This is a genomic window from Mesorhizobium sp. M0077, assembly GCF_040322955.1.
GTDB lineage: Bacteria > Pseudomonadota > Alphaproteobacteria > Rhizobiales > Rhizobiaceae > Mesorhizobium.
Map to the genome: position 1 here is coordinate 57,672 of NZ_JAMYUL010000015.1, position 94,011 is coordinate 151,682.

At 60.7% G+C, this 94,011-nt stretch carries 78 protein-coding genes and 8 pseudogenes (1 of these 86 cut by a window edge); 26 read left to right on the forward strand and 60 right to left on the reverse strand.

Annotated features, from left to right (window positions below; all coding sequences use genetic code 11):
• The 4 genes from NKJ57_RS24810 to pdxR all read right to left on the reverse strand — a co-directional run.
• A protein-coding gene (locus NKJ57_RS24810) for a transketolase (protein ID WP_023672394.1) crosses the window boundary here: on the reverse strand, nucleotides 1-1,620 show its 5' portion. 777 nt of this gene lie to the left of the window's left edge; only the first 1,620 of its 2,397 coding nucleotides appear in the window; its start codon is at nucleotides 1,618-1,620; the stop codon falls past the left edge of the window.
• Between the two features lie 51 nt (nucleotides 1,621-1,671).
• Nucleotides 1,672-2,622: a PDR/VanB family oxidoreductase gene (locus tag NKJ57_RS24815; RefSeq protein ID WP_023672393.1), complete on the reverse strand. Its 951-nt coding sequence runs from the start codon at nucleotides 2,620-2,622 to the stop codon at nucleotides 1,672-1,674.
• Nucleotides 2,623-2,628: 6 nt separating this feature from the next.
• Entirely contained in the window at nucleotides 2,629-3,120 is a 492-nt protein-coding gene (locus NKJ57_RS24820) for an MOSC domain-containing protein (RefSeq protein ID WP_023711837.1), read from the reverse strand.
• Between the two features lie 157 nt (nucleotides 3,121-3,277).
• Nucleotides 3,278-4,783: a MocR-like pyridoxine biosynthesis transcription factor PdxR gene (gene pdxR / locus NKJ57_RS24825; protein WP_352512987.1), complete on the reverse strand. Its 1,506-nt coding sequence runs from the start codon at nucleotides 4,781-4,783 to the stop codon at nucleotides 3,278-3,280.
• 74 nt (nucleotides 4,784-4,857) lie between these two features.
• On the opposite strand from pdxR, the gene NKJ57_RS24830 reads away from it, so the two are divergent.
• From NKJ57_RS24830 to NKJ57_RS24850, 5 genes are all read left to right on the forward strand, one after another.
• Nucleotides 4,858-6,090 carry a trans-sulfuration enzyme family protein gene (locus tag NKJ57_RS24830; RefSeq protein WP_352512976.1) on the forward strand — a complete coding sequence of 411 codons (1,233 nt, stop codon included), beginning with the start codon at nucleotides 4,858-4,860 and terminating at the stop codon, nucleotides 6,088-6,090.
• 52 nt (nucleotides 6,091-6,142) lie between these two features.
• Nucleotides 6,143-7,045: a dihydrodipicolinate synthase family protein gene (locus tag NKJ57_RS24835; RefSeq protein WP_023685525.1), complete on the forward strand. Its 903-nt coding sequence runs from the start codon at nucleotides 6,143-6,145 to the stop codon at nucleotides 7,043-7,045.
• Between the two features lie 1,163 nt (nucleotides 7,046-8,208).
• Entirely contained in the window at nucleotides 8,209-8,667 is a 459-nt protein-coding gene (locus tag NKJ57_RS24840; RefSeq protein WP_023689394.1) for a (2Fe-2S)-binding protein, read from the forward strand.
• Nucleotides 8,668-8,670: 3 nt separating this feature from the next.
• Complete coding sequence (locus NKJ57_RS24845) at nucleotides 8,671-10,881, forward strand: xanthine dehydrogenase family protein molybdopterin-binding subunit (protein WP_352512975.1); 2,211 nt, start codon at nucleotides 8,671-8,673, stop codon at nucleotides 10,879-10,881.
• A 1,139-nt stretch (nucleotides 10,882-12,020) separates the two neighbouring features.
• On the forward strand, nucleotides 12,021-14,084 hold the full coding sequence (locus tag NKJ57_RS24850; RefSeq protein ID WP_023708043.1) for a carbamoyltransferase family protein: 2,064 nt from the start codon (nucleotides 12,021-12,023) through the stop codon (nucleotides 14,082-14,084).
• Nucleotides 14,085-14,727: 643 nt separating this feature from the next.
• Here NKJ57_RS24850 and NKJ57_RS24855 read toward each other — a convergent pair.
• Both NKJ57_RS24855 and NKJ57_RS24860 read right to left on the reverse strand, forming a co-directional pair.
• The gene (locus NKJ57_RS24855) at nucleotides 14,728-15,366 is read right to left on the reverse strand and encodes an FMN-binding negative transcriptional regulator (RefSeq protein WP_023672382.1); all 639 of its coding nucleotides are present in this window, start codon (nucleotides 15,364-15,366) and stop codon (nucleotides 14,728-14,730) included.
• Between the two features lie 49 nt (nucleotides 15,367-15,415).
• On the reverse strand, nucleotides 15,416-16,216 hold the full coding sequence (locus NKJ57_RS24860) for a helix-turn-helix domain-containing protein (RefSeq protein WP_352573777.1): 801 nt from the start codon (nucleotides 16,214-16,216) through the stop codon (nucleotides 15,416-15,418).
• Here NKJ57_RS24860 and NKJ57_RS24865 point away from each other — a divergent pair.
• A complete protein-coding gene (locus NKJ57_RS24865) occupies nucleotides 16,215-17,294 on the forward strand; it encodes a trans-sulfuration enzyme family protein (protein WP_245261060.1) in 1,080 nt (359 codons plus the stop codon). The genes NKJ57_RS24860 and NKJ57_RS24865 overlap by 2 nt on opposite strands.
• A gap of 548 nt (nucleotides 17,295-17,842) precedes the next feature.
• Complete coding sequence (locus tag NKJ57_RS24870; RefSeq protein ID WP_023704122.1) at nucleotides 17,843-19,489, forward strand: MFS transporter; 1,647 nt, start codon at nucleotides 17,843-17,845, stop codon at nucleotides 19,487-19,489.
• Nucleotides 19,490-19,897: 408 nt separating this feature from the next.
• On the opposite strand, the pseudogene NKJ57_RS24875 reads toward NKJ57_RS24870, so the two are convergent.
• The 10 genes and pseudogenes from NKJ57_RS24875 to NKJ57_RS24925 form a co-directional block, all read right to left on the reverse strand.
• A pseudogene (locus tag NKJ57_RS24875) lies at nucleotides 19,898-20,292 on the reverse strand (nodulation factor fucose acetyltransferase NolL); the annotation flags it as partial.
• Between the two features lie 1,287 nt (nucleotides 20,293-21,579).
• Nucleotides 21,580-23,547 (reverse strand): relaxase/mobilization nuclease RlxS, encoded by a 1,968-nt coding sequence (rlxS, locus tag NKJ57_RS24885; RefSeq protein WP_352512971.1) that lies wholly within the window; start codon nucleotides 23,545-23,547, stop codon nucleotides 21,580-21,582.
• A gap of 186 nt (nucleotides 23,548-23,733) precedes the next feature.
• Nucleotides 23,734-24,420 (reverse strand): lytic transglycosylase domain-containing protein, encoded by a 687-nt coding sequence (locus NKJ57_RS24890; RefSeq protein ID WP_023704126.1) that lies wholly within the window; start codon nucleotides 24,418-24,420, stop codon nucleotides 23,734-23,736.
• Nucleotides 24,408-24,956, reverse strand: coding sequence for a S26 family signal peptidase (locus NKJ57_RS24895; RefSeq protein ID WP_023697819.1), 549 nt, complete (start codon nucleotides 24,954-24,956; stop codon nucleotides 24,408-24,410). The genes NKJ57_RS24890 and NKJ57_RS24895 overlap by 13 nt, the downstream gene beginning before the upstream one ends.
• Nucleotides 24,953-25,222 carry a helix-turn-helix transcriptional regulator gene (locus tag NKJ57_RS24900; RefSeq protein WP_023672373.1) on the reverse strand — a complete coding sequence of 90 codons (270 nt, stop codon included), beginning with the start codon at nucleotides 25,220-25,222 and terminating at the stop codon, nucleotides 24,953-24,955. Before NKJ57_RS24900 ends, NKJ57_RS24895 begins: the two co-directional genes overlap by 4 nt.
• Nucleotides 25,223-25,393: 171 nt before the next feature.
• Entirely contained in the window at nucleotides 25,394-25,717 is a 324-nt protein-coding gene (locus NKJ57_RS24905; RefSeq protein WP_023672372.1) for a DUF736 domain-containing protein, read from the reverse strand.
• Between the two features lie 632 nt (nucleotides 25,718-26,349).
• Nucleotides 26,350-27,645 carry a hypothetical protein gene (locus tag NKJ57_RS24910; RefSeq protein WP_352573779.1) on the reverse strand — a complete coding sequence of 432 codons (1,296 nt, stop codon included), beginning with the start codon at nucleotides 27,643-27,645 and terminating at the stop codon, nucleotides 26,350-26,352.
• Between the two features lie 211 nt (nucleotides 27,646-27,856).
• Nucleotides 27,857-28,277, reverse strand: a pseudogene (locus tag NKJ57_RS24915) (DUF2958 domain-containing protein).
• A 247-nt stretch (nucleotides 28,278-28,524) separates the two neighbouring features.
• Nucleotides 28,525-29,487, reverse strand: a complete 963-nt coding sequence (locus tag NKJ57_RS24920; protein WP_352512965.1) for an ArdC family protein — start codon at nucleotides 29,485-29,487, stop codon at nucleotides 28,525-28,527.
• Nucleotides 29,488-30,025: 538 nt separating this feature from the next.
• Nucleotides 30,026-30,259, reverse strand: coding sequence for a helix-turn-helix domain-containing protein (locus NKJ57_RS24925; protein ID WP_023708050.1), 234 nt, complete (start codon nucleotides 30,257-30,259; stop codon nucleotides 30,026-30,028).
• A 104-nt stretch (nucleotides 30,260-30,363) separates the two neighbouring features.
• On the opposite strand from NKJ57_RS24925, the gene NKJ57_RS24930 reads away from it, so the two are divergent.
• On the forward strand, nucleotides 30,364-30,645 hold the full coding sequence (locus NKJ57_RS24930) for a DNA -binding domain-containing protein (RefSeq protein ID WP_081731646.1): 282 nt from the start codon (nucleotides 30,364-30,366) through the stop codon (nucleotides 30,643-30,645).
• 94 nt (nucleotides 30,646-30,739) lie between these two features.
• Here the strand turns inward: NKJ57_RS24930 and NKJ57_RS24935 are convergent, their stop codons facing one another.
• The 13 genes from NKJ57_RS24935 to NKJ57_RS24995 all read right to left on the reverse strand — a co-directional run bounded on the left by NKJ57_RS24935 (nucleotide 30,740) and on the right by NKJ57_RS24995 (nucleotide 44,906).
• A complete protein-coding gene (locus NKJ57_RS24935; RefSeq protein WP_352512963.1) occupies nucleotides 30,740-32,650 on the reverse strand; it encodes a putative bifunctional diguanylate cyclase/phosphodiesterase in 1,911 nt (636 codons plus the stop codon).
• A gap of 293 nt (nucleotides 32,651-32,943) precedes the next feature.
• Nucleotides 32,944-34,125 carry a 5-demethoxyubiquinol-8 5-hydroxylase UbiM gene (gene ubiM / locus NKJ57_RS24940; protein WP_352512961.1) on the reverse strand — a complete coding sequence of 394 codons (1,182 nt, stop codon included), beginning with the start codon at nucleotides 34,123-34,125 and terminating at the stop codon, nucleotides 32,944-32,946.
• A 416-nt stretch (nucleotides 34,126-34,541) separates the two neighbouring features.
• Nucleotides 34,542-34,673, reverse strand: a complete 132-nt coding sequence (gene ccoS, locus NKJ57_RS24945; protein ID WP_081732297.1) for a cbb3-type cytochrome oxidase assembly protein CcoS — start codon at nucleotides 34,671-34,673, stop codon at nucleotides 34,542-34,544.
• Nucleotides 34,674-34,757: 84 nt separating this feature from the next.
• Nucleotides 34,758-35,525, reverse strand: coding sequence for a CBS domain-containing protein (locus NKJ57_RS24950; protein ID WP_023707010.1), 768 nt, complete (start codon nucleotides 35,523-35,525; stop codon nucleotides 34,758-34,760).
• Nucleotides 35,526-35,591: 66 nt separating this feature from the next.
• The gene (ccoS, locus tag NKJ57_RS24955; protein WP_023685546.1) at nucleotides 35,592-35,762 is read right to left on the reverse strand and encodes a cbb3-type cytochrome oxidase assembly protein CcoS; all 171 of its coding nucleotides are present in this window, start codon (nucleotides 35,760-35,762) and stop codon (nucleotides 35,592-35,594) included.
• Nucleotides 35,759-38,047 carry a cation-translocating P-type ATPase gene (locus NKJ57_RS24960; protein ID WP_352512959.1) on the reverse strand — a complete coding sequence of 763 codons (2,289 nt, stop codon included), beginning with the start codon at nucleotides 38,045-38,047 and terminating at the stop codon, nucleotides 35,759-35,761. The genes ccoS (NKJ57_RS24955) and NKJ57_RS24960 overlap by 4 nt, the downstream gene beginning before the upstream one ends.
• Nucleotides 38,044-38,541: a FixH family protein gene (locus NKJ57_RS24965; protein WP_352512957.1), complete on the reverse strand. Its 498-nt coding sequence runs from the start codon at nucleotides 38,539-38,541 to the stop codon at nucleotides 38,044-38,046. The genes NKJ57_RS24960 and NKJ57_RS24965 overlap by 4 nt, the downstream gene beginning before the upstream one ends.
• The gene (gene ccoG / locus NKJ57_RS24970) at nucleotides 38,538-40,097 is read right to left on the reverse strand and encodes a cytochrome c oxidase accessory protein CcoG (protein WP_352512955.1); all 1,560 of its coding nucleotides are present in this window, start codon (nucleotides 40,095-40,097) and stop codon (nucleotides 38,538-38,540) included. The genes NKJ57_RS24965 and ccoG overlap by 4 nt, the downstream gene beginning before the upstream one ends.
• A 128-nt stretch (nucleotides 40,098-40,225) precedes the next feature.
• Nucleotides 40,226-41,089 (reverse strand): cytochrome-c oxidase, cbb3-type subunit III, encoded by an 864-nt coding sequence (gene ccoP, locus NKJ57_RS24975; protein ID WP_352512953.1) that lies wholly within the window; start codon nucleotides 41,087-41,089, stop codon nucleotides 40,226-40,228.
• 2 nt (nucleotides 41,090-41,091) lie between these two features.
• On the reverse strand, nucleotides 41,092-41,241 hold the full coding sequence (locus tag NKJ57_RS24980) for a CcoQ/FixQ family Cbb3-type cytochrome c oxidase assembly chaperone (RefSeq protein WP_023690689.1): 150 nt from the start codon (nucleotides 41,239-41,241) through the stop codon (nucleotides 41,092-41,094).
• Nucleotides 41,242-41,252: 11 nt separating this feature from the next.
• Nucleotides 41,253-41,984, reverse strand: coding sequence for a cytochrome-c oxidase, cbb3-type subunit II (ccoO, locus tag NKJ57_RS24985; RefSeq protein WP_352512951.1), 732 nt, complete (start codon nucleotides 41,982-41,984; stop codon nucleotides 41,253-41,255).
• 11 nt (nucleotides 41,985-41,995) lie between these two features.
• Nucleotides 41,996-43,606: a cytochrome-c oxidase, cbb3-type subunit I gene (ccoN, locus tag NKJ57_RS24990; protein ID WP_352512949.1), complete on the reverse strand. Its 1,611-nt coding sequence runs from the start codon at nucleotides 43,604-43,606 to the stop codon at nucleotides 41,996-41,998.
• 553 nt (nucleotides 43,607-44,159) lie between these two features.
• Complete coding sequence (locus NKJ57_RS24995; RefSeq protein WP_023708062.1) at nucleotides 44,160-44,906, reverse strand: Crp/Fnr family transcriptional regulator; 747 nt, start codon at nucleotides 44,904-44,906, stop codon at nucleotides 44,160-44,162.
• Between the two features lie 152 nt (nucleotides 44,907-45,058).
• Between NKJ57_RS24995 and hemN the strand changes: the two genes are divergently transcribed.
• Complete coding sequence (gene hemN / locus NKJ57_RS25000) at nucleotides 45,059-46,408, forward strand: oxygen-independent coproporphyrinogen III oxidase (protein WP_023694870.1); 1,350 nt, start codon at nucleotides 45,059-45,061, stop codon at nucleotides 46,406-46,408.
• A gap of 236 nt (nucleotides 46,409-46,644) precedes the next feature.
• Here the strand turns inward: hemN and queE are convergent, their stop codons facing one another.
• The 3 genes from queE to queC are packed head-to-tail and all read right to left on the reverse strand — an operon-like array spanning nucleotide 46,645 to nucleotide 48,430.
• On the reverse strand, nucleotides 46,645-47,379 hold the full coding sequence (gene queE / locus NKJ57_RS25005; RefSeq protein WP_023707020.1) for a 7-carboxy-7-deazaguanine synthase QueE: 735 nt from the start codon (nucleotides 47,377-47,379) through the stop codon (nucleotides 46,645-46,647).
• A complete protein-coding gene (queD, locus tag NKJ57_RS25010; RefSeq protein ID WP_023673552.1) occupies nucleotides 47,376-47,732 on the reverse strand; it encodes a 6-carboxytetrahydropterin synthase QueD in 357 nt (118 codons plus the stop codon). Before queD ends, queE begins: the two co-directional genes overlap by 4 nt.
• Nucleotides 47,732-48,430, reverse strand: a complete 699-nt coding sequence (gene queC / locus NKJ57_RS25015) for a 7-cyano-7-deazaguanine synthase QueC (protein ID WP_352512947.1) — start codon at nucleotides 48,428-48,430, stop codon at nucleotides 47,732-47,734. The genes queD and queC overlap by 1 nt, the downstream gene beginning before the upstream one ends.
• 560 nt (nucleotides 48,431-48,990) lie before the next feature.
• Between queC and NKJ57_RS25020 the strand changes: the two genes are divergently transcribed.
• Together NKJ57_RS25020 and NKJ57_RS25025 are read left to right on the forward strand one after the other, a co-directional pair.
• Complete coding sequence (locus NKJ57_RS25020; protein WP_023673549.1) at nucleotides 48,991-49,380, forward strand: hypothetical protein; 390 nt, start codon at nucleotides 48,991-48,993, stop codon at nucleotides 49,378-49,380.
• 56 nt (nucleotides 49,381-49,436) lie between these two features.
• The gene (locus tag NKJ57_RS25025; protein WP_352512945.1) at nucleotides 49,437-49,601 is read left to right on the forward strand and encodes a hypothetical protein; all 165 of its coding nucleotides are present in this window, start codon (nucleotides 49,437-49,439) and stop codon (nucleotides 49,599-49,601) included.
• 186 nt (nucleotides 49,602-49,787) lie between these two features.
• Here the strand turns inward: NKJ57_RS25025 and NKJ57_RS25030 are convergent.
• Together NKJ57_RS25030 and NKJ57_RS25035 are read right to left on the reverse strand one after the other, a co-directional pair.
• A pseudogene (locus NKJ57_RS25030) lies at nucleotides 49,788-50,737 on the reverse strand (IS1380 family transposase); the annotation flags it as partial.
• Between the two features lie 96 nt (nucleotides 50,738-50,833).
• Nucleotides 50,834-50,935 (reverse strand): annotated as a pseudogene (locus NKJ57_RS25035) (LysR family transcriptional regulator); the annotation flags it as partial.
• A gap of 574 nt (nucleotides 50,936-51,509) precedes the next feature.
• Between NKJ57_RS25035 and NKJ57_RS25040 the strand changes: the two are divergent.
• Both NKJ57_RS25040 and NKJ57_RS25045 read left to right on the forward strand, forming a co-directional pair.
• Complete coding sequence (locus tag NKJ57_RS25040; protein WP_023673543.1) at nucleotides 51,510-51,785, forward strand: acyl carrier protein; 276 nt, start codon at nucleotides 51,510-51,512, stop codon at nucleotides 51,783-51,785.
• On the forward strand, nucleotides 51,786-52,991 hold the full coding sequence (locus tag NKJ57_RS25045; RefSeq protein ID WP_352512943.1) for a beta-ketoacyl-[acyl-carrier-protein] synthase family protein: 1,206 nt from the start codon (nucleotides 51,786-51,788) through the stop codon (nucleotides 52,989-52,991).
• Between the two features lie 318 nt (nucleotides 52,992-53,309).
• Here the strand turns inward: NKJ57_RS25045 and NKJ57_RS25050 are convergent.
• The 5 genes and pseudogenes from NKJ57_RS25050 to bluB all read right to left on the reverse strand — a co-directional run.
• Nucleotides 53,310-54,184 (reverse strand): annotated as a pseudogene (locus tag NKJ57_RS25050) (IS1380 family transposase); the annotation flags it as partial.
• Between the two features lie 703 nt (nucleotides 54,185-54,887).
• Nucleotides 54,888-55,142 carry a helix-turn-helix domain-containing protein gene (locus NKJ57_RS25055; RefSeq protein WP_031197535.1) on the reverse strand — a complete coding sequence of 85 codons (255 nt, stop codon included), beginning with the start codon at nucleotides 55,140-55,142 and terminating at the stop codon, nucleotides 54,888-54,890.
• A 430-nt stretch (nucleotides 55,143-55,572) separates the two neighbouring features.
• Entirely contained in the window at nucleotides 55,573-57,393 is a 1,821-nt protein-coding gene (glmS, locus tag NKJ57_RS25060) for a glutamine--fructose-6-phosphate transaminase (isomerizing) (protein WP_352512941.1), read from the reverse strand.
• A gap of 228 nt (nucleotides 57,394-57,621) precedes the next feature.
• A complete protein-coding gene (locus NKJ57_RS25065; protein WP_156940739.1) occupies nucleotides 57,622-58,149 on the reverse strand; it encodes a class I SAM-dependent methyltransferase in 528 nt (175 codons plus the stop codon).
• A 126-nt stretch (nucleotides 58,150-58,275) separates the two neighbouring features.
• Nucleotides 58,276-58,911 carry a 5,6-dimethylbenzimidazole synthase gene (gene bluB / locus NKJ57_RS25070; protein WP_352512939.1) on the reverse strand — a complete coding sequence of 212 codons (636 nt, stop codon included), beginning with the start codon at nucleotides 58,909-58,911 and terminating at the stop codon, nucleotides 58,276-58,278.
• A 2,446-nt stretch (nucleotides 58,912-61,357) separates the two neighbouring features.
• On the opposite strand from bluB, the gene NKJ57_RS25075 reads away from it, so the two are divergent.
• The gene (locus NKJ57_RS25075) at nucleotides 61,358-62,113 is read left to right on the forward strand and encodes a Crp/Fnr family transcriptional regulator (RefSeq protein ID WP_023731597.1); all 756 of its coding nucleotides are present in this window, start codon (nucleotides 61,358-61,360) and stop codon (nucleotides 62,111-62,113) included.
• Between the two features lie 537 nt (nucleotides 62,114-62,650).
• Here NKJ57_RS25075 and NKJ57_RS25080 read toward each other — a convergent pair.
• The 7 genes and pseudogenes from NKJ57_RS25080 to panB form a co-directional block, all read right to left on the reverse strand.
• The gene (locus NKJ57_RS25080) at nucleotides 62,651-63,625 is read right to left on the reverse strand and encodes a hypothetical protein (RefSeq protein WP_352512937.1); all 975 of its coding nucleotides are present in this window, start codon (nucleotides 63,623-63,625) and stop codon (nucleotides 62,651-62,653) included.
• Nucleotides 63,626-63,795: 170 nt separating this feature from the next.
• On the reverse strand, nucleotides 63,796-64,206 hold the full coding sequence (locus tag NKJ57_RS25085) for a DUF2285 domain-containing protein (RefSeq protein WP_023673629.1): 411 nt from the start codon (nucleotides 64,204-64,206) through the stop codon (nucleotides 63,796-63,798).
• A gap of 58 nt (nucleotides 64,207-64,264) precedes the next feature.
• Nucleotides 64,265-64,639, reverse strand: a complete 375-nt coding sequence (locus tag NKJ57_RS25090; protein ID WP_352498917.1) for a transcriptional regulator domain-containing protein — start codon at nucleotides 64,637-64,639, stop codon at nucleotides 64,265-64,267.
• Nucleotides 64,640-64,661: 22 nt separating this feature from the next.
• Nucleotides 64,662-65,294, reverse strand: a complete 633-nt coding sequence (locus tag NKJ57_RS25095; protein ID WP_023707030.1) for an acyl-homoserine-lactone synthase — start codon at nucleotides 65,292-65,294, stop codon at nucleotides 64,662-64,664.
• 92 nt (nucleotides 65,295-65,386) lie between these two features.
• A pseudogene (locus NKJ57_RS25100) lies at nucleotides 65,387-66,111 on the reverse strand (LuxR family transcriptional regulator).
• Nucleotides 66,112-66,204: 93 nt separating this feature from the next.
• Nucleotides 66,205-67,068, reverse strand: coding sequence for a pantoate--beta-alanine ligase (panC, locus tag NKJ57_RS25105; RefSeq protein WP_023740408.1), 864 nt, complete (start codon nucleotides 67,066-67,068; stop codon nucleotides 66,205-66,207).
• Complete coding sequence (panB, locus tag NKJ57_RS25110) at nucleotides 67,065-67,925, reverse strand: 3-methyl-2-oxobutanoate hydroxymethyltransferase (RefSeq protein ID WP_023707031.1); 861 nt, start codon at nucleotides 67,923-67,925, stop codon at nucleotides 67,065-67,067. The genes panC and panB overlap by 4 nt, the downstream gene beginning before the upstream one ends.
• Nucleotides 67,926-68,087: 162 nt before the next feature.
• Between panB and NKJ57_RS25115 the strand changes: the two genes are divergently transcribed.
• The 11 genes from NKJ57_RS25115 (at nucleotide 68,088) to groL (ending at nucleotide 80,078) form a co-directional block, all read left to right on the forward strand.
• Nucleotides 68,088-69,056, forward strand: a complete 969-nt coding sequence (locus NKJ57_RS25115) for an NUDIX hydrolase (protein ID WP_023673634.1) — start codon at nucleotides 68,088-68,090, stop codon at nucleotides 69,054-69,056.
• A gap of 67 nt (nucleotides 69,057-69,123) precedes the next feature.
• The gene (gene nadA / locus NKJ57_RS25120) at nucleotides 69,124-70,098 is read left to right on the forward strand and encodes a quinolinate synthase NadA (protein ID WP_023689934.1); all 975 of its coding nucleotides are present in this window, start codon (nucleotides 69,124-69,126) and stop codon (nucleotides 70,096-70,098) included.
• Nucleotides 70,095-71,639: an L-aspartate oxidase gene (locus tag NKJ57_RS25125; RefSeq protein WP_352512935.1), complete on the forward strand. Its 1,545-nt coding sequence runs from the start codon at nucleotides 70,095-70,097 to the stop codon at nucleotides 71,637-71,639. Before nadA ends, NKJ57_RS25125 begins: the two co-directional genes overlap by 4 nt.
• Nucleotides 71,636-72,490 carry a carboxylating nicotinate-nucleotide diphosphorylase gene (gene nadC, locus NKJ57_RS25130; RefSeq protein WP_023713016.1) on the forward strand — a complete coding sequence of 285 codons (855 nt, stop codon included), beginning with the start codon at nucleotides 71,636-71,638 and terminating at the stop codon, nucleotides 72,488-72,490. Before NKJ57_RS25125 ends, nadC begins: the two co-directional genes overlap by 4 nt.
• A 92-nt stretch (nucleotides 72,491-72,582) precedes the next feature.
• A complete protein-coding gene (gene bioB, locus NKJ57_RS25135) occupies nucleotides 72,583-73,596 on the forward strand; it encodes a biotin synthase BioB (RefSeq protein ID WP_031203143.1) in 1,014 nt (337 codons plus the stop codon).
• Nucleotides 73,593-74,744, forward strand: a complete 1,152-nt coding sequence (locus tag NKJ57_RS25140) for an 8-amino-7-oxononanoate synthase (protein WP_023673639.1) — start codon at nucleotides 73,593-73,595, stop codon at nucleotides 74,742-74,744. The genes bioB and NKJ57_RS25140 overlap by 4 nt, the downstream gene beginning before the upstream one ends.
• Complete coding sequence (gene bioD, locus NKJ57_RS25145) at nucleotides 74,741-75,376, forward strand: dethiobiotin synthase (protein WP_023673640.1); 636 nt, start codon at nucleotides 74,741-74,743, stop codon at nucleotides 75,374-75,376. The genes NKJ57_RS25140 and bioD overlap by 4 nt, the downstream gene beginning before the upstream one ends.
• Nucleotides 75,376-76,641 (forward strand): adenosylmethionine--8-amino-7-oxononanoate transaminase, encoded by a 1,266-nt coding sequence (locus tag NKJ57_RS25150; protein WP_023727896.1) that lies wholly within the window; start codon nucleotides 75,376-75,378, stop codon nucleotides 76,639-76,641. Before bioD ends, NKJ57_RS25150 begins: the two co-directional genes overlap by 1 nt.
• The gene (bioZ, locus tag NKJ57_RS25155; RefSeq protein WP_352573781.1) at nucleotides 76,638-77,621 is read left to right on the forward strand and encodes a 3-oxopimeloyl-[acyl-carrier-protein] synthase BioZ; all 984 of its coding nucleotides are present in this window, start codon (nucleotides 76,638-76,640) and stop codon (nucleotides 77,619-77,621) included. Before NKJ57_RS25150 ends, bioZ begins: the two co-directional genes overlap by 4 nt.
• A 432-nt stretch (nucleotides 77,622-78,053) precedes the next feature.
• Nucleotides 78,054-78,350 carry a co-chaperone GroES gene (gene groES, locus NKJ57_RS25160; RefSeq protein WP_019863563.1) on the forward strand — a complete coding sequence of 99 codons (297 nt, stop codon included), beginning with the start codon at nucleotides 78,054-78,056 and terminating at the stop codon, nucleotides 78,348-78,350.
• A gap of 63 nt (nucleotides 78,351-78,413) precedes the next feature.
• On the forward strand, nucleotides 78,414-80,078 hold the full coding sequence (groL, locus tag NKJ57_RS25165) for a chaperonin GroEL (protein ID WP_286460910.1): 1,665 nt from the start codon (nucleotides 78,414-78,416) through the stop codon (nucleotides 80,076-80,078).
• 864 nt (nucleotides 80,079-80,942) lie between these two features.
• Here groL and NKJ57_RS25175 read toward each other — a convergent pair.
• From NKJ57_RS25175 to NKJ57_RS25240, 14 genes and pseudogenes are all read right to left on the reverse strand, one after another.
• Nucleotides 80,943-81,101, reverse strand: a pseudogene (locus tag NKJ57_RS25175) (ATP-binding protein); the annotation flags it as partial.
• Nucleotides 81,102-81,273: 172 nt separating this feature from the next.
• On the reverse strand, nucleotides 81,274-81,435 hold the full coding sequence (locus NKJ57_RS25180) for a hypothetical protein (protein ID WP_502902057.1): 162 nt from the start codon (nucleotides 81,433-81,435) through the stop codon (nucleotides 81,274-81,276).
• Nucleotides 81,436-81,612: 177 nt separating this feature from the next.
• Nucleotides 81,613-82,299 carry a response regulator gene (locus NKJ57_RS25185; RefSeq protein WP_023673698.1) on the reverse strand — a complete coding sequence of 229 codons (687 nt, stop codon included), beginning with the start codon at nucleotides 82,297-82,299 and terminating at the stop codon, nucleotides 81,613-81,615.
• A 717-nt stretch (nucleotides 82,300-83,016) separates the two neighbouring features.
• Nucleotides 83,017-84,057, reverse strand: coding sequence for a P-type DNA transfer ATPase VirB11 (gene virB11, locus NKJ57_RS25190; protein ID WP_023673699.1), 1,041 nt, complete (start codon nucleotides 84,055-84,057; stop codon nucleotides 83,017-83,019).
• Nucleotides 84,041-85,180: a type IV secretion system protein VirB10 gene (gene virB10 / locus NKJ57_RS25195; protein WP_023708086.1), complete on the reverse strand. Its 1,140-nt coding sequence runs from the start codon at nucleotides 85,178-85,180 to the stop codon at nucleotides 84,041-84,043. The genes virB11 and virB10 overlap by 17 nt, the downstream gene beginning before the upstream one ends.
• Complete coding sequence (locus tag NKJ57_RS25200; protein ID WP_023679588.1) at nucleotides 85,173-86,057, reverse strand: TrbG/VirB9 family P-type conjugative transfer protein; 885 nt, start codon at nucleotides 86,055-86,057, stop codon at nucleotides 85,173-85,175. Before NKJ57_RS25200 ends, virB10 begins: the two co-directional genes overlap by 8 nt.
• Nucleotides 86,054-86,767 (reverse strand): type IV secretion system protein VirB8, encoded by a 714-nt coding sequence (locus tag NKJ57_RS25205; RefSeq protein WP_023685154.1) that lies wholly within the window; start codon nucleotides 86,765-86,767, stop codon nucleotides 86,054-86,056. The genes NKJ57_RS25200 and NKJ57_RS25205 overlap by 4 nt, the downstream gene beginning before the upstream one ends.
• Nucleotides 86,764-86,922 carry a type IV secretion system lipoprotein VirB7 gene (locus tag NKJ57_RS25210; protein WP_081726271.1) on the reverse strand — a complete coding sequence of 53 codons (159 nt, stop codon included), beginning with the start codon at nucleotides 86,920-86,922 and terminating at the stop codon, nucleotides 86,764-86,766. Before NKJ57_RS25210 ends, NKJ57_RS25205 begins: the two co-directional genes overlap by 4 nt.
• Before the next feature lie 27 nt (nucleotides 86,923-86,949).
• On the reverse strand, nucleotides 86,950-87,837 hold the full coding sequence (locus NKJ57_RS25215) for a type IV secretion system protein (protein ID WP_023673703.1): 888 nt from the start codon (nucleotides 87,835-87,837) through the stop codon (nucleotides 86,950-86,952).
• 58 nt (nucleotides 87,838-87,895) lie between these two features.
• Entirely contained in the window at nucleotides 87,896-88,579 is a 684-nt protein-coding gene (locus tag NKJ57_RS25220) for a TrbJ/VirB5 family protein (protein ID WP_023673704.1), read from the reverse strand.
• 13 nt (nucleotides 88,580-88,592) lie between these two features.
• Entirely contained in the window at nucleotides 88,593-90,962 is a 2,370-nt protein-coding gene (virB4, locus tag NKJ57_RS25225; RefSeq protein WP_023724243.1) for a type IV secretion/conjugal transfer ATPase VirB4, read from the reverse strand.
• A complete protein-coding gene (locus NKJ57_RS25230; protein WP_023673706.1) occupies nucleotides 90,962-91,288 on the reverse strand; it encodes a type IV secretion system protein VirB3 in 327 nt (108 codons plus the stop codon). Before NKJ57_RS25230 ends, virB4 begins: the two co-directional genes overlap by 1 nt.
• Nucleotides 91,288-91,593, reverse strand: coding sequence for a pilin major subunit VirB2 (virB2, locus tag NKJ57_RS25235; RefSeq protein ID WP_023673707.1), 306 nt, complete (start codon nucleotides 91,591-91,593; stop codon nucleotides 91,288-91,290). The genes NKJ57_RS25230 and virB2 overlap by 1 nt, the downstream gene beginning before the upstream one ends.
• A gap of 74 nt (nucleotides 91,594-91,667) precedes the next feature.
• Complete coding sequence (locus tag NKJ57_RS25240) at nucleotides 91,668-92,453, reverse strand: type IV secretion system lytic transglycosylase VirB1 (RefSeq protein ID WP_023724798.1); 786 nt, start codon at nucleotides 92,451-92,453, stop codon at nucleotides 91,668-91,670.
• Between the two features lie 1,296 nt (nucleotides 92,454-93,749).
• Here NKJ57_RS25240 and virG point away from each other — a divergent pair.
• Nucleotides 93,750-94,011, forward strand: a pseudogene (virG, locus tag NKJ57_RS25245) (two-component system response regulator VirG); the annotation flags it as partial.

The window sequence follows — 94,011 nt, forward strand, 5'->3', positions numbered from 1 at the left end:
CATGAAGCGCGCATCCTGATAGCAGGCGTAGTTTAGCTGGTCGGCCGATCGGTAGATGAAGGGATCATAGACTGTCCCGATCGGCAGTAGGCGCACGCCATTAATCGAGTGCGAGAGACCGAGCGCCCCGAGCATGATCATCAGGTTCGACTCGGCGATCCCGAGCTCAAGGTGCTGCCCCTTCGGCCCAAATTCCCAGGTAAAGGTCGACGGAATGCGTTCGGCCTTGAAGGTGTCCGCCATGGTCTCCCGGGCGAAAAGGCCGCGCCGGTTAACCCAGCCACCGAGATTGGTCGAGACCGTCACATCGGGCGAGGTGGTGACAATGCGGTCGGCAAGCAGACTGCGCTCTCGTGCGATGTCGTTCAGGATCTGGCCGAAGCCCATCTGGGTCGAGAGCGGTTTGCCGGGCTGCCCCGGTGACGGAAGGGTTTCGGGCACCGGCACCGACGGCGCAGACAGCCTCCTACGGCCCTCACTGAAGAACGGCGCCCTTGCGAAGAAGGCGTCAAGTTCCGCTTCCGGCAAGTTGGCGGCCGCCCATTTGTCCCACTCCTCACCCCGCTTTACGCCCATCTGCAGGCGGTAGTCTTCCATCTGCGTGGGCGTCATCTGCCCCGCGTGGTTGTCCTTGTGTCCGGCAAGCGGCAGACCGTAGCCCTTGATGGTGTAACAGATGAAGCAGACGGGACGGTCATGCCTGGACGCCGCCTCGAAGGCTTCGAGGAGGCTCGGCATGTCATGCCCGCCAAGGTTCGTCATCAACGCCTGCAACTCGTCGTCTGAGCGGCGTTCTATCAGAGTGGTTACCCGCCCTTGGTCTCCGATCTCGTCGAGCAGCCGCTTGCGCCAGGCAGCACCCCCTTGGAAGGTCAGCGCCGAATAGAGCTGGTTCGGACAGCGCTCTATCCACTCGAGCAGCTTCTCGCCCCCCGGCTCGGCAAAGGCAGCCTCTTGCAGAGCGCCGTGGCGCAGGACCATCACGTCCCAGCCGAAGTTGCGAAAAATCTGCTCGAACCGCTGCCAGAGGCCCTCCCGGATCACGGCGTCGAGCGACTGGCGATTGTAGTCGACCACCCACCAGCAGTTCCTGAGCCCGTGCTTCCAGCCTTCGATCAGGGCCTCGTAGATGTTGCCCTCATCCATCTCGGCGTCGCCGATCAGGCTGACCATTCGGCCCTCGGAACGCTCCTTCATCCAGCCGTGACCCGAGACGTAGTCCTGCACCAGTGACGAGAACAGCGTCTGAGCAACGCCGAGACCCACCGACCCGGTCGAGAAGTCGACATCGTCGACATCCTTCGTCCGCGAAGGATAGCTCTGCGCGCCCTTGTAGCCGCGGAAGTTCATGAGCTTTTCGTGAGTCTGGTTGCCCGCCAGATACTGAAGTGCATGGAAGATCGGCGCCGCATGGGGTTTGACCGCCACCCGATCCTGCGGGCGTAGGACCGAACCGTAGAGCGCGGTCATGATGGTGCTCAGCGACGCGGACGAGGCCTGATGCCCCCCGACCTTGATCTCATCGCCCTCGCGGACGTGGTTGGCGTGGTGGATCGTCCAGGCTGCGAGCCAGGAGACGCAGCGCTCGATCTCGTTCAGATATTCCAGTTTCCTCGTCATTCAGTTTCCCGCAAATCAGCTGCCGGTCTCACAGGACCCCCGCCCAAATGGTCAAAGATCGAGTTTCAACAAACCTGTCGCGCGCGACACGCAGGGGATGAAGCGGTGGCCGCGTGCCTCCTTGGACAGGACGGCATCCCGATGGATCGGCTGTCCCGCCAGCATTGCGCATTCGCAGGTCCCGCACACCCCATTCTCACACGAGGCCATCAACGGCACACCGGCCCCGCGCAGGGCCGCGAGCGCCGTGGTCTGCGCCGAAACCTCGACCATCCTGCCCTCACCCAGTTCTATGACGAATGGTTCCGGTGGCGCGCCATCAAACTCGGGAGGCTGGAAAGTTTCGAAATGAACAGTACCCTCGGGCCAGTGTTCGGCCGCGCGCCCCACAACCGCCATGAAGCCAGGCGGCCCGCAATAGTAAACCTGAGCCTCGGCCGAACGGTTCGCCAGCAGCGCGGCGATGTCCTGCCGGGTCTGAGGCTCGTCGTCGAAATGAATCCGCACATTGCCGCCGGGAAGATCGCGCCCGATCGCCGCCAAGAGTGGCGTGAGCGCCCGGCTGCGGGTGAAATAGTGCAACTCAAAGGGCTTGGCCTGCCGGGTGAGCGCGCGCGCCATGGCCAGAATCGGGGTGATCCCGATTCCCCCTGCCAGCAGCAAAGTCGGCCCCTCGCCTGGCTTGAGCGCAAAATGGTTGCGTGGCGCGGAGACAGGCAGTGTGGAGCCGACGGCAATGGTTTCGTGGATCCACGCCGAGCCGCCACGGCCGTCATTCTCGCGCTTCACCGCGATGGTGTAGCGGCCCAGCTCGGTCGGGTCGCCGCAAAGTGAATACTGACGCACCTTCCCTTCAGGCAGATGGACGTCGACGTGAGAACCCGCTTCGAACGCCGGCAGCACAGGTTTGCGTGGGTGTTTCAGGTCGATGACCAGCACGTCGCCCGGCTCCTTGCGGACGGCGGTCACGGTCAGCTTCATGATAATACGCGGCGAGGCCATGGCGTTTCACTCGTCGATGGGCAAGATCAGATCACCAGGGCGGATCACGCCCCCGACGTCGATTGTGCAGTTCAGGCCGGAGCGGTTCAGAAGCCCCTCGTAGAGACCCGAAAGCCCGAGCAACTCCTCGATATACTTGCACGGCACATTCATCCGGGCGGCCCTGAGAATCGTTTCCCCGACCCGGAAGCGTTTGCCGACAAGATGGCTAAGCGGAACGCCTCGTGTCGTCAGATTGCGCCGGTGATCCTCGGGTGCGAGCTTGGCCTTGAAGCCCGGAATTCTGGGTTCGCCCTGCGCGATGGCGTCCAAGACTTCAGCTTCGATCAGCGTCACTTCGCGAACGTCAGGACGCGCGGAATAGGTCCCCGTCCCCAGGTAGTAGCGGTCTCCGACAATGCCTTGGCCGGCAATAAGCTGCGCCTGCGCCAGCTCCTCCATTTCATAGGAGGCAGCGGGCGCGATATGGACGTGAAGCAGCTTTCCTCGCCAGGTCATCATCGCTCTCGGAAACCGTCTCGTGGAACCTGCTGCAAAACTGGCCTGATCAACAGCGCCAGTTGCATGGCATTTTCCCGGTCCAGTTGGCTGTTTGGAAAGAAATACGGCGGGCCCTCGGACCGTTTTCAGCGCCAGCTTTCGGCGTCGCCCCGTCTCAGTTGTTCCGCGCCGGCATCGCGTCTTGCACCTGCTTGACAACCTCTCGCAGGACCTCAACGCCCTTCCCGATCTGCCGAATGCTCAAGGCGGCATAGCCCATGACAAGTCCGACGCGATCGGTGCGGCCTTGGTCCGATGGCCGTTCGTAGAGCGGCGAGATCAGGTGTAGCCCCAGGCCAGCGTCGCGGGCGGATTCGACCAAGGCCGTTTCCCGCGATCGTGGCAGGTCATTGAACCAAACCGCGACGTGCAGTCCCGCATCTGCTCCCTGGACAGTGATGCGATCCCCGAAGCTGTGCTGCAAGGCACCCAACAACGTTTCCCGACGCTCGCCGTTCAGCCTGCGCACACGGCGCACATGGCTTTCGTAGCCGCCGCTCTCGATCAACGATGCCAGCGCTTCCTGTTCAGCGACCGGCGAATGCCGGTCTGCGAATTGTTTGGCGGTTGCGAAGACCTCCTGCAATTCGGGCGGGAGGACGAGGTAGCCGATGCGCAGCATCGGCGAGAGCGTTTTGGAGATCGTGCCGAGATAGATGACAGCCCCGTGGTCCTCGAGACTGTGCAGCGGAGGGACCGGATTGATGTCGTAGCGATATTCGCTGTCGTAGTCGTCCTCGATCACATAGGCGTTGTTGTGCCGCGCCCATTCCAGAAGCTGATGGCGGCGCGCGATCGGCATGACGCCGCCCAGCGGAAACTGATGCGATGGCGTCACATAAGCCAGTCGTGCTCCGATCCCCGCCAGCAACTCGGTCCTCATCCCGTCTTCGTCGACGATGACCGGGATGGGTGAAGCACCCGTACTGGCAAAGACCTGACGCGCCATCCTGTAGCACGGATCCTCGATGACGAAGCGGTCGGCGGGATCGAGAAGCAGGCGCGCGCACAGATCAAGGCCCTGCTGCGAACCGCTGACGATGACGATCTGGTCGAGGTCGCAGCTCAGGGTCCGGGCGCGCCAGAGATATCCCTGAAGCGCCTGGCGGAGCCGGCGCGAGCCGCGAGGATCGTCATAGGCAAGACGCGGCGGGCGCTGCCCCATCGCCTCGTTCATCGCGCGTTTCCAGACCAATGATGGGAAATCCGACGATGCCAGGTCCCCATAGCGGAACTCGACCTTCAGCCCAGTCGGCAGATAATCTGGCCAGGGTGACGTCGCGCGCAGCCGCTCGCCATATGCGGACAGGTGGATTGGGCCGACCCGTTTCGCGTGAGTGCGGCCCGTCTCATGGCCGATCAACGAAGACGCAACGCGAGGTCGCGCGCCTTGACGGGCTTCGATGAAACCCTCCGCAGCCAGTTGCTCATAGGCGACCGTCACCGTGGTTCGCGAAACGCCGAGGTCATTTGCCAGGGCCCGGGAGGATGGCAACTGACTGCCGGTTTCGTAGACGCCGCCGAGGATTTGCTCGCGAAGGGCTTCGTATATCTGGCGTGCACCCATCGCATGCAAGCGCGCTGCAGACCCGGCACTTGAAGACTGGACCATTTCTTTCATCGCCAACTGGATATTTCACATTGGCCAGGTTGCCGTCAATCTTTCGGAACCCCAAGAGAGATCGCAGAGGCCGAATGACCAGCTCCCATCAATCCGAAACCGATGCTCCCACGGGGTCGCTCAACCGCACCAGCCCCGGATTTGCCACCCGGGCGATCCATCATGGCTACGATCCGGCCGGCTTTTCCAATGCCGTCCAGCCGCCAGTGTTCCTGACGTCAACCTATGGGTTCGAAAGCGTGGCAGCAAACGATGCCGCCGCCGCCCTTGGTGGAAGGCTCTATGCGCGCGAATACAATCCCACGACCGAGATCCTCGAGCAGCGGCTCGCGAATCTGGAAGGAGCCGAGGCAGGGCTGGTTGTTGCCTCGGGGATGGCGGCCTTCGGCACTCTGATCCTGTCGCTCCTGTCCCAGGGCGATGAACTCATCGTCCACAAGACGCTTTATGCGAACACGCTTGCCATGGTCGAACAGGCGGTCCCCCGCTTCGGCATCAAGGTCGTCGCGGTCGATCTGTCAAATCCTCACAATCTCGATGCTGCGATCACCGAGCGGACGCGGCTGGTTTTCTTCGAGACGCCGGTGAATCCGCTGAGCCGCATCCTCGACATAGCGGCAATTGCCGAGCGCGCTCACGCGCGCGGTGTAAGGGTTGCAGTCGACAGCACCTTCGCCTCGCCCGCGCTCCAGCGACCGCTTGAGCACGGGGCGGACATCGTGCTCCATTCGATGACCAAGTACATCAATGGTCATGGCGATGCCCTTGGCGGGGCGCTTCTCGGCGACGCCCAGACGCTCCGTACGCTGCATGAAACGGGCCTGCGCTACATCACCGGCGCAGCGCTCTCGCCCATGTCAGCTTTCCTAATCCTGCGCGGTCTCAAGACGCTGACGCTGCGTATGGAACGGCACAGCGCCACAGCCCTTGCGGTGGCTCGGGCGCTGGAAGCGCACCCGGCGGTGGCATTTGTGAGTTATCCGTTCCTCGAGTCGCACCCTGATCAGGTGACGGCGCGAAAACAGATGTCCAACGGATCGGGCATGTTGGCCTTTGGCCTCCACGCTGGATACGAAGGAGCGCGCCGGATGATGGACCGGCTCAACCTGATCATTCGCGCCGTCAGCCTCGGCGATGCCGACAGCCTCATCTATCATCCAGCAAGCCTCACCCGTGCTCGGCAGCCGATCCGCAAGGATGCCCATTTGGCCGATGGAGTCGGCGAGGATCTCATGCGTCTCTCGGTGGGGCTTGAAGACGCTGATGACCTGATCGCCGATCTGCGGCGGGCTTTGGACGTCTTGTAATGACCTGGCGTGCGGCCACCTCTGCGCTCACACATAGATCTGGAGCCTTGCCATGGCATTCCTGAGCGGTCTTTCCGCGTTCCCCATCACCCCGACCAATCGTGACGGCCGCGTCGATAGCGTTGCCCTGCGCAGGCTGATTGCTCGGCTTGGCATTGCTCAGGTCGATTCCATCGGTCTTCTCGGCAGCACCGGCACATACATCTATCTGTCGCGCGAGCAACGGCGGCGGGCGCTCTCCGAGACCTTGGACCAAACGGCGGGGCAAATGCCGGTCGTGGTGGGTGTGGGCGCGCTGCGCACCGATGAAGCCGTGGGGCTCGCGCAAGACGCCAAGGCCCTTGGAGCAGCTGCGGGTTTGCTTGCCGCCGCCTCCTACACCCCGCTTACTGATGACGAGGTGTTCGATCATTTCTCCACTGTGGCGCGCGAAAGTGGCCTGCCGATCGTCGTCTACGACAATCCAGGAACGACGCATTTCCATTTCAGTCCACCCCTTGTCAGCCGCCTGGCAAAGGTGGCTGGGATTGTCGCCATCAAGAATCCGACAGACAAAAGCGATGCGATCAAGAACCACCTGACCGCCCAGAGGCGCACACTGCCGGAAGGGTTCTCGATTGGTTACAGCGGCGACTGGAACGCCGCCGAGGCCATGATCGCCGGCGCCGACACATGGTACAGCGTCCTCGCGGGCATCCTGCCCGAGGTCTGCATGACGATCGTCACAGCGGCGCAACAGGGCGATGCGGCCGAAGCGCGACGGATCAATGCCGCGCTGGTCCCGATCTGGAGCCTCTTCAAGGAGTTCTCGAGCCTTCGCGTCGTCTATGCACTCGCTGAATTGCTCGACGTTTGCAGTGCCGAACCCCCGCGTCCCATCCTGCCTCTGCCCCCAGCAGCGAAGCGCCAGATCGCCGCCGCGTTGAAAGGTTTGCCATCGGATGCCAGCCGGTGAACAGCAAACCCCGTTCGGCAAGTGAAAGGTATTTACCCGCTCATTTCGAGAACTGATCGAAAACAACGCACTCGGCGTGCTGATAGCCATGGCTGGAGCGGTCTCGACGCCAATCACCCCCCCTTCGAACTCGACAATCGACTGCGGAGGTACAGACTGCGCAGGGCACTCCGCCCATGCCGCACCGTTCGCCTTCAAACTAGGAATCGGTGGTTTATCCATTGGAATGGCATCGAGCCGGCGCTTTACTTTCGGCCCGGTGCGCGCATTGAAGCCGGTGCCAATGCCGCCGGCGAACACCAGATTTCCGTCCTCGACATTCGCCAGAGCACGCTTCCCGACCGCCGTAACTGTTGCCGGGTTCGCAGCCGATGACGATGAACTCATCACTCAGCACGCATTTTGTCTCACCCATTCTTGGCGCCGGCCGGATCGATATGGACTGACACGCAGCTTGGAGACGATGCCCATCGAGGCCGAACTGGGAGACTTGCGCGAGAATGTCGCTGCCGCCGCTGATCTCGTCGCTCAGAACGATGCCGTTTGGCGGCGTCTCAGCAGGTTAACTAGCGCTTTGCGCCGATCGACGAGTGGCCGATCGCGAAGACCCTCGCCGTCGATCTTGAGCAGGTCGAAGCCGGCAAGCATGGTCCTGACGTCTCCCGCCGCGGCCAAGAGCCCGCTGAAGACTGGGAATGCGCGACAAGCCTTCTGGTCAACGACGAACGCCTCACCGCCTATTATCGCGTCCGAGGCGCCGAGCTCGGCCACCGCCCGGGACGATAGCCGGAAACCTGAGGGTCCAGTCGTGGAGGTAGCGGGTCGAGGTAGGCCCCCATCGATAGTAGTCCCATTTCATTTCGTGTAGCCAATCAGGGCCCTGCCGGACGCGGCCGACCAGCGGTCGATGTTCGCGACGACCCGAATGTCCAGTCTCGTGTAACCCAGCCTAAAGCGGCCTGTCCGCCCAAAAAATGACATTCAGTTGCCTCCAGCCTGTCGACACGACCCACTTCACGATCTCGTAACTCGCCAACCTAGCGGCTTGTTGCTTGAGCTGCGCGTTCCTACGGTGTGGTCGCTAGGCCTCAGCAACAAGAGCTCGGTTGCCAGGCGGGCGGAGGCTCAACGAGATAGCCAGCTCAGGACAAGGAGAGCAAGCAATGGTCGCTTTTACCCTCAATGGCGAGGCGCGAACACTCGACGTCGATCCAGAGATGCCGCTGCTCTGGGCGGTCCGTGACGTCATCGGACTCACGGGAACGAAATTCGGTTGCGGGCTTGCCCAGTGCGGCGCTTGCACGGTTCACGTTAACGGCATGCCGACGCGCTCGTGCCAGACCGCAGTCGGCGACATCGAAGGAGCCTCGATCACCACCATTGAGGGTGTGTCGGGCAAGATAGGCGAAACGGTCCAGGCCGTGTGGGCCGAGTTCGACGTACCTCAATGCGGCTATTGCCAGTCTGGCCAGATCATGTCGGCCGTGGCCCTCCTTACAGAAACGCCTAAGCCGACGGACGATGATATTGATTCGGCGATGAGCGGCAACCTCTGCCGCTGCGCCACCTATCATCGCATCCGCGCGGCCATCCACGAGACCGCCAACCGGCTGGAGACTTGAGGCATGTCGCAGTTTCTCTCGAAGCATACTGCCGTGCGGCCCACGCGCCGCTGGTTCCTCGTCGGCGCGGGCGTTACCACCGGCGGCCTCGCAGTGGGCTACCGGCCAGTGCTGGCCGCGCCCGACATCGCACAAACGACCCCTGCAAAGGTTCCGGCGAACCCCTTCCAGACCTATGTCGAGATCACAAAGGAGAACCGAATCATCATCCACTCCTCGCAGTTCGAGATGGGACAAGGCTCCTATTTCGGCATCGCCACCCTGGTTATGGAAGAGCTCGACGGCGACTGGGCGCAGGTGGACGTGGTCGGCGGATATGGCAATACCGCGTTCTACGGCAATCTCGCCTGGGGCGGGGCCGCACAGGCAACTGGTGGCTCCACGTCGATGGGCTCGTCGTGGGAACGCTACCGCAAGGCGGGTGCTGCCGCACGGGCCTTGCTGGTGGCGGCCGCGGCGCAGCGGTGGGACGTGCCAGCCGGCGAGATCAAAGTCGCTTCCGGGGTCGTGTCGCACGCCTCAGGGATGCAGGCGCGCTACGGTGACCTGGCTGAAGCCGCAGCGGGAATGCCGGTTCCCGACGACGTGCCGCTAAAGCCGCGCGACAAGTGGGCCCAGATCGGATCGGACAGCCTCAAGCGCTACGATTCCGCCGTCAAGACCAACGGCGCGCAGACCTACACGATCGACCTCATGATGGAGGGACTCCAGACGGCCGTTATGATCCATCCGCCGAAGTTCGGCGCCGAGATCGAGAGCTTCGACGCAACCAAGGCCAAGGCACTCGACGGCATTGTCGATGTCGTCCAGACGCCGCGAGGCCTTGCCGTGGTTGGCAGGGACACCTGGACGGCGCTGAAGGGCCGCGACCTCGTGGAGGTGACCTGGAACGAGGAGAAGGCCGAAGAGCGCGGCACGGCCGAGATCATGGCCGAATACAACAAGGCAGCAGACGATCTGGGCGCGGCCACCGCGCGCGACGACGGTAACACTCCCGCAGCGTTCGCCAGTGCTGAGAAAATCATCGAGGGGCACTACGAATTCCCCTATCTTGTCCATGCTTCGATCGAGCCACTCAACGCGGCCGCCCGAATCAACGAAGACGGCACCATCGATGTCTGGGGCGGACACCAGATGCCCGACCTTTATCAGGCGGCTGCCGCTCAGGTAGGCGGCACCACGCCGGACAAGGTGAGGCTGCACGTGATGAAGACCGGCGGCAGTTTCGGCCGCCGCGCGGTCTTGGATGCAGATGTCATTATCGAAGCTGTTTCCACAGCGCGTGCACTGGGACGAGGCAAGCCAGTGAAGGTGCAGTGGACCCGCGAGAATGACATGCGGGGTGGGCGGTACCGGCCGGCCTATGTGCACGCAGTCAAGGCGGGGCTCGACAAGAAAGGCAATGTCGTCGCTCTCCATGACCACATCGTGGGTCAATCGGTCTTGGGCGGTTCGACCTCTGCGGCGATGATCAAGAACGGCATCGATCCAACCTCCGTAGAGGGCGCCACCAACCTGCCCTATGCGATCCCGAACCTGAAGGTCGAGCTGACCACCACGGACGTGAACATCCCGGTGCTGTGGTGGCGTTCGGTAGGCTCCACCCACACCGCTTACGCGGTGGAAACCCTGATCGATGAGCTCGCCGCCGCTGCGAACCGTGATCCGGTCGACTTCCGCTTGTCAATGCTCGGTCACCATCCACGGCATGCCGCCGTGCTTAAAGTGGCTGCTGAGAAGGCAGGCTGGGACAAGCCTCTGCCGGAAGGCCGTTTCCGCGGCGTGGCCCTGCATGAAAGCCTCTCGACCTATGTCGCCGATGTGGTGGAGATCACCCTCAACGATGAAAATGGTTTCAAGGTCGACCGCGTCGTCTGCGCGGTAGATTGCGGCACCGCGATAAATCCTGACCAGATTCGCGCTCAGATGGAGGGCGGTATCGGATTCGGGCTAGGTGCGATCCTCCAGGAGGAGCTGACCCTGAAGGGCGGTGTCGTAGACCAAGAGAACTACGATACCTATACACCGCTCAGGATCGAGCAGATGCCGCGAGTCGAGGTGCACATTGTGCCGTCCGAGGAGCCGCCCACGGGAGTTGGTGAGCCAGGTGTGCCGCCGATCGGCCCGGCCGTCGCCAACGCGCTACGGGCGGCGACGGGCAAGACTATCCGCAAGCTGCCGATTATAAAGAACATGTCAGGAATGACACCATGAAACAGCCGCGATGAAGATCGCGCCGTTTTCGAACGCCTCCTGACAGGCGCTCATTTCCATGGGTCAAATTCCGGCGGCTGCCCGCTCCAATATCCGGTTTGGAGACGGCACCCCGTGTTCTGAACGACCACAGACAGGCCTTGGCGCCGGTTCCACTGAAGAACCGCTTTCGAGACGCAAATGCGTCCACTCCATGAAGAGCACAACCGTATAGCACCAGGAAGGCTAGCTACCTCCATCGCTTCGGAGACCCAGGAACCCTCAGAAAACCGAACCTCCAGAGCTCAGAGGCGCTCGTGATCACAATCGCGCTGGTGCGTGGATCATTGTTCAAGGGTTTGTCAATAGGCAGGCGAGATGGCCGATCGACATGATCTTCGCCCGATGCCCTACAAACACAATGCCAGCCGCTGTCACGGAGTCGCGAAGACGAAGGCAATGAGGGTCGACGCCGATACTCATCGTTTGGTTGACAGAGCGCTTGGAATGCCATGCGCTTCAGATCGGAGTAGCCATCCGGGAAGCCTGAAGCGCTTTGAAAACGCATGTGCTGCGGCTGTTATTCATAGCGTGGATGACTTTGATCAAAACAATCGATTTCATCACTCTTCCGGAATCGTGCATGGACAAAAAAGAGCCTCACGCACCAATCACACGCTGCTCTAACGCGTGACGAAAGCTGCCTTAGGTAAAATCCAAAGGAGAAAATCTTCGATGCGCCCTGACGTGCAGTGGAGGTCGTGCCGAGAAAGTGAGTTGCAACTGGCCGACAATGTCGCGCGGTGCGACCATGGTCGCTTCGGAGAATGAAATCGGGCCAGTTCACGGGGGCGGTACTGTTATTCGTCGACGGCCGCCCTTCCCAAGAACAGGCGGCATCGCAAGTTGGTTCTGCCGATGAAAACAACATCGCCGGATACATGTCAGCAGCCGCTCAGGATTGGATGATCCAGCCAAGCTCTCGGCGTGATGGCACCGTAGGTGTCACAGTCGAAGCATCTCATTGATCGTTTATGGGGCTTTCTTCGATGCCGCTGATGCCTGACGGGCGGTCGCAGCTGCAGGCGACAACACGGCCTATTTAGTTGGAACAGTCGAGGTAAGCCAATTTGGCTTCCCGTTACTATTTGGAGAAAGAAATGCTGTGTCTAGGAATCAGCGGCGGACTTGACCAAGTCCATGAAAACCGATTCGAGCGTCCGAACGCCTTTATGCACGATGGCGCCGCGGTGCTCGTCCGAGACGGAAAGGTGATAGCCGCCGTAGAAGAGGAACGCCTCAATCGAATCAAGCACTCGAACAAGCTGCCAAGTGGTTCGATTCAATACTGTCTCTCGACGGCCGGGGTTCAGCTCAGCGACATTGATCGTGTCGCGGTCTACGCCAGCGAGCCCTATGCCAACGCCATGCTTGAAGGTATGTCCGCTTCCCAACCGGACATTCTCTCCACTCCGTTGGATGCTAAAATGTTGGTGCAGAACCTGTTAGCGCGTGAGTTCGGCACTAAGTTGGACAGTTCGCGTATTTCATTCGTAGGTCATCATCAGGCGCACGCCGTGAGCGCCTTTGCAATGTCGGGCTTCGAACAAAGTCTCATTCTAGCGATTGATGGCTGTGGTGATTTCCTGTCGGGCCTTGTGGCGGTAGGGTCTGGCACAGAAATTACGCAAATCGAGGCTTTCCCGGAGGACAATTCTCTTGGGCTGTTTTATCTCGAGACGATCCGCTGTCTCGGCTACGGCATGTTCGACGAGTATAAGGTAATGGGACTCGCGCCCTATGGCGACCCCGCTCCCTATCGCGAGCTCTTCGAGCAGTTGTACGAGCTCTCCGCCAACGGTGGCTACCGTGTTCACCTCGACCGCATCGGTCCGGCGTTGCTCCGCAACATCGAGATCAGGCGAAAGGGAATGCCTTTCACCCAGCAGCATCGAGATGTGAGTGCGTCACTGCAGGAAGCGCTTGAGCGGATCGTGTTCCACATTCTCCGGCACCACCGTGAGGCCACCGGCATGAAGCGGTTGTGTCTGGCGGGAGGGGTAGCCCACAACTGCACGATGAACGGCAAGCTGCTGTATTCAGGGCTTTTCGAAGACATCTTCGTGCAACCCGCGTCTCACGACGCTGGCTGCGCATTGGGAGCTGCGCTGATAGTCTCTAACGAGATGGGCCGCCCCGCGCCGCGTGAGCGACTGCAGGAGGTCTATTGGGGTCCTGATCTCGGGAGCGACCGCGCCGTGGAACAGGAACTGAATGCATGGTCCGGACATCTCGAGGTTGAACGCTCTTATGACGTAGCGAGCAGTGCAGCCCACTGGATCACCAACGGCGCCGTGATCGGCTGGGTGCAGGGTCGTTCGGAGTTTGGGCCACGTGCGCTGGGCAACCGCAGCATTCTTGCCGACCCTCGGCCCGCTGCAAACAAGGACCGGATCAATGCCATGGTCAAGAAGCGCGAAGGCTATAGGCCTTTCGCACCATCTGTGCTGGAAGAGGATGCGAGCGAATTTTTCGACCTCCCGGACGGTAAGCACGAATTTCCATTCATGAATTTCGTCGTTCGCGTGCGTGACTCAAAGCGCGCCTTGTTGGGTGCCATTACGCACGTCGACGGTACGGCTCGGCTGCAAACAGTATCGCGCGATGCCAACCCAGCTTACTGGGAGGTCATCAATGCCTTCAAGAAGCGGACAGGCACTCCAATTCTGCTCAATACGTCCTTTAACAACAATGCTGAACCGATCGTGGATACGGTTGCAGACGCGATTGCCACATTTTTGACGACAGAGCTGGATGGGCTTGTGGTCGGGCCCTTCCTGGTAAAAAAACGGGCTGCAACGCTGCAGGATTGGACTGCGCTTGCGATTTCATTGCCTCCCTCAGTCTCCCTCCATCAAACCCGTGCTTACACAGCGCGAGATCATCAGGAGACTGTCTGCGAGATTATTCCGAACCACTCCAGCATTGACAGTGTGCGAATTTCAAACGACTTGTTTAATCTACTGATGCGGATCGAGGGCGAAGCCGTGTTGCGAGATCACCTCAATATGATTGAGCCGGATCAGGCCAGGCATGCAGCTCTAATGGAGGGCCTGCGAAGACTGTGGGAGCAGCGCCTGGTTCGGTTGCATCCCTCACAAGCTGGTCGGATGGATCATGGGTCCGATCAAACGCTGGACCAGCCCAATAAGCAATCAGCCTGATAGAGATGCACCTCAAGCTCGGCCAATCAAGGGTGTTTGTCGACCCCGCCTGCGAGCTCCCGCTGTGATTACGGGGTCGTCGCCTACGCGGCGGCGCCCACCAACATCTCCATCAGTCGCTTCGGCGACAAAGCCAATCATATCCCGTAAGAGAAGTGCTTTCGGGCAAGGTCTGCAGGTTCAAGGAGTTCGTTGAAGGCGCCGCCAGCTGGAGCTGCGTCGAGCGCATCATCGCGCATGGTCGAGCTCGGCGCCCAAGGGAAATCGCCCAATTCGACACGCGTGCGTTTGCGCCTCATTCAAAACCGCTGCGCGGGTGGTCGAGGTGAAATCGGAAGTCCGTCTGTGCCAGCCGACGACGTTCCCGCAGCGCATCCTGCACATCGCCCTCGATCGCATTCCTCAACTCGCGACATACGACGGGGCGCAGGCGCCGGAAACGAACCCGCCCACCGCAACCTGCAAACTCCCGCCTGTCCTCACGACGGAGCAATCCTTTTGCCTGACCAGGCGCGTGGAAAAGCATCACAAGGGTGACCACAGCGTCGCTTCAGGCCGTCAAACGCTATTGCCGTGCGTCAAGGCGGACTAGGTGACCCGTCGGGAAGCCGGCACCAGCGGCTTTGTCGGGACAAGACACATGCTATTGGGATTTGACCGCCGCAGCCGCGAGCATCGCTTCTCCCATCGCAATGGCCCCTTGGGCACGCAGCATTTCGCCAGGGTTCTGAATGTCGCGCAACTCTTTGTTCTGGCTGAGTTTTGATTTTCCAACCAGGCCGGTGATCTCGATCTCCAGGGCGACGATTGCCCTGACCATCGTGTCGATGAAGTCCTTCGGCGCGTCGCCCATCTTCCATGGGACCGGCTGCGAGGCTTCTTGCATGTGAGTGAGCTTCGCCACGTTGCGGCGCACATACCGCTCATCATCCCGGACAGTGATGCGTCCGTGGGCATGGACGACGAGATAGTTCCAGGTCGGCACCTGCTTGTGGAATTCATGCTTGCTCGGATACCAGTTCGGCGAGATGTAAGCGTCGGCCTCACGGAAGATTACGAGAACCTCATCGCCATTGGCGACTTCCTCCCAGACTGGGTTCTTGCGAGCGACATGGCAATTGAGAACGCCCTTGTCTCCCTTCGAGCGGTCAAGCTCGAAAGGGAGGTGGTTCGCGTCCAGCGTGCCTTTGCTTTGGGTGACGAGGATACCCAGCGGGTGTCTCTCGATAAGGTCAAACAGGGCGTTCTGATCAGGGACGGCAAAATGAGGCGGAACGTACAACGGTTTATCTCCTGTCGCGAATGTGCGGTTGTTAGTAATCGGCGGGGCCTTACGGAACGTGCCCCTGAATCTTCGCTGCCGTCGACGAGTGCCCCGGATTTCGGTATCCACCACGCTCAAGCACCGCCATCGTGAAGTGGGCGGGCACATCAGATGCCGCCGCATATGAGTGAGGTTGGTCAGTGACAAGCCGCGCACTCTCGCCTTCGCTTAAAATTTCCACGTGGTTACCTACCACAACGCTCAGGGCACCCTGACTGACCGAGATCAGCTCGCGCGTATCCGGACTATGAGCGTCCGCAGAAAACACATCGCCCGGCATCATGACCCAGCTCCACAGTTCGAACATCGTGCGTCCCGAGGTCGACGAATGCAGTTGCGCAGAGCTTCCCTTTGCGCTCGTCCAAAGCCTCCTGGTCTCTGTCCGCTCGATGGGAAGGCGCACCGTGGAAGGGTGCTCGTTCAACAAATCGGCCACCGAGAGCGAAAACGCCGCCGCCAGCCGACACAGTATGCCGATACTGGGGTTCGCCCTACCCTGCTCCAGCGCGACCACGGTTCCCTTCGATAGGCCACTTAGTTTAGCCAGGCGATCCAGGGTCAGGCTTTGGTCACGCCTCAAGTCTCGGATCCGGGCTGCTATCGCTTGCCCAAGCGCTTGCTCGGCATCAAACGCTTCCGTAACATTGGTCATTATATTGACTTGGGTCCTCGGCTCACGTATTGCGGTCAGTATAATGACCGGCACGAAATTGCAACTGCCCGTTAGGAAGGAATAACCGATGCGTTTTGAGACGAAGGCGATCCACTGCGGCCGAGGTGTCGACGCGTCCACGGGGGCCGTATCCATGCCGCTGCACACCAGCACGACGTTCGAACGAGGCGCCAACGGGTCATTTCCGTCCGGCTTCGAATACACAAGGGATGGAAATCCGACACGCAATGCGTTCGAGGCGGCCATGGCGACGCTTGAGGGAGGGGGAGACGGCATCGCCTTCGCTTCGGGCATGGCCGCAATCGCTGCAGTTTTCGAGAGCCATCCGTCGGCGGGTCGGATCGTTCTGCCGGATGACATGTATTTCGGCATTCGTTCGCTGATCGAAGAGACCGACATTGGGTCTCGCTTCGACTTTGCCCCCGTCGACATGCGCGATTTGGACGCTTTGCGCGCCGCGGTGACATCGAAGCGGACTGGCCTCGTCTGGGTCGAGACGCCGTCAAACCCGATGATCCGCGTTGTCGACATTGCGGCCATCTGCGCAATCGCGCACGAGGCAGACGCCTTGGCGGTGGTGGACAATACGTGGGCCACCCCAGTGCTTCAACTGCCACTCGAAATCGGGGCAGACGCGGTGATGCACTCGGCGACAAAGTACATTGGCGGCCACTCGGATTTGATGGCCGGTGTCGTCATTGTCCCAAACGCGTCACCCCTCGGTCGCCCATTGCGGATGGTCCAGAAACACAAGGGCAGCGTCGCAGCGCCCTTCGACTGTTGGCTGGCGTTGCGGGGCCTGCAAACATTGCCGGTCCGCATGCGCGCCCATTGCGAAGGCGCCCAGAAAGTGGCCGAGGCCCTGGCGTCTCATCCGCGCGTCGAAAAAGTGCTCTTTCCTGGTTTGCAAACTGATCCGGGACACGATCTTGCTACGCGGCAAATGAGCCATTACGGAGCGATGCTATCCTTTATCGTCGAGGGCGGAGCCGATGCTGCAATGGCCGTGGCCGGCCGCCTGAAGATTGTTGTCCGGGCGACAAGCCTTGGCGGCACGCATTCTCTGATAGAGCATCGCGCATCCGTTGAAGGTGCGAAGTCCAAAGCGCCAGGCGGATTGCTGCGAATTTCTGTAGGGCTTGAACATCCTCAGGACATTATAGATGACCTGATGCAGGCCCTAGGCGAAACCTGCAAAGCGGGAGTCCAATGACGGGTGCAAGAACTCTGGCGCCGCTTTACGTGACGGCTGGCGCAGCCGACGATCGGCAGAACAATGTTCCTGCTGAGGAGAACGCACGTCCTCTGGTGAACCGCTACCGCCGTGTCGCATTGTCTCGGGCGTGGTGGTCGCCTGGGTGATGAACGTCTTCGGGTTTCCGGACGATGGCCACGCGCTCGACCGGATAGCGGAAATACCCAGATTTGCCGTTGACCTACTGCTGCTCGACCTCGTCGGAGATCGCGGTCAACAGATGGGATGGATGTGCTGGCACTACGGCAGTTTGACAAGCCGGCCATCGGGGCGCTAGCACCGTCCAAAGCCAAGAGTCGCAGGGCAGAACTGACCGCACCCAGCGGGCTGCGGGACCCATCAGCTAACGGCCAGGTTGGTACCTCAAGGCGCATCAGCACCATGGATGTCACATTGTCCTTGTTGCGAGCGCGATTTCGGAACTTCGTTGTGACGCAGTCTGTGCACAGAGCGCACCGCTGTAAGCAAATGAGCGGACGAACGACACCCAGTGGAGGAGAGAAGTGATGCGGCGTCAAGATCCTCCGCGCTTTGCGGCAAACACACTGATCCCTCTTCACAACCCGGTCTTTCGTTCTATCTGGACAGCCACGCAGATATCCAGCCTTGGCTGGCTGGTGCAGAGCGTGGCTATAAGCTGGCTCATGGCGACGATTTCAGCCTCCGATCTAATGGTTGCGCTCGTACAGGCTGCATCGACACTGCCCGCGTTCTTCTTGTCGATCCTTGCTGGAGCCATTGCAGACAGCTTCAGCCGCCGCGGCGTCATGCTTGCCGGACACTGCCTTATCGCACTGGCATCCACGGCGCTGGCACTCGCTGTGGGACTGGGCTTTGTTAGTCCATGGCTGATCCTGGGACTGAGTTTCTTGGCCGGATGCGGCTTTGCCTTGAACGATCCAGCATGGCACGCGTCGGTAGGCGATATCCTGGAAAAGCGCGACATACCCGCCGCAGTGACGCTGATGTCGGTGGGCTACAACGTGGTTCGGAGCATAGGACCGGCGCTGGGCGGTGTAATCTTAGCTTTGCTAGGCCCCCTTACGGCTTTCGCCCTCGCTGCGCTGAGTGACTTGGTCCCGTTGAGCGCTGTTCTGCGCTCAAAGTGGCAAGTTCGCTTTTCGCCTCTTCCGCGCGAGCGGATGACTACGGCCATTCATGATGGCATGCGATTCACGGCAATATCCTCAGAGATCAGAGTGGCGATTGTGCGTGCAACCCTATTCGGGCTGTCAAGCATCTCGATCCTTGCTCTGCTCCCCCTCCTGGTTCGCGACCAGCTGGCGGGAGGGCCAATTGTTTACGGGGTGCTATTGGCTGGCTTCGGCACAGGCGCCTTCATAGCCGGCATTGGCAGCAGCTACTTGAGACGCATTACGTCCCAGAACCGATTGATCACGCTCGCATCCGTTGCTTGCGCAACGTGTTGCCTTTTGATGGCCCTCACATCGTCGGTGGCTGTGGCGGCGATCGCGCTTGCAATCGGTGGCGCTGGCTGGGTTGTCACCTGGACCGGAACCGACGTGTGTGTGCAGTTGGCAAGCCCAAGGTGGGTCGTTGGTCGGACCCTGTCCATCTATTACGCCCTGACCTACGGCGGGATGGCAGCGGGCAGCTGGATCTGGGGTGCTGTCGCGCAGTACTATTCGCTGACGTGGGCTTTGGAAGGTGCTGCAGCGGCACTGTTGCTGGTCGCGGCTGTGGGAAAGCTATTGCCAGTGCGGCTATGGGAGGAATCGGATCAAGCGGCCGTCGACTTCAGGCCACCAGAACTGGCCCTCCCTTTGAAACCCAGGAGCGGTCCGATCGTGATCAAGGTGGAGTACTCGATACCCGAGGAGAGTATCGATGAATTTCTGAGCTGCATGCGCGAAAGGCGGCGCGTTCAGAGCCGCGCCGGTGCGCGGGACTGGACCCTCCAGCGCGACCTTCAGAAGTCGACGCTTTGGACCGAGACATTCCGCACGCCGACATGGACGGACTATCTTCGTCTAAACCATCGGCTGACGGTGAATGACAGGGAGGTAGGCGAGCGCCTTGCCGCTCTGCACATGGGTGATTCTCCGCCTCGCATCTCACTTTCAATCGAGCGGTCGACAAGCCCCGCCCCCGGCAGCCAAGTCCAGCCTGTGCCTTTTGTATCGCGCCCGTGAGATAACCAAGACTTGTCTGGGCTTGGACACGGAACGAGCTGCTCCTTGATTTGTCGAGCCTGCCCGGATTGCAAATCGTTCCGGCCGGTTAGGCGAGCATGAGAATTCGCGCGGCAATTATGTCAATCACGGGTCCCATGTTCAGCCCGCCCCCCCTCTGCCGCCAGATCGGCTTGAGCACGGATTCAGGTCGCCCGTCCTTTGCATAGCGGCGGGCAACGAATAGCAAGGGGGCGGAGGGTATCCCCGTCTGCGAAGCGGGCAGAGGAGGATTCCGCAAGGCGGGTTGCTGGGGAGAGGGGTCGCGCGCCTCTTTCCGCCTCACTTAGAAAACGTGCGGCCAAGCACGTTCATGTCGGCCGTGGGCGGCCGCAACAATTGCCTACAAGGCGCAAGCGTCGTCACATATTAAGCGTAGCCGCGCGACAACCATCCGTGGTCACGCGCAATCCTGCGAATTGTCAAGCGGAGACAACGATCGCGGCACCAAGCAAAGTGGCGAACCCGATTCTGCTCGGGAGATCCCAAAGCTCTCCGAACCCTATTAGATCCATGAAGCGAAACACGGCGCCCTGAAGCAGGTAAAGCAGCAGTGTGCTCTGACCAAGCTCCACCGCAACAAAGCGAGCTACGCGAGTTGAATGGCCAACTCTCCAGCATAGGAACATAAGCTGCATTGTGACTGCAGAAGTTGCTACGGAGCCAATGAACATCAGCAACACTTGTCTCGCCGACTCTCCATCGTAGATCGAAACGAGATTGTTGTAGACGTAAGTCTCCCTTCCCCAAACAAGAAAGCACACTCACGGCGTGCCGAGCAGCTTGGCCAAGGAGCCGCACTGGGCCTCCGGAGTGAGTGTTATCGCTCAAGCAGCCACGTCGGCGCGGCCTAAAATCTTCGATGAGCGCGTCAGGAGAGCGTCGATCTCCACATTTCTTCCAGGAGATCGTCCCCACATCATCATGGCCACGGCTCTAACGGGCTGGTGCCCTCCCTTTCCGTTTTTTGTCTCGATGCTCGGTTGCGCCGCCCGCCGGGGCAAGGCAAAAAAATCGTCGAGGCTGAGCCCCCACTGCGGCTTCGGCGAAATATTCATCCACGGGTTCGCATCACCGCGGGCAGCGGGCGAGTTCGTCGATAGGAGTGCGGATGGAAGTAGGCGATGCACATCGTCACCAGCGGCTCAGATTGTGTGAGGTCCACGGCTCGCTGGTTTCCGCCGACGACGGCGCGGACGGCATCGGTATGCGCAGAGCGGGTCCGTCGGCTTGGCGTCAGTTTCGGGGCAAGGGGCTATTGCTGGTCGCGCGGCGCTGAGTTGGGCGGAAGGATCGACGGCGCAACCCGGGGCTCCCGCGCGACGAGCAGGTTTTTTTCCCGGTCTGACCTGGCCTCGACTCCAGATGTCGCGATGACCGACGTGGCCGGCGCGATTGAACGGGTCTCATGCCCAAAGCTGCCTCGGTGCCCAGTAGCGGCACCGCATGACCCACCCGGCGCTGCTCGAAGTAAACCGCGGCCAGCCAACATCCGAAGGTGCGCCAGACCCGATGTCGCGGCGGCCTGATGGCTCCGGCGCCGTGCCGCGGCAGAAAGCTGCCGATCTCGTCTGGCATGGTCGCTGACCGCATCGTCACCCGGGCCATCGCAGCGACTTTTCTCCGTTACAAAGTCCCCGCGGGACGGACTGCCAGTTCACGCCAGGGCCAACAGCACCCGCAGGGGCGACCGCCGCGTCTGCCGGTCCTGCGAGTAGAATAAGATCGGGAAGTGCGGCTTCATCCTCGATGCCAGAGCTCGCTTCGCCGTACCGCGGCCGCCATAGCCCCTTGCGCTATCACGAGTCAGCCCACCTTTCTAGCTGGCAGCCATCGGGAGCCGATCCGCAACCACAGGGCGGCACCTGTCGGCCCGGCTTCCGTGTCAACGCAGAACATGATGCATATTCCCAGCGCTTTTTGACAGAGCGAACTACAAAATGCAGAACACTGACTCTCCGCCAAATGAATGCTGCGAGCAAGCAGCAGGCGGAGGAACTCCGTCTGGGCTGAGTACCTGTTTCAACGTGAACAAATAAATTGTAGCCAGTTCACGAAACGCCAGGCCCGCTCCTCTGCCGTCCGATCGTCCAGGAAATCCCCTCGGCGCGCACCACGCCAGACACCTCCTTGCCGATATGATGCTCAAGCACCGGCCGCCAGGGCACCAGCGTGAACTCGCGCGATTTCTCGATGACAGCGTATTTTCCGCCGGCGAGCTCGACGCAGCGGCGCAGCGTACCGTCTATTCGATTGCCATGCTGCGCTTCAGAATACGAGAGCCCGAGTTCGTCCGAGAGCTGACTGGCAACACGGTTCAGCTCTCGTTGGCGCAGCATTGAAAGCATGTTGGCGCGATAGATGACCCGATCCTGCGCATCATGGGCAAGACCTTGCGCGATCAGCCACTGCTGTCGGCGGGCCTGGACCTGACGTACTTCTCGACCGAAGCCAGAGTCGCGCAAGGACTCAGGGTGGGCTGATACCAGCTCCTGGTCGATCCAGGTGGCGCCGTCAAAGCCTACTTGGCTCTCCAGCGGCATTGATGAGAGCTTGTCGACGACAACAGGCTGGGCCCTCGCTCGTTGACGCTCGTAATCCGCGACGCGGTTGAGATGGTCGGGCGCGACTGTCCATGTGCCGTCCGGCTCGCGCTCGACGCCACCGGTCGCACGGCGGATCGCCTCCAGTCGCCGCACGTGCGTTTCGGCAAAGCGTTCGGTGGCCGAGGGGTCATGCTTGAGATGGATATCGATGCTGTAGCGCCCGTCGTTGACCGTGGCGATGCCGGCAATTGTGCGGTCGACTTTTCTTGGCCCGGTGTCCCTCGGCCTGATCCGCACTATGCAGCCTTCTGGTGTCGGTTGGGTGGCCTCGCCTTTGCCGATATCAAAATAGTGGCTTTTGCCGTCCACGCCGTCGACGACGAGGTAATGGCGGTCAGTGATTTCGTCGGCCAGCCCGCGCCCGACGACACGTCCGACCACGGTTTGGGCCGACCCGTCGGATCGATCGTGGATAAGATAGTCGGCGGCACTGCGGACGAGCCCCTTGCCGGTCAGCTCGCGATGGATGGTCTTGACAATGTCGCCGCGCTCGCCGATGCGGCGTAGCGTGGATTCGAGATCATCCTCCAGGCGCCAGCGACCCGAAGGCATCTCCTCGGCGAGGCCCATCCGCTCGAGCTTGCGCAGGCGGCCCTGGTGCAGCGTCTGGCGAAAGGTGTCTCGGCTGGCTGGTGAGACATGCCCCTCGTCGCGCATGCGCATCAGCTGCCGGTCGATGCTGGTGAAGCGTTCCTGCTCCATCTCCTGGCGCAAGCGCTGCTCGATCTCGCGGTCGGTGCGCGGGCCAAGGTCGAGGCTAACCAGTTCGGCTGCGCGCTCGCGCAGGCCAGAGGAGATGTAGTCCCGCGCGATGACGAGGTTTTCGCCGTGATCGTCCCTGCCGCGCACGATGATGTGGGTGTGAGGATGGCCGGTGTTGAAATGGTCGACGGCCACCCAGTCTAGCCTGGTGCCGAGGTCTTCTTCCATTTGCGCCATGAGGCGCCGGGTGAGCAGCTTCAGGTCATCATACTCGATACCGTCTTCAGGGGCGACGATGAAGCGGAACTGATGACGGTCACCGTTCGCGCGATCGAGAAAGGCCCTGCCGTCCGCGTGGTCTTTGTCGGCAGCGTAGAGCTCGCCACGCTCGCCTTCCCGGGTGACGCCGTCGCGCTGGAGGTAGCGGAGGTGCGCACGAGCTCCGTCGACTCCCTTGCCGGCCAGCTTGACGATGCGTGCCTTGACGACTGCGCGCCGCTGCCGAAACGCCGCGTGGCGGTCGCGTGCTCTAAGAACGGCGGCAGCAGCCCCGCCGCGCCCCACCCGGCTTCCGATGAAGCGGCTGCCGCGTCCGCTCCTGCCGCCTGCTCGGTTGACCGCGGCCTGGACCTGGCCAGCGTAGCGTTTGCCCGCCTTCGAGCCGCGCGAGCCAATTTTGCCGAGCCTCGGCGTGAATTCGTCATCCTGCATGCGGCCTCCGATGAACCAGCAGCAAAATCAGAGGCTTGCGCGCCAGACCCTCCTGGACCCGCAGGCAACCTCCCGGGAAAACGATGTGCAGACAAACACTTCGCCGCCTCAGGAGGCGATGCCTTTATCTTGCCTTCCGCGGACCTGCCTCCCTGCCCCCCGCCCGAACCGCGGTAGCCGCTGCCCTCACCTGCGATCCGGCCGGCCTGACCTTGCTCGCTCCGATCCGAGCGGCACCAGGAGGTGGCCATTCGGGCCGGTCACGGAAACACCGTTTCGGAGGAAAAACAGCGACTGCCCGGAAGGGATTCCCGGCGCGCTTTTGGAACGGGATTTGTCGGTGAGCGCGTCCATATCGGCGGCCGAAATGCCCGCCGCCTTGACCTCTTCCAGATACGAAACCGTCTCGCTGGGCAGTGGCCGCCCACGCTGCAAATGCTGTTCGTAGCGCTCCGGCCCGGCGTTATAGGCTGCAAACAGGCCTGGAAATCCGAAGCGGTCATACATGGCGCGCAGATAGGCAGTGCCTGCCAGAATGTTGTCGCGAGGGTCGTGCGGGGCGGCTCCCAGGCCAAGCTCTGCGCGCAACTCCTCGTAGGTGCCTGGCATCACCTGCATCAGGCCAATGGCACCGGCGCTCGACGTGACCGGCCGTCCATTGAGCCTTGTCTGCCCCCGGCTTTCGGCATCCATGACGGCATAAATCCAAGTCTGTGGAATGCTGAAACGCCGGCTTGCTTCGGCTACGAAGGGCTGCCATCTTGCAAGCTGCGGACTATGGGAGATGACGACCGGCTTCGTGTTGGTCGCCGCGGAACAGGAGCATGGTGCGAGAGACACCATGCCCAGCATCAGGAGGGTCACTCGGTCCATAGCGGCACGAGCCTCCCGATGATATTTTCGGTCGGCACCGGCCCGAAATAGCGGCTGTCGAACGAGCGATTTTTGTCGCTGCCGAGTAGGAAAACCTCGGCAGCGGCGAGCTTTCGGCAGGCATTCCACCAAGGCAGCGGACGGTGCTGCGTGTCGGTTGCAAGCCGGCGCGCGACAATCTCGCCGCCGATGATGATGGCGTCGCCGAAGGCGCAGACATGCTCGCCAGCCAGCGCGGCAAGGTGCTTGACCAGCGGCACGTTGCTGGGCAGATAGAAGCGTTCGGCGGCCAGATAGACGACCGGTTTTGGCGGGCGGACGAGTACGAGATCACCAAGAGCCGGCGATCCGGACGCGACGCGATAGAGGCCGACCGGCGCACTCGCCGAGGCGTTCCAGACCAGCCAGGGCGATGGTTTGCCGAAGGCGGCGAAGCCGATCAGGGCAAGGCCCATCGTGGCCATGGCGATCGTCTTGCGCGCCCGAATGCGCCGCAGATGGCTGCCGATCAGATGGATGGTGGGACGCCGGCTCATGAGCGGCCTCCCTCGCCGGCCGAGCCGGAATCGTGCCCGCCGTCCTCGGGCCCGGTCTCCTGCGCGTGCCCCTTCGACCAATCGTCGAGTTCGTCGATGTGATAGCGGACATAGCGGCCGTGCTTGCGGAATTGCGGGCCGCCGCCTTTGAGGCGCATCTTCTCCAGCGTGCGCTGGGACAGCCCGATATAGAAGGCCGCCTGCGCGGTATTGAGAAACGGACTGCCCTTCTTGGCGCGGGCTGCGCGTTCGTTTTCGTCGTCCATGATGATCCTCGTTTCGCTACGGACAAGCCAAGGCGAGGATCGGCGAGCGAGATCGTTTTGGGGACGGGCGAAGAGTGGGGGGCGAGTTTTCGCCGCCCCCTTCGGCGGCCTCACGGGTCCTGAGAGAGGACCCCGCGCCGGTGGCGGCGCGGGGCTTTCCGGATCGGCCGGTTAGTCGACCGGGTTCCAGATGATGGCGTAAGTGTCGTCGTCATCCTGGCCGGCGGCGCGGCCGAGATTGGCGTAGAGCTTGCGGGGGCCAAACTCGGGGGCGGCAATCGACAGGCTCACATAGTCCTTGCCGGAGGTCTCGCCGGTGCGGATCCAGCCCGCACCCACCTCGACCCCTTGCGTCAGCACCCGGAAGTCGGGATGGGTGTCGGCGCTCTTTGCCTGATTGGGCACGATATCGATGTCGGCGCGGACGCTGAGCGTCTTGAGCTGGCCCTTGTAGCCGCCGTTTTCCTGTTTGGTGACGTATCCGATCGCGGTCATATCCAGTCTCCTCTTGGTGCTCGCAAGGGACCATTCCCCTGCGATGGCGGACCGTGATGGGCGCGTCCGGACCGCCGGAACCGGGACGGCCGCAGCGATAGCGGAGGACCCGCGCGGGCAGCTTTTTTGAAGCGAAGCGGCGCGAGGAAGCCGCCGCAGGCGGCGGGGAAAAAAGCTGCCGGCGAGGGTTTCGGGCGGGCCTGATCCGCCCATAGGTCGACAAGCCAGCCGCAGGGAATGGTCCCCGAGACACAATGGAGACAGGTGGCGCGATCGGTGACACAAGAAGCCGGCCGCAATGCAGAGCGCCGGCTGCGCGGGCTCTGTCGGCAACCGGATCGGACAATTGGCCCCATGGGCCTTTGGCGCCTCAGCAAGCAACCCGGCGCGGTGCGGGGCTGCCGAAATGGGGCGAACTGGCGTCGGAATTTCTCGCGCGCGGCACTGGCTCGACAAGACGCCCAATCGGCAGCCGGCGTGGCCCGTAGCGGCGCGCGACCTGAGCGGCGGTAATCGAGAGAACCGCCGCTCGGGCCCTGATCGACTATTCGCGCACGAACAGCGGCTGCACTTGTGTCCACTGATCGGCGGTGCGGAGCCGCTGCGGCTGGTGTAGCTTTCGGCCGGGAATTTCATCCAGCGCGGCAGCCAGGTCTCGACCCAGGGGCGGCCATTCTCGCCCGCCAGGAAGTCGCGGATGATGTTCTTTTGCGTCTTGACCTTCTCGGCGACATTGCCGTCCGCGACCAGCTTGCCGCCGACGTCGGCCAGCATCGAATTGGCGATTTCCTTGTCGCGCAAGAGGTCGAAGAAGGCATCGTCCGGTTGCCACCATATGCCCATGTCGAGTTCAGGTGGTTGCCGAGCGCCTCGACGACGGCGCTGCCGGCTGCAAGCGTCTCGGCCATGACAAGGGTGAGAACGCGCATGACATCGTCGTCGCAGAGCGCCAAGAGGCGCGCGAACACGCCGGCGATAGCAACGGCGTCGCCATTGCCGCCGGCGACCAAGCTATCCTCATCCGGTGATCCGAGCAGGGCCAATACCTCGCGCCGCTTTTTGCCGAATGCGGCTTCAGCCTTGCAGCCGGCAAGGCTGGCAGTTACCGTCTCGTTGGCTGCGCGGCGGCTCAGGCCGCACCTGCCACAGGCCCGAACCGGTGATGGCGTGCGCCACCACGAGGCGCAGCGCCACGGCGGGATGGTCGAGCATGGCCGCGCGCACGGCGGCATGGCGATGCAGATCGATATAGTTGTGCATCGGGCCGGTGACTTCGGGGCGCGGCAGCTTGGCGGCTGTTTCTTCTTGCTCGCCGCCCTCGCGGGCGCGGCGGGCTTCCTTGCGTGACAGCCAGCCCTCGTGACACTCGACCTCGCCGCGATGCGAGACAGTGATGACGATCTTGCCGCCCTTCTTCTTCGGGGTCTTCTCGTGGTCCCATGCGTGGAAATACTGGCCCGGTTCCAGCGCACAACCTCGCTCCAGCCCTCGTTGAGATAGGTGTCGCGTTTGGTGGCAATCGCTTCGTTCTGCTTTTGCCAGAACAGGTCGGCATCGGCGAAATAGCTGTCCTCGCCGAACAGGTCCGAGGTGATCAGGCCGGGATACTCCTCGATGGCAAACAGTGCCACCTTGGTGGAAATCGACTGGCCGCCGAACAGCCATTGCTTCAATTGATAGCCACGCGGCGCGTATTGATCGGGATCGGCACAGAGTGCCAGCCAGTCCTTCTGCTGCGCCTTGGAAGACATGGTGAGATGGCGCACCGGCTCGGTGTCGATCTCCTCGCGCCGATAGGCTTCGCGGATTTTGGGCAAGAGGTCGCCAAGCGCCAGAATGCGTTTGACCTTGAGATCAGTGATGCCGAAGGTCACAGCGATGTCGAGAACGGTGCGGCCTTGCCTGACAAGCCGCGAAACGTCTCCCATTGCCATACTTCGTCAGGATCGAGGCGGGCGAGGTTTTCGATCAGGAAGCTTCGAGCGCATCGGCGTCGTCACCGTCCTCCATGATGGCGCAGGGCAAGGGATCGCCTTCACCGCGCTCGTCGGCAAGCGATTTCGCGGCGAAATAGCGCCGCCTGCCGGGTTGTCCCCGCCGCGGAGGCCGAAGGCCGACGCGGCGGGACGGTTTTTGCGCCTATCGGCGCTGCTGTTCCGCCGTGTCGGGCGGAAGCTCGGAATGGGGCTTTGATAGGGCGTCTGCTGCCTGCCGCAGCAGTCGCTCGGCCTCGGTGACGTGGCCGCAAAATGCGGGCGGCTTCGGCATGGACGGAGATCGGAAAGCGCGCCTGGAAATGCAGGTCGCGCTCTATGCCGAGGCCAAGCGGCCCTTTTACGGATGCAAGCTCGGCCAGACTGACGCTGCCAAGTTCGGGGAAGCCGAAGCCGAGATCGCAAAGACCGAACAGCGTGTCGCCATCGGCTTCGAGTTCGCTCAGAAGCGAGGTCGCGGCACCTGTCGGATCAAACAGTTTCACAACGGGAAAATGGTCGATGTCGGCGCCGGCGGCGCCATGGGCGAGCAGTCGTGCGCGCAGTGGATTGGTGATCAGGATCATGGAAAGACTCCTTGTCAGAACGGGTCGCGTTGACTTCTTGCGTCCGGCGGGAGAAAGGTTCACCGGACCTTCCTCTGATCCGCCTCCCCATTAGAGACCGACCTCGAGCAGCTTTGCGCCGCGCGCGGACACATCGGCGCGTCCATCAGGAGGGTTTGCCCGCGTGGTGATCGGCTGGACGCCGGGAATGAGCGTCTGCTCCTTTGCGGCGTCGGCTCGGTCGCGGTCAGTTGAGGATCGCGCATCGTCATGCCGCAATCCCTTCTTGCGCCTCGCCTTCCGCATCGGCCGGAAGGCCAAACAGGAAATCAGCGGCCTTCGAAGCTAGGCTGGCGGCACGGAATATAGCGCGGTTGTCCTCGCGCAGCACCTTCAGCCATGAGCCGATGTAATCGGCGTGACGCACGGTCGGCTCGATGCCGAGATTGCTGCAGACGAAGGCGGCAGTGATTTCGGCGACCAATTCTTCACGCGCGTAGGCCTTGGAGCCGAACGAGCCGGAGAGGTCGCGAGCAAGCCGCGTCGGGTGGCCGGTCCAGTGGCCTAGCTCGTGAAAGCAGGTCCGGTAATAGTCGATCTGCTGATGGAACGCTGGCTGCGGCGGCACCTGAATGTGGTCGCTGCACGGCATGTAGAAAGCGCGATCGCCGCCGACCCTGAAATCCGCACCGCTGGCGAGAATGAGCGTCTCGGCCTGCGGCACGATCTCGCACTGTGGCAGCGGCTCGGCAGGGGCATGGAGGTGTTCCGGAAGATTGTCGCATTGCGCGACATTGAAGACGGTAAAGCGCTTCAGAAAAGGCACGGCCTGTGGTGCATCGCCCTCGTGGCGTGCGCGCTCCTTCTCGTTCTTTGGGACAAAGCGGTCGGCATGCACGATCGTCGTGCCGCGCTCGCCCTTCCTGACATTGCCGCCCAGGGCAAGCGCCTGCCGGAAGGTCAGCCAATTCTGGCTGGGATAGCTGCGCTCGATGACGGCGCCCCACAGGATAAGGATATTGATGCCGGAATAGGTGCGCCCCGTGGACGCATTCCTCGGCAGGCCGAGGCCTGCTTTTGCGCTGCCCCATGGCTTGACCCATGGCACGGTGCCGCGCTCCAGCTCGGCAATGATGCGGTCGGTGATCTCCTGATAGAGGCTTGCGCCTGGGCGCCTGCCCTTGCCTGCGCCAGCCTCTCCGCTGGTGGTACGCTTGCTGCTTGCACGCATGTGTTATCCTCCGCTCGCCAATCGCCGCGCCTTTCCCCGGAAGCGGGGTGGGCGGCGAGTCGCGACCGGAAAGGCCCGCCGTGGTAGGCGGACCGCATCCGAAGGACCGGAACGAAGAGGAGGACCCTGAGCGGCACGCGAAGGGTTGCGGGCTGCCGCGGCGGGTCTAGAAGGGAGTGCCGCCCGCCCCGCGCCACCGGGAAAGGCCAACAGACAAACCGCGCCGCCCGCAAGGGCGGCGGCCGTCACAGCCCGAAGGGCTGCCCACGCCAAGGGGCGAAGCCGAATGGCCGAGACCGCCTGAGCTTGCCGAAGAAAAGCGGGCTCGTTCACGAGCACCTGGTGCGCGTCGTCAGGCGCGCGGGCGCCCGCCAAGTTTTTTCGCACATGGTCAGGCGCCGCAGTTACGTCGAGAACCAAAAGGCATCGGCGCCGTGCGCGCGGCTTCCTCCGAAAACCAGCGCTCGCCTTTCAACAAATTGAGGCGTTGTCCCACTCAATATTCCTGTCCGTGATCATGATAGATGCGGCGCGCCCGCTAGGACCGGAGGCTGGAGAGAATCTCGCACGGATCAGCGTCAAGGGCCGCAGTTATGTCGAGAAACTCGATGACATCGAGACGCCGCTCTGCGCCCTCGTACTTGGCCACGAAGGATTGGGGACGACCAAGCTTGTCAGCCAGCTGCTTCTGGGTCAGGCCTTTGGCCTTGCGCAGCAAAACCAGCCGGGCCAGGAACCGCTGGTGGCGGGGCGATCGAAGGGATTTGGGCATGGAGGCGAACCGGTCGGGTAAAGACCGGATCAGCGACTAATCCCGGTTTCGGATTATCCCATTTTGGGATATACTGCCTGCGCTCACAGGCGAGGTTCGCAGGCATGAATGGACCAATGGGAACAGATGAGACTCGAAGCTCAAGTTTGAGCGATGAAGTCCCCTGGTCGGAGAACCTCACGAGCTACGACAGGGAGCATTTCACGATCTACCTGCGGATCCTGGATGCCTGCGCCGAGAATGCCAGCGAAAAGGAGATGGCCGAGCGCATCCTCGGCATCGACCCGTCCATTGACCCGGTCCGCGCCCGCAAAGCTCTTCGCAGCCATATCGACCGTGCGAACTGGATGGTGACGACCGGCTACAAGGAACTGTTCGCCGGCTGATGCACAGCGCCCAATGCCACGTGTTTCGGGTAGGCAAGTCTCTGTAGCCAAATTCGGCAGCGCACGGCCGCGACAGCGGGCGCTGCGGGAGCGGTCACAACTGGTTCGCGTACTGTTTGACTGCCATTTCCAGTGCTTGCATCAAAGGCACAGCCTTGGAGAAGAGGAAGCCTTGGGCGGTTCGGCAACCAAGCTTGTGCAGGGTTTGCCGATCCGCCTCTGTTTCGACGCCCTCGGCCATGACCTCGATCCCGAGCATGTCACCGAGTTCGATGACGGATTTGACAAGCAGTCGGTCCTCTCGGGACTTGGCCAAGCCGCGAATGAAGCCTTGGTCTATTTTCACCTTGCGTATCCGACGGTCCTTGAGAGATGCCAAGGTAGAAAAGCCGGTGCCGAAGTCGTCGAGCGCGATGGAAATACCGGCATGCGAAAGCCGTCCGAGCTTTTCATCCACTCTGTCCGGATCCACCGGCGATTCTTCGGTAATCTCGATTTCGAACATCGTCGCAGGCAGGCCTCTTGCGGCCAGACCATCCAGAACCATGTCGTCGATATCGCCGGCTTCCAGTTCGCGCGGGGAAACATTCATCGCCACACGAATGTTACGACAATCAGCTTTCACCAAGCCGTCGATAAAAGCACAACAGTCGGCGAATACGGTTTGCGTCAGCAGCTGAAGCATTCCGGTTTCGCGTGCGGCTGTGATGATTTCGGGTGGAGAGATGGCACCATGTGTCGGATGGGACCATCTCAGCAAGGCTTCAAAACCGACCACGGCCTCGGTGTCGAGTTTCACGATCGGCTGGAACCAAGGTTGCAATCTTCCCGTCTTTATCGCCGAATGAAGGTCCCGTTCGATGGACTGGCGGCGTTGGAGTTCCCGGTCGAGTTCGGCATCGAACAGGCAAAATTCGTTCCTGCCATGGCGCTTGGCCGTATAAAGGGCGATATCGGCCCGCAACAGCATTTCAGTCAGGCTCGACGTCTGCGCCAAGTATATCCCTATCGATGCCCCGACGCGCACGGACGCGACCCCGATATAGGGGCGAGCAATTTTGGCTATGATATTGGAGGCGAGATCACTGGCAGAAAGCGAAGCTCTCGTTGAGGGAAAAACCAGCACGAATTCATCGCCGCCGATACGAGCTAGCGTTGAGCCTTCCGGTGCTTCCTGCTCTATGCGGCGGGCGATCATGACAAGCAGTTCATCACCGGTCCTGTGACCGTAGGTGTCGTTGACAGATTTAAAGCCGTCCAGATCAATCAGCATTGCCACGAAGGGGCCATCCGCGGTCTTGAACCGACCGATGGCGTGTTCAAGGCCCCGCCTGTTGAGAAGGGCGGTCAAATGGTCCTCCCTGGAGTTGCGCTCCATTTCCGACGCAAGTCGCTCTGCCTCATGTCTCAGGCGGCTTGCTTCGCGGAAGCGCGCCTGCCCAACAAACGAAGCTCGGACCAAGCCGCCCATGAAGAGCAGAACGGTGAAAGCCAGAATGTAGCGTTCAAAATTGCCTTTCGCCAAAAGGCACGCCACCGTGATGAGGAGTGGAGGTGTGATGAAGCTGGTCGCCGCCGCGGCATACGAACTGCCATATGTAACCGCACCAGCTGAAATGCCCGCCAGTATGACCAGATGCATCGGTGCTTGAGGTGTTGTGTATCCAACAGTCAGCACGGCCGGGAAGGACCAGGCAAACCCTGCCAGAAGGGCAAGGACGCCAAACATGCGAAGGCGCGGCAAAACGCCAAGCAAATCCTGATGGCGCCCCGTTTCCTTTAGCTGAAAACGGGCGAGTGCAAGCCGGGCGGCATTTAGCGCATTGACGACCAGGAACCAGCTTGCAGCGGCAAAGCCGCCGCCAGAAAGGGCCTGCACCCCGCAAATCAGGCCTGACAGGATCGCGCTTATCGGCATCGACACGAAGAGCCCGGCCCTCAGGTCAGCAAGCTGATCCTGACGGATTTTGGCCTCCAGCGATTCTTCTTTCTTTAGGGGTGCCATGAATGGACCAGCTTGCTTCCGTCATTGTTCGCGAGGACCAAACCTATGCAAGCCCACTGAAGGACGGGTTAACTACCCAGCGAGGGTAACCAGTGCGCTCACCATGCTTCGGGTCATACCTTTGGCTTAGCATTGCCGAATCATCAAGGTTTCGCCCGCGCGCGTGCCTTGATCCGAATCATGCCATGATCGGCAACGTCACCAGGAAGCAGCCTTGCCCGCGACGCTGCGAGCCAGCAAGACAAAGAAGCCGCGCCGAAACAGCGCTCCAGAGCGGTAGCGCTCTGTGCGATTCACCGCCTGAGCATGGCCGAAATGCCATGGCGGACAAAGGGAAGATGTTGGGCAAAGCGGAGCCCAGCATGTCTTGCAAGCCGTGCCGCCGGGTGCTCGCTTGAGTAAAGACCGACAAGCATGTTGGTGGCATGATAGAGCGGCGCCGCCGACAGCCGCAGCCGGCTTTCGTATCTGCCGAGCATGTCGGGATCGGCAATGTCGCGGCGGGCGCGACATGCTGTCAGTATTTTATGAGCGAGTTGCTTCTGGCCGCTGAGGCCGATGTTGAAGCCATGCGCGGTCACCGGGTGCATGCCGATGGCAGCGTCTCCTATAAGTGCCGCACTCGGTGCCGAGAACTTGTGCGCCCAGGTCGTGACCAGCGGATAGGTATGGCGGGTGCTTGCCAGGGTCATCTGCCCGAGGCGTCCTCGACACCGGTTCATCAATTCCATGAGGAACAATTCGTCATCGAGAACAGACAGTCTATCGGCCTCGATTGAGCGCAAAGTCAGAAGCAGCGACGACACGCCTTCCATGAGCGGCAACATCGCTATGGTCTGATGGTGGTCGAACCATTCGACCGCGATCTGGTGATGGAAGCGCTCGTGCCTCACTCGGCAAATCAGCATGGAGTGGCCAAGCGGATGGATGTTGGCGCCAATGCCGAGCAGGTCGCGCATCGCGGACAAACGCGAATCCGCTGCTACGAGCAGCCGAGCGGCCAATTGCCTGCCATCAGAAAGCGTTATGACCGCCTCGTCGTCGCTGGTTGTTGCATTCACGACCGAGTTGCCGCACAGCAGCCGGGCATGATCCTGGAAGTAAACAATTTTGAACAGGGCATCGCGGATCCGACAATTTGGGACCAGAAATCCGAGTGGTTCCCCAGATCCGCTGCGAATATCGAAGCACAGGGCGAAAGGGCTCGATCCGTTGAGCACGCGCGCGCCATGAAGCGGTGATTTGTCAGATGCGGGCATGGCGTCCCAGGCGCCGAGCTCGCGAAGGATTCTCACCGATGCGTGCGTCAGCGCGATCTCGCGACCGTCGAAAGCCGGATTCGCCAGGCTGTCGAGCGACTGCCGTTCAACCACTGCCACCTTGAGTCGGCTCAGGGCGAGCGATGCTGCGAAGGCAAGTCCGACCGGCCCAGCTCCGACGACAATGATGTCGAATGTGTCGACAGAGCCGGCCATCAGCGTGCCGCCATAGCGGCTATCTGCGATACGAAGCGCTCTTGAAGCATCGCAATCACCCACGGTTTGCCGCTCATCTCCCCATCGTCGATAGACATGCGTTCTCCGTTGGAAGCCTGGTCAATGAAACCACGCCGACGAAGAGATAACGCTGATCTGGATCAACCAGGCACGATAACCCGGCAACGGCGGGTTCACGGTCGAGTGGTCGATTGCCGTGAAAACGTTTGCATGTCTAGGCATTCTGAATGGTCGGCTTCCCAATCGCGTGCCCCTACTGGCCAAAGGTTCGGCAACGTATTGTGGCTGATCCGTTCTTCGCACGCGCGCCGATATCATCATGACGAGGCAATCCAGCAAAGACTCGGTCGACTGACGACCAGCATCCGCACAGTCGTTGGGCGCCGCCAACCGGTTCAGCCTCGCGGCTCTTCCCGATCGATAAGGATCCGCTGGGCGGAGCCGTCGAGATCTTCGTATTGGCCGCTCTTCATATCCACAGGAAGCGCCGGTCCAAGCCCCACCAAAACAGGCAGCGGCCATCGCATTCCGTCAGGACGGGCATCTTGCTGCCGACAGCGTCCTCTCCGCCCATGACGGGCGCTAGACGCCGAAGGAACTCGCCGACAGCCTCATGTCCAAGTGATGTGGGAAGGGAGCAGAACCAAAGGGACTCTGCTCCGCGTCCCCGCCTTTTCCGCAGCTATGAAACCTTCACCGAACGGATCCGTACTGAGGAGGAGGCCGTCCTTGACTTGCCCGACGCCGGCAACCTTCTCAGCCGCAACGATCGCTGCCTTCCGCTGACGCTCGTCGACAATCGCCCCCTTCAGTTCGACAAGGCCGTCGCTGACCCTCACATCGATCAAGTCACCACCGCTCCAGGTTTGTGACTGCAGTTCGGCAAGGATAGCCTTGCGGATCAGGTCGTCATCGGGTGGCGTGGTTCCCTGTTTCGGCATGGCGCGGATCAGGACAAGCAGCAAATCAGTTCGCGTGATGATGCCGATGACCCTGTCCCGATCGACAATCGGAAGATTGTTGATGCGATGTTGCATCATCAGGTCGACAATATCTGCAATCGAGGCGCTAGGAGGCGCCGAGATGACGGGTGTGGTCATCACCTGATGGATGATCCGTCCGTTCGAGCGCGCATAGTCATTGGCGACTGTGCCCGGGCCAAGATCAAACTCCAGCCAGCGCGGACGCACACGCTGGGTCCCAAGTTCTTCTCGGCGCAAGAAGTCGCTTTTGCTTACAATACCAATCAGGGTGCCGTCGCTGTCTGCTACCGGCAGGCAGCTGACCTTGTTTGAAAGCATGAGCTCGACCGCTTGCGCGATCGTCGCGTTCGCATCCGTCGTGATGACTGGCTTTGTCATTATGGATTCGGCCTGCATCCTCACCCTCCTGATCTTTCGTCGGACGACGATAGGACATCCCGACCCGCGGCGCTTTGATCTGAGTCACTTGGAGCGAGGAGCATTCTCCGCGCCGTCGTCGCGGTCGATTAGAATGCGCTCCGCAGCGCCATCGAGATCATCGTACTGGCCGCTTCTCAACGCCCACAGGAAGCCGGACAGGCCGAGTGCGCCAAGGAACAGCGCCACCGGAATGAGATAGGCGAGCGTCGTCATGAGGATCGGGCCAAGGTGCCGGCCCGCGCGGGCCTGTCCTGCCGCGCCGTTTCGGACGACGCACCCGTTGCGAAGCCTTGCAGACGCATCGCATTTCCAATCACAAGCAATGACGAGGCAGACATCGCGACCGCCGCGATCAGAGGCGTAACATGACCCAGAATGGCGATCGGCACGGCCACAGCATTGTAAACGATAGCAATTGTTATGTTCTGTCGGATCAGGCTTCCCGCCTTGCGCGACACGTCCAGCGCCAGTGGGATCGCCAAGAGGCTTTCGCGCAGAAAAACGAAGTCGGCTGCATTGCGGCCAATGTCGGCCGCCGTGGCGGGTGCGATCGAGACATCCGCGGCGCTCAGCGCCGGTGTGTCGTTGAGCCCGTCGCCAACCATCAGAACCTTGTGCCCGTCTCTCGCCAGACTCTCGATGCGTTCAACCTTGCCGGACGGGAGCAGGCAGGGAACGAAGTCATCGACACCGAGCACGTCCGCAATCTCGGCGCAGGCTTTCGCGGTATCGCCCGACAGCATTTCCACGCACATACCAGCGTTGCGCAGTTGATCGATCGCTGCCCTGGTGTCGAGGCGTAGCGCATCTTCGAAAACGAAGGACGCGACAATCATGCCGTTTTTCGTCAGCACTGTTCCGCCATAGCCATGTTTGCCTTCGCCGCCGGTTCGCGCCTTCCAGCCAGCCCATCCGCGTCTACCCAGCCGCCAGGTGCTACCGGCGGCTGTGGCTTCGATCCCGAAACCCGGGTGCTCGGTCACCGCACCGAATTTGTGCTGGCTGCTGCTGAGGGCAAAGCCGGCAATGGCCTTTGAATATGGATGACACGAATGCGCGGCCAAGTCGGCAGCGATTGCCAGCATGGCGGGATCGATCGACGACGTGTTGACGAGCCTGGGCTGGCCAAGCGTGAGCGTGCCGGTCTTGTCGAACACGGCTGTATCGATCGTTGCCAGGCGCTCCATGGCCGAGCCGTCCTTGACCATGATGCCGTTTTCGAACAGGCGCCGCGCGGCCACCACCTGAACGATTGGAACGGCGAGGCCAAGCGCGCACGGGCATGTGATGATGAGAACAGCGATTGCGATCGTCATCGCCCGGTGCCAGTCGCCAGTCACCGCCATCCAGCCCAGGAAGGTTGCCAAGGCGGTGAGATGAACCACGGGCGCGTAGAGTGCCGACACGCGGTCGGCGATACGGCGATATCGGGCGCGACCACCTTCGGCGGCCTCCATCAACCGAACCATTTCCGCCAGGAACGAATCCTTGGCGGCCGCTGTCGCCTCAATCGTCAGCGGACCGGTGAGGTTGAGGACCCCGGCCTGCACGGTGTCTTCCGGCGCCACGCTACTGGGCGTGCTCTCGCCGGAGACCAGGGAGCAGTCGACGTCCGATGTCCCGCGCGCGATCTTGCCATCGACGGGGATCCTTTCGCCGGCGGCGATCAGCAACAGCATGCCCGGTTCGATCTCGCCCACCGGCAGATAGTCCCGAGCGCCATCGCCGCGCAGCACCATGGCACCGCGTGCGGCCAATTGTGACAGGCTCTTCACAGCGGTGCGGGCGCGTTCCCGCATCACGTGATCGAGCGTGCGACCGATCAGGAGAAAGAACAGCAGGGATACCGATGCGTCGAAATAGGCGTGGTCGCCATGGGTGATCGTCTCATAGAGGCTCATGGCGTAGGCCAGTGACACGCCGACGGCTATCGGCACGTCCATGTTCATGTGGCCGTGGCGCAGCGCATTCCACGCCGACTTGAAGAAGATCCCGCCGGCGAAGGCCAGCGCAGGAATGGCGATCAGAGCCGAGACCCAGTGGAACAGGTCGCGGGTGGCGCCCTCGGCGCCGGACCAGACCGACACCGAGAGCAGCATGATGTTGCCCGCAGCAAAGCCGGCAATAGCGACGGCGCGGATAAGCTCCGAAAGCATCTTGTCCTTTGCATCAATCTCGGCTTCGAACAAATGCGCCTGATAGCCGAGCCGCCCGAGCACAGCGACCAAAGGTGGAGCCTCGTCGCCGCGCCAGCGGACTGAGACCCGCTTGGTTGACAGGTTCACGCGAGCTGCCTCGACGTGACCGAGTTTTCCCAAGGCCGTCTCGATCGTCTGGATGCAGGCGCCGCAATGAACGGTCGGCACCGAAAGGTCGGTCTGATGAAGGTCGTCGCCAAGCGATCGGCTCGCCAGCCTGATTTCCTGGCTGGAGGGCAGGACCGAGGTGCCGCTGACCAGATCCAGCGCTATTTCAGCGCCCGGTGCACAACAGCTCATTTCAGCGCTCCATTGGAAATCATGACCCTGCGCACGTCGCGATAAGGCTTTGCCAGGCCGGCATCGGCGTCTATTTCGATGATCCAGACACCATCCCTTGGCACGTGTTGTGCTGCAAACTCCTGGCCAGAGACCAGGGCGAGCGTGACGGACTCATCCTCTTTATCGTAAGCCGGATGGCGAAACAGCACCTTCACGCCATGCAGGGAAACCGGTTTGCCCGCGGCGTCGATGATGCCATAGCGGACTTCACCCCATGCGATGGTCAACTGGCCGATCCAGCCAAGCGCTGCCTGCGCACGGCCTTCCTCGGCCTTCTTGTTGAATTGCTGGCTCGCCACATAGGTATTTTCGACGACAAGGCCGGTCCAGCTTGTGTTGGCAAGCATCGCCATCGTGAGATTGACCGCGATGACCACGCCGAAAAAGGCAAGGATGGTGGCCAACATGTGCCTGCCGGTGAACTCGCGGGGATTTCGCGTGGTGGCGTTCATCTGGCGATCTCCGGTGCGTTGAAGGTGGCGGTGTATTCGTTTGACTCGAAACTCGCTTTGTCCTCGACATGGAGTGTGAAGGTCTGCGCTTCGCCGTGGATCTGATCGGCAGGCACGCGCACGAAAATTTTCAGCATCTTCAGCCGGTCCGGCTCAACCTGGACCGCGAAGGAGCGGGCGGCCGGCAAGTCGACGCCAACGATGCTCATCTCCGCGCCTGGCAAACCCCCGAGGGTGACGATAATCGTTCTCGGTTCGGGGATCATGTTCAAGAGCTTGACGGTATAGCCATTGCGGATCGAGCCGTCCGAGAGCGTCACGAATTGCGGGTTGCGGTCGTGCAGGACATTGATTTCGAGCCGGTCGCGCGTCAGCAGCGAAAAGAGCAGGCCCAGCCCGATCAGCGACCACATGGCCATGTAGACATAGGTTCGTGGCCGAAAGATCTTGCTGATATGGAAATGCGCCACCCTGTCCGAAAACAGGCCGTCATCCGTCCTGACCAGTGATGGATTGACCGAGCTGGCGCCGCCGGCGGTGGCCAGGATCATGTTGGCGTTGTAGTCGGAGAGCGTAGCGTAGGAGATCAGTCCTCGCGCTTTGCCGAGCTTGTCCATGACGCCGTCACAGGCATCGATGCAGAGCGCGCAGGTGATGCATTCGAGTTGCTGACCGTCGCGTATGTCGATTCCCATCGGACAGACGGCGACACAGGCATTGCAGTCGACGCAATCGCCGACGGGATGCCCTGCGGCAAGAACCTTCTTGGCGTGACGCGTGCGCGGTTCGCCGCGCCAGTCATTGTAGGTGACGGTGAGCGAGCTCTCGTCGAGCATGGCTGCCTGGATGCGCGGCCATGGGCACATATAGGTGCAGACCTGTTCGCGCATCAGCCCGCCAAACGTGTAGGTCGTCGCCGTCAGGACCGCGACGGTGATGTAGGCGACAGGCGCTGCCGTGCCGGTGAAGAGTTCGCCGAGCAGCGTCGGCGCATCGGCGAAATAGAAGATCCATGCGCCACCAGTCGCTGCGGCTATGACCAGCCAGATGACGTGTTTCGATGCCCGCAGCACAAGCTTACGAGTGGTCCAAGGACCGGCATCGAGCTTGATGCGTGCGTTGCGGTCGCCCTCGATCGCGCGCTCGACGACCAGGAACAGATCGACCCATACGGTCTGTGGGCATGTGTAGCCACACCAGGCACGGCCAACAGTCGACGTGATCAGGAAAAGACCGACGCCGGCCATGACCAGAAGGCCGGCGACATAGTAGAATTCCTGGGGCCATATCTCGACGAAGAAGAAGTAGAAGCGCCGGTTGGCGACATCGAGCAGCACCGCCTGGTCGGGGGCAAACGGACCGCGGTCCCAGCGCAGCCACGGCGTGAGATAGTAGATGCCGAGCGTGATCGCCATCACGATCCATTTGAATCGGCGAAAGCTGCCCGAGGCCCGCTTCGGGAAGATCTTCCTGCGCGCGGCATACATTGGCTGGCGCACCTTGGCGGAGTTGAACGTCGTGGGTTCGATCCGTTCTATTTGCGTGTTATCGAGCACGAGAAGCTCCAGTCACCAGCGACGATTTCGCCGGAAGCCGACTCATCGGTTCTGGATGATGCCGAGGCCCGGCTTGCGCCGGGCCTCGTCGCTTGGCGGGAGGGGGAGGACGAGAATAGGCTGCTTTCCTATTCTCCGCCGCCAAGCGAATGGATGTAGACCGCCAGTTCCTTGACCCTGGTTTCGCCCAGGCGCGCGCCCCAGGCCGGCATCACGCCGTGTTTCGGTGCGGTTACCTGGGCGGCGATGGCCGCTTCGCCTGACCCGTAGAGCCAGATGGCGTCGGTCAGATCTGGAGCGCCGAGTTCCTTGTTGCCTTTTGCATTGTCGCCATGACAGGCCACGCAGTTTTCGGCAAAGACCTTTGCGCCCGGCGCGACCAATGCTTGATTGACGACGGCCCCCGACAGACTGGCGACGTAGGCGCTGACCTGTTTGATCTGGTCGGCGGTGATGATGTCGGCAAAGGCGGGCATTTCCGACAGGCGCGTATCCGGATCGGAGGCGAAGCGAATGCCATGGGTGATCGTCTGCTGAATCTGGTCCGCCTTCCCGCCCCACAGCCAGTCGTCGTCGTTGAGGTTGGGGAAGCCCTTGGAGCCCTGGGCGCCGGAACCATGGCACTGCACGCAATTGAGCTTGAACGCGGCACCGCCGGCGGCGACGGCGAATTCGCGCAGCGTGTCGTCCGCCGCGATCTCCGAAACACTTTTCGCTTCTATCGCGGCGACATATTTGCCCTTGGCTGCTTCAGCCTTGGACAACTCGTTCCCGACATCGTTGCGACTGGAATAGCCGAGCACACCCTTGGTTGCCGTGTGCAGCAGAGGCCATGCCGGATAGGCGATCGTGTACCCGATCGCCCAGACTATGGTGATGTAGAACGTCCAGACCCACCAGCGCGGAAGCGGGTTGTTGAGCTCCCGGATGCCGTCCCACTCATGACCGGTGGTTGAGATGCCGGAAACCTCGTCGATGTGATCGCTGCTCATGATCAGTCCTCCTTCAGAGGAATTTGAGCTGCTTCGCCGGCTTGCCTGCGGCTTCCGGGACGAACTGCAAAGGCAACAGATCCGATGAAGAAAAGAGCCATGGCAAGTAGGCCCCAGCTGTCGGCAAACTCCCGCATGAAATTGTACGTCATGGCCATTGTCCTCAGCGGTAGCCGGCGGTCTCATCGTAGTTCTTGAAATCGACCAGCGTGCCGAGCATCTGGAGATAGGCGACCAGCGCGTCCATCTCGGTGACCTGTTGCGGGTTGCCGTCGAAGTCGCCGATCTTGGCCTTGGGGTAGCGGGCCTGGAGGCCGGATGTGTCGGCGTTGGGATCAGCCTGCGCCATCAAATCGGCATTGGCGTTGGCGATCATGTCGTCGGAGTAGGGGACGCCGACGCGCCTGTTGGCGACCAGATGCGTCGAGAAGTCCTTCGCCGCGATCGGCTTGTCCTTCAGGAAGGCATAGCTCGGCATGATCGATTCCGGCACCACGGACCGTGGATCTGTCAGGTGATCCACGTGCCACAGGTTGGAATAGCGGTCACCGACGCGAGCGAGGTCCGGTCCGGTGCGCTTCGATCCCCACTGGAAGGGGTGGTCGTACATCGACTCGGCCGCCAGGCTGTAGTGGCCGTAGCGCTCGACCTCGTCACGGAACGGCCTGATCATCTGGCTGTGGCAGAGGTAGCAGCCCTCGCGGACATAGATGTTTCGTCCGGCAAGTTCGAGCGGCGAGTAGGGGCGCATGCCTTCCACCTTCTCGATCGTATTATCGAGATAGAAGAGCGGCGCGATCTCGACGATGCCGCCGACCGTTACCACTAGGAGGGAGCCCACGAGTAGAAGCGTAGCGTTCTTCTCGATCAATGCGTGTCTGTCCATCAAGCCCATTTTCTGGCTCCTTATTCGGCAGGCTGAAGGGCGGGAACGGAGGCGGGCATCGGCTCCTCCTCGCGCTGGTGTCCGAGAATTGTCATGCCGATGTTCCAGGCCATGATCAGGGTGCCGGAGAGGTACATGGCTCCGCCGATGGCACGCATGACATAGTAGGGGTGCATGGCTGCCACGGTTTCGGCGAAGGAGTAGACCAGGAAGCCCTGCTCGTCGTATTCGCGCCACATCAGGCCCTGCATGATGCCGGACACCCACATGACAGCGGCGTAGACAACGATGCCAAGCGTCGCCAGCCAGAAGTGCCAGGTAACGAGGCGAAGCGAGTAGAGCCGTTCACGGTTCCACAGCTTCGGCACCATAAAGTAGATCGCGCCGAACGAGATCATGCCGACCCAGCCGAGCGCACCGGAGTGAACGTGGCCAATGGTCCAGTCGGTATAATGCGACAGAGAATTGACCGTCTTGATCGACATCATCGGGCCCTCGAAGGTGGACATGCCGTAGAAGGCGATGGCCATCACCATCATGCGGATGATCGGGTCAGTGCGCAGCTTGTCCCAGGCGCCCGACAGCGTCATCAGGCCGTTGATCATGCCGCCCCATGACGGCATCCACAGCATGATCGAGAACACCATGCCGAGCGTCTGCGCCCAATCGGGCAGGGCAGTGTAGTGCAGGTGATGGGGCCCGGCCCAGATGTAGAGGAAGATGATTGCCCAGAAATGGACGATCGACAGGCGGTAGGAATAGACCGGCCGGTTGGCCTGCTTGGGCACGAAATAGTACATCATGCCGAGGAAGCCGGCGGTGAGGAAGAACCCGACCGCATTGTGGCCGTACCACCACTGCGTCAGGGCGTCCTGGACTCCGGAAAATGCGGAATAGCTCTTGGAGCCGAGAAAGGAGGCCGGCATCGACAGGTTGTTGATCACATGCAGCATCGCGATGGTCACGATGAAGGAAAGGTAGAACCAGTTGGCGACGTAGATGTGCGGTTCCTTGCGCTTCAGGATGGTGCCCAGAAACAGGATCAGGTAGCCGACCCAGACGATGGTCAGCCAGATGTCGACATACCATTCGGGTTCCGCATATTCGCGGCTCTCGGTGATGCCGAGCAGATAACCTGTCGCGGCCATGACGATGAAGAGCTGGTAGCCCCAGAACACGAACCAGGCGAGATCGCCACCGAACAGCCGAGCGCGGCATGTGCGTTGGACGACATAGAGAGACGTGCAAAGCAACGCGTTGCCGCCGAAGGCGAAGACGACGCCCGAGGTGTGCAGAGGCCGCAAGCGGCCGAAGTTGAACCAGGGCTGGATGTTGAGATCGGGATAGGCAAGCTGCAGCGCGATGACCACCCCGACCAGCATGCCAACCACACCCCAGAACATGGTGGCGATGGCGCCGTAGCGGATTGGCCCGTCCATGTAAGCGGACGGGTCGATCGGAGCGGCAGGCTTGAACTCAGTGTTACGCAGTAGGATCGCAGTGAAGCCAGCCAAGGCGAAGAACAAGACCCACATATGCTGGCGAAAGGGTTCATCCACCCCAGCGCCAGCCGCCACCAAAGCCGCGAATGCGAACAGGCTTAGAAGCACGATTTCTTTGCCGAATTTCATCGCAAGCCCCGATTTCCAATTTCGGCGGATGCCAAACCGCGGTGCCTTATTGCGCAGCCGTCGCCTGCTCGCCCTGATCCATGTCAGAGCCGCACCATTTTGCTCGAGCAGCATCGAGTTCGGTGCGATCAGACTGCGACGATCGAATGTGGAAGCGCACCACCGGCCGCCCGTTTATGGATGGGGCCTGGCGTCCCCGGTCGGGCCCCGGGTGCGGAGGCGACCGCGGGCGTGTGGGGGAGCGCACCTTCTGCGACGCTGGAAAGCAGGTCGACGCCTTACCGAACCCCGCGTTCAATGCCTTGGAACAGCCAGCGCCAGCGTTACGCTGCCGTCGTGACATTCATGGCTTGGGGAGACGGCGATTTTCCCCTGCGGATGAGGCGTATTGACTTCGCCAAGTGTGGATGCTTCGCCGACGAGCCGAAAGGCAACTGGCGCATACGATCGGATGGAGAACGGGCTGTCGCTACGCGACTTCTTCTGAGCCAAACGCGAGCATGCCCTGCCCCGAATGAAGTAAGTGACGGGGGCCATGCAGCTTCTGCGTCATTCAAACGGCTGTAGCGCCTCGGCCGCCGCAGCGCCGTTCCAGCCGGCTCATGCTGTCCACGGTGACGCGGCGGTTGTTCTCGATCCGAATCACGCCGTCCATTCTCAGGCTGGTCAGCTGACGGCTCACGGTCTCGTTTGTGATTCCAAGGAAATCAGAAATGTCGGCACGCGTCATCGGCAGCTCGAAGCACGTCGAGCTAGCCGTCGGGTCAACATTGGAGTCGATGTTCCGGGCAATCATGAGGAGAAAGCTCGCCACCTTCTCTGGTGCGGTCTTGCGCCCCAGAGTCACCATCCATTCGCGTGCCTCGTCAAGTTCGTTCAGCGCCTGCTTGAGCAGGCGATGCACAAATTCGGGTGACTGCTTCATCATCCGTTCGATGGCCGCTCTGGGAAACGAGCATAGCGAGACAGCTGTTGCCGCTTCCGCATTGATCGCACTTTTCATCTTGAAGGGCCGACCCAGAAAATCCGGGGCGAACTGCAGGCCGACAATCTGTTGGCGTCCATCTGACAGGCTCTTCGTGAGCTTCACCACGCCTGAAAGCACGTTCGAATAACAGTCGACCGCCTCGGCGTCGCCGATCAGTTCGACCCCCGGCTCGATATTGTGCCGCGACGACGTCTTGGCGAGCTGAGCCAAATGGTCTGGCTCTAGCGCGCCACAGACACCGCGGCGCCGTGCCTCGCAAGACAGGCAAAGAACGGGGATGCCGGAACTGTGAATATCCTGCCGTAATGTCATTCGATCGCTCTACCGGTCCGTGCGGGCAGGATAGCATCCACGGTAGAAAAATCCTTGCGGCAGTTTGTCCGTGCTGAAGGTTGATCGAAATCAGGGCTTAGGCTCATCCAAGCATCCACAGTTCGGGCGACGCAAACACGGTGGACCACGACATGCGACAAAAGCTAGTTGCCAGATTTGGCGAGAACGTCCCGCGCTACACGAGCTACCCGACCGCGCCGCATTTCAATGCAAGCGTTGACGCTACCGTTTGTCGTGGCTGGCTACAGCGGCTCGACGAGGGCGACGAAATCTCGCTCTATCTGCACATCCCATACTGCGACAAGCTTTGCTGGTTCTGTGCCTGCCATACCAAGCAGACACGCCATTACGAACCGGTGACCACATATCTGCGCTCACTGCATGCCGAGATCGCCACCGTCGCCAGTCTTGTTGGAGGCAAAGGTCGTGTGCGTGCCGTCCATTTCGGCGGTGGTTCGCCGACCATGCTCAAGCCCGAAGATATGGTGGCGCTGGGAACCGCCCTGCGCAACAGCTTCGGCTTTCTTCCCGGCGCCACGATCAGCGTTGAAATCGAACCCAACGATATGGACGATGCCCGCCTCGATGCGCTTGCCGAAATCGGCATGACCCGTGCGAGCCTCGGCGTTCAGGATTTCGATCCGAAGGTGCAAAAGGCGATCAACCGCGAGCAGAGCTTCCTGCAGACCAAGACGGTCGTCGACGGCGTTCGTTCGCGCGGCGTCGAATCGGTCAATCTGGACCTGCTCTACGGTCTGCCGCACCAGACCAGGGAAAGCGTCGCTTCTACGGTCACGCAGGCACTGACCCTGGAACCGGATCGGATCGCACTGTTTGGCTACGCGCATGTACCGTGGTTCAAGAAACATCAGACGATGATCGACGAGGCCTGGTTGCCGGGTCCCGCGGAGCGCTTTGCCCAGTCGCAACTGGCTGCACAGGCGATTGTAGACAATGGATACGAGGCAATCGGGCTCGACCATTTCGCCAAACCCGGCGATGCCCTGGCCCTTGCCGCCCGCACCGGGACTTTGCACCGGAACTTTCAGGGCTACACGGACGATTGCTGCGAAATCTTGATCGGGCTCGGCCCGTCATCCATTAGCCAGTTTCGGCAAGGCTATGCGCAGAACATGCCTTCAACCAGCGAATATAGACGCATGGTTGATGACGGCGGGCTGGCCGCTGTTCGGGGTATCGCACTTTCCAACGACGACCGCGTTCGCGGCTGGATCATCGAACGTTTGATGTGCGACTTCGCCTTCTCGGCCATCGATCTGGTGGAACGCTTCGGCGAGGCCGGCCAGAGGCTCCTCCTTCAGTCAAGTTCCATGGCCCTCCACGATCCGGTTCGATTGCTTGAACTTGATGGCGACAGATTCGTTGTGCCGGCTGAAAGTCGCCCTTTCGTCCGAAGCATCGCGGCCAGGTTCGACAAATATTTCGAAGCTGGAACGGCCAGGCACTCGGCGGCAGTCTGAGCACTCAGAGGAACGGTCATGCCTCTCAGTCGATCATGGACCGCGGTACGTTTGTTGATCGGCGACCGTCTATCGAGACAAGATTCTGAGCGGACCAGACGCGTCTTGGCGCAGCGACGATATCGTCCGCTCGAGCCCTGCCTGTCGGATCATGGTTGTCGGCGACAGCTCCCTTCGACCTGAACCACCCGTTCACCCGAATTCTGCCGGCGCAGTTCCAGTGGAAAGGCCCTGGGCTAGACGGCTCTCTTGTTACCCCAGAGCACAACGTGCAGCTGCGGCAGCACGCGGGCCTCGAACCATCTGTCGCGGGTCACGCTGTCAACCAGCCACTCCATGCGCTTCAATATTCCGTCAAGGTCGACAGGCGCGTCATCATTTGTGGGGTGTGGCGGCGTGTGATTGCCGGGCTGCAGATAGATCGGAAGTTGCGGAAATTGCGCAGCGGCGTCTTTCGCGTAGGTGTAGTCCCTTTCGTCGAAAACAATGAGCTTGAGCACGACTTGGGGCTTGCCTTGTGCCGCCTGGAGGCACGCCTCGACAGCGGCCCAATCTGTCGTCATTCGGCTTGACGGCGGCTTTGGGCTGAGGATCAGCACGTCAAGCTGCGCAAACCAGTCCCTGGCAAGCGACCCTTGGGTTTCCAGCGCAAAACGGTAACCGTCACCATGGCCCCGGTCGATGAGCGCGCCGAGCGGCTGGATGGCCGGATTGCCGCCTGATAGCGACACCATCAGCGGGCGGCCACCGGAAAGGGCAAGCACATTTTTCCACACCGCCCCAACGGACATCATCTCCCATTCATGGCGGAATTGATTGTCCACAGCATGGAGGCTGTCGCACCAGGAACAGCGATAGTCACACCCGCCGGTTCTGACGAAGATCGTCGGCAAACCTATGAGCACGCCCTCGCCCTGGATCGTCGGCCCGAAAATCTCGCTAACGCGGATTGCGGGATGAGTATTCGTCATGGCCGGTATTCCGCCCAGGTTTTCGGCGTTTCGCTCACCCGCACGGCCGCGGTTTCGCTCAGGCGTGCCTTGCACCAGTCGTAGAAATGTCTGGCCAGATATTCCGCCGTGACTTGCTCGTGTCCCAGCACGTCGTTGAGATGCCGGTGGTCGAAGCTCTCGTCGATGTAGCGTTTGAATGGCGCCAAGTCGTGGTAGTCGCGCACGAAGCCGTGATCGTCCAGTCCATCCGCTGAAAGCTCCACTTCGACGATGTAGTTATGTCCGTGCAGGCGCGCGCATTGGTGATCGGGTGGCAATGAGGTGAGCTGATGCGAGGCTGAGAAGTGGAATTCCTTGGTGATGCGGAACATTACGCGGTGGTCCTTCGCAGCGCTCCGAGCCAGAAGTCGGAGTCCTCATACTCGGTTGGGTCCGGGTGCCCAGCGATGTGAAACGCCTCACGCCGCTCGACGCAGGTCCCGCACCTCCCGCAATGACGCTCGGTGCCCTTGTAACAGGACCAGGTCTGCGCAAACGGCGTGCCGTATGTGGCTCCATCCGTAACAATGTCCGCCTTCGTCAGGTTCACATAGGGTGCATAAAGGCGAATCTGCGCGTAGCCGTCGAGCGCGTGGTCCTGCATCATCTGGAAAGCGTCGATGAAGGCCGGACGGCAATCGGGATAGACAACGTGATCCCCACCATGCACGGCCGTCGCCACTGCGTCAGCGTCTTGCGCTGCGGCGAGGCCGAAGGCAATGGCCAACATGATGGCGTTCCGGTTGGGCACCACCGTTATCTTCATCGTGTCTTCGGCATAGTGCCCGTCGGGCACGTCCACATTGTCGGTCAGCGCGGAGCCGGAAAGGTCGCCGCCGATCTCGTGGATATCGATGATTCGCTGCGGGACACTCAGGCGCTCCGCGCAAAGGGTGGCGAAGCCCAATTCCTTCCTATGCCGTTGGCCGTAATCGAACGATAGCAGGCTGGTCAGCTGGTGCTCCGCTGCCACCTTGTGGGCAAGAGTAACGGAATCCAATCCGCCGGAGCAGACGACGAGAGTCTTCATCGTTGGGTCCTTGTTTTAACCGGGTAGGCTGCGACCGGAGATTTCTCTGCGCTCCAGTACTTCAGGAAAACCATTTTGTGAAGTGAACGGAGACCAATTCGTGCGCTTGCGTGCGTGCGCAAAAAGCCTTCGCGGTGAGCTGCAAGGACACGGACTGACGAGACGTCACCCTTCAGCGGAATGCTCAAAGTCGAACGCTTCTCGGGGACAAAGTTCTCGACGAGCAGAGCCTGTCGGTCCCGAGCGCCGAGCGACGCCATTGCAACGGTTTCGGAGTACAAAGCCGAGATGGGCTTGCCGCAAACAGCTCACTTACCAGGGATGTTCAGCGATGCCGAAATCCAGATATCGGGGTGGATTATGAGATCAATTGTCGCGACAGCTTTGGCTGGCCTGCTCGTCGCGCTTCGTAGATGCAGCGCATTCCACGTCAGGATCATTTTGATGAGCACGCCCTCAATGGATAACCGGCGAACCCTGAATAACCGGTCGTGAGCCGACATCTGTGAACAAGCGGTGTGGTTGATTGCAATCACCCATGTCTTGCGCACAGGTACCTTATGGCAGTGGATGAACTGAACTTGATGGTTTTACAGATGGCAGTCGAAAGCGTCCGCTCGCTCTCGTTGAGCTTCGCTGAAAAAGCCGCCGAGATAGCCACCAGGAGCCGCGGCAGCCTGCTTTTCAACGTGCGGATCGACGGTGACGCGCAGGTCCAGCGGGTCGCAGCCATCCGATATCACGGCGGCCAATTCGGCGTGCTGGCGTTAGACGGACACGGCCTAGTTACCCACTATTGCATCGTTAACGGTATGTTCTCACATTACATTGCGGCCTTGGAGAGCTGGCACAGGATGCCCCTGTCGATGCAGGCCAAGATGGATGCCAACGGCAATGCCCGTCTCTTCGTAGCGGCGTTGCGGGATGCCGGACATATGCTGGGCACCTAGCATTTGGCCAGAGTGCATCTCTGAATTTGCAAGTGCATCACTGCGATGGCGCCGGCATGATCGTCATGCTCGAAAAGGGCTGCGGCGGCCGCGGCAAAGCGGTCGCCGCGATGATGGTGTCAACGGCGTTGCATCGATGCGAGCTTTTAGAACAGAGGTCTCCTCCTGGCATCGAGCGCATGCAAGGAGCTACGCAAGCGCAAATGTATCAAGTATTTTGAAGGGACGACCCCTCATGCATACTTAGCTGCGATGCTCGGGCGGCATAAGCCTCGTTGCCATCTAGCCGCCTTGATGCACGGCGATAAGCTTTTGACGGCCTGAAGCGACGCTGTGGTCGCCGTTGCGGTGCTTTTCCACGCGCCTCGTCAGGCGCCGGGATTGCTCCGGCGTGATGGCAGGCGGGGGACGAAGCGGATATCGCCACCGTGGGCGCCGACCTCGACCCGCGCGATGATGCGCTCGACGCGGCTCCAACTAGCGGCGCCGTCAATGAGCTCCTTGAACATGCGGACCTTGCCTCTCTTGGCCGACGCTTCCAGGCGTGCTGTCGTGCTGGCCTCCAGATCCGCCACATGCTTGCGCAGGGTCGTGGTGGGCGCGAGGCCAAAGATGAAGTCGACGCGCAGCACCAGTCGATGACCTGGGTTGCAATAATGGCTATCCCCGCGGAGCAGGATTCGAATGTTCGGCCAGTTGATCCGGATCGCCCGCACCAGACGGCGCAGGTGGGGGCGGATCTCAGCCCCACTCGGCCGCTTGGCCGGTCGCAGGATCGCGCTGACGAACCGTCCCGCACCATCGAACACGACGATCGGCTGGAAGCCGTACTCGTATGGTGGGCATTGAACAGGCGAAGCTGTTGGCCTCCGTGCACAGCGTCGAAGGTGTCGTCAATGTCGAGTACGATCCGCTTCGGCACTTGCCGGAACGAGGCGCAATAGAGATCGACCATCGCCCGTCCCATCGCGACCAGCTCCCGCACCCCGGGTAGGTTCTCCAGCCGGCACAGCGTCGATTGCGACGCCAGATCCCGACCCGACGGCAGCGCATCCTGGGCCATCTTGAAGACCGGATCGCGGCGCAGCCGGTTGGCGTCGTTGCCGTCCTCGTAGCCGGCGCCGATCATCTTCATGCGAAAGTCGATCATGTCCGCCAGGCTGTGGACGACCTGGTCCGGGCAGCGCGGATCGTCGATGCAACGCGCCAGACGCTCGGCCACCCGCAACCGCTTTTCCACCTCGGCCAAGGCCAGAACGCCGCTGTTGGACGACAGCATGCCGCCGTCGAAACGGGCGACGACGGACTAGCCGCCGACTGATGACAAACCGCTCAGCGGCAGCGCAAGATCGTTCATGGTGGGTGTGGTCTCCGGGAAATTTCGGATCGGCTTAAGCAACCAAATCCTACGTCATTTCAACGGGCTTGCGCCACATCCACCAACCCCCATGAATTTGGTTAGGTTGATGCTGCGTGCCGCCGCCGTGAGGCCGCGCTCGCTAAGCAGCGCGTCGAGAACGACGAGAAGATTCAGATCGAGCCCTTTGAAACGCATATCTTAGCTATCCATAGCGTGGATGAAATTGATTGAAACAAACGATTTTACCAATTTTCCGGAATGTCGCATGGACCTGGCAGGACCTCACGTGCGCCGATCACTGCCTCTATCGCGTGGCGAGTCCCTTGAGAAGAGCCCGAAAGAGGAAATCTGTCGCGTGCGGTGGAGATTGTACTGGGAATGAGAGGCAGCGCTCCAAATCATGTCGAACTCTCCGACGAATGGCGACCGGTACAATAGTTGATCGCAACTGGTCCGGAGCTATGAAACATCTCGATTACATATGAGGTGCCGAGTGAATACGCTGACAGCACCCACCGTCGCAGCGTTTAGCTGACGTTTGACGACGGTTCCTATCCATTTACACGCAGATTCTTGATGTGCTGGCGCAAAAGCGGGAGGCCGGCGACTTTTCTTCGTCATCGGGCTGACGCCACAGAAGCCGGAACTCGTCCGGTTCCTATGGGCATTGGGCTTGGTCGGCGCACAGGCTCTATGAGGGGCAATTTTGGCAACGCGACGCGACTCGGGTTTTGAACGACGCCGAAAACGCAAGCTGGAAAGGAACAAGATGGCAGATCAACTCGCCAACGAAATAATCGCAATGATCAAGAAGCGCGCCGCGTCGGAGGGCGGCATAGCGCCTGCCACGGGCGGCGAAATAACGGCTGCCACGGGACTGACTTCGCTCGGTATCGATTCACTGGGATTGGCGGACGTTCTCTGGGACCTGGAGCAGGCCTACGGCATCGAGATCGAGATGAATACGGCCGAGGCATGGTCGGATCTCCAGAATGTTGGGGGCATGGTGGAAGCCGTGCGCAGCTTGCTCCCTACGGGGGTGTGAATGGACAGGCGCGTCGTGATTACTGGGATTGGCGGGATTTGCGGGCTTGGAACCAACGCCGCCGCCATTTGGACAGAGATGCGAGAAGGCCGCTCCGCCATCGGCCCAATCGTCAACTCCGAGTTCCATGAATTGAGGGTCAGGATCGGTGCCGAGATCAAGGCCCTGCCGGAGCATGACATCGACAGCAAGCAACTCATCTCCATGGACCGCTTCAGCCTGCTCGCTGTGCTTGCGGCGCGCGAAGCCATGCGTCAGGCCGGACTTTCCTCCAAAGAGGGAAATAACTATCGCTTCGGTGCGACGGTGGGCGTTGGCGGCTGCGGGTGGGATGCGATCGAGCAAACCTACCGCGCCATCCTTCTGGGCGGTAAGCGTGCCGCTCTCTTGACTGTACCCAAGGCAATGCCGGGTGCCGCTGCCGGCCAGGTCAGCATGAGTCTCGGCCTGCGCGGGCCGGTCTTCGGCGTCACGTCCGCCTGTTCCTCGGCAAACCATGCGATTGCCTGCGCGGTGGACCAGATCAGGCTCGGCCGGGCCGACGTGATGCTTGCCGGCGGCAGCGAAGCGCCGCTCATATGGGGTGTGCTGAAGGCATGGGAAGCGATCCGCGTGCTTTCGCCCGATACTTGCCGGCCATTCTCGGCCGATCGCCAGGGCCTGTCGCTTGGTGAAGGCGCCGGCATGGCGGTGCTGGAAAGCTACGAGCATGCCCTGGCTCGGGGCGCCACCATCCTTGCCGAAATTGCCGGTGTCGGCCTTTCCGCCGATGCGTCCGGCATCGTCGCGCCGACTGTCGAGGGGCCGGAGGCAGCAATGCGGGCCTGCCTTGCCGATGCCAGGCTGGACGCCGAGGATGTCGACTATCTCAACGCGCACGGCACCGGCACCAAGGCCAACGACCAGATCGAGACGGCGGCGATCAAGCGCGTCTTCGGTCAGCACGCCTTCTCAATGTCCATTTCTTCTACCAAGTCCATGCACGCGCATTGCCTCGGCGCGTCCGGCGCGCTCGAGTTGATCGCCTGCGTGATGGCTATCCGCGAGAGCGTCGTGCCGCCGACTGCCAATTATCGTGAGCTGGACCCCGATTGCGATCTCGACGTCACGCCCAATGTGGCACGCGAGCGCAAGGTGCGCGTGGCACTGAGCAACTCCTTCGCCTTTGGCGGCACGAACGCGGTTCTGGCGTTCAGGCAGGTGTAGAAGCCATGAAAGATGCTTCCGGCAACATTATCTCTCGCATCCAGATGCTTGCCGGATAACCTTGTGAAGGGCGGGTCATTGACCGCCTCGGCGAATGCGGGAATTGGCAGCGGAAGATCGAGGATCCGGGGGTATCGTCTTTGCGAAATTCTTAACTGTTGAACCGGCTTGGACGTACCGCCGCCCCGTAAAAGGTAAGCGAGGCCATGCGGGCTCGGCTTGAGGGTCTGAAGCTGTACACGACAATGTCTGGAAGCCGCAGGGTCGGCCCTGCGCCCGTTATAGTCGCCTGAGTGCTGCCGGCCCGGCCGCGCCGCGGGCGCCGTCAATGAGCTCCTTGAACATGCGGACCTTGCCTCTCTTGGCCGACGCTTCCAGGCGTGCTGTCGTGCTGGCCTCCAGATCCGCCACATGCTTGCGCAGGGTCGTGGTGGGCGCGAGGCCAAAGATGAAGTCGACGCGCAGCACCAGTCGATGACCTGGGTTGCAATAATGGCTATCCCCGCGGAGCAGGATTCGAATGTTCGGCCAGTTGATCCGGATCGCCCGCACCAGACGGCGCAGGTGGGGGCGGATCTCAGCCCCACTCGGCCGCTTGGCCGGTCGCAGGATCGCGCTGACGAACCGTCCCGCACCATCGAACACGACGATCGGCTGGAAGCCGTACTCGTATGGTGGGCATTGAACAGGCGAAGCTGTTGGCCTCCGTGCACAGCGTCGAAGGTGTCGTCAATGTCGAGTACGATCCGCTTCGGCACTTGCCGGAACGAGGCGCAATAGAGATCGACCATCGCCCGTCCCATCGCGACCAGCTCCCGCACCCCGGGTAGGTTCTCCAGCCGGCACAGCGTCGATTGCGACGCCAGATCCCGACCCGACGGCAGCGCATCCTGGGCCATCTTGAAGACCGGATCGCGGCGCAGCCGGTTGGCGTCGTTGCCGTCCTCGTAGCCGGCGCCGATCATCTTCATGCGAAAGTCGATCATGTCCGCCAGGCTGTGGACGACCTGGTCCGGGCAGCGCGGATCGTCGATGCAACGCGCCAGACGCTCGGCCACCCGCAACCGCTTTTCCACCTCGGCCAAGGCCAGAACGCCGCTGTTGGACGACAGCATGCCGCCGTCGAAACGGGCGACGACGGACTAGCCGCCGACTGATGACAAACCGCTCAGCGGCAGCGCAAGATCGTTCATGGTGGGTGTGGTCTCCGGGAAATTTCGGATCGGCTTAAGCAACCAAATCCTACGTCATTTCAACGGGCTTGCGCCACATCCACCAACACCCCCATGAATTTTTCAGGCTGGCAGAGAGGGTGCTTGCGGTGCACTCACTGACACGAGATCGCAAATGGAGGCGCGTGACCACCAGAACTGGCGACACCCAAGGTGGTCCGCTGGACCCGCAGGAGGAACCACAAGGTGTCAGCGGGCAGAGCGCAAGCGAGTCCCTACTTCGATCTTTCTAGAAGCGCGCCGGCAGCCTGGGCGGGGGGCTTGGGGGCCAGACTGCCGGCCCACGCCACTCACGAAGAGCGGCCCCTTTTCCTGGTTCGAACGCCCATAGTCAACCCGGAAACGTCAGGATGCCCGCCATGTTACTTTCAGAGCGGCGCGACTTCGCCATGGTGGACGATTCAGCCTAGGAGTAGCCACTCTCGTAGGCCGAGTTGATGCTCAAGCCAGCATCGCCTTGCCGAACTAGGAAGAGTTCGCCGTTAGTCCTTCGTCGCGAGCCGATGCCGTCGTGCACGTTTCGTAGCACTCCGGGCGGCTATATCGCTTTGTTGTTCGGTGAGCTGCGCCAGAAGGCATCGCATCAATCGAATCAAGCGTCGACATCAGCCGCAAGCTTCACATCACAACAGCTAGTCCACCCATTGCAGATCATCCGATCTGTTCAGGCGGCGTCCGAAATGTCCAACTCCGACTCAAGAATTCCCACAGGTATGGAAAGCGATTTCGCTATCCGATCCCGATAGCCCTTGCTGTACCTCAGACCTCGCTCGATGTTTTGGATTTCCTCAGCGGCCAGCCCGCACGCGACCGCCAGATCGTCGATCGAATATCCAAGGTGCTCGCGATAAGCGCGGACGATGTGGGTTCCCTGGGACATAGCCGTCAAGACTGGTTCGGGAATGCGCGAATCCTTCATAAACATCTCCAAGAACTGGGAGCTCCCTCGGAGATTCCTCCCGAGGCGCACACCTAGCAAATAAAAAAAATGGTCGTCCATTCGGCCGAACCGGCCTCATGCAAGGGATGGGCCGCTGAATTGGCCGGGCCGGAATATGGCGGCTCACCTGCTTCTGATCAAGTATCAGGGCTGCCCGTGCTGAGAGCCTGGTCGGCGTAGCGCATGCGACCTACGATCCTTCGTGGACCATTCTCGCCGATGGACTTTCGGCACGGACACTGCTTCCTTCGGCAATCTCCACCGGCGAGGCAGCAAAAGACCCGCTCGTAACCGCTACCGAGTTTCGCAATTGCAGCAAACAATGGTCATCTGGTTTCATCCGGGCTTCGGATCCAGACAAGGGGTACCGCTTTCCTGGCGGCGCATCGCCACCTGTACAGGTTCACAATCATTCGACCGTGACCGATTTTGCGAGATTGCGCGGCTGGTCCACATCCGTCCCCATGAAGAGCGCCGTGTAATAGGCTAGAAGCTGTATCGGGAGCGAGAAGATCATTGGCGCGATAATCTCGTCGACAACCGGCAGCACGAGCGTGTGCATGGTTTCGAGTTTCGATACGGCTGCCCCTTTTTCATCGGTGATGAGGATAATCCGCCCTCCACGGGCAGCCACTTCCTGCATGTTGGAAACGGTCTTGTCGAAAAGACGGTCATGGGGCGCGATGACGATCACTGGCATGTTCTCGTCTATCAATGCGATCGGCCCGTGCTTCAATTCACCCGCTGCATAGCCCTCGGCATGGATGTAGGAAATCTCCTTGAGCTTCAGCGCACCTTCCATCGCTAGCGGGAAACTGGTGCCACGGCCGAGATACAGGACGTCACGACACTTTGACAGTTCGCGCGACAAGAACTCGATTTCCGGCTGGATGCTCTCGAGTACGTGGCCCATCACGCGCGGCAATTCGGCGAGGCTCCTGACGAGCTCCTGCAGCTCGTCTTCGGGGACGGTCCCGCGGGCTCTGGCGGCGCCGATGGCGAGTGCTGCTAGAACGGCAAGCTGGCAGGTAAAAGCCTTGGTAGAGGCGACGCCGATCTCCGGTCCGGCAAGGATCGGGAAAACCGTATCGGCCTCGCGAGCGATGGTCGATTCGCAGGCATTGACGATAGCGCCAATTTTCAGCCCACGCTCCTTGCAGTACCTCAATGACGCAAGCGTATCGGCGGTTTCGCCGGACTGCGAGATGAAAAGAGCCGCCGACTGCGGCGGCAACGGGATCTCGCGGTAACGGAATTCGGACGCAACGTCGATTTCAACCGTCAGGCGCGCATAGCGCTCGAACCAGTATTTTCCGATCAGTCCGGCGAAATAGGCGGTCCCGCAGGCAGAGATCGCCAAGCTCGGGACCTTGGCGAAATCAATGCCAGGAACCATGTCGCGACTGTCTATGATGTTAATGTAATGATGGAGAGCATGGGCTATGACCTCGGGCTGCTCGTAAATCTCCTTCTCCATGAAGTGGCGATGGTTGCCCTTGTTGGCGAGATCGGCCGCGGCCGTGGAGATATGGCGCGGACGCTCGACGGGACGGCCGTCGACATCGAAGATATGGGCGCCCGAATTGCCGACAACGGCCCAGTCGCCGTCGATGAGATAGGTAATTTCATTGGTGAAGGGAGCAAGGGCGATCGCGTCCGAGCCCAGGAACATCTCGCCGTCGCCGTGACCGATCGCGAGCGGTGGTCCGTTGCGCGCCGCCGTGATGGTCGACGGTTCATCTTCGAAGAGGATGGCAAGCGCATAAGCGCCCTTGACGCGTTTCAGCATGGCACGCGTGGCCTCTTGCGGCCTCATGCCCTCTCGGCGGTATCTTGCCAAGAGATGCCCAACGACCTCGGTGTCGGTGTCGGTCTGGAACTCGGCGCCATCCGCCGCCAATTCGTCCTTCAGCTCGGTGAAATTCTCGATGATGCCGTTATGGACTACGGCGACACCGTCGCTAAAGTGCGGGTGCGCATTGCGTTCGGTCGAGGCCCCGTGGGTTGCCCAACGCGTGTGGCCGATGCCGACGTTGCCGCTCAGCGGCTCTTCCTTCAGTCGCGTCTCGAGATTGACGAGCTTGCCCTCGGCGCGCCGGCGGTGCAAGGCACCCTCGATGATCGTCGCAACGCCGGCGGAATCATAGCCGCGATATTCCAAACCCTTCAACGCGCCGATCAACCGATCCGACACCGGCTGTTGCCCAACGATGCCAACAATCCCGCACATGTTCGTCTCCGCATCTTTGCGGGCAGCACCAGCCCACGCGAGACGGATACCCGTCTGGCCGCTTTAAGTGGCGGCCTTGTAGTAGAATTCCATAATATTGGTAAAATTGATTGTTGTGATAACTACCATCCACCCGATGGATAGGTCGGCCGCTGTGGAGCCACGACCCAAACTTCTATTCGCGCCTGACGCTCTTATGAGGATCGCAAACTCACACCCGCGGCAGGATCACGGCCTCGGAAAGGCCAGGAGGCCTTGGACAGTGGACGGACGACGGGCCTGCGACCCCTTGTCAGGCAGTCGGCATCTAGGAGCATGGTGCCGCCGACTTGGGCATCGGCGATGGTCTGTCTTGGCGACAGAGTTCGCTTCAGGACCGTCGTCGTCTCGCGCGGCTGCCAGTGTCAGTTGACGATAACAAAATGTCCGCCCGGGGGCGAGCGCCTCACGCACCGCACGTGCCAGCCGCGGTCGGTCCGGGACGCCGTCGAAGGCGTTGGCCGTGAAGACGAAACCGACGGGGCGCGACACCAGAGTAGCGAGTTCATAGCGCGTAGCCGGCGACCAATAGCAATTGGTCGCGCCGGCGCCGGTCAGCCGGCGGTGCGCGGCCTCCAGCTGGTCGGCGTAGTGCGACGACAGGCGGGCGATCGTGGCGATCGGCACAGCCGCCCCGCAACAGAGGTCGACCACCTCCATGCCCGGCTTCAGCCCGGTTGTCGCAAGCGCCATCTTCGCTGCGGTCGCGCTTGTCATGCTGCTCTTTCCTGGCCTTTGCAAGAACACGAACCTCGGCTTCGGTCGGAATGGCAATGTGGCGAAGGGCGACCCGATCTGCGTCAAGCTCATCGCCAGGGAAGAGGCGAATGATGGGCAGCCCCACTACCGCCTGATGACCACCGGCGGCCGCCGATGTTCCCAGCATTCGCGTTCCAAGGTCGGCATGTCGTGCTCCTCGCTGGCATAGCCGAGGCAGAAATAGCCGATCAGCGTCCATTCGGGCGGCGTGTCGAGAATTTCGGCCATCTCGGTCGCATCGAGGATCGACACCCAGCCCATGCCGATGCCCTCCGCCCGCGCCGCCACCCACAGTGTGTGCACTGCCATGACGGCCGAATAGTCGATGGTCGCCGCCATGGTCATGCGACCGAGCCCATGGCCTTGTCGGGTCGTGCGGTCGGCGAAGACCGCGAATTGACAGGGCGCCTCGTCGAGCCCGGCAAGCTTCAGCCGGGCATAGAGTGCGGCGCGCTCTCCCGAAAAGCGCGTGAGCGCCTCAGCATTGCAGCGCTCGAAGCAGTCTCTCACGGCAGTGCGCCGCTTGAGGCTCTCGACGACTACGAAGCGCCAGGGCTGGCTGAGGCCAACGGAGGGCGCAATGCTGGCGAGCTCGAGCAGGCGTTCCAGCGTACCCTCTGGCAGAGCCGTCGGCTCGAAGCGCCGCACATCCCTGCGCCAGCGCAGCAGCGTGATCAGCTCGGAGCGAAAATCGTCGGTGAAATCTGGAGTTGACGGCATGGCGGTCTCGTTAGGTATGGATTGGCATTAGGGAGTACAGTGTGGACAGCCTCTGCCTACGCTTGTTGCGTCCGACAATCGCGTCATGCGACCCCAACCGCAAACGATAGAAAAATCTTTCCTCGTGGGCGGCGCTATTACGATGCAATCGACCAAGCCAGTTTCGATCAGCTCGCACCGCGGTGAATCGTGTACCAGGCCGTTGCTAAATGCGCCATTGACACTCAGGCGCACCCGTATCGCTCACCAGGCCTCCGAATGCAGAGAACGTCGGCCTGGAACGCGGAGACGGCGACAGGCATCTCAGCTTGCATATGGTCGTTCCTGCCGCATCGCCTGCAACTCAGTTTGCTTCCGACCACGTCGGCCTCGACGTCCCCGAAGATTCCCCAGGTCATTCGGCAGATACCATCGTCTGACGTCATAGCGCCGCAGCGGACAGCACCAGCTGCCCAGTTTCATTTGGTGCATCGCTGAGCTTCCAGTCGCCACCGCAATTTCGTCTTCCACCAGCGTCAGGCCTGACCCAAATTGCAGCTCATCCCTCTCACAGTCAATTCGCGCTTGAATTATATGTTCTACTTTCGTTCGCTGTTCGGACGACACATTAGAAAGAGCTGGAATGGAATCTATCATCAGCCCTCGACAGCCGCCAAAGGTGGCCGCTATTCAAGCCCGCCGAAAAGTTTGGATGCCGTTCACAAGGGGAGAGCATTGGTGGGACCATGCCGGCGCCATCTACCGCTTTGTTCTTCTCGGGGAACATCGCCCGGGCCAGTGGTCTCAATCGTGACCGGAGAGTAAAAATAACTGACGCGCATCAGGGCTCGCGCACGTGGAACGCAATGAGCATCCCCAGTTACTGGCACATTCTACAATCAGCTACCAACTGACAAACGTATGGCAGGAGACGGATGAGACGTGGACGGTGTTCGACCGTCGTACCGCAGAGTCGCCATAAGTCGCATTTAGGAGGTCCTGATATTTGATGCAAATGGCTGGGAACGTTGCTCACCCTCAACTCGGAGGTGACCGTTACCATAAACAGCGGATGGGCTGGTGCCGTCATGAAGTTGGAGGGCGACTTGCCTCCTCTAGCCGTTTTCGCAACCTATTCCGTCGCCGTCTCGGTCAAGATCATAGATATCGGTGCCTACGACAGAGACCGGCCCGTGTACGTATGCGGGACCATTGCCCTTTCCGGAGGAACAGTCGACATCGCTGGCGATTGGAACACAGGCGCCTGTGTAGTTAGGGTCGCAGGATTCTTGGCCATGAGCGCTGCTGATGAAGGACGCCAGACCCAGAGCGACCGCGCCTAGACGATGAAACCGCATCAAACACCCGCCAGCTAACACCCAAGAAATCTTAGCGGGCATTTTAGCTCCATGCAATATTAGCGCTGGCTTGGGCGCCTATATATCACCACCAAGCTCCAAAGAGATAAGTTATTGCCCCACTGCAATGATCAAGATCGCGTTGAGGGTCGCGCGATGGCGGGCTACTTGATTTCGGTTTGGCAGATGCGTGGCCAAAGACCGACGCGTGCTGCCAGGCATATGCATCTTCGGCGGGGTTTGACTTTTGATATTGCTAGGCAGGAAAGTCGCTAGCTGTACAGACCAGCTTATTACCGAGGTCGAGAATCCTAGTACCGATCGGTGGTAGTGCATCCACAGCAGTCTGATTTGACAGCCGTCGTCGAGCCGGAGTTCGCATCGCCCTCTGCGGTGAGGCCTCCGTAAGCGTCTGCGACGACCGACAGAGTCGACAAGCACGCGCTTCGTTCAGCGCCCCGAGGTGATCATGGCTGAAAGCGGCCCTACAAGGGCGGCCGATAGTAGCCTTCAAGGCCTACAAGAGGCAAACGCTGTGGAATCGTGTGCAGGGCGAGGTCGGCGGTCCCGAAGGAGCATAAGAAGAACAAGGCCGAATGGCTGAAGCCGGGACTGGTCCGCCGGTCACGAGGTCGGAGGGCGAAGAGAAGCTGCGCCTCGCGAGGCTACGGATTTCTGGGAGGATAACCAAAGAGCGCGGCCAGTCTTAGGTATATTGTACGATTGTTACCCAAGCGGCGGCCGCATGGACTCTCATCATCTTGGAACTACATTGCCAGAATGGCACAGCTCTTTGAATCCGCCCCAATGAGCGCTTCATTTCAGATGATCGTGGACCACTATGAGACAGCGGTTTCACTCCAGGAGCGCATTGTAACTCGCGCTCGACAAGTCGGCTTGGCGACCAAAAGCGATGACGAATTTCTGGAGCATCTGAATGCCGCGTTAGAGCGGGTGCGCCAAAGCTTGGCTCGGGCCTTAACGTAATTGATTAAAAAATGGGACATCCGCGGTCGGCAGGCATACAGTGTGCCATCGACGGCAACTCTAAGGGCGTCCGTCGGCTGTGAGCGATCAACATGCTTCCGCCCCAATAGGGAGAGGGAGCTATGACAGACTCCAGTTCACAAACTCACACTGCCGCGCAACGCGACACCGGCCAAAATTCGATCTATCGCAATTCGCTGCTGCTTCGAATGTGCTCGGCAGATTTGGCATTGCTGCAACCTCATTTCGAAAGCGTCTCCCTTGGGCTGAAGACGCATCTCGAAGTGGCGGGGTCACCAATCAGCACCGTGTACTTCTTCGAGAGCGGTCTCGGGTCAGTGGTGGGCGAGCTGCGGCCTGGTATCGAAGCTGAGATCGGAATCATTGGTTGTGAGGGCATGACCGGCTCAGCGCTTATCATGGGCGATGACCGGTCAACGCACGATTGTTACGTCCAATTAGAAGCCCGAGCCTTTGTTATCGACGCGGGCCTCTTCACCAAGGCGCTTCTGACAAGCCCAACCTTGCGAACCTTTCTGCTCCGCTACGTTCACTACTTTCACCTCCAGGCAAGCTTCACCGCGCTCAGCAATGCCCGGATGAACATAGTCGACAGGCTCTCAAGATGGCTGGTGATGTGTGATGATCGCGTCGACGGGAACAGCTTTGCGATTACGCACGAGTTCTTATCAGTTATGCTCGGTGTCAGGCGGCCCGGCGTCACCATAGCGCTGCAAACCTTGGAGGGCCAAGGTCTGATACGCTCAATGCGAGGAGAGGTAGTCATTCTTGATCGCGCGCGTCTAATTGCGCTGGCAGATGGGTCATATGGCAGGGCCGAAGCCGAATACGCTCGGCTAGTCGGCAAACTGCATTGATCGCAGGCGCCGCGGCGTCCGTAGCGCCGCGACGGTGATCGCCAACGAATGTGCTCGAACAGGAGATGGTCGATCTCCTGCATTGGAGTCACGTAAGCCGCCTAGACAGAGCCTTCACCGCCGACGTTGCCGAGCATCGGGATCCAAGACGAAGCTGTCATGCCGGCACCGCTGCATGCGCCGCGCGAGGAACAAACCGCCCCTCGCCTTCGTTCAGGATCCCGAAGCACGATACGGCTGTGCACCACCTTCCGGCCACTCAAAGGAGACCCGAGACGACTTGGTCCGTAAAGGAGGTTTCGAAGAGCATCTGAGGCTTCGCGCGGCAGGCGATATCGAGGAGGATCTCTTGGGCGCACTGCCATCTAACCTCGATTAAACAGGCACTGATGCGCTGGCTGGAGCAATGGCGAGACTCATTGCACCAGCCAAGTTCAGGGCATGTGCAGACAACCGCTTTTGGCCCGGAACAGATCGATTGGCGGCATAGCCTTATCTTCCCTCACAACGGGAAGGCTGTTTCGGGACTTTTCGAAATCAGCGGATCACAGGCTCGCCATGGAAGCGGCGGCGCGATGGAGGAGAAACGCCGAAGCCAACTTCCATCATCAGCCGTGGCCTGTGCGACGGCACGGTGCCCATATGGAACCCGAACGGATCCTCGACGAAACCGAAACCGGCCTTGCCGGTCAGCGTGACCGGACTCTGCTTGCCGTAGACGTCCAGAACCTCTTGCGCTGGATGGCCGACGACAAGCGTAAATTGGTGCTTGAGGGCGCGGCGATCATGGCTGCCGCGAACATAGATATGCGGGCCGGTCCCCTCGTCGACGGGCACCAGATAGAAAAAGAACTTCAGCATCCGCCAGTCGTCCAGGTCGAAGTGGTATTTGCCGAGCGAAGCCAGGTTCTTGTCCGCGTCCGACGCCTGGCCGGTCGGGAAGCTCCACCAGACGCGCGTCGTGATCAGCGTCGCCTGGCCGCCGAGATAGTGCGCCGCGATATCCATGAGCAGCGGATCGTTTTGGATGGCAACGGCCGACTTACAGCCCAGAATGCGCTCGAAATAATGGCCGCTGAGCAACGGACGGCCAAATCGCGCCTCAGCCTCCGCATGCTCCGCCGGCATGAACTCGAGTCGGCGATCGAAATTGCCGAAACAAGGTGTGCACCTGGCGAATGCGGCTACATCTTCAGCCACCATTGCAGGCAGGACAAGGCCGGGAAAAAGCCCATCCATCCGCAGCGCGTCGACAACGTCGTGGCAATTGACACCGGCAAACATCGTGTCCTGGGCTCTTTGCGGCCTTCGGACCGGCTTTGCACCACGCCAGTGCATTCTCCGTGCCGGCATGGTGCGCGCCAACATGAACATGGGCAGCCACGCCGGGTTCTCGCGAATATCCGACAGGTAGGTCGGAATGCGTACGGCTATGCGACGCAGCATGCTGCCGTTTCGCGCGATTGTCTCAAGGCTTGCAGCGCCGGCTTTGTCGGAGTTCATAACGGTCATCGGGGTCCTCAGGTCATGAATGCACTTATCGACGAAGTTGGGTCCCGGTGTTTCGCCGAAACCCGATTCGCCGCGGAAGAACTAGGCGCTTGCCACGTTTTGTGCAACGCACCATTGCAGTGAGAAAATGGAGGTTGCGCGTTCGTATAAGACAATCGCAACCACTCCAATTACCTCAGGAACTGTCTGTAGCCGCCGCCCATCAGGTAGCGGCCGCGTTGGATGGCGCGACGTACCTGATCGCGAAGATGGCCGCCTGGATGACGCCAATCTTCTTCGACACGGCGTCTCCCGAACAAGGCAATGGCGACCTCCTGATGAGATGCTCCCGCCAGCGAGCCATCCAAAGCCTGCAGTACAATACGCAGACGCGCTCCGCGGTGTTCCGGCGGAAAGCAAGCAGCTGACACGCGGCGGCAATCATTGATGTCGTTCAGGAACTGAAGGGCAGCGACATGGAACTTGAGGTGCTGCGGCTGAAGGATCGCGTCGACATATAGCCGCAACGGGCGGAGGACGGACGCACCGGAAACGGCGATCTGCAGACTCCGGCAGTTCTCCCTCAGCAGCACGTGCTGCATGCCCGCAGCTGTCAGCAGGATGTCCTTGCAGCATGAGAGCGAAGAAAGGTGAAGCGGTTCAAAATCGTGGTCGAGCCCCAGCGGCTCCGCGGCCGCTCGTAGAATACAGGCGCAATCGCGCGGATCCCAAAAGACCCTCGCCGATGTAGCGTCCGACTGTGGCGCGTCCGCGAAAAAGGAGGCTCCATTGTCTTAGGAAAGCTGATTCTGTCGTCAACTCGATTATCTTCATGTCGGCCTGGGTTCCGACAAAGCAGGCGGACGGTGCCATTTTGGCGTGGTCGCGCTGGAATTGTGGATTGCGCCGAAGAAACTCCCAGGCCCAGCCAGTGCGTGGCAATCGTCTGGCGTAGTGGTAAGCGTCCTGGCGACGCCAGTCCGGCCAGCATACAAGGCCGACCGTCGCTTCCTTGGACAAACCAGCATCCTTCATGGCACAGGTGTCCACAATGGCGCTATGCTGACGGGCCTAGAACCGGTTGCCACAGTACCGGTCCGCTCAGACGTCCCCTGCTGCGGATGCGCAAAAGGCTCGCGTGGGAAATCTCGAGAAACCCAGCCACCGCCTCCGTTTTGCCGACGCACTTGGGTTCTCCGATGCGCGACAATGGCCACGTAGCAAGGCGGAGGATCCGCTCCATGCGCGTGTCCGTCACCGTTACGATCCGGGTCAGATCCTTGGCCAAGCCGAACTCGATCATGCCCGCGAAGAGCTCGTAGGTCGCCTGGGCCAGCCCGCCCGCTGCCTTGGGCGCCGACGGAGGAAGATCGAGCGCGAAACGACTGCTCTCCCATATGTCGGTGGTCGAGGGCACGACGTCAGCACCCAGCAGCACCGGGAAGGTGTCGCGCAACATTGTGGGTCCGGTGCTGGGCAAAAGACGCACGCAACCGCGAATTCGCCAGTCGGATCCTTTGAGGAGCAGATAGACAGGCTTGAGAGCATCAAACGGATCGGATTCCATCTGGTCTTCGGTATCAACTTCCCAATCGAGCCTTTCCTTGAACACCCGAAACCTGAGCCCGTGCATCTCTTTGAGCTCGCCTGCAAAATCACTGTAAAAGTCTGGTGCTATCAGTTGCATCATGGTCGCCTCCATGTGGGATGTGTTCCCGCCATCGAAGGGCAAAGCTGACAGCGATGCAGCCTGTAGAGGTTTACAGGTATCGTGGCTGAGAATCAGGATCTCGTCAGGCCGGAGGCAGCCATTCGTGCAACGGCTTGGTTGATCGTTCGAACGCCAAACTTTGCCTTGGCGTTTTCCAGATGAAAGGTCACGGTGCGCTTTGAGACGCCGAGAAGCTGGCTAGTATCCCAAGCCGACTTGCCGCGCGCCGCCCATTTCAGACACTCGAACTCCCGCGGGGTGAGCGTTACACCATCCACCACGCGGTGATCGGCGAGCCTTCGCCGGACATGGATATGAAAGTTGATGGCCACCAGCTGCAATGCTTTTTCGTAACGTGCCAGTGACCGCAACAGAGGCGGACGGGACTCGTCGGAAGCAAAGGTCAGGGCAGCAAACCGGCCGAGATGATCATGCATGGACATCGTCAGGCCGCCGCAGATGCCAAACTCAGCCGCACTCTCTAGAATTTGTTGCTGCGAATTCGGCAGACCGTGCCGAGCGCGATCCACACCCCAATCGAATGTATCCCAGCCTTGCAGCCCGCGCAGGATGACCGGATCGAGACTGTGGTACCGCTGTTGCAGATAACGTGACGTCCAGGATGAAGGATAGTTTGAATCAATTGGGGGGCGTCGCCGGAGGCTGACGGGTAGGTGAAATAGGCGAATAGCGGGAAGTCGAAGCCGGCTGCAGCGGAGGCCATTGCCTCACCGAGATCGGCAGCATCAACACTTGCAGACAGTTGCTCGACGAAGTTCTCAAACACGCGATGCATGTGTCCTGTGCGTAACCTCCGTAACGCTCAATGCCAGGCAGAGACCTTGTTTTAGATGATCCCGGACGAATACGGCGCGTGCCGAGAACGTGGCTAATCTGTTGAACCAATCCGAAATAGTCTGACGTTGTCTATGAGCCGTGTGCCGCCGAGCCAGGCGGCGGCAAGCAACCGTGCCGGTCGATCGAGGCTTGTTATCGGGTGCAGATCTGCCTCATCGCGAAGTTCCAGGTATTCGACCTCGCGATAGCCTGCAGCCAGAATTGCTGCGCGAGATTCTGCAAGCGTTGGCAGGATGGGTGAGCCGCGCTCAAGCCGCTCAGCCGTCTTGAGCAGGACCGATGATAGCTTGGGAGCAACAGCGCGTTCCGCTGGCGAGAGCCGCACATTGCGCGATGATAGCGCAAGACCGTCGGCTTCGCGGACTGTCGGACAGGCAACAATGGTGATTGGAATATCCAGATCCCGGGCCATGCGCCTGACCAGGTGAATTTGCTGAAAGTCCTTTTCGCCAAAGAAGCCGAAGTCAGCGCTGGTCTGCAGGAAGAGCTTGGCGACGACGGTCGCCACGCCGTCGAAATGCCCCGGCCGGAATGTACCGCACAGGCCTTCGCTGACACCGCAAACCGAAACGGTGGTGGCGAAGCCCGCCGGATACATCTCCTCTGCATCTGGCGCATAAAGCAGGTGCGCGCCAACCGGTGCCAGTTTGGCGGCATCCTCGTCCTCGGTGCGGGGATACGCGGCAAGATCGGCCTGGCTGTTGAATTGCTTCGGGTTGACGAAGAGCGTCACTATCACACGGTCTGCCTTCTCGAGTGCAGCGCGCACCAGGCTGAGATGGCCCTCATGCAGGACGCCCATCGTTGGCACCAGGGCTATCCTCACACCTTCGCAGCGCCATGCGGCGACGCTTTCGCGAAGCTGGTCAACGCTCCTGACGATCGGCACGCTCACGCTGCTTCTCCGCTCTTGGTGGCGTCCGTGTCGGCGGGCTTGGGCGCATCGGCAAACACGTGCTCTGCGGCGGGAAACTGGCGCTCCTTCACCTCGCGCGCATAGGAAGCGATCGCAGCCGCAGCCGCCTCCCGGAGTTCAGCATAGCGCTTGACGAACTTGGGCCGGAAGTCGCCGAAGAGGCCCAGCATGTCGTCGACGACGAGAATCTGGCCGTCACAGGCTGCCGAGGCACCGATGCCAATGGTCGGGGTCGCCACCTCCTTGGTGATCCGGCGGGCGAGCGCCTCAGGAACCTTCTCCAGGACGACCGCAAAGGCGCCCGCTTCGCCCACCGCAATTGCGTCGCGCCTGATGCGCTCGGCATCCCCGCCCCTGCCCTGTACGCGGTAGCCACCGATGGTGTTGATGGCCTGCGGCGTCAATCCGACATGGGCCATGACGGGCACGCCGCGTGCGGCGAGGAAGCCGATCGTCTCTGCCATCGCTTCGCCGCCTTCGAGCTTGACGGCCGTGCAGCCGGTCTCGGCCATGACGCGCGCGGCATTGCGGAAAGCCTGCTCTGGGCTTTCCTCGTAGGAACCGAACGGCAGGTCGACCACCATCAGCGCCTGCTTGATGCCACGGCGCACCGCCTGGCCGTGCGTGATCATCATCTCCAGCGTGACGCCGAGCGTCGAGGGCAGGCCGTGGAGAACCATGCCGACGCTGTCGCCGACGAGCACCACATCACAATGGGGATCGACAAGCCGGGCGACTGGGGTGGTGTAGGCGGTAAGGCAGACGAGCGGCGTCCCACCTTTGCGCGAACGAATATCCGGCGGTGTGATCGCCCTGGTGTCACCATAAGCGCTCATGGGACCCTCCTTCCCCTACGTTACCAGCTGCGGCTGTCGCCTTTGGCACATTTTTGTGCAGGTGCGAAGAGCAAAAAAATGGCCATGCAGCTGCGGGGTGTTGACGTGCCAATTGGCACGCTTACACTAAATCGATTAAGGTGCCCCCGAGTTGGCCAAATAATGGACGATCAGGCAATAGGACTCAGGAAAGACAGAGCCGCCGGCAAGGCCGACAACGTCAAAGTGGACTTGATCGCCTTTGTGGTCGCCGTAAACGGCAGTCAACCCTGTGTCCTCACCATCGGCCAGGCGGACACCTTGCCCTCCGGTCCCTTTGCGCTTGAGCACCGATCGCTGCAATCCGGCTTGAGGGGGTGGGTCGAGCAGCAAACCGGCCATCGGCTGGGGTACATTGAGCAACTCTACACGTTCGCGGATCGGGATCGCATCGGCGCCGAGCGCCAGCAGCGCGTCATCTCCATCAGCTATCTGGCATTGACGCGCAAGGAACAGGCAGCGGGCTCGCCCAAGTGCGGATGGCAGAGTTGGTATGAATATTTTCCATGGGAGGACCACCGCTCCGGCACGCCTGCGGTCGTGCTGGACGTTCTGCGGCCGCGCCTGATCGAATGGGCAAACGGGGTTGGCGATTCGGCCACGCGACGTGAACGCTGGCAGCGGGCGACGATAGCCTTTGGCTTCGACGACCGCCTTTGGAACGAGGAACTCACGCTTCAACGCTATGAGTTAGTCTACGAAGCAGGCCTGGTCCAAGAGGCCGTAAGAGGGCGGGACGCAGGACCCCCGCCGCTGGTGCCCAGCAAGTCCATGGTCGCCGATCATCGCCGCATCGTGGCGACCGGCATTGCGCGGCTGCGCTCCAAGATCAAATACCGCCCAGTCGTCTTTGAGCTGATGCCGCCGGTCTTCACGCTTTTGCAGCTGCAGCGAACCGTGGAGGCGCTCGCCGGCAGGCTCATCCACAAGCCGAACTTTCGCCGACTGATCGAACAGCAGGAGCTGGTCGAGGAGACCGGAGAGGCCACCACTGAGACCGGCGGCCGGCCAGCGAAGCTTTTCCGTTTCCGCCACGCCGTTCTCGACGATAGGCTCATCGCCGGGACAAAATTGCCGCTGGCGCGGGGTTGACATCCCTTATACTCACAGCAAGTATATGCTGGTTATTTTCAGTTAGAGTATAAGCGGGAGGGGGTCGATGGGCGCCATGCTGCCTACGGCCGCGTTGCTCTACGAGCGCGTCCGACGAGTGATCCCGCCGAGTGAATGGCCGGCTTTCGCCGAGGATATCGAGGCGATCCTTGCGCTGAAGCGCGAGCGCAACGCGATCATCCTGGCGCACAATTATCAGACGCCCGAGATCTTCCACTGCGTGGCCGACATCGTCGGCGACAGCTTGGCACTAGCCCGCACGGCTGCGACGGTCGAGGCGCAAGTCATCGTGCTGGCCGGCGTCCATTTCATGGCCGAAACGGCCAAGCTCCTCAATCCGGGCAAGACCGTGCTCATTCCGGATCTCAGCGCCGGTTGCTCGTTGGCGGACTCAATCACGGCAGAAGACGTGCGCTTGATGCGCCAGCGTTATCCCGGCGTTCCGATCATCACTTATGTAAATACGTCCGCCGAAGTGAAGGCCGAGTCGGATATCTGCTGTACATCCGGCAACGCCAAGGCGGTCGTCGAATCCCTTGGGGTTCTCCGGGTGATCATGTTGCCGGACGAATATCTGGCCCAGAATATCGCCGCTCAGACAGATGTGCAGATCATCGCCTGGAAAGGGCGTTGCGAGGTGCATGAGCGCTTTACACCGGCCGACATCCGCGAGTTGCGCGAAAGCCATCCCGGCGTGGTCGTGCTCGCCCATCCCGAATGCCCGCCCGACGTCGTGGCTGAAGCAGATTTTTCCGGCTCGACGGCTGCCATGTCCGACTATGTCGAAAGGCAAAGGCCGCCACGTGTCGTGCTGATGACGGAATGCTCAATGAGCGACAACGTCGCGTTAGCGCACCCAGAGGTCGAGTTCATCCGGCCCTGCAATTTGTGCCCGCATATGAAGCGGATCACGCTTGCCAACATCCGCACGGCGCTCGAGCAGAACCACCATGTCGTAACCGTCGAACCCGGGATCGCCGGGCGCGCGCGGCTAGCGGTCGAACGGATGCTGGCAGTTTGAGCGCCGACCTCCGCAGCTTCTTCGGGCGGCCCATCATCATCGGCGGCGGCATCGCCGGACTGATGACCGCGCTTCAACTGTCGCCGGAGCCGGTGCTTCTTCTGTCAAGGTCGCTGCTGGGAGCTGACAACTCGAGCACCTGGGCCCAGGGGGGCCTGGCTGCAAGTTTCGGCGAAGACGACGATCCGGCAATGCACCTGGCCGATACGGTTGCCGCCGGGGATGGTCTCTGCGACAGAGACGTGGCGAGCCGCATCCTCCAAGCCGCGCCCAAGGCCATAGAGGGGCTTGCGGGCTTTGGGGTTCGCTTTGACCGCACGCCGGAAGGATCACTGTGCCTCGGATTGGAGGCCGCACACAGCCGACGTCGCATCGTTCATGCGCATGGGGACGGCACCGGGCGTGAGATCATGCGTGCGCTGATCGCGGCTGTGCGTTCCACTCCGTCGATAGTTGTCGTGGAGGGCGTGGAAGCGCGCCGGCTCGCAGTGCGAGAGAATGCGATCCGAGGCGTCTGGGCGAGCTGTTCGATCGCACCTTTCTTCTTCGGCTCACGGCGGGTGGTTCTCGCCACCGGTGGCATCGGGGGACTGTTTCTCGACACCACGAACCCTTGGGGCAGTTGCGGACAAGGCCTTGCGCTTGCGGCCCGCGCTGGAGCTGTCCTAGCCGACCTCGAATTCATTCAGTTCCACCCGACCGCGCTTGACGGCCCAGAACGCCCTATGGCGCTGGTCAGCGAGGCTGTGCGAGGCGAAGGTGCTGCCCTGATCGATGAAACCGGCCAGGCTTTTCTCCAGAGCGTGCCCGGGGCGGAACTTGCGCCTCGCGATGTCTTGGCCCGCGCCGTGTGGAACCATCTTGCGGACGGCCACCATGTTTTTCTCGATGCCCGACAACGGCCAGGCCTGGCATTCGCTCGACATTTCCCGACAATCGCATCAGCCTGCCTTGGAGCGGGCATCAATCCCGCGCGCGATCTCATCCCCATTCGTCCGGCCCAACACTACCACATGGGTGGCGTTGCCGTGGACAGCTCGGGCAGGACCTCCGTCAAGGGGCTGTGGGCCTGCGGCGAAGTCGCTTCGACAGGACTGCATGGCGCCAACAGGCTCGCCAGCAATTCCTTGACGGAGGCAATCGTGTGCGCCCGCTGGGTCGCTGAAAGCGTCGCCGGAACGCCTGCGCGCAGAACAAGGCCTGCGTTTGCGAACGTTTACCCACCGCCCGCTCCGATAGCCGTGCGCGTTTTTCTGTCGCGCGCACTCGGCATCGTCCGGGATGGTCAAGCGTTGAAAGCAGCCGCGCGTGCCTTATTGCCGCTCGCCGAAAGCAAGGATGCGGTCTCGGATCCGGCGGCTGTCGGGCTAATGATTGCTGTTGCCGCCTTGTTGCGCGAAGAAAGCCGCGGCGCTCATTACCGGACAGATTTTCCTCATCATGAGACTGCCGCCCGACGGTCCGAAATCACGCTCGAAGCCGCCTTGGCGGCTGCGCGGGAACTCGGACACTCGCCAAGCTCCGAAGGTGCAAAGGGATGATGCTCTCACCGCTCCCCACGGTCCTGCTTGAGCCGCTTGTACGGGCATCTCTTCTTGAAGACCTTGGCAGAGCCGGCGACTTGACCACGGACGCCATCGTCCCGAAGGAATGCCAAGCGGGAACCGTGTTGGTGGCGCGACAGTCCGGAGTTGTCGCCGGCATCGATCTGGCGATGCTCGCTTTCGGCTTGATTGATCCTGGTGTCGAAATCTCCGTGGAGCGGGCAGACGGCTGCAATGTCGTGGATGGAGAGGTCATTGCATCAGTGGTTGGCCCGGCCCGGGCCATTCTCACAGCCGAAAGGACGGCACTCAATTTTTTGTGCCATCTGAGCGGCATCGCCACAGCAACGGCATCGATCGTCGCTGCGGTTCGTGGATATGGCGCGAAGATCGTCTGCACCCGCAAGACGACGCCCGGATTGCGGGCAGTCGAAAAGTATGCCGTGCGCGCAGGTGGCGGGTCCAATCACCGCTTCGGCCTGGACGATGCAATTTTGATCAAGGACAACCACATCGCCATCGCAGGCGGCGTCCGGCCAGCGCTCGAGCGAGCACGAAGAGCGGCCGGTCATCTCGTCAAGATCGAAGTCGAGGTCGATACTCTGGCCCAGTTGGAGGAGGTACTTGGCTTCGCTCCCGATGCGGTTCTGCTCGACAACATGTCCCTCCCCGATCTTCGCCGCGCCGTCGCAATGGTCGGTGGCCGCGCTATCACCGAGGCTTCTGGCGGGATCACGTCGCATACAGCGCGAGCGGTTGCCGCGACCGGCGTTGATCTGATTTCGGTCGGCCGACTCATCCACAGCGCGCCGATCCTGGATATCGGCCTCGACCATCGGGGCTCATGATTGTCTGAGTAACGAACAGGATTGGGTCAACTGTCCTTTCCGATCATCATAGTCAGATAGCAAAGACCCGCAAGACAGACCGGAGGAACAGCATGGAGATGCAAACGGCAAGTTCAACGCAGACACCGCCACAGGCCAAATCTCTTGACCCCCCTGACCCTGGAGCGTGGACCTTGGAGAAGGCTCAGGCACTTTACCATGCCCCCTTCAACAATCTCCTCTTCCTGGCGCAAACGGTGCACCGCCAGAATTTCGATCCAAACAAGGTCCAGCTCAGCCGGCTGCTCAGCATCAAGACCGGAGGATGCCCGGAGGATTGTGGCTATTGCAGCCAGTCGGCGCGTCACGAAACCGGGTTGGAGGCGTCCAAGCTGATGGATGTCAGGCGCGTCATCGCCGAAGCGACCAAGGCGCGTGATGCCGGCGCCACCCGTTATTGCATGGGCGCGGCCTGGCGAAACCCCAAGGCGCGCGACATGGATGCGGTGGTGGCGATGGTCGAAGGCGTCAAGGCGCTGGGCCTGGAGACCTGCATGACACTCGGCATGCTCGATCTTGAGCAAGCCGCTCGACTGAAGCAGGCGGGCCTCGACTACTACAACCACAACATCGATACGTCAGAACGCTACTATAGCGAGATCATCGGTACGCGGAGCTTTGCCGAGCGGCTCGAGACGCTTGACCACGTTCGCAAATCCGGCATCAAGGTCTGCTGTGGAGGCATTGTCGGCATGGGCGAGGAGCCGGTGGACCGGATCGACATGCTGGTGACGCTGGCCAATCTGCCGGAACATCCGCAAAGCGTTCCGATCAACATGCTGATCCCGATCGCCGGTACGCCGCTTGCAGACGCCAAGCCCATTGAGCCGATCGAATTCGTGCGCGTGATCGCGCTGGCGCGCATCATGATGCCGAAATCGCATGTCCGTCTGTCCGCCGGCCGCACCGCGATGACTGACGAGATGCAGGCGCTGTGCTTTTTTGCCGGCGCCAACTCGATCTTCTTCGGCGACACGCTGCTGACGGCGGACAATCCCGGTGAGGACAAGGACACCTTGCTGTTCCGGCGCCTTGGCATCGATCCGATGGAACTCGAGGCGCAATGAACGGGGCGCCGCTTGCCCGTTATGATGCGACCTTGCAGGGGCTAGCGCGCAAGGACCGGCTGCGGACGCTTTCGCCCCGCGCCGGGCTGGACTTCTCGTCGAACGACTATCTCGGGCTGGCCGCGTCCAGAAGACTTGGCGATGCGGTTGTGGCGGCGATTGCGCGGGGCACGCCGGTTGGCGCCACCGGGTCGCGGCTGTTGCGCGGCAATGCACCGGAACACGAGCAGCTCGAGGCAGACGCGGCGGCATTCTTTGGAGCCGACCGCGCGCTGTTCTTCGGCAGCGGCTACATCGCCAACTTCGCTCTGCTGAGCGCCCTGCCGCAGAAGGGCGATCTTTTGGTTGTCGATGAGCTCGCCCATGCCAGCATGCATGAGGGTGCGCAGGCCGGGCGCGCACAGTTCGTGCTGGCCGCGCACAACGACGCCACCGCTGTCGAGGATGCGATTACACGTTGGCGCGTCGCAGGCGGCATGGGATGCGTCTGGATCGCGGTGGAAAGCCTTTACAGCATGGATGGCGACTGCGCGCCTTTGGAGAGCCTGGTCGCACTTGCCGATCGGCACGGCGCATTCATCGTCATTGATGAGGCGCATGCCACCGGCGTCTGGGGACCGGATGGCCGGGGGCTTGCCGCCGCTTTCGAGGGCCGCGACAACATCATAGCGCTCCACACCTGCGGCAAGGCGCTCGGCGCATCTGGTGGGCTCGTCACCGGGCCGAGGGCACTGTGCGAATATCTGATCAACCGTTGCCGGCCATTCATCTACGCAACCGCGCCATCGCCACTGATGGCGGTCGTGGCGCGCGAGGCACTCGCAATGCTCGCCGACGAGCCTATGCGGCGTGTTCAGCTGCATGAACGCGTCGCCAGCGCCGGCCGGTTGGTCAATCGCTGGGGTGTGACACCAAGTGGCTCTCAGATCCAGCCCTTAGTAATCGGCGATGTCAGGCGCACCATGGCAGTGGCGGCGCGCCTGCAGGCCCGCGGCTTCGACATACGCGGCGTTCGTCCTCCGACCGTGCCCGAGGGCACGTCGCGGCTGCGCATCTCACTGACGCTCAATATTGGCGAAGCCGACATTTCCGCCATGGTCGAGGCGCTGGTCGAGGTGTTGGCCGAAACATCACCGGAGGCGATATGACCCAACGCATCGTCATCACCGGAACGGATACCGGAGTTGGCAAGACCGTGTTTGCGGCTGGGCTCGCCGGTTTGCTGGACGGCTTTTACTGGAAACCGGTGCAATCGGGCCTCGACGGCGAGACCGACAGCGAGGTTGTCGCGCGGCTTGCCGGCTTGCCCTCAGAGCGCGTGCTGCCGGAAGCCTACCGCTTGCGGAGCCCGCTGTCGCCGCATCGTTCGGCCGAGATCGACGGCGTGGCGATCAAGGCTGCCGATCTTGCTTTTCCCGTCCTACCGACGCCGCTCGTCATCGAAGGCTCCGGCGGCCTAATGGTGCCGCTCAACCGGCGCACAAGGTTAATCGACATCTTCGCTGAATGGCGGCTGCCCGTTATTCTGTGCGCCCGCACCACACTCGGCACCATCAACCACACCTTGCTATCGGTCGAGGCGCTCCGCGCCCGCTCCATCCCGTTGGCGGGCATCGCTTTCATCGGCGATGAGATGGCCGATACGCAACGGACCATCGTGGAATTCAGCGGTGCCCCGCAGCTCGGCAGGCTGCCGCACCTCGATGTGCTGACGGGGAAAACACTGAGGGACGCAATGGTTGCCGGCTTCGCCTTCGCCTCGATTACTGGAGGTGACTGATGTCGCAGTCTCATGTGTGGCATCCCTTCACCCAGCACGCACTCGAGAATGCGATCCCAGAAATCGTCCTGACTGAGGGCGCCTATCTCCACAGGGCCGACGGCGCCCGCATCCTGGACGCCATCTCCTCCTGGTGGGTCGTCACACATGGCCACCGCCATCCCCGCATCATGAAGGCAATCGAGACAACCGCGTCGAGCCTCGACCAGATTATCTTTGCGGGCTTCACGCACGAGCCGGCAGAGCGCTTGGCCAAGGCGCTTGTCGGCCTCGCTCCCGCTGGACTCGACTGGGTGTTCTATTCCGACAGTGGCTCGACCTCAGTCGAAGTCGCGCTGAAGATGGCGCTCGGTTATTTCCGCAACATCGGCGCGCCGCGCTCGCGCATCGTCGTCATGGAGCACAGCTATCATGGTGACACGATTGGAACGATGAGCGTCGGTGCGCGTGGCGTGTTCAACGCCGCCTATGAACCCTTGCTGTTCGAGGTCGACATCATCCCCTTTCCGGCCGCGGGGCACGAGCAGGAGACGCTGGATCGTTTCGAGGCTGTGACCCGCGATCGACGAGCCGCAGCCTTGATCGTCGAGCCGCTGGTGCTGGGCGCCGGCGGCATGCTGATGTATCCAGCATCGGTTCTGGCCGAATTGAAGAAGATCACTGAGGCCTCCGGCTCGCTGCTGATCGCCGACGAGGTGATGACCGGCTGGGGACGCACCGGAACCATGTTCGCCTGCGAGCAGGCATCGATTTCTCCAGATATCCTGTGCACCTCCAAAGGCTTGACCGGCGGCACCATCCCGCTGGCCGTAACGCTTGTCACCGATGCCATCTTCCGGGCGCACTATTCCGAGGACCGGAAGAAGACGTTTTTCCATTCGAGCTCCTACACCGCCAATCCGATTGCCTGTGCGGCAGCACTCGCCAATGTCGAGATCTGGCGCGACGAGCCAGTGGCCGGGCGGATCACGGCCTTGAGCGTGATGCAGGCCGTCGGGCTGCAACGCTTTCGGGACAATCCATATTTTGCCGACTGTCGAGCCACGGGAACGATCGCGGCGCTCGACCTGCGAACCGGTTCAGCAGGTTATCTCGCCGAGATTGGTCCGAAGCTGCGCGCTTTCTTCCTCGAGCGCGGCCTACTTGTGCGCCCGCTCGGCAATGTCCTCTACCTTCTGCCACCCTATTGCATCGCAGGCGACGAGCTCGAACGACTATATGACGCCATCGAGGAGGCCGGGGAACGCTTCGGGTCAAGGCCATGAGCAAGTCGTCGCGCATTCTCGGACTTGGCCATCACGTGCCTGGGCGCAAGGTGGCCAATGCCGAGATCGAGAGCAATCTCGGCCTCGAGCCGGGCTGGATCGAAAGGCGTACCGGAATCCGTTCGCGCTTCTGGGCAACGGACGAAGACACGCTGTCGGGTCTTGCCACCCGGGCTGGCGACATGGCGCTGGTGAACGCCGGTATTGCGCGCCACGACATCGGTCTGCTGTTGCTTGCCACCTCGACGCCCGACCATCTTCTGCCGCCAAGCGCGCCGCTGGTCGCACACAAGCTTGGCCTTGGCCGCGCAGGCGCGGTCGCTCTTACCGGCGCCAGCGCCGGCTTCATCTATGCGCTCATGTTTGCGGACGGGTTCACCCGCCTGCATGGCAAACCAGCGCTGGTCATCGCCGCCAACATCCTCAGCCGCCGCATCAATCCAGCCGAGCGCGCGAGCTCAGTCTTGTTCGCCGATGCCGCCGGCGCCCTGGTGATCGGTCAGTGCGATGATGCTGATCGGGGCATTCTCGGTGCCTCGGTGGCTTCGGACGGCTCGCGCTACGGGCTGATCCAGATTCCCGCAGGAGGAAGCAACACGCCGTTCCATGGCGACCTCGACCTCGGGCAGACCCGGATGACGATGACCGACGGGCCCCAAGTGTTCGCAAAGGCCGTCGAGATGATGACCGATTGCTCGACAGCCGCGCTAGCCACTGCGGGAGTGCGGCCACACAATGTCGGCCGGTTTGTGCCGCATCAGGCCAATACTCGGATTTTCGGCGCGGTCGGAAGAAACCTCGGCATTGCGGACCAAGCAATTGTCAAGACGATTGCCGAATACGGCAACTCTTCGGCCGCGACGGTCCCGCTGTCGCTCTCGCTCGCCAACCAGATGAAGCCATTCCAGCCAGGAGAGAAAATCCTTCTGGCGGCGGCGGGTGCGGGTCTCAGCGGCGGCGCTCTCGTGGTTGGAATCTAGCCGGCCGGCTCACGCGCGCAGGATTGGTCATGAATGGCAATAGGAGCAACAGAACCAATGCCAAAAAATGGCCTTCTGAAGCTCGACATGACCAAGCTGACGCAGCACGACCCGTGCGAGCCTCTGGATGAGTTCAAATGCAACACCCGTTGCACCAATCGTACCATCTGAATAAAGCTCAATTACAGAGGGTGAGCCGCCCCATATATGTCGGATACCCGACATTGTTCACATAAAAGGCTCGATGCTTACACGCTCTTTGCTGGCTGCTCTTTGCTGTCTTCTCTTTTCTCTTTGCTCTTTGCTCTTCCGTCTTGACTAGCAGGAGCCTGCGGCTTATCTCATTGCCGCGTTAGCACTCGCTTCGGCTGAGTGCTAGGCATGCTCCGGCAACGGAGCACCGTTCAACATCCGCACCAAGGAAATCCAAAAATGGCAAAGTCGAATTTCCGGCCGCTGCATGACCGCGTGGTCGTACGCCGGGTCGAATCCGAATCCAAGACCGCCGGCGGGATCATCATCCCGGATACGGCGAAGGAAAAGCCGCAGGAAGGCGAGATCATCGCCGTCGGCTCCGGCGCTCGCGACGAAGCCGGCAAGCTGGTCCCGCTGGACGTCAAGGCCGGCGACCGCATCCTGTTCGGCAAGTGGTCGGGCACCGAAGTCAAGCTCAATGGCGAAGACCTTCTGATCATGAAGGAATCCGACATTATGGGCATCATCGGCTGATTATCGGCCTCACCGTCAACTGAATTTCGGGCTTGATCGCAAGCCCCTGCCAGGAGCTAAAAAATGGCTGCCAAAGACGTAAAATTCTCCCGCGACGCGCGCGAGCGCATGCTTCACGGCATCAACATCCTCGCCGACGCGGTGAAGGTGACCCTCGGCCCCAAGGGCCGCAACGTCGTCATCGACAAGTCGTTCGGCGCACCGCGCATCACCAAGGACGGCGTCACCGTCGCCAAGGAAATCGAACTTTCCGACAAGTTCGAAAACATGGGCGCGCAGATGATCCGCGAAGTTGCTTCGAAGACCAACGACATCGCCGGTGATGGCACCACGACCGCGACCGTCCTGGCGCAGTCGATCGTCCAGGAAGGTAACAAGGCCGTTGCCGCCGGCATGAACCCGATGGACCTGAAGCGCGGCATCGACCTGGCCGTGACCGAAGTGGTCGCGGCTCTCGGCAACGCTGCCAAGAAGATCAAGACCTCCGAGGAAGTTGCCCAGGTCGGCACGATCGCCGGCAATGGCGACGAGTCGGTCGGCAAGATGATCGCCGAAGCGATGCAGAAGGTCGGCAATGAAGGCGTCATCACGGTTGAAGAAGCCAAGACCGCCGAGACCGAGCTGGAAGTCGTCGAAGGCATGCAGTTCGACCGCGGCTATCTCTCGCCCTACTTCGTCACCAACGCCGACAAGATGGTTGCCGAGCTCGAGGACGTCTACATCCTCCTGCACGAGAAGAAGCTGTCCAACCTCCAGGCCATGCTGCCGGTTCTCGAAGCCGTCGTGCAGACCTCCAAGCCGCTGCTCATCATCTCGGAAGACGTCGAAGGCGAGGCTCTGGCCACGCTGGTCGTCAACAAGCTGCGCGGTGGCCTGAAGATCGCCGCCGTCAAGGCGCCGGGCTTCGGTGATCGCCGCAAGGCCATGCTGGAAGACATCGCCATCCTCACCGGTGGCCAGGTCATTTCGGAAGACCTCGGCATCAAGCTCGAGAATGTCGGCCTCAACATGCTCGGCCGCGCCAAGAAGGTGTCGATCTCCAAGGAGAACACCACCATTGTCGACGGCGCCGGCAAGAAGGACGAGATCCAGGGCCGCGTTGCCCAGATCAAGCAGCAGATCGAAGAGACCACGTCGGACTACGACAAGGAGAAGCTGCAGGAACGTCTGGCGAAGCTCGCGGGCGGCGTCGCGGTGATCCGCGTCGGCGGCGCGACGGAAGTCGAAGTCAAGGAAAAGAAGGACCGCGTCGATGACGCCCTCAACGCGACCCGCGCGGCCGTGGAAGAAGGCATCGTTGCAGGCGGCGGCGTCGCTCTCCTGCGCGCTTCGGCCAACATCAAGGTCACCGGCGTCAATGCCGACCAGGCTGCCGGCATCAACATCGTTCGTCGTGCACTGCAGGCTCCGGCCCGTCAGATCGCTTCGAACGCAGGTGCGGAAGCTTCGATCGTTGCCGGCAAGATCCTCGACAACAAGGGCGCGACCTACGGCTACAACGCCCAGACCGGCGAATATGGCGACATGATCGCCATGGGTATCGTCGATCCGGTCAAGGTCGTTCGCACTGCCCTCCAGGACGCGGCCTCGGTCGCCGGCCTGCTCGTCACCACCGAAGCCATGATCGCGGAGGCTCCGAAGAAGGAGTCAGCTGGCGGCGGCATGCCTGGCGGCATGGGCGGCGGCGGTATGGGCGGCATGGGCGGGATGGGCGGTATGGATTTTTAATCCAGCCCCTATCAACTTACAGCGGACAGGGCGGCAGCAATGCCGCCCTTTCCTTGTGTGCCGAACATGATCGAAACCTTGGAGTGCGTCCCGAGGATCTCGTTCGAGCCTCACCGCATGGTCGAGAATTAGGATCTTGTCTGATCGAGCAATTCGCGGGCTCAACCTGGTCAAACCGGCGCCCCCTACGAACTGCCCGATCCTTGAGGATTCCGCTGCGCCACAATCACGATGATTCATTCAGTTGGTAGCTATTGGCGGTGAATCATGAGGGGCATTGAGGAGCGTGGCAAGGCGCCCATCTCGGCATTTAACTCCATCGAGCGTGATATCAGGGACAATTCTCTCATCGGAACCGGCGGCTGGCGTTGAAGGACCCGGTGAATCACCCTGATCTATAGTGGAGCAGACGCGCTCTGAGCCTCAAGAGCGTTTCCTCCTCTGAGTATCCTTGATCTGCCGCTGGACATTCTCGTTGATATTGCTGAGCGGCTCAGCCCGATGGATCTGCTGAGGATTTCGCACACAAATCAAGAGCTGCGTGTCGCCGCGATGATAGTCGCAACGCCTCAAGAAAGGCGGATTCAGGTTCAGGCCATCTGTGGCAGCCCTTGCAACCGGGCTCCAGCAGCGTCTCGTCGTCATGGCCGAGGGGCCTCGTGACCCCGACGACTGCGCTACGGCCTTGTGGGGCCTCGGAGCGGGCGTTGCAGCGCTTGCACCCGAGCTCCAGCGGCGTCTCATCCTCCTCGCCGAAGGGCTTGAGCCCAGGTCTCAGACCATTGCCCTGGAGGGCCTCGGAGCAGGCGTGGGTGGCGGACATAGCAGCCTGTCCCATACCTATGAATACGTTTGGCTGAAGCAGACCGATGGCTGCGCGTCGAAGCCGAAGCCGTCGAGTTCGCGGACAAACGGGAACTGCGCGATCTTGCTCGACATGAGCGTGTCGAGCTGGTCGCGGATCGCCGTCAACTTCAGCCGATCCAGGATTGCGATCAGCAGGTCATGATCTAGGGTCGTCATCACCAGCTCCCTCCGGCCGCCGCTTCGTACTCGGCGAGTGGCCGCAGCGAGGTGGCCGGGGGTGATCTTGATCCGCTCGGCGCGCACCGGCCCTTCGAAGCCGGCAACGCCGACAAAAGGCTCTGTCGCAAACCTGGAAATGGGGTTGTGAACGGCCATTTCGGCCTGTCCGTCAGGCAGCGAGGAGATCGAAACAGCGATCGACAGCCTTGTAGGCATACCTCGCCTGTCGCTTGCCCATCATGTGGATCATCTCGATGCCGGAGAGGACAACCACGTCGTTCGCATGCGACTTGAAGCCGATAGCCTGGTCGAAATGGCGGCCCTTGAACATCACGTGCTCCTCCACAGCTGAGGCGTTTTTCTTGCCATGCTCGCTTACAAAAAGGTTTGCGACAGAGCCGTTCGAACCGCATGCCGACACCATCGTCAAGGGCGGCCGCGATGTCCATTATGGCCACAAGCTCACCCTGACGACGGGCAGGCAGTCTGTTCTTTCAATTTAGACCAACTATGCGGATGCCGCCTCAGTCAATTCAAGAATGTAACCAATGCCGCGCATGGTCGTGATACGTGGCGTTGCACCTGACCTTCTCAGGTGTCCACGTAAGCGATAGATTCCGACTTCAAGCGCGTTGGCAGATACCTCGTCGTTGAACGAATAGAGGTGATCTTCCAACTGCGCACGAGGCACGATGCGGCCTGCACGGATAAGCAGATGCTCTAAAATACATAGTTCGCGGCGTGCGATCTTCAGAGGATGACCCGAGACGGAAACCTGTCGGCCGATCGGATCGAAATTGAGATTGCCAAATACAACGATGGGGTCGGTCACCTGTGTCGACCGGCGCAGAATGGCTCTCATTCTGGCGATGAGCTCATCGAAAGAGACGGGCTTGAGCAGAAAGTCGTCCGCGCCACCGTTGAAAATTGCAATCCGCTTCTCGAGATCGTTGATGCTACTCATAATGAGGGTTGGAACTGAATGCCCGTTGCTCCTTAGCTGTCTCAGCCAGCCCAAGCCATCGCCATCTGGCAGAGCCAACTCCAGCAGGAGAATTTCATAGGTTGCGCAACAAAATGCCCTCGATGCCTGTTCCAGGTTGCCAACTACATCAACGGCAAAACCGCTATCCCCGAGCGCAACTCGCACAGCGCGCGTAAGATCCACATGATGATCAATGAGCAGCGTTCGCATTTCACGTCCTATCAAGGTCGGACAGGTCACCGTCCGCTGTAAGACCGGGGCGACAGCGGAAGTCGCGCAACTCTTCGTAGTGTTCGTAACGCTCTTTCCGATGGGTGATCGCGGGAGCATGCAAGCCGCACGCCTGCAATAGTCGGGGATGGAACACGTGAAGACCTGTTGACGGGCTGAAACCGTCGGTCGGCGGGCCCACAATGCCACCGACTCTGCCTGCGATTTCTCTGCGCATCGATCCTCCTATGGGTTGCGTCGCAACATCCAGCTGAGGTCGCAAGGGCAGGTTGCGGCTTTGTTCATTGAGAGGACCCCCTGGAGGCAATACCAGGAGGATTCCCTATATGGCACTTCCCGATTTACCACCGGTCATTCCGAACCACGTTCGGCGGCTTTGAAGACACTCATTGAGCGCGGCTAGGTAAATCAAGGGTACGACTGCCGGGTGTCGATGCCGCTTTTGAAGCAGGCATCGGCACCAGCTCGGTGAGCGTCGCCCGCGCAATTCAGCGGACGCGCTCGATACACCCAGTCGAATCGTGCCGCAACTTGCCGCGCCGACAGGGCGCCCGAAGACTTCAGACTTGTGACCGAAGGTCTACGCCCAGTCCTCCTCCCATTATCCACCTCCCTCAAATCAAAGTGGACGTTCAATCTGAACAAATTACGCCATCGTATCACAAACGACTTACCGATCCCCGACGTGCTCTAGCCTTAGTGCTTGTTAAGAAGGTCGGCTACTGTCTCTCCGCGTCGCCGGGCATCGGCGGCGAGCCACACCTCCCCCACCTCATACACGTCGCCGTGGGTACTGAACGGCACAATGACGTCAATGGCAGCCGACAGCAGGTCAAGAAGCGTGTGGTCTTCCACAGCAGCTCCTTGCGGGCTGCTCTTGACGAGTGAAAAGAGCTTTTTAAAGCCTTGGACCGGATCCGCCCCATGAATCGTTGATATTGATCCCGCATGGCCGGAGACGACTTCGCTAAGGTAGGCCCAAGCAGCATCATCGCGCATCTCGCCAAGCAATATTCGATCAGGGCGCATGCGCAAGCTGGCTTGCAACAGTTGCTCGGCTGTCACCGCACCTACGCTTGCTCGGTCCTTCGGATAAAGTAACCGGACATGGTTCTCGTGCGGGATTGCAAGTTCGAGCGTGTCCTCGATACTTATCAGCCTCTCTTGCGGGGGTATAGCGTTGATCAAAGTCTTGCTCATTGTCGTTTTGCCGCTTCCAGTAGGTCCGCAAAGCAGCATCGTGAGCCGCCCGCAAACGCATGCTCGCAAAAATTGCTCCAAGTCACCATGGTCGTAGTGCTGAAGAATCGTTTCGTCCTGCCGCTCTTGGCGCTCCTTTCGTGACCGCCATTGATTCCAACGCGAGTATTCGTAGCGAGAAGAAACTTCCTTGAGTTCGGTCACACGACTTGAGGGACGCCGTATCGTCAGGCTTATTGTTCCTGAGGGAACAGCGGGCGGCAAACAGATCTGCAGCCGCTCTCCGTTCGGCAGCTCAGTCGCACAGAGGGGGCTTTGCGGTCCGACATCTTGCTTGCGCAGCGCTCCAGCGAGGATCGCGATGTCCTCCAGATCGTCATAAGATAGCGGCAGCGGATGTTTCGTGAAAACGCCGGCCTGTCGGACAAAGGCTTCCCCAGGCCGGTTGATAGCGACCTCTTCGGTCCTTGGCTCCTCAAGCCATTTCAAAACAGGGTTGAGAAGCAAACGCAATTGAGGGTCAGCCTCCGGTCGCATTGTTGTCTCTCCGGCGTTGGCGATGTTGGGGGGCTGGCGCCACGGCGATCGGTCTAAGATCGTATACATCTGAGAAATCGAGGTCCCGAGCCACAAAGATGGATACAGCATCTCCCTGGTTTTTCTTCAGAGTTGGCGGAACGTTGATCGTTGCTCTAAGGGTCGTGTCAACGGCTTGTCCGGCGTTGCTCTGGAAGCTGTTGATGCCGCTTCCTCCACCTGAGCTGCCAGCGTATTGACCGGCGGCCTGAAACGCGCCTTGAATGACGCTCATGAGCATTGCTCCGCCAAAGCGCTGCCAGAAGTGATTATCCACCGTGCCAGGCATTCCGGAGCGGCCGAGCTCGTCAGCGCCCGGCGACGCTAGCGAAACGAGGGCATGGTCAGGCGTTTCGATGCGCGTCCACAGCACGAAGACACGCGCATCCCCCTGTTGGAGACCACGCTGGATCTCGCCAATCACGGTCGTCCCGCGATCCAAAAGCACCACGTTGTTGGTGGCGCCGCGGACGTCTTTAGGTAAGACGCACTTCACATAACCCGGTAAATTTGTGTCGACTGCCGTTTGCAAAATGCAGGGAATTATCGTTCCTTGGGTAATCACGAGATCAGGGTGCGGCAAAAGTGTGGCCCGGCTTGGCTCCTGTATATCTGGTTTCAATCGCCCCGTCAGATCGCCAGCGTCTGAAATCTCATGCGAGGTCGCGGGAGCATCCCTATGGTTGTCTTCGCTCCGCTGACCGTCGTTGGGCATTTGACCGCTGCCACTGTAGGCGAAAATTGGTGTTTCCTCCGGCGGCGGATCAGCTGGCGTCGGAGGCGGCGTGGATGGCGCAGAATCTCCTGCCTGCGCCGCCTGTACGGGTGCTGGAGCTTCGGGAGCAATCTCAATCGGCACGGGGCGGAATGGCTCGGCGTCGGCGACAATTGGAGGTTTTGGCTGAGTTGGCTCGTCTTGTGTGCTGGGACGACCGCCGAGCCAGATGAGCGATAGAGATGAGATGAGAACAAGAGCAGCGACGGCCAACTTCTGCAATCCCGAAACATGCCGGCGGGCCGGCTCCGAGACCATCGATCCTGAGGCATGGACATCATGTCCCGACTGTGGGCCGGTTTCATTCATCGGCCGGGCCTTTCAAAACGCGCCACACGTCGGGTGTCACTGTACCGGTCCCTGGCGCTCGTCCCACAGGGTCATAAGCCCTGTTGAAAATGGACAAGACCGTATTGCCATCTCTCAGACGCCATTCCCGGGCGACTGCGGATACTTCAACATAGTCTCCTTTGACCGTGTAATTGGCAGCGGCTTCCTTGCCGTCGGGATTGATAATGTAGAGGGAGGGTATGCGGGAATTGCTTGCGAAGCCAAATACGGTGGTAAAGCCATTATCGAAAACTTCCAGCGGCGCCAGCGATCGATCGCCCTTTGCGACGTAGTGAAAATTGCTTTCGTCCGGACTGGTAGTTGCGGCGGGCCGATTCAACAAATCCTGAACTCTCTCGTCGCGCAGCACTTTCGCCCGGGCCTGACCAAGGATCGAGCGCCTTTCTGCGTCCTTTCTCTGAGCAGCAGCCTCATCAGCAGGATAGGTGAACTGCACACTGTAGTATAGGTCAGGTTGCTGCTCATCGAGTTTTGGCATCGCTCTCGTTGAAATACTGAAGACGTATCTCCGTGTACCGGACTCACTCTCGGCCAGCACGATGACCGGCTGCGGCGGGAGCATCCGGCTAGCCTTAAAAAAGAGATAGTTGGCGCGCGGGAGCGCAGCCAGGTCTTTGCTATTGGAAACGGCCACGGCTGCGACTGTCTCGTTGGCCGCGAATGTGACAACCAGCGTTGCCCCCACTGCGGTAGACAGGCGCACCACTTCGTCAGGACGGTAAGCCAGGTAGCGCATGCGCGCATCGTGCTTGCCGGCAAGTGGTGTGTCTTCCGCGGACGCTTCCATCGTTAAGAAGAGTGAACAGACCAGCGCGAGAAACGCTCTTTTTGTCATGGCTGCACATAGCCCAGGTTCGATACGCTATCTTCCGAGCTTTGATAGGAAGTGACGAGTAGACCTCCCGGATTGGTGAGCCTCGATTGCCCAGGCAGACCCGTCAAGCGCTCGTAGCGGATGGTAGCTGTCCAGGTGGTCACTATCGGCATCTGCCCATCGACAACAAGCGAACGTTTGTAACGGATCTGTTGAACGTCCGGACTGATGTCGTTTGAAGAAATATGCCCGACCTCGAGCTTGCCGCGTTTGCCGACCGTGACTTGCGGGGAGGTGGGATTCGGATAGTTGAAGAAATCTTGATATTGCTGTCGCACAGCCGGCGCGCTGAAACTGGATACGAGGTCATAGGCGTATTGGGCTGTATCTGCTGTGTACCCCTCGCGCAGGCGTACATATTCCCACAGCGAAGCATTTATGACGGCTCGGTCTTGGGTTGCCGGCAGTCGAGAGACTGACACTTCGCTGTCGACGGTCCCATCCGGCCGGACCCAGAGGAACACAGGTACGAGCTTGGCCAACGGGACCATGGCAGCAATGGTAAATGCCTGTGCAACATTTCCTAGGACCGCCGCTGCGGCAAAGGCTATCAGGGCCTTTGACAGGCGCCGCGCAGACTTCGCTCGTGAAGTTTGAAACGCTTCCACCTTCTTATAGTGGGCGGCTAGCGTTTCTCTCTCCACCAGAAGGGCATGTTCAGGAACTTTCACTTTGGCTCTTCCGCGCATTCGACCCGAAGATCCTCAGGGGTGGTTTCCCATTGTCCCACGTTCAGTTGGAATGGGGCACCCGCGCATGTCGCAAGCCCATGGCTCGTCTTGCAGGCGGCCAAAGCGAGGATTGACAGAAGTAGGCAATATTTCATGTTTTTGGCACCGAGCTTGTCGATTGATTAAGCACCCGCCGTTTTGGCAAAGTGGCGATTGAGGCTGTTAAGAGGTCGGTTCGCACCTCCCCAAGAGCCGCCGGCGATGCTGCTGGCAATCGTCGGAAGCGCGACGATCAGAGCGTCACCAGCTAGGAAAAGCATGTCGAGCTCGTAAAGCCCGATGATCTTGGCTGCTGTCGTGCCCGAGAATTTGATCATCAAAAGCATGGCTGCCAGCGAGACTGCTTCGGCAGCGATTACTATCGTTGCAACGATGTTGAGGAGGAGAAGCAGCAGCCCGTACGAGAGCAGTTGGCCGATCCATCTGGTGGCTATGTCTCGAGTGTGATCAAAAAGGTAGCCTACGAGGACCAGGGGGCCGATCGTCAAGAGCACCTTCGTCAGAATTCCAACGGCATCGTAGATCTCGAACGCTGTCCACAGCGCGCCGTAGAAAATCCATTGCGCTCCCTCGAAAGCAAGTATGTCCTGGCCGTTCATAGGCCCAATTTCGGAAGCAATCAGCTGAAAGACATACTGGCTTGAAGCAAACATGAGATCGAGCTTCTGGGGGATTCCGATGAAGGGCAAGTCGCTGCCACTGATGTCGTGAGCCAACCTCGGAATCGTGTCGTCGAAGAGCGCTTCAATGTACTGCTGATAGTTGGCCTGCCCTAAGATAAGGGCGACGACAATCGACACCATAATTACGCGCGAGATACCCCCGCGCGCATCGACTTGACCACGCATGACCAGACAGCCTTGGATTATTATCCAGAGCGTGACACACGCAACCAGAGGCGCACTGACCGCCGCTTGGACGTTTTCAAGCACTTTGTGCAGCCCGGACGTGAAGGCCCCATGAAAGATCGTGTGTATAGTCGTGAATGGCGCGGGAATTTTGAAATTCATGGCGTGAGCCTGATGTGTCCCTGATCAGCGCAGCTGAGCCTGATGAACTCTGTGTGGTTTACGGGAGGATGCTAAACATATTAGCGGTGTCCTGATGTTCGCGACGCTGCGTGGCGGCCTCCTCCACGGCGTGAAGGCTCCCTTGTGCAGTGGCCATTGTCAGCAGACTCGTGGCCTGGACATTTTGGATCATCGCATCGTGGATCTGCTTGAGGACCAGACCGTTGGTCACGGTGGCCTGCATAATATTTCCCGAGCGGGAAAGCTGACCAAGCGTGCCGGCGTTATCCTTAAGGCGCTTGTCCATCATGCCCAAAGTGTCGGCTGCAATAGCTGCGGCATTGGCGGCCCCGGCGATTTGTCCCTGTAACAGTTTCGCTTCTGAATCGGTGCCGTTGACTATCCGATTTGGGTCCTTCGCAATGTTACGGGCCATAATCGAAGCTGGCGCCCGAGCATCAAACATCTGCTCCTCCAGCTTATTGCTCGACGGGTAGTGATTTCCTTGGTTAAGTGAGCTTAGCAGTCCCGTGACAGCGAATGACGACGTTAGAATTGTCACCATTTCAATCGTGGTAGCGAGCGTCTCGATTGACCTCTCAAGGATCGCCGCATTGGAAAGCGCTGTTAAGGTCGCTTGTGTTTCTGTTACAGGGTCGCTGACGATAAATTGCGAACGGGCCTGTCCGTGAAGCAGAAGGGAAGCAGCAAGGGTCGTTACTGCAAGTTTGGCAAATTTCATGAATATTCCTCCGTCAGTCTTGAACTTCGTGGTACCGGGCCATGAACTTGTCGAGCCACCCACTTGGGGCGTCTCCGTGCTGGTTACGAAGCTGGTCGGCAAAGCGCACTGTGTTGGCCCGCCCCGAGAGTACGGCTACGTACTCGCGCATCTGCCCAAGATCGAATTCGCAAACAATACTCCCGCTATCGCGCTTGAGCAAAAACTTGCGGCTGCCGATTGCCATTCCCTGGCGGATTGCCTCGAACTCCTGCGCAGTGCACTTCAAGCCATCGACATACGCAGAGCGGTCCGCCGTCGGTGATGGGTAGAAAATTTTCGTCATACATTGCGCAACGAGACTAGCTCCGAGAGGCGATTCCAGAACGTGTTCAGGCTGCTGCGTTGCGAGTATCAACATGCCGTTGTTTTTGCGGACCGTGAGCAAGAACTTGTCAATAACGGCCGAGAATTGGGGGTTGAGTAGATAGAATCGAAATTCGTCGCAGCTCATGACGAACCGACGACCATCGACGATAGCGCCCACTCGATGCAGAAGGTATGCGGCGGCCGGTGCACAGACCTCCTCATATTCCAGGAGCTGCGTCATGTCGAAGCCCGTAATGGAGGCATCCAGCCTTACTTCGTCCACGTCGCCGTCAAAGGCCCATCCAAGCGCCCCCCCTCTACACCACCGCTGCAGCCGTGCTCCTGCGCCCTCGGAGGGGCTGTGCAATAGGAACTCGCGCAGGCCCGCAAGTGAGCGCATAGGGGGTTCGAACGAAAGCTGACGAACAATGCCGCGTTCCAGCCGACGGCTTTCCTCCGGCGAGATCGGACCACGGCCGTCACTCTCGATCAGGGCCATCAACCACTCGCGCAGAAAGTCCCGGGAGGCGGAGGTGTTGTCCAGTCCACGCAGAGGGGCCAAGCCGCTCGGAGCGCCTCTGCGCAACGCAAGATATGTCCCTCCCGTGGCTCGCACCAGCAGTTCACCACCCCGATCCTTGTCGAAGAAGACGATCGCACCATTGCGATCGACCAAGCTTTGCTCAAGCATCGCGAGGACAAAGGTCATCAGCGTCGTCTTGCCTTTGCCAACGGGCCCGAATATTGCCGTCATGCCGACGTCATTCTCATGGGGGATGTAGTCGAAAGAAGTTCCACCGTTTGTGCGAAAGCGCGCAACAGCATTGCCCCAGTGGCCGGAACTGGAACCGCTTGGGAAGTTCTCAAATGAGACGAGCCCGGCAAAATTGTGTGAGGTGATCGCCCCCGGGCGCGTGCGCCACCTGTTGTTCCCCGGAAGTTGGGACCAATATGCGGCCTCCATGCCGATGCCCTCTTGGACGATAACGGCGCCCGCGTCGGCCAGCCGTGCGCGGGCACTTGCTGCGCGATCTGCAAGGCTATTGAGGCTGTCGCCATAGACGCACAGGCTCAGATGATGCGAACCCATCACGAATTCGTTGCTTGCCAGTGCGTCCTCTGCCTCGGCAAGTTCATTGATCTGGGTGAGAGCCTTGTCGCCGGCACTCGTCATCTGGCTGGACTTAAGGCTTAGTTTGGCATGAGCTTGTGGGCGAGTGAGGAAGGAAAAGCTCTGGCTCAGGACAAGCGGGAAGTTGGCGGACAGCAAGGAATTTAGCATCCCCGGCCGCGTCGTCGCCGGATATTCACGGAACGAAAACAATGATCCGACGGAGCTATCCCCGGGCCTTCGAATCTCAAGCGCCCGCTTCCCGCAGATGACCTGGTCAGTGTAGATCGAGGCGCCAAGTGAGCCGGTAACCATCGGAACCGGAAGAAACCGGCAAGTCATCATGAGCCGAAGCGCCTCGCCGATTTCCGTGAAGAGCACGTTGCCTTTCTCACGAATGCCCAACCGGCGCAGACCGTAACCGCCGAGTGCGCCAGCAGTGATGTGCCAGAGGTCTTCCAGGCTCCGCATTTGGGTGGCTAGATCGTGCTCATTCCGTCTGCGGGACTTGGCAATCCGCAAGCCGATCTTGCCGATTGCGGTGCGGGGGGACACGATCAAAGTGAGGAAGTGATCGTTGCGAAAGAGCTTTCCCGACAGCACACGACGCTCGTAGGCCTCGCTCAGACTGCCAGCGAATGCACTTTGAAACTGGCGCGGCGCCGGCGCCGGCACATCGTTGTGTCTCACAAGATGAGCGTATATCGAGACATTGTCATCGGCGATGTTGCGCAAGAGAGTGTTGAACGCGCGGCAGCGCGAGTTGCGCATCTCAGCGTCTTCCAAATCAAAGGGCACACCGTTCACATGTGCCATGGCCATGATCGATCCGTCTTCCAGAAGGACAACCTGATCGCTTACGTGACCAACATACGGAAGGTAGATCTCGCCAGACCTCTCGGTCCGGCCGCTGGCGCCGAACATTACACCATTCCTCTTCCGCGTTTCGGCACTCTGATCGGATTGGCGCTGACGCTTGCGCCTCCCCAGACCGGCCCGTCCACGCTTCTGCCGGCCGTCTGCAAATAGAGCAGCACGACGCTTGCCGCGTTATAGTCACGCTCAACAACCAGCCGTGCTCCGAACCAGAGTGGCACGAGAACGATTTCGTAGAGCGGGTTCTGAAGGATAATGATAACAAGCCCAGCCAACATCATGAGCAATCCGGCCAGCGTCAGCGGCACCCCCAGAAACAGTGCGGGGCGCGTCGCCGCCACATAGAGGGTGCTCACTTCCAACCGGTCGCTCATCAGCCGCCGCCTATGAGCGCCTTGCCCAGGAAGCTGGCCCCGAACATGATGACGATCCCTCCAACGACACCCGCAACCAGGCCAAGTGAAGCACGACCGAACATCCAAGAGATACCGATGGCTACGAGCCCGAGCACGGCCAGTGATTGTCCAAAGGGGCCAAGTATGAACGTGCAGATATTCTGGACCATCTTGGCAGGATCCGTCCCTCCGGTCACCTGAGCCGCGGCTGGCCCGCTGTAGAAGACCGTCCACGCCGCGCCTGCAGCAGCGGCCGGTACATATTCAGCCGCCATGCGCAGCATGGAAAAAGGCGAAGGAACACGCGTTTTAAGCGCACGAAGTATCTTGAGTGGCGTCATCATTGCATCTCCATGTTTCAATCGAATACGAGTTTGTTCGGGTTCGCGGGTTCCCGTGCTTTCGCAGCCTGGCTGCCTGTCGGACCGGAGGGATCGGCCCCGGAGCGGTCTGGCTGATACGAGCCCCAAATGTCCCAAGAATCTTGGTTGGGCTGCTTCTTTCTATTGGCCTGTTGGCTCTGCTGGAGCAGAGGCGGCACGGCTTTCCGACCGGGTGCCTCAAGGTGCGGCACATCTCGAGCAGTCGGCTCCAGCGTTCGCTCAAGGAGACTTGAGATGTCCTTTGCGGCCGACTCGACCTTGCGTACATAACCGTTGGCGAAGCCACGCGTGACGTCGCCCGTGTTATAGGCCGAGATGGCACGGCGAAGCGCCAGTTGCTGTGCCACAGCAGTGGTGCCGCCGGCATACCGGCTTTCAAGCAAGTGGGCGGCTGCCGAAAGCGAGGCGCAGGGCTCGAAAGCCCTTTCCGGCGTAAGATTGAGCATGGCAAAGTTCTTGCTGTTTATCTGCATCAATCCAACATCGACAGAATGTTGTGCTTCGAGGCGTTCCTTGATGCCCCGCGTGGCTTCCAGGTGGTCTATCCAGCGAAGCTGCTCACCTGTGGTGTTGTCATGAGCCACCAGCGTGTCAAAGCCACTTTCAATCTTGGCAATCGCGGCGAGGGTGGACGGCGCAACCCAGGGAGCGCATTTGCGCGACAGGCTGCGGAACTCACGCGGAGAAAGTGGCGCGGGCTCGGCTGGGAGTGACATGGATGTCAACAGGACGACGGCCAGCGGCCAAGCTGCAATAAACATTCCCTATCACCTACCTTTCCAAGCCGCCGGACGGGTTCTGGCCCTGTCCGGCACGCGCTTATCGGGGAGGTTTGTTACTGTGTGATGTTCAAGTTCAGCTTTTCGGTTTCAATTGAAGCAAAGACCGTGTTCGTATCAGCGTGGGTGAGCATCTTGCGCATGCGTGGGTGGCGCGGGCCCGATCAGCCAGCGACATCCGGAGCATCTTGGTACAATGACTCCTGTACAGGATTTTTGCTCGTCCCGGCCGTCCGTTGCTCCTGGAGTGTGGGCCACGACTTTGGCGTCATGGATGGTACTTCTGTCAGCGCCAAGCCAAGGACAAAATGGGGAGCTTGGCGGGCTTGTTCAGGCTCGGGATCACCGTGGGGAATCGACTAAGGCGATAAAGCGGCCCAACTTTGCCGGTATGCTGCCGATCCTTAAGAGCAGCCATGCGCGGCCCTGCACACTCAGATCATTGCTTGAGACGCGAGCTCGTCCGCGAAGCTGGCTCGAAGGCGCAAATCCGCGGCGGCGAGGGTCAACTGGGAAGACGTGGCGGCGCAGCCCATCCTGGTGCGAGCCTCGTTCAGCTGTTCGGCCGCCGCCGCCAAAGGGTGGATCACGCACAGTCCAATCGGCAGATAACCGCACGTCATTGACGGAGTCCGACGGCGCAATGGACAAGCATAGTCACACGCTCAAGATGGAGGAGTTGCATTAACTGAGAAATGTTAGCCCGGACGTTCACCGCAACCGGCGACCTGCCGGTCGCCGAACAGCATTTGAGGCCGCCGGCCACCTTGGACGAAGCCGGCTTGGCAGGAGACACACTATTTGCACAAGGCCGCTGCAGCGAATCACGGTCTTCTTCCGCCGACCGCCTCTCCGATCAAGCCAAACGCCGCGCTGCTCAACCGTGTCCGAGCTGGATCCACGAGCCGGAGGATATCGAGATGATCCAGATCCGCAAACTCCAGGATGACCAGGATGCAAGGGCATAGCAGGAAACCTGGCATCCATGAGGTCGAACTTGAGTGATATTGGCAGGCCTGCACCAACGGGGGAGCTCGAAGCGAAAAAGCGAAGGACCACACGGCAGGGTCATGTCGGCGCTTGGACCTGTCTGGTGGCCACGGGCTGCCTTGGTGCGGTCAATTCGCTGGGGATGAAAAGAACAGGACGAGCACGGCCTCACATTGGCCGCACGCAACGGCGAGTGGTATCAAGGAGCAGCTGTTCTGGGTAGGTCGGTGCCCCAGGGTTGCTCGGCAACAGGTTTAGACAAGGGGATTCAAGATTGAAGGTGTGCCGTTGAAACATGTTCTTGTCATTGACGATGATGCCGCAATGCGGCGCCTCATCGCCGAGTATCTCACGATGCATGCCCTGAAGGTAACCGCAGTCCACGATAGCAAGCAGTTTGACTATGTTCTTTCACGTGAGCCAGTCGATCTCGTGGTTGTTGACCTCAACCTAGGCCGGGAGGATGGACTTGCGATCGTCCGCAATCTGGCGACAAAATCGGATGTTCCTATCATAGTGATCAGCGGCGACCGGCTTGATGAGGCGGAAA

Coding starts and splice junctions, on each gene's coding strand:
- NKJ57_RS24815 (WP_023672393.1), bottom strand. CDS start 2,622: ATGGCCTCGCCGCGTATTATCATGAAGCTGACCGTGACCGCCGTCCGC.
- NKJ57_RS24820 (WP_023711837.1), bottom strand. CDS start 3,120: ATGACCTGGCGAGGAAAGCTGCTTCACGTCCATATCGCGCCCGCTGCC.
- pdxR (WP_352512987.1), bottom strand. CDS start 4,783: ATGAAAGAAATGGTCCAGTCTTCAAGTGCCGGGTCTGCAGCGCGCTTG.
- NKJ57_RS24830 (WP_352512976.1), top strand. CDS start 4,858: ATGACCAGCTCCCATCAATCCGAAACCGATGCTCCCACGGGGTCGCTC.
- NKJ57_RS24835 (WP_023685525.1), top strand. CDS start 6,143: ATGGCATTCCTGAGCGGTCTTTCCGCGTTCCCCATCACCCCGACCAAT.
- NKJ57_RS24840 (WP_023689394.1), top strand. CDS start 8,209: ATGGTCGCTTTTACCCTCAATGGCGAGGCGCGAACACTCGACGTCGAT.
- NKJ57_RS24845 (WP_352512975.1), top strand. CDS start 8,671: ATGTCGCAGTTTCTCTCGAAGCATACTGCCGTGCGGCCCACGCGCCGC.
- NKJ57_RS24850 (WP_023708043.1), top strand. CDS start 12,021: ATGCTGTGTCTAGGAATCAGCGGCGGACTTGACCAAGTCCATGAAAAC.
- NKJ57_RS24865 (WP_245261060.1), top strand. CDS start 16,215: ATGCCGCTGCACACCAGCACGACGTTCGAACGAGGCGCCAACGGGTCA.
- NKJ57_RS24860 (WP_352573777.1), bottom strand. CDS start 16,216: ATGGATACGGCCCCCGTGGACGCGTCGACACCTCGGCCGCAGTGGATC.
- NKJ57_RS24870 (WP_023704122.1), top strand. CDS start 17,843: ATGCGGCGTCAAGATCCTCCGCGCTTTGCGGCAAACACACTGATCCCT.
- rlxS (WP_352512971.1), bottom strand. CDS start 23,547: ATGCAGGATGACGAATTCACGCCGAGGCTCGGCAAAATTGGCTCGCGC.
- NKJ57_RS24890 (WP_023704126.1), bottom strand. CDS start 24,420: ATGGACCGAGTGACCCTCCTGATGCTGGGCATGGTGTCTCTCGCACCA.
- NKJ57_RS24895 (WP_023697819.1), bottom strand. CDS start 24,956: ATGAGCCGGCGTCCCACCATCCATCTGATCGGCAGCCATCTGCGGCGC.
- NKJ57_RS24900 (WP_023672373.1), bottom strand. CDS start 25,222: ATGGACGACGAAAACGAACGCGCAGCCCGCGCCAAGAAGGGCAGTCCG.
- NKJ57_RS24905 (WP_023672372.1), bottom strand. CDS start 25,717: ATGACCGCGATCGGATACGTCACCAAACAGGAAAACGGCGGCTACAAG.
- NKJ57_RS24910 (WP_352573779.1), bottom strand. CDS start 27,645: ATGGGAGACGTTTCGCGGCTTGTCAGGCAAGGCCGCACCGTTCTCGAC.
- NKJ57_RS24920 (WP_352512965.1), bottom strand. CDS start 29,487: ATGCGTGCAAGCAGCAAGCGTACCACCAGCGGAGAGGCTGGCGCAGGC.
- NKJ57_RS24925 (WP_023708050.1), bottom strand. CDS start 30,259: ATGCCCAAATCCCTTCGATCGCCCCGCCACCAGCGGTTCCTGGCCCGG.
- NKJ57_RS24930 (WP_081731646.1), top strand. CDS start 30,364: ATGAATGGACCAATGGGAACAGATGAGACTCGAAGCTCAAGTTTGAGC.
- NKJ57_RS24935 (WP_352512963.1), bottom strand. CDS start 32,650: ATGGCACCCCTAAAGAAAGAAGAATCGCTGGAGGCCAAAATCCGTCAG.
- ubiM (WP_352512961.1), bottom strand. CDS start 34,125: ATGGCCGGCTCTGTCGACACATTCGACATCATTGTCGTCGGAGCTGGG.
- ccoS (WP_081732297.1), bottom strand. CDS start 34,673: ATGCGATGGCCGCTGCCTGTTTTGGTGGGGCTTGGACCGGCGCTTCCT.
- NKJ57_RS24950 (WP_023707010.1), bottom strand. CDS start 35,525: ATGCAGGCCGAATCCATAATGACAAAGCCAGTCATCACGACGGATGCG.
- ccoS (WP_023685546.1), bottom strand. CDS start 35,762: ATGACGACGCTCGCCTATCTCATTCCGGTGGCGCTGTTCCTTGGCGCA.
- NKJ57_RS24960 (WP_352512959.1), bottom strand. CDS start 38,047: ATGAGCTGTTGTGCACCGGGCGCTGAAATAGCGCTGGATCTGGTCAGC.
- NKJ57_RS24965 (WP_352512957.1), bottom strand. CDS start 38,541: ATGAACGCCACCACGCGAAATCCCCGCGAGTTCACCGGCAGGCACATG.
- ccoP (WP_352512953.1), bottom strand. CDS start 41,089: ATGAGCAGCGATCACATCGACGAGGTTTCCGGCATCTCAACCACCGGT.
- NKJ57_RS24980 (WP_023690689.1), bottom strand. CDS start 41,241: ATGACGTACAATTTCATGCGGGAGTTTGCCGACAGCTGGGGCCTACTT.
- ccoO (WP_352512951.1), bottom strand. CDS start 41,984: ATGGGCTTGATGGACAGACACGCATTGATCGAGAAGAACGCTACGCTT.
- ccoN (WP_352512949.1), bottom strand. CDS start 43,606: ATGAAATTCGGCAAAGAAATCGTGCTTCTAAGCCTGTTCGCATTCGCG.
- NKJ57_RS24995 (WP_023708062.1), bottom strand. CDS start 44,906: ATGACATTACGGCAGGATATTCACAGTTCCGGCATCCCCGTTCTTTGC.
- hemN (WP_023694870.1), top strand. CDS start 45,059: ATGCGACAAAAGCTAGTTGCCAGATTTGGCGAGAACGTCCCGCGCTAC.
- queE (WP_023707020.1), bottom strand. CDS start 47,379: ATGACGAATACTCATCCCGCAATCCGCGTTAGCGAGATTTTCGGGCCG.
- queD (WP_023673552.1), bottom strand. CDS start 47,732: ATGTTCCGCATCACCAAGGAATTCCACTTCTCAGCCTCGCATCAGCTC.
- queC (WP_352512947.1), bottom strand. CDS start 48,430: ATGAAGACTCTCGTCGTCTGCTCCGGCGGATTGGATTCCGTTACTCTT.
- NKJ57_RS25020 (WP_023673549.1), top strand. CDS start 48,991: ATGGCAGTGGATGAACTGAACTTGATGGTTTTACAGATGGCAGTCGAA.
- NKJ57_RS25025 (WP_352512945.1), top strand. CDS start 49,437: ATGATCGTCATGCTCGAAAAGGGCTGCGGCGGCCGCGGCAAAGCGGTC.
- NKJ57_RS25040 (WP_023673543.1), top strand. CDS start 51,510: ATGGCAGATCAACTCGCCAACGAAATAATCGCAATGATCAAGAAGCGC.
- NKJ57_RS25045 (WP_352512943.1), top strand. CDS start 51,786: ATGGACAGGCGCGTCGTGATTACTGGGATTGGCGGGATTTGCGGGCTT.
- NKJ57_RS25055 (WP_031197535.1), bottom strand. CDS start 55,142: ATGAAGGATTCGCGCATTCCCGAACCAGTCTTGACGGCTATGTCCCAG.
- glmS (WP_352512941.1), bottom strand. CDS start 57,393: ATGTGCGGGATTGTTGGCATCGTTGGGCAACAGCCGGTGTCGGATCGG.
- NKJ57_RS25065 (WP_156940739.1), bottom strand. CDS start 58,149: ATGACAAGCGCGACCGCAGCGAAGATGGCGCTTGCGACAACCGGGCTG.
- bluB (WP_352512939.1), bottom strand. CDS start 58,911: ATGCCGTCAACTCCAGATTTCACCGACGATTTTCGCTCCGAGCTGATC.
- NKJ57_RS25075 (WP_023731597.1), top strand. CDS start 61,358: ATGACAGACTCCAGTTCACAAACTCACACTGCCGCGCAACGCGACACC.
- NKJ57_RS25080 (WP_352512937.1), bottom strand. CDS start 63,625: ATGACCGTTATGAACTCCGACAAAGCCGGCGCTGCAAGCCTTGAGACA.
- NKJ57_RS25085 (WP_023673629.1), bottom strand. CDS start 64,206: ATGCAGCACGTGCTGCTGAGGGAGAACTGCCGGAGTCTGCAGATCGCC.
- NKJ57_RS25090 (WP_352498917.1), bottom strand. CDS start 64,639: ATGAAGGATGCTGGTTTGTCCAAGGAAGCGACGGTCGGCCTTGTATGC.
- NKJ57_RS25095 (WP_023707030.1), bottom strand. CDS start 65,294: ATGATGCAACTGATAGCACCAGACTTTTACAGTGATTTTGCAGGCGAG.
- panB (WP_023707031.1), bottom strand. CDS start 67,925: ATGAGCGCTTATGGTGACACCAGGGCGATCACACCGCCGGATATTCGT.
- NKJ57_RS25115 (WP_023673634.1), top strand. CDS start 68,088: ATGGACGATCAGGCAATAGGACTCAGGAAAGACAGAGCCGCCGGCAAG.
- nadA (WP_023689934.1), top strand. CDS start 69,124: ATGGGCGCCATGCTGCCTACGGCCGCGTTGCTCTACGAGCGCGTCCGA.
- nadC (WP_023713016.1), top strand. CDS start 71,636: ATGATGCTCTCACCGCTCCCCACGGTCCTGCTTGAGCCGCTTGTACGG.
- bioB (WP_031203143.1), top strand. CDS start 72,583: ATGGAGATGCAAACGGCAAGTTCAACGCAGACACCGCCACAGGCCAAA.
- NKJ57_RS25140 (WP_023673639.1), top strand. CDS start 73,593: ATGAACGGGGCGCCGCTTGCCCGTTATGATGCGACCTTGCAGGGGCTA.
- bioD (WP_023673640.1), top strand. CDS start 74,741: ATGACCCAACGCATCGTCATCACCGGAACGGATACCGGAGTTGGCAAG.
- NKJ57_RS25150 (WP_023727896.1), top strand. CDS start 75,376: ATGTCGCAGTCTCATGTGTGGCATCCCTTCACCCAGCACGCACTCGAG.
- bioZ (WP_352573781.1), top strand. CDS start 76,638: ATGAGCAAGTCGTCGCGCATTCTCGGACTTGGCCATCACGTGCCTGGG.
- groES (WP_019863563.1), top strand. CDS start 78,054: ATGGCAAAGTCGAATTTCCGGCCGCTGCATGACCGCGTGGTCGTACGC.
- groL (WP_286460910.1), top strand. CDS start 78,414: ATGGCTGCCAAAGACGTAAAATTCTCCCGCGACGCGCGCGAGCGCATG.
- NKJ57_RS25180 (WP_502902057.1), bottom strand. CDS start 81,435: ATGTTCAAGGGCCGCCATTTCGACCAGGCTATCGGCTTCAAGTCGCAT.
- NKJ57_RS25185 (WP_023673698.1), bottom strand. CDS start 82,299: ATGCGAACGCTGCTCATTGATCATCATGTGGATCTTACGCGCGCTGTG.
- virB11 (WP_023673699.1), bottom strand. CDS start 84,057: ATGCGACCGGAGGCTGACCCTCAATTGCGTTTGCTTCTCAACCCTGTT.
- virB10 (WP_023708086.1), bottom strand. CDS start 85,180: ATGAATGAAACCGGCCCACAGTCGGGACATGATGTCCATGCCTCAGGA.
- NKJ57_RS25200 (WP_023679588.1), bottom strand. CDS start 86,057: ATGACAAAAAGAGCGTTTCTCGCGCTGGTCTGTTCACTCTTCTTAACG.
- NKJ57_RS25210 (WP_081726271.1), bottom strand. CDS start 86,922: ATGAAATATTGCCTACTTCTGTCAATCCTCGCTTTGGCCGCCTGCAAG.
- NKJ57_RS25215 (WP_023673703.1), bottom strand. CDS start 87,837: ATGAATTTCAAAATTCCCGCGCCATTCACGACTATACACACGATCTTT.
- NKJ57_RS25220 (WP_023673704.1), bottom strand. CDS start 88,579: ATGAAATTTGCCAAACTTGCAGTAACGACCCTTGCTGCTTCCCTTCTG.
- virB4 (WP_023724243.1), bottom strand. CDS start 90,962: ATGTTCGGCGCCAGCGGCCGGACCGAGAGGTCTGGCGAGATCTACCTT.
- NKJ57_RS25230 (WP_023673706.1), bottom strand. CDS start 91,288: ATGAGCGACCGGTTGGAAGTGAGCACCCTCTATGTGGCGGCGACGCGC.
- virB2 (WP_023673707.1), bottom strand. CDS start 91,593: ATGCTGCGCATGGCGGCTGAATATGTACCGGCCGCTGCTGCAGGCGCG.
- NKJ57_RS25240 (WP_023724798.1), bottom strand. CDS start 92,453: ATGTTTATTGCAGCTTGGCCGCTGGCCGTCGTCCTGTTGACATCCATG.